This window comes from Corynebacterium silvaticum (assembly GCF_004382825.2).
In the GTDB taxonomy this organism is placed as follows: domain Bacteria; phylum Actinomycetota; class Actinomycetes; order Mycobacteriales; family Mycobacteriaceae; genus Corynebacterium; species Corynebacterium silvaticum.
Window position 1 is genome coordinate 56,172 of record NZ_SDQO02000001.1, and the last position, 115,343, is coordinate 171,514.

Genomic DNA, 115,343 nt, shown 5'->3' on the forward strand with positions numbered 1-115,343 from the left:
CCAGCGGCGAAGCACCGGTGACGGTGAGCCTGGACGAGAGGAGCGCACGATGACCACGACGCAAATTCGGCGCAAGCGGGTTACCGCGATACCTGCCACGAAAACACCCGGACACAATGCCACGGCGCAGGGTGTTCAGCGTCGGCGTAGAGTGGCGGCCTACGCGCGGGTCTCCACCGAAGCTGAGGAACAAGCCTCCTCCTATGAGGCGCAAATCGACTACTACACCCGCCACATTCAATCGCGCAGCGAGTGGGAATTCGCAGGCATGTATGCCGACGAAGGCATCACCGGCACCACCACCAGACACCGCGAGGGCTTCAAAAGCATGATCGCTGACGCCCTTGCCGGAAAAATCGATTTGATCCTCACCAAGAGCGTGTCCCGGTTCGCCCGCAACACCGTCGATACCCTCACCCACGTCCGCCAGCTCAAAGACGCAGGCGTGGAGGTCTACTTCGAAAAAGAAAACATCTGGACCCTGGACTCTAAAGGCGAACTACTCATCACCATCATGAGTTCACTTGCCCAAGAAGAATCCCGCTCCATTTCTGAGAACGTCACTTGGGGACACCGGAAACGCTTCGCCGACGGGAAAATCATGGTGCCCTACTCATCCCTGCTCGGATACAAGAAAGGTGAGGACGGAAACCTCGCCATCGACGAAACTGAGGCCCCGATCGTGCGGCACATCTACGCCCGCTTCCTTCAAGGCGCAACCCCGCAAACTATCGCCAAAGAACTCACAGCTGATCAGATCCGCACCCCGCGTGGCAAACAGATTTGGTCGCCCTCTACTGTTCGTTCGATCTTGGCCAACGAGAAATACAAAGGCGATGCGCTGCTGCAAAAGAGTTTCACCACCGACTTTTTGACCAAAACCATGAAAGTCAACGAAGGTGAAGTACCGCAGTACTACGTCACCGGAAACCACGAACCCATCATCAACCCTGCCACGTGGGACGCCGTCCAAGCAGAACTCGCCCGCCGGGCAGGCAAAGGCACCTCCAACACGCACCCCTTCGCCAACATGATCACCTGCTCTGACTGCGGCGGCAGTTTTGGGCGGAAAGTCTGGCACTCCACCAGCAAATACCGCCGCTACATCTGGCGCTGCAACAACAAATACAAAAAGACCCATCGCTGCGCCACGCCCCACATCACCGACGAACAAATCAAAGACGCCTTCGTCGCAGCCCTGACCGAGCGGGTCACCAGCAACGACTCGCTCGATGACACCATGCGCCTTCTCGATGACACCATCTACAACACCCGCGAGCTCGAAACCCAGCAGAACAGGCTAGGGGAGTGGCTCGAAGAAACCATCACGCTGATGAACCAACTCATCACCACCGCAGCATCCAGCGCCCACGACCCAGACGACTACGACCGCCGCTACCGCGAGCTAGAGGACCGGCATCATCAACTCGAGACCGAGCACCAGCACATCAGCGAGCAGATCGATGATCTGCGACACCGCCGAGCCCAAGCCATCAAAGTCCGCGACTACCTCGCCACCCAGCCACCACTCGCATACAGCGATCAAGCCTGGAACACCCTCGTCGACCACGCCACCGTCACCGCTGACGGAGTCATCACCATTCTCTTGAAAGATGAGATCAGTACTAGCAAGGACTGAGCCGGATGCACCGAGAATTCTGTCGGTGCTTGACCTTAAAATTGGTGCATGGATGTTGCATCATGGATTTCCGCTGGCGCTGCAGTCGTTTCAATCCTTGGCGGCGCATTTGCTTACTATCAGGCGAATCTGTCGAAGAAGGCGAAAACCGAAGCGGTAGAAGAACGAGAGCGGGCACAACGTGCCGAACAGCGAGCAATCGAAGCAGCTGCAACTGCAGAAAACCAACTGAAAGCGGCGCAGCAACAAGTTCATGTTCTCGAACAGCACCTGCCCGCAATCGCGACGGCAGTCGAGAAATCTGGAACTGACCTTCAGAACTCACTAACTACTGGAGCGACTTATCAGCCTCGAATCGAATGGATCACCGGTAGCCAGTACGCCATCGTCAACCCCACAGCTACTACGCTGCGAATCGAAAACATCCTCAACAAGGACGAATTCGTCAGATTAGACTTGCAGGTCCCTTTTGAAGTACCGCCATCTTCTCAGGCGACATTCCTTGCTCTTGGAGCATGGCAACAACCGCTACCTGACAATCTCATTCTTGATGAAGTTGGATGTGACGAACCGCTTTATCTAGCGATTCCTCTAAAACGCTGAAACCAGAAGCACCGAGGATGTGCCAAATGCACCCACACTCTTGACTTTTGCACTCACCTAGCCGCTCCATGCACCCACCTAGAGCCTTGTATCAAAATGAACGTTTAAAAGTACCCCAGGGGGAAGTGTTGAACTCTCGTGAGAGGGTCAGCACTTCCTCCACTGTTTTGCCCCGATGCAGTACTCCAGCAGCAAGCCTCGGACCTCTGGCTCGTCCATTCGCGGCTTCGCGAAGCGCTGGTAGAATGGCCCGATCGAGGTCTCGTCCTCGTGCAGAAGTGCCGCGTCCTACCAATGCACTCAGCTGAATACTGAGAGCCTGTGTCGCCGTGGCGGATCAATCCTTGCTTGATACGACGAGTACCCACACTCAGCAGCGGGTGCCGAACGCGATCAGCGGCAGCCTGTCGCCCGGTGCGAAGAACCTAACTCCTAATCTGTACGCTAGCTGGCGGGCTCAAATCCGTTGGTAGTCCACGATATGGCTGCTGAATAGCCGGGACTCGTGAGCACGAGTCCCCACATCATTAATCACCACGTTGCGAGCAACGTGGTGATTAATGTCGATGAGTTTATGATAAGCGCGCGGGCTGATGGCTCGCATATTGTGATCGATTCTCTTGGCAGCGCTGTAGTTTTGTGTATGAATACGGTTCAGGACGAATGCTTCTCGCGGTATAGGCGCGACGCATCTATTACCCGTCTAATGATCGCGTTTAATTGCTTGAGGTCTGTCTCTTCGAGTTTGCCTCCGACTGCATTTGCCCACCGATGCTGCTCGGCCTCGATCGCACTCACCGTGTCGCGCCCGCGGGTGGTTGGCTCGAGCAGCTTTGCGCGCCTGTGGTTGGGATTTGGGCGCCACGTCGCCCACCCGGCTGCCACGAGATCATCGGCAACGCGTTGCACGCTTTGCCGAGCGAGGCCGCGACCTACCCGGCGCGCAATCTCAGCAACTGGTAAGGGCTCGGTAAGCGTTGTACCGAGCACCTGCCAACGCGCGGGTGTTAAATTGTGAGGTCGAGTGATGAGTGCGGCTGCTTCGAGAAACTCTCCACTCAACTCGAATGCCGGTAGTACGAGAGCTGTGAGTGCGTCTCCCTCGGTAGTACGCGCTAGCGGCGCTGCGTGTGCGCGGTCGAATGTTCTGGAGTCAAGCATGCATAACTTTCTCTGTGGCGGCCGTGAAGTTTTCATATTCTGCGAGTCCGCCTCCGAGGTATAGCTCGCGCCAAGCGTCAGCGAGTTCGTCTCCGAACAGACCTGAGATGCGAAAAACCTCGGCCGCGAACGCCACCGAGTGCACTCCCGACCCAGTCGTCACGCCACGGTCGGTCACTACCGGAGCATCGACATAGTGCTCGCCACCGGCGTAACCGCTGTGCTGCAAGAACAAGGCGGCATTGCTCGTGTGCCGGCGATCATCAAGCACGCCGTGCTGAGCAAGCGCGAACGTCGCTCCGCAAATCGCGGCTACAGGAGTGCATGAGGCGATTAGCCGATCCACTGTCGCGAGAAGTCGGTCGTGCCCATCAAAATAGGTGTCGGCACCCGGAATCACTAGACATGCGATCTTTTCGGGATCGAGGTCGTCCAGATCAGCATCGGGCTTTACATGCATGCCTCCCAACGACTTCACCTCAGCCGTGCCATCACCGACAAACAGTATGCGAAACATCCCGGGGCGCATGGTATTAGCCCGCGTGACCTCTGCAGTGATGTGTGCGTACTCCCAGTCTGCCATGGTGTCAGTTGTGTAGATTGCGATGGTCTGCATCAGATTCCTCTCTTTGCTATTGACAGCGTGCTGTCAGTATACCATGTCTCATAAAATCAGGTTGAGATTCAAGGCAAAGAGTTCGTTGTTATCCTGCGAGGGCTCGAGAAGCTGTGGTTGTTCACGAATGAAATGCGTGTGTCGTACTTCTCCGTGCGAAGAACCACGTCTGATTCAGGCGCTATGGAAGATCCGAAGGGGTGTGAGTTCTGGGGCTGAATACGCTTGTTAAAATGGTATCGAAAACCTACCACGAAGATGACTAGAGGCACCTCTGAAACGGGATACCAACCAGGCAATACGCAACACGGTCTCCTGACTGCGATGTTCGGCCTTGAACTAGTCTTGAGTCGCCGATTGACAGCAAGTGGGTGCTCAATGTTTGGGTTGTGCGCCCACTTGACTGTTGTGCGCACCCACACTCTTGACTTTTGCACCCACCTAGCCGCTCCATGCACCCACCTAGAGCCTTGTATCAAAATGAACGTTTAAGTAACCATCTCACCCGCTTACCGCTCAGGTAAGCGGGTTTTTGCTTATCTGCCTGCAGAATATAGGACCCAGCAAGACTGCGATATGGAATAGGTAGACGCATATCTTCACTGGTATGCCCGTCGTGCAGTATTTCTGCTACGTAGCACCCAGTGGAAGTGATTTCAGTACGTGTGTAGCGGATTTATCAGCGGGTCTTTCCTGTCGTGGATCTCCGCGGGTAGCAGTACTGGTTGGATGGGTGTAAAAATTTTACATGTCTTATCCCAATGCGTACGGTCTGGGGCGTGGCGGAGGTTTTAGGCTTATTTTTTCTTTCCTAACAGCTGAGAACGTGATCTTTTCTTTCCTATCGAAAGAAAACGTAGTTTTTTCTTCCAGCTACCGTCAAAGAAAAAGACTAGAGCACCTTAAATTCCTGGATGAAGCTCTAGAAAGAGAGTGGGAAAAAGACGATGAGGAAAGCATCAAGAAACAGATAAAGGAGATAGAAGGAAAATTCTCCGGCAAACACTGGGTACGGCAGCCCTCCTGGATGGAAGTCGCGATTGCAGGGGCGATGATAACATCGCTGACGTTAATCGTATCGGGGGCTATTTTCTTTGTCTCTCACATACTCTCTGAACACATATTGCGTGAGAATGGTTAGGAACAAGGCGGGGTTCTCGCCTTAGAGCTAAGGATTTTGATAATCGGGATTCTCCTGTTCCTTATTATTGTTTTGAGCGCGCCTATCCTGCTGGATTGGCCTGGTAGTAAAGCCCCGGATACGCGCAAGAAGAAGAAAAATGGGGAAAGCGTTAATGAGGACATAGAAACCGCCTCCGAGATGATTCCTCTAGCCTTGCCTGTGCGGTGAGGATAGAGACCTTATTTTTTGGTTGTTGCCTGCCTCATAGAATGGTCACTTCTTTGTGTGCCCGCACTATTGCGCCGAGATGTCGGCCGTGCACCCGCTCCGCAGCCCAAAGATCCACCCTGGCGAATCACTAGCGCCCGACTCTTTGATCTTCACCTCAAAGATTGTCGCAAGACGCTCTAGCCTCAATTCCGAACCGGCATCTTGGGTAGTCTGAGGCATGGGGGGGGTAGCCGTTGGAGTACCAATGGTGCTCCATGCATCCAGCCTGATGGGACTGAGAACATCGGGGCGTGATTCGGCCAGGTGCCGGACTCGGGCGATTTTGGGGTAAGCGGGGGTAAGGACAAAGTGATATGCCCTATCTGGGCAAAAGCAGCTGAATCAATTCGTGACGATGCGTAGCGTTATGGGAAGAAACGAATGGTAAGCGCTAATCAGACAGTCTGATTGAAAAGGGAAACCACTAATGGAAAAGAACATCATCCAGCAGTTCGCAGCAGGGGAAGCGACGATGGACGACGTGAAACGAGCACTCGACAACGAACCGAAGGGTCCGGAAATCGACCGCAGAAAGATTCCGGTGCGCGACGACCTGCCGTTCATGGACAACCTACTAACCGAGATTCGGGTGGCAAAATTCCGCGGGAAGATCACGACGGAACAAGCAAACGAAATGTACGAACACGCAATCAAGAGAAACAAGTAACCTCACACGCTATGCTGCGTGGAAGCGAGGCTTTCTTTCGCTAACCGAAAATAGCCGCGCATGTTGCACGGTTTGTCACTTCACCGTCATCCAACCACAGTCGCCTGGCCTGCAGCTCCCTAGCGCCGCCGCGGGATGAGCCGAGCTGAGTTGAGGATAAAAGCGGTTTCTCGACATGGATGAACGCTGCAAACACGGGGGAGAGCAGTCCATACGAGGCAAGGACCATGCCAAGGATGTCGATGGCAACGGTGCCGATGAAGTTGAACATGATGATTTTTCGGGCACGTTTGGCCACGTGGACAGTGTGCGCAAGGTCGTTGAGATCAGAGCTGATAAGGACTACGTCTGAGCTTTCTTGAGCGATATCGGTGCCTGATCCCATGGCGATCCCCACGGTGGCATGCGCTAGAGCGGGGGCGTCGTTGACTCCGTCGCCGATCATTGCAATCGTGCGTCCGGCGGTGCGTTGTGCGTCGATAATGGCGAGTTTGTCGTCGGGAAGCAACCCTGCGTGGACTTCGTCGATACCTAGCTCGGTTGCGACGTCCCGTGCTGTGGTCTCCTGGTCGCCGGTGAGCATCATGGTTCGCAGCCCGAGTTTCTTCAGGCCCGTAATGGCAGATTTCGCGGAATCACGGATGGCATCAGCCAAGAGAATCGTGCCTGCATAATGTCCGTCGATGCTGATGTGGACGGCAGTAGCGGTACCGTGGGCATCAACCGTATCCGGCGCACCTGATACCAGGGAACGGTTCCCTGCGCGCACCGTTTTACCTGCGATTATGACCGTCACGCCTTGCCCTGGTTGATAAACAAAATCTTCAGCCTGGCCGATAGGAAGCCCCTGCGCGCGAACATATGCGACGACAGCTTGCCCTAACGGATGCTCGGAATAAGATTCAGCGGTTCCTGCCAGCGTAAGCAGATCTTCGCGGTCAATGCTTGTCGACGGCACGACCTCCACGACCGTAGGGACGCCGGTAGTAAGGGTTCCTGTTTTATCGAAAACAATCGTATCGACGCTAGAAAGTGCTTCAAGGTGGGCGCCGTCCTTGATAAACGCTCCATTTCTGGCGATTCGGGCGATGGCCGCTAAAACTGCGAGCGGTGTGCCAGCCGCGATTCCGCAAGCGCCAGCGACAACAACCACGGCAATCGTGGCCTTGAGATCGTGGGTAATGAGGTAGGTGATCACGGCGCTGGACAAGGCGAGATACACCAGCCATGCTGCGAGTTTATCGGCGAGGCGCTGTGCTGGTGGTTCTGTGGATTGTGCCTGTTCCACTGCCGCGATGATTCGTCCGTAGGAGGACTCAGTGCCGACTCGTTGTGCACGAACTTCGACCACACCGATCTGGTTGATTGATCCGGCAAACACCTCATCGCCGACCGTAATATACACAGGCAGGGGTTCTCCGGTGATACGTGATTGGTCAGCGCTTGATTGACCGGAAATAACGGTCCCATCAACAGGTATGCGCCCACCCGGGGACACGATGACGGTGTCTCCTGCGACAACCTCATGCAAGGGCACCAGGATGGTCTCATGGTCGCGTCGGACCTGCACTGTCTCGGGGAGGAACGTCATCAGGTCAGTCAAGGCCCCGCGACCGCGATCCAGCGAAAGATCTTCTAAGATCTCTGCGGCCAGGGCGAAAGCGGTGATCACCAAAGACGTTATCCACTCACCGATGGCTGCCGAAGCGACAATTGCGATGAACATGGACAGCTCCATGCTCATCTTCCTATGACGCAAGTCCTCAAAGGCTTCGAGCGCGATTGGCCAGCAGCCCACCACCAGGCCAAGAACCGCGATGACCGGCATCGTCGGCTACGGCCACGTGAATCCTAGGGCGAGCGCTACTGCGCAGAGTGCTACGAATAAGGTGCGCGCGAGGTCTTCGCGGTCGATGCGTCGCCATAAGCTACGCATATCTGTTGATGAGGTACTCATTGTGCAGCGCCAGGAGTCTCGATATCGGCAGTAATAGAACCGTCAGGATTGCGATGGTGCGTCGGCGCAGAGCGCACCACATGTTGCTGAGCGTGGAACACGGCGTGCGTGACGAGCTCGCGGGCGTGATCGTCGATAAGCCGATAAAAGACTCGATTGCCATCTTGGCGAGCCTCGACGATCTTTCCCCAGCGCAGTTTTGCTAGATGCTGCGAGGTGGTCGTGGGGGCTTTGCTAATTTCTTCTGCTAGCTCATTGACGGATTTTTCCGTGTCGCGCAAAGTCAGGATGATATGATGCGCACTCGTGTGGCATCCGAAAGCAGGGCGAACACCTCGGCGGCGAAGTTGGCGTATTGGCTCTCCGGGTTGAATGTGCATTTCTTAGTATCTTCACGCATGCTTAGATATTAAGGTTTGAGGGGGAAAGTGGCAACCCTGTTGTGTCTGTTTATGGGCTGGGTGCAAAAAGAAGTCGCTCTCCCCGGGATTACCTGGGTAGAGCGACTATATGGGCTAACAGCGATTAGCGGAATAGCTGAGGGAGTCGATCTTTGAAGAAGAACCAGATAGCTCCAGCAGCTGCGCTGATGATGGCAAGCGCGCCGGCGACCCAGGGGGCGTAGGTGCGGAAGGGGGAGTTAAGGCTTTGCGTGTGCTCGACGTGAACGTGGCAGGCTGGCTCGCTGCTGTCTTTCTCGGTAATAGGGAAAGTGAGTCGTTTTGTCACTTCTTGTTTTTGGATGTCATCTTCCGTCACCGTGTAGGTGTAATCAATTGCAGCAAAGTCATTTCGACTCAGGTATGTCTGATCACCGTCGTTGGTTATTGGCTTTATGACGATTTTCCTCATGGTGTCAGGTGTGCCGTCAATTTCGGGAGGGCTGCTGATGGCGACATCGATTTTGGTCATAGAAGTGTTGGTAATCGAGATTTTGTAGTTGATTGTGTCTCCTGCCGCTGCGTGCCGGGCGAATCCCCAAGATGTTTCCACGGGGAGCAATACAGCGGGTGCGCTTTTGCATTCGTCTTCGATTTTGTTTGTCGCGCCCGCTGTCGGGGCAGCAACCAAAGCGGACGCTGCGGTGGCGACTGCTCAGGTCAGTGCGATTGCTGTTCGTTTTACACGATTTTGGGAGGGGGCGGCGGGCTTCATGAGGGCCTTTCGGGAGAGAGGGATTGTTAGATTTGCCTGTTAAAGATATGTATGGTGCATGCAATAGATCTTGTGCACCTGGAGGTAAGCACAGAAGGTGCCCTAACCAGAGATTCTTGATTAGGGCATGGGGTGTGACTGCGCTATCGGAATAATTGAGGCAGTTGATCTTTGAAGAAGAACCAGATAGCTCCAGCAGCTGCGCTGATGATGGTAAGTGCACCAGCCACCCAGGGGGCGTAGGTGAGGAAAGGAGATTTAAGGTTTTGTGTGTGCTCGGTTATTGCGTTGCAGAGGGGGTTTTGTGCATATTCTTCTGTGAGTGGAATATTAATTTTTATCAACGCTTGATTTTTCGATATCGGCAGCAGTAAGTGCATGGGTGTGCGAGGCTGTGACACTTTCGCCTTGGTTAAAGAGCTCAGGATTTTTTCCGAGTGAGTGGACGAATTTTACTTGTCCATTTTCGGCGTATACGCCGTCGACGTCGGGGGGTACTGTAGCTGCGACTCCCAGTATGGCAGCTCCTTTTTGGAAAGAAACATTTGAGATCTTCATCTGGTAGGTGATCGTATCGCCCACCTTTGCCTGTTGAAAGCTAGACCAGGAAGGCGTCACGGAAGTTAAAGAGTAGTCAATGCCAGCACATTGCCCTTCGAGCCGCGTTGCCGCACTTGCCGCAGGTGCCGCGACGAGGGTGGAAGCCGCAGTGGCAAATGCGCACGTTAACGCAATTGCTGTTCGTTTGGCACTGGTTTTAGACGGAGTGGTGAGCTTCATTGCTTCCTTTCGCGGAGTTCTGGCTGGCGCAGCGGTTAGGGTCCAAATCTCTTACAAAGAATTACCTTTGATTTTGTTGACGCGTCTTTAATCTTAGTTAAGCTTAGTCGTGTGGCAGTATTTGTCCATATCGGGAAAAATTTATCCCATTATTGCTGGTAAATGCACATTTTGCGGGGGATTGTGTGGGGTAGTGTTAAATTGGGTCCGCTTATCTCTCGCTTTTTATTTAAAGGTATCGCATATCGCATCAAGGCTTGAGTAAGTGAAACTTCTTATAGTAGAAAAGCTGCCGAGCCTTCGGTCTTAGAAATGTTTCACGTGAAAACTTAAATAAAAAGCGTGAAATCATCACCCCTCAGAAGCCTGTTCTTTTCTGGCCGGTATGTGACAATAGGTTGCATGCAAGGTGAGAAAGTTATGTCGCGTGAGGGCGTCGAAAAGCTAACAAAACTGCTTGTCTCCGGCGAGGCTTTGCGCTGGATTCGCGAGTTTGAGGCTTATCGCTCGGGGTTGGCAAACGTGGAGGAGTGTGATCGGCCGGATAAGCGGACAACCGTTTTTGTGGACGCTGCGGACCTGGTGTGGGCATGGATTTCAGAGCCGGGGGATAATGGCTTTCGACGTTATGCTGAAGAACTGATTTCTCGCGAGAAAGCCGAGACCACTCCTGAAAGTGTGGATTTTCCCGAATTGACTGCCCTCTGGCCAGATTCGGAGATGACTGTCTTGTCTCAGGTGGTGGAGCAGTGGGAGTTTAGCCACCCGCCATTTGTGGGGATGGTCGATGCCGATGGCGGAATTATTCGTTAGCCTGAGGCCACCCCTAGATGTGACGAATATAATTCCAGTTAGGTAAAGATCGCGCTTTTTTGGTGCGCCGCTGGGATTATGGGTGGCATGGATAACAATTCTGAGGCGATAAGGGTATTAGGGCAGGACGAAATTATAGAAAGGCTCCGCGGCGAGCCCGTTGGTCGGATCGTTGTTCGACGTAAAGACGATATGGACGTCTTTCCGGTGAACTACGTCGTTGACACCTCGCAGGGGGAGCCACGTATTTATTTACGCACGGTGGAGGGGACAAAGCTGTTTACAGTGAATCTGAACCCCAGGTGCTCTTTGAGGTTGACCAGTTTAATGAAGAAGCTGGTTGATCGGTGGTTGTCCGCGGCACTGCGCATGTGGTGAAAGATAGTGCCGAAATTCAGCGTGCAGAGACTCTTGACCTGCGCCCATGGCTGCCGACATTAAAGTACAACTTTGTATGCATTCCCTGCCGGGAGTTGTCGGGGCGCGCGTTCGTTTTTGGTGAAGAGCCGGGACGTTACTAGCAGCAGGCTTATCGACGCCACCACGTGTCGCCTGGTTCTACTGGTAGATGGCGCTTATGCTCGCTGACATTCCATAAGTGCTCGATGCGGGCGCTAGCTTCCTCGGAAACTTCGTCGGTGCCTTCGATGTAGGCATCAATATCGGAATAAGTGACGCCGAGGGCGGCCTCGTCGGGAAGCGCTGGGCGCTCTTCCTCCAAGTCTGCGGTGGGGACTTTAAGCCACGTGGAATCTGGGGCGTCAAGGGCTTGTAAAAGCTGTGCCCCTTGGCGCTTGGATAGTCCCGCGAGGGGGAGGATGTCGGCTGCGCCGTCGCCAAACTTGGTAAAAAAGCCAGTGACGTTTTCGGCGGCATGATCGGTGCCGATAACCAGAAGTCCCTTTTCGCCGGCCAAAGCGTACTGTGTGATCATCCGTTGGCGCGCTTTGACGTTTCCCTTATTAAAGTCGCCGAGTTCTTCTATGCCCAGGGCTTGGGCAACGTCTGCTGCACAGGCATCCGTGGCGGGCTTGATATTAATGGTGACGCTATGGTCTGGCTGAATAAAAGCAAGGGCGGTTTGGGCGTCGGCCTCATCTGATTGAACACCATAAGGCAACCTGATTGCCCAAAATTCTGCGAAGCGCCCTTCCTTGCGTAATTTTTCTACCGCCAGCTGGGCTAAACGCCCGGCCAATGTTGAGTCCTGTCCGCCGGAAATGCCAAGGGCAAAGCCTTGTGCGCCGGACGAGGCGAGGTAGTGGGCAAGGAAGTCGACGCGTGCTGTAATTTCTTCAGCAGGATTGATGGCTGGCTGGGTGTGGAGTCGGCGTTTAATCGTGTTACGTAGTGTGTCCATGATGCCATCTTAGTTTTTCTCCCGTCGGGTGCCGTTGGGCGTAGAAAAATGAGGCGAGATCAGCGGGTCGGGGACGTTGGGCACCAGGGTTTGGTATTTGCGTGCTTGGTAAGATAACATCATCCCTCGTGTAATGGCAGGTTTTCTACCTATGCGAAAGCATGTGAGTGGAAACGTGCCCAAATAACCGTGAAGCCTCTCTATGGCTTTTCTTGGAGAAGAAAGGAGCGCCCGATGAAGGTCCGCAAGTCCCTTCGGTCGCTGAAGAACAAGCCGGGCGCTCAGGTTGTCCGTCGCCGCGGCAAGGTTTACGTGATCAACAAGAAGGATCCTCGTTTCAAGGCTCGCCAGGGCTAGGATATTTTTTTGCAAACGACCACCTCTCGGGGTGGTCGTTTTTGTTATGTACAGGGAGAAAAGGGGGATTGTTGGGGAGAGGAGTACTTTCCACGCTCTATAACTTTTCTATAACGAAAAAAATTTTAGCGAGGGAGTGAGCTGGTCTTATGCAGGGCGGGGAAAACTTTGTTGTGACTTTCGGCCGGGTGAACATGAGTGTCACCCGCTAGATGTAGTGGCGGGGGCAAATGCCGTACTGGGAATTCCTTTGATGTAACTACTATATATTGTGCCTGTTGCGTATTTTGACCACTAACTATAGTGTCTTCTTGTGTCGCCGGAACGGCTCGGAGAACAGCGGAAATGAAGAATTTCCGCCCGTATCCCCTCTGCTGTGGTGTTGTTTGTATAGAGCACCGCATGTTCTCCGGGGAACAACATACGTTGTTAACTATGTCGTTTCGGTCCTAGGGACCGTTTGCTCAAGAGTTAGGAATTGTGCGCCATGTCGATCACCGTCTACACCAAGCCAGCTTGTGTTCAATGCAATGCCACCAAAAAAGCCCTCGATCGTGCAGGACTTGATTACACGCTCGTAGATATCAGCCTCGACGATGAAGCCCGCGATTACGTGATGGCTCTTGGTTACCTCCAGGCTCCGGTCGTTGAGGTAAACGGTGAGCACTGGTCAGGCTTCCGCCCCGAGCGCATCAGCTCGCTGGTGGCACAGGTTGCCTAATGACCTTGTCTTCTGAGCGCCGTGACGGGGCCAGGGACTTCTAGGAAAGCCCGAGTGAGACAATAGGTCTTGCTTGGGCTTTTATACATAAGAGCCAGGACGCAATGTTTAGGAAGGTAGCCGGAGATGCTCGTCGTCTATTTTTCTTCTGCAACGGAGAACACGAAGAGATTCGTGCACAAACTAGGTTTTCCTGCCAAGCGAATCCCATTGCATAAGTCTTCCCCTGAACTGGTTGTGGACGAACCCTATGTACTGGTGTGTCCCACGTATGGCGGGGGAGCGTCGATAAGCGGTGGCAATACTAGGCCAGTTCCGGCGCAGGTGATCCGCTTCCTTAACAATGAGCACAATAGAGGGCTGCTGCGCGCGGTTATCGCAGGAGGCAACTCTAACTTTGGCCTTGACTTTGGCAAAGCCGGAGACATGATCGCAGCCAAATGCAAGGTGCCCTACGTGTATCGGTTTGAGCTTTTGGGTACGGATGAAGACGTTCGGCTGGTCCGCGATGGCTTGCTTGGCAACGCGGCTGCGCTGGGCCTGCTTCCTGAGCCTGTGGCGTAAAACAAGGGGCTCGCTCGTTTCCGTAGAACCGTGGGGTCCCATTATTTAATACTCGCCTTCTCCGTGAGCGTTGACTCCGAGAAGAGTCTAATTTCATAACATTTTCTATATCCGCACATCACCATTATTTGAAAAGGTAAAGGTTTCTTCGTGTCGCAATCTTTGGGAAAACACGTTGCTGAGCCGGTGTCTCGCATCGAACAACTCGACTACCACGCGCTTAACGCGCTACTCAATCTTTATAACGCGGATGGAAAGATCCAGTTTGATAAGGATCGTGAAGCTGCAAATCAGTTCTTTTTGCAGCACGTTAACCAAAACACTGTCTTTTTCCACGATCTTGAGGAAAAGATTGAGTACTTGGTTGAGAACAACTACTACGAGCCCGAAATTATCCAGAAGTATGAGTTCGCGTTTATTAAGGACCTCTTCAAGCAGGCGTATGCCCACAAGTTCCGTTTCAAGTCATTCCTTGGGGCGTATAAGTACTACACCTCCTACACGCTAAAAACTTTCGACGGACGCCGCTATCTTGAGCGCTTCGAGGATCGCGTGTGCATGGTCGCGCTAACGCTTGCCGACGGCGACCAGAACCTCGCCCGCAACCTCGTTGATGAGATCATGACTGGTCGATTCCAGCCAGCTACCCCTACCTTCCTCAACTCCGGTAAGGCACAGCGCGGCGAGCCCGTGTCCTGCTTCCTCTTGCGTATTGAGGACAACATGGAGTCCATCGGGCGTTCCATCAACTCCGCGCTGCAGCTGTCCAAGCGCGGCGGCGGCGTTGCCTTGCTCCTGAGCAACCTGCGTGAGGCTGGCGCACCCATTAAGAAGATTGAGAACCAGTCTTCCGGTGTGATCCCAGTGATGAAGCTGCTTGAGGATTCTTTCTCCTACGCAAACCAGCTTGGTGCACGCCAGGGCGCAGGTGCCGTGTACCTCAACGCACACCACCCAGACATCCTGAGCTTCCTGGATACCAAGCGCGAAAACGCAGATGAAAAAATCCGCATCAAGACGCTTTCATTGGGTGTTGTGATCCCGGACATCACCTTCGAGCTGGCTAAGCGTAACGACGACATGTACCTGTTTAGCCCCTACGACGTTGAGCGCGTCTACGGTAAAGCCTTTGCCGACATCTCTGTGAGCGAGCACTACGCCGAGATGGTGGAGGACCCACGGATCCGTAAGAGCAAGATCAACGCGCGCGAGTTCTTCCAGACCATCGCGGAGATTCAGTTTGAATCTGGTTACCCGTACATCATGTTCGAGGACACTGTGAACAAGGCAAACCCCATCGAGGGTCGCGTGAACATGTCCAATCTCTGTTCCGAGATCCTTCAGGTGAACACCCCGTCCCTATTCAACGACGATCTTACGTACGAGGAAGTTGGCGAAGACATTTCTTGTAACCTGGGCTCGCTGAACATCGCGATGACGATGGACTCACCAGACTTTGCCAAGACCATCGAGACAGCGATCCGCGGACTTACCGCAGTATCAGAGCAGACTGCTATCAACTCGGTTCCGTCGATTCGCAAAGGCAACGACGCAGCGCACGCTATCGGTCTTGGTCAGATGAACCTTCACGGCTACCTTGGCCGCGAGCACATCTACTATGGCTCTGAAGAAGGCCTCGACTTTACCAACGCCTACTTTGCCGCTGTTCTCTACCAGTGCTTGGTGGCCTCCAATAAGCTGGCTCGCGAACGCGGACGTACTTTCGCCGGCTTTGAGACCTCCAAGTATGCGACTGGCGAATACTTTGATGACTTTGATCCCGCAGATTTTGCGCCTAAGACCGAAAAGGTAGCAAAGATTTTTGCGGACTCCTCGATCTATACGCCAACGGCCGCTGATTGGGCAGACCTTAAGGACGCCGTGGCCGCTCATGGTCTCTATAACCGTTACCTTCAGGCCGTGCCACCAACGGGATCGATTTCCTATATCAACCACTCAACCTCTTCTATTCACCCAATCGCATCCAAGATTGAGATTAGGAAAGAGGGCAAGATCGGTCGCGTTTATTATCCAGCGCCCCACATGGATAACGAGAACCTCGACTATTTTGCGGATGCCTATGAGATCGGCTTTGAAAAGGTTATTGACACGTACGCCGTAGCGACGAAGTACGTGGATCAGGGGTTGTCGTTGACATTGTTCTTCAAGGACAGTGCGACTACCCGTGATATTAACCGTGCACAGATTTATGCCTGGAGAAAGGGCATTAAGACCTTGTACTACATCCGTCTGCGTCAGGTAGCCCTGATGGGAACTGAAGTAGAGGGCTGCGTTAGCTGCATGCTCTAACCTCAAAAAGGGGATGGCCCACCGCGAAAGCGGTGGGCCATCCCCCTTTTTTCTCAGCGTGCGCTGGGCAGTTTAGCGCTCGGCGAGCTCGGCGTCGATACGCAAGATTCCGGAACCAGTATCTGCGATGCGCAGGCGATCCAGGATCTCCTTGACGGTTGCTTCCTCTTCAATCTGCTCTTCTAGGAAGCGATCGATGAGCGGGCGTGAATCGTAATCCTTGACGGAATCGGCGATCTCTGCGAGCTCGCGGATCATGGCCGTGACTTTCTGCTCGTGTGCGAGGGAAGCCTCGAATGCTTCGATTGCAGAATTCGCATCGAGCTTCGGCGGTGCAATATCGCCGATCTGCGGGCGGTAGTCGCGATCAAGAAGGTGCTTAGAGAACTGAGCCGCGTGATCGAGCTCTTCCTTATGCTGAGCCTGCATCCAGTTGCGCATTCCGGTGAGAGAAAGATCGTCCAGGATGTAGGAAAGCTGAAGATAAACCATGGAAGCTTCAAGTTCGGCGGTGATCTGGTTGTTAAGGGCTGCTGCTAGATTTTCATTGATACTCATGGAAGTGATACTAAGTAGCAATAACGGATGTGTCACCTTAAGTTAGCCCAGCATAACAGGGATTTTTGTTGTTGGGTTGCCTAACTTAATGGCGGGGATTGTGGCGGTAAGTAAAGTGCTACTGAAAGTGAAATGAAAAGCTAGAAGGTGGTAAAGGCCACACTTTTGGGGCAGGTGGCTTGGATGTGCGCTCAGGTTTAACTTAGGGTATGGCACCCTATGGGGTCGCGGAATTGTGTGACTAAGATTACATTTTGGTTGTTGTTGGGTAGTTGCTGCCGGTCGAAGAAGTGGGGAGCCTTATAGTTCCTTCCGGGGCGTTGTGGGGTAGAATCGACGAGTAATAAGCTGCCCCGGGTCTGTGCGTAAGGCTGGCCGTTGTGCGTCGAAAAGCGGCATGCTTTTGACTGCTGGGTAAGGCAGGGAAAATTCCGAAGTAGGAAAGGTGAAACGGTGGAGTCTTACGATTCTTATCTCGAATCACATAAAAAGCCGGTCTCTGCAATTAACTGGAATAGCATTCCTGATGAAAAAGATCTTGAGGTGTGGGATCGCCTAACCGGTAACTTCTGGCTCCCTGAAAAAGTCCCAGTCTCTAATGACTTGAAGAGCTGGGGAACTCTCAATGATCTGGAAAAGACCACCACCATGCGGGTCTTTACTGGTCTGACCATGCTGGACACGATCCAGGGTACGGTTGGCGCCGTGTCGATGATTCCAGACGCGATCACCCCGCACGAAGAGGCTGTATATACCAACATTGCCTTCATGGAAAGCGTGCACGCCAAGTCTTATTCCAACATCTTTATGACGCTTGCCTCCACCGGGGAGATTAACGAGGCGTTCCGGTGGTCGGAAGAGAATGAGAACCTTCAGAAAAAGGCCAAAATCGTTCTTTCCTACTATGAGGGCGATGACCCGCTGAAGCGGAAAGTTGCCTCGACACTTCTGGAGTCATTCCTTTTCTACTCCGGCTTCTATCTGCCCATGTACTGGTCGAGCCATGCCAAGCTGACCAACACGGCAGACATTATCCGACTGATTATTCGTGACGAGGCCGTGCACGGTTATTACATCGGATACAAGTATCAGCAGGCCGTACGACAGCAAACGCCAGAGCGTCAGGAAGAATTGAAGGAATATACATTTGACCTTCTTTATGACCTCTATGATAACGAGATTCAGTACACGGAAGATCTCTATGATGATCTGGGGTGGACTGAAGATGTAAAGCGCTTCCTGCGTTATAACGCCAACAAGGCGCTCAATAACTTGGGATATGAGGGATTGTTCCCGGCTGACGAGTGCAAGGTTTCGCCGGCAATCCTCTCTGCGTTGTCACCTAACGCCGATGAGAACCATGATTTCTTCTCTGGCTCTGGTTCCTCCTATGTGATCGGTAAAGCCGAAAACACCACCGATGATGACTGGGACTTCTAGTAGGGAGTGCTAGAAAAACAGCGAATAACCGCCGTGCAAAAATTCTTCTTGAATTCCTCTTGTGCAGCGGTTTTGTCTATTTTTGAGCAAGGGGAATTGGGTGTATGGGGGCCTTGGGCGGAACCTGCTTTGAAATGGAAAATGTGATCTGACACCCCATTCATCCTTTGGATTGATAACCGCTGGGGGTGGGGTAGGGGCGCTTTGTGGGGGTGGCGTATAAAAACGCACCCTTTTTACTATGTGGTGCGTATCACTGGAACTATCTGGAAAATGCTGTACTTTTAGCGGAATTGGTTGCCCGGTTATGTAAAACCCCAGATAGACATTTCGTTTTGCAGGTCATCGCGCATAAACTTAGCTGAATTCCAGCCGGCTGTGGCTGGCTTACGTACTTACGCTGCCATAAGATGGGGCAGTGTAAATTTAGTCGTCTTCGTCACTTGGGGCGAGGCGGCTCACAAGTCAGGAGGATCGTATGACCGCTGTGGCGCTGAGACTCGAGAATTACTCCGAGCCAACAAGGCCCGCGCCGACCGGCGGTGCCCGTAAGGGCACCCTGGCCTGGAAAATGCTAACCACCACCGATCACAAGCAACTGGGCATCATGTACATCATCATGTCCTTTGTGTTCTTCTTCCTCGGTGGACTTATGGCACTGCTTATCCGCGCGGAGCTTTTCTCTCCAGGGCTGCAGTACCTCTCAAACGAACAGTTCAACCAGCTCTTCACGATGCACGGCACCGTGATGCTGCTTTTGTTTGGTACTCCCATCGTGTGGGGCTTTGCTAACTACATCCTGCCTTTGCAGATTGGTGCCCCGGACGTTGCATTCCCTCGTCTGAATGCTTTTGGTTTCTGGGTCACCATGATTGGTGCCGTTGCCATGCTTTCCGGCTTCCTCACCCCTGGTGGTGCTGCGGACTTCGGCTGGACAATGTACCTCCCGCTGGCAGACTCCATTCACTCCCCGGGAATTGGCTCGGACATGTGGATTGTTGGCGTTGGTGCAACTGGCGTGGGCACGATTTCCTCCGCTATCAACATGATCACCACGATCCTGTGTATGCGTGCTCCGGGTATGACCATGTTCCGCATGCCAATTTTCTGCTGGAACATTTTCGTGGCATCCGTCCTGGTTCTCATGATCTTCCCGCTCTTGACTGCTGCCGCCCTAGGTGTGCTGTACGACCGTAAGCTTGGCGGACACCTTTTCGATCCGGGCAACGGCGGCGCCATCATGTGGCAGCACCTGTTCTGGTTCTTCGGACACCCCGAGGTATACGTCCTCGCGCTTCCGTTCTTCGGAATCGTCTCCGAGATCATCCCGGTCTTCGCACGTAAGCCAATGTTCGGTTACATCGGCCTGGTCTTTGCAACGCTGTCGATCGGATCGCTGTCTATGGCCGTGTGGGCACACCACATGTTTGTTACCGGCGCAATCCTGCTCCCGTTCTTCTCCTTCATGACCTTCTTGATCTCGGTTCCTACCGGCGTGAAGTTCTTCAACTGGCTTGGAACGATGTGGAAGGGACATGTCTCCTGGGAGACTCCGATGACATGGACCATGGGCTTCCTGGTGACCTTCCTCTTTGGTGGTTTGACCGGCATCATGCTGGCCTCGCCTCCGCTAGACTTCCACATCTCTGATACCTACTTTGTAGTTGCTCACTTCCACTACACCTTGTTCGGTACCGTGGTGTTTGCTTCCTTCGCTGGTGTGTACTTCTGGTTCCCCAAGATGACCGGACGCATGCTCGACGAGCGTCTGGGCAAGATCCACTTCTGGATCACCTTCGTGGGCTTCCATGGAACCTTCCTGGTCCAGCACTGGTTGGGTAATGAGGGCATGCCGCGTCGTTATGCTGACTACCTTGATTCGGATGGCTTTACCACTCTGAACCAGATCTCTACGATCTTCTCGTTCCTCCTCGGAATGTCTGTGCTGCCATTCATCTGGAACGTCATCAAGTCGTGGCGCTACGGCGAGGTTGTTACCGTCGACGACCCATGGGGTTATGGAAACTCCTTGGAGTGGGCTACCTCTTGCCCGCCACCACGACACAACTTCACTTCGCTGCCACGTATTCGTTCCGAGCGTCCTGCGTTCGAGCTCCACTATCCGCACATGGTTGAGCGGATGCGTCGTGAAGCGCACGTGGGACACCACGCGGAGCCGGTTACCAAGAAGACTAGCTAACGTGCAGTAGCGACTGATTACTCTCTGACTTAAGTCGAGGCCTCGACTTTTTGTTGCGCTGCTGTTTTTTGGGTTGGAGAAAGGGGAAGGGGGCTTCTGTCAGCTAGATAATGTGCTCATAAATAGAGGGAAAGACGAGGACAGTCCAAAGTTTGGCAGTCTAGGAGGATTTGCAATGCACCTTTGGAGGTGCTGCTGACTTATCTCCAGGTAATGCTTGATTGCTTCCTCGGATTGGCCGTTGTTGGATAGCTTGTTAGTGGAAGATTGGGCCTCTTTGAGCTGCTTATTCCAGGCGGCTACCTCTGCCTGGAGGTTCTGGCATGCGGGCAGTACTGGCTTATCTGTTGCATGAGCCAGCGTGCTTGTGGCGCCGAGCGCGAAAGATAGCGCAACGGTGGTGGTTATGAGGACACGGGTAACAGTGGTCTGAAGATGCATATAACCCTAACTTCTTTAACGTTAATCAATTGTTAAGTTAATTTATATGTGGGGTTGTTGTTTATCAAGTGTTTTTGTGGTTCAAAATTTATGTGCGCTGCGTGATTATCGTTATGTGAAGATGGAGGGGGTAGCTGTTTTGTGCTTGGAAAGGGCTATCACTATATCTGCAATCGTATTTAGAGCTATTTCTTGCATAAAACTTAAGCGGTGCGCGTCCGTGTATAGCTGATTTGGCAGTATTAAAGTATGAAATCAGCTACTAGAGATACGATCATCAATGCTCTAGGGGCGTCTCGGATGGGCTGTATCTTTCCGATACGCAAAACAATAAAAAGCAAGCGCTTGAGCTTTATAGATGGAGCGTCGAGCTAGCGGCATCAATCCAAGAAACATTAGGTATTACAGAGGTGATTCTACGTAACGCCATGGATGGCCAATTGCAAAGTGGAATCGTAACGAGACCGGAAATGATAGTTGGCTCCTTGAGGATCCTGCTTCTCCACTACGAGGCCTTACTCAAGGAAAACGCCGAGAAGCAGTAAAGCGAGCAGAGAACTCTACAAAGAATCGTTCCACGACTCATCCTCGTTGTGGAAAGCCAATTACGCATGATGATGTTTTGGCGAACACCATGTTTGGAATGTGGAAGGACATTCTTCCAAATCATGCTCCCAATGCTCGTCCGGAGAATACAAAAACAAAAACCGTATTCGAATGTGGGAAGAAGCACTAAAACAAGCCTTTCCACATGTATCAGATCCTGATGGGAAAGAGACTTACTGGCGGGTAGCGCATCTCCATTTACTCAGAAATCGAGTGTCGCACAATGGACAGCTTGCTCAACGTTGATGCCCCTGATGTCATCGGCGATGCATTTTCTCTTGTAAGAAGCATAAATCCAGTTCTAGAGCAGTGGCTTACTGGAACGAGCACTGTGAAGAAAATTTATTCCACGCGCCCCTGATAGAAAAAGAAAAAGCCTACAGGCGCAATTTGTCCTGTAGACTTTTTCAACTCATAGCGAGGGACCTCGTCCTCACTTTCTCTGAGATCGAGCATACTCGCAGAAGATTTTATTGCAAGTTGCCAAAAAATAGCCCCTAGAAAAATCACAGTAACGGCCTACCCATCTCACTTTGCCGGAGCGATCTCCGCATACGCGGAGAAAAGCAGGCACGTGTCCATTCCAAACGCGTGGCTCAGGAACTACCTCCGCATACGCGGAGAAAAGACTAACTTACCTGCATGTTTACTCACCAAAGAAGTCAAAACAGCCCAAACTGCGTCTGGAATAAGCACATTAACTCCATGTAATCGGTGCGAAAACTAGCCTCCGTTATTAGACCATGACAAAAGTGGGAAAGACCATTGCACACCCCCGCAGGATCCACGAGAAGGCCTAGAACCACAAGACCGAAGGAAGGTACTTTGCCCCATAGGATGGAGAACAAGCGCGTGCTCGTTGATGCGGCGTCCGTCATTCCTAAATAGGGGAATACTGGGAGGGATCGAGAGGCTTCGTGCAACAATAGATCGGTGATTGAACTGGACCAGCCTCAAGTAACTGTTAGCCTTCGCCCAGAGTTGACTCCGGCTGTTATTACTATTTCAGGCCAGGATCGGCAGGGAGTGTCGGCAGCAGCTTTCCGTGTTTTGGCTGCTAACGGCGTGCAGATTCTTGATGTTGAGCAGTCGCAGTTTCGGGGGTTTCTCGGTCTGGCAGTGTTCGCGGGCGTAGAGGCCGCGGGCGTGGAGACTCTGGAGGTAGGTCTTAAGGAGACTCTGAAGACGTATGGGCAGAGCGTCAAGATTGAGCTGCAAGAAGTCGCTCAGTCTTCACGTCCGCGTTCTACGCATGAGGTGGTTATTCTTGGGGACCCGGTGGAAGCTCATGATTTGTCGCGTATAGCGCAGACTCTGGCAAATTTTGATGCGAATATCGATACGATCCGTGGCATTTCTGATTATCCGGTTACTGGCCTTGAGCTGAAGATTACTGTCGCTAATCATGAACCAGGTGCGGCTATGCCTTTGCGAAAAGCCCTGGCCGAGCTCACTACAGAGCTAGGTGTGGACACATTGCGATTGAGCGTGCAGGGCTTTTGCGACGCTCTAAGCGTCTCATTTGTTTCGATTGCGATTCCACGCTCATCACCGGTGAGGTTATTGAGATGCTTGCAGCGCACGCCGGTCGGGAAAAAGAGGTCGCAGAAGTCACAGAACGCGCGATGCGGGGCGAACTGGATTTTGAAGAGTCGCTGCGGGAACGCGTCAAGGCTTTGGCGGGTCTCGACGCTAGCGTCATCGGTGAGGTCGCTGATTCCATCGAATTGACGCCGGGGGCAAGAACAACCATTCGGACGTTGAAGCGGTTGGGCTACAAGACTGCTGTGGTGTCAGGTGGTTTTATCCAGGTTCTTGAGGGCCTTGCAGAAGACCTTGGGCTGGATTATGTCCGCGCCAACACACTGGAGATCGTGGACGGGAAGCTTACTGGCCGGGTGATTGGGAAGGTCGTCGATAGGGCAGCTAAGGCGGAATTCTTGGAAGAGTTTGCCCGCGAATCGGGCATAGAAATGCATCAGACTGTCGCAGTGGGCGATGGCGCGAATGACATCGACATGATCTCTGCCGCTGGTTTGGGCATTGCTTTTAACGCTAAGCCGGCATTGCGTGAGATCGCCGATACCTCTGTGAACTCCCCATTTTTGGATGAGGTCGTTCACATGCTCGGTATTACACGGGCCGATATTGATGCTGCAGATGACTCGGATGGAAAGATTCGTAGAGTCCCGCTGCCGCAGCAGAAAAACTAGTATTACGAGCGGTATTCGTCGGCGAGCAGGGAATAGACCATGGAGTCATCAGTCATCGTGGAGGCCTTGGCAAAGGAACCCGGCTTTCTCTGCAACACGCTGGCTGGCCTTGTTGTGGGGGTCTGTGCGTAGTTCAATGCGGCGGACGCCGAGTGAGAATGCATAGTCTACGGCGAGCAGTAATGCTGAGGTCATGAGGCCTTTTCCTCGTGACCATGGGTCAGTCATGTAGCCCACATCCATGGCATTGTGCTCTCCAACAAGTGGCCGTAACTCAATTTGTCCGCAGAAGCGGTCGCTTGTACGGGTCGTAATCACCCACCGCAGGTTGTCGTGTTCAGTCGTGATGAATTCTTTTGCGTTAGCAAGGGCGTAACCTGCGGGAACCGTCGTGTATTTCTGAGTCAACGGGTCAACGCAGGTGGCGGTGAGGTCGTGGGCGTCGGAAAGCAACAAAGGTCGTAGCCTTATCGATTCGTTGCTCAGGGCGGGAACGTGAGCCATGACAAGCCTTCCTAGTTCAATTACCTCGCGACGAGTCGGGCGAGAGCGGCCGCGCACTACCTGCGGATCGTTGGTACGCCAGAAAGCCGGCAGCGATTTAATAAAGAACGCCCCGTAGCGCTTGGTCACGATCCTACGGTCAAGGATAGCCACGACACCGCGGTCCGTCACTGACCTGAGCAATCGGCCTGCGCCTTGAGCAATGAGCAGCGCCGCATGGGTCGCCGCGACCTCCATGAAACCATTTCTGCCTTCTGCGTCGGCTGCGTCTTTACGCGCTTGTAGCAGTGGATCGTCCGGGCGTGGGAAGGGGATTCTGTCGATGATGACCAACGAACACGCCTTACCTGGGACATCCACGCCCTGCCAAAGACTGAGCGTGCCAAAAAGACAGGTGTTTTCTTGCTTAGAAAACTTTTCGACGAGCGCGCCGGTGGTGTCGTCCCCCTGGCAGAGGACGTCGAAAGGCAGGCGGGTGCGCATGGCTTCTGTGGCTTGTTGCGCGGCGCGGCGCGACGAGAATAACCCGAGGGTACGGCCGCCGGCAGCCATGATGAGGTCATATATTTCGTCGAGGACTTCGGGGCTTAAGCCATCGCGCCCAGGGTCGGGGAGTGCGTTGGGGGTGTAGAGAATTCCAGACTTGGCTGGGTCGAAGGGGGTTCCTGCGTCAAGGCTGTCCCACGACCCCTTGGGCAGGCCCCAACTGGCGGCCATCGCGTTGAAATTGCCGCCGATATTGAGCGTGGCAGAGGCTAGCACCACTGTGTTTTCGCTAAAAAGACGGGTGTGGAGCAGCCCCGCGATGGACAAGGGGGCGACTTTGATCATGACGCCGCGGCGGTCGTCGTGAAGCACCCACACAACGTCTTCTTGGCTGGCGGCGTCCTCCTCTTCAAAGACAGAAAGGATGCGGACAACAGAATTGTGCTGGTCACCCAAATGATTTGAGAGAGACATCCGCTCGGCGTGCCGTTCTGGATCGTTTGCTGCTTCACCTTCTGGTACCCGGGATGCGTGTTCACGGAGAGACCAGATGGCATCGCGGAGAGCGATTGTTTGCTGTTTGAGGGACTCAGGAAGGGACGTGAGCCTGCCAGGCTCCACGGCGAGCATCGCGTCTTCCCATTCTTTGGAGATGTCGATGAGCTTTTGGTCTTTGTCTCCCGCACCTAGTTTCCCCGCTCGACGCGAAGACATAGTCAGCGCGGTAACACCGATTTCATTGGTGGCTACGGCTGTGATTCTGCCGTCGAGTTCATGGGCCTCGTCGACGATGACCACCTCATGCTCGGGCAACACGTTGACGTCGGATAATGCGTCGATGGCTAAGAGCGCATGGTTGGTGACGATCACGTCTACATCATGGGCTTTTTTGCGAGCTATCTCTGCAAAACAGTCTTCCCCATGCGGGCAGCGGTTGGCCCCGATGCATTCCTGCGCGCTGACGCTGACCTGCCGCCATGCCAGGTCAGGAACACCGGGGTCAAGGCTATCGCGATCGCCGACTTCGGTCTCGTTGGCCCATTCATAAATCCGTGCCACGTGTTTGCCTAGCCAGGAGAGATCTTCCTCGTCGATCAGAGCGTCTTCTGGTTCTTCGGCCGCAGCGATCTTGTTCATGCAGACGTAATTTGCGCGGCCTTTCATGATGGCAAAGGTGGGTCGTCTGCTCATGTGCGGTTCGAGGGCGTCGGCAAGCTTGGGAAGATCGCGTTCCACGAGCTGCCTTTGCAGAGCGATCGTGGCGGTAGAAACGATGATCGTGGAGTCCGTAGCTTGAGCGTGACGCAGCGCCGGCACTAGGTAAGCCAAAGACTTACCAGTGCCTGTTCCTGCTTGAACCGCAAGATGACGTTCTGATTCGAGTGCTTTGGTCACCGCGTTGGCCATGGATACTTGGCCGTTACGACGGCTGCCGCCGAGGGCAGCTACCGCCGCATTCAGTAATTCATCGGTGGACAAAGCAAGGGGCGAATCTGACATAGGACACAGTGTAGAGGCTGCATCCAACGTTGATTCCCACGGCCCCTAGACCTGCAAAAAGGCTACTTAAAAACCAATGAATCGAGTAGAAAGAACAGGCTCGTCCTTGCTTAGTGCCAGCCCTTCCCACGGTAGTGTTATGAGCTGTTCTGCCAGATAAGCACGGGATTCTTCGAGTGTGGGCAGATTATCCACAACTATTCCGTTACGCATCAAAGGAATGGTGAGCTCATAAGAATTAAGCTGTCCGATCTGAGGGGTCTCGTGTTCATAAGGGAACACGATTTCCTCGACTGCCGTTCCAGTGGCGCGGTGGGTACGGACCGCTCGTTTAGTTCCTCCCACCATGGCTTTTCCTCGGGAGCGCTTGGCCACTGGGTGCCCATCGACTTCTACAAGCTTGTAGACCATTCCAGCGGTAGGTGCCCCCGAACCCGTGACCACAGATGTTCCCACACCGAAGGCATCAACTGGGTTGCCGCGCAGGCCTGCAATAGCGTATTCGTCCAGGTCAGAGCTCACCACGATGCCGGTATTATGCGCACCTAGGGAATCAAGTTCTTGACGCACCTTGCGCGTCATCACACCGAGATCACCAGAATCGATGCGGACAGCACCTAGTTGTGGTCCCGCTACTTCGATGGCAGTTTTAACGCCTTTGGCGATGTCATAGGTATCCACCAAGAGGGTGGTTCCTACCCCGAGGACGTTGATCTGGGATTGAAAAGCTGCCGACTCGTTGGGGGTACCATCATCGTTGACGTGCAGTAATGTCCACGCGTGTGCTGCGGTGCCGGATCCCGGAATCCCATAACGGTAGACCGCCTCAAGATTGGAGGTGCCTACAAAGCCTGCGAGGTACGCGGCGCGTGCGGCTGTGACAGCTGCGTACTCATGGGTGCGGCGGGAACCCATTTCAAAAATAGGACGACCATCGGCTGCCGTGACCATGCGGGCTGCCGCTGAAGCCACCGCCGAATCTGCATTCATGATGGAAAGAATGAGTGTCTCAAGGATTACGCACTCAGCGAATGTGCCACGAATGGTGAGGATGGGGGAATTAGGGAAGTAGAGCTCACCTTCCCGGTAGCCATCGATTTGTCCTTTGAATTCGTATGAACGCAAAAAATCGATGGTGGTAGCGTCCAAGAATGTCAGACTGGCGAGTTGTTCCTCGGTGAAACGGTAATGCTTAATAGCTTCGAGCACTCGGGCCGTTCCTGCGACAACACCATAGCGGCGTTCATTGGGGAGCCGCCTGGAGAAAACCTCGAATGTACAGCTGCGGGATGCGGTGCCGTCGGCAAGCGCTGATTGCAGCATTGTTAACTCGTACATATCGGTGAGCAATGCCGTCGATTCGAATTCAGTCACGCACACAAGTTTAGCCTTGAAAACGATGAGAGCTGAAGCACAAGTCATAAAACGCTTTTGCACATACTTGTGGTGCCGCTCACCACGGACCTCTTTTTGCTCCAGTCTTATAGGACTCTGATAAGGAAAGCCCCATGCGGAACAACGAAGGAATTGGGCTAGGCTGTGTTGTATGCAAGTCAACCAAGAAGATGTGACTCATCCCCTTAACGAGCTACCTTCTGTCGTTTTAGCACCCACTATGGACGTTGTGGTGTCTTCTCCGATGGCTACCCCCGAGCTTGAAGAGGATCTATCAGTGGACGTGGCCTCCAGCGAAAACCTGCCCTGGATGTGCATCGTGTGGGATGACCCGGTCAATCTCATGAGCTACGTAACGTATGTATTCCAAACGATTCTCGGATATAGCAAGCGCCGCGCTATCGAGTTGATGATGCAGGTTCACACAGAAGGCAAAGCCGTGGTTTCCTCCGGGGAGCGCGACAAAGTTGAAGGCGATGTGAAAAAACTCCACACCGCTGGTTTGTGGGCCACGATGCAACAGGGCGGCTAGCCCCTGGGGTCTGCGCCCATGCTCCCCACGTGCGTCCCGTAGCGCTTATACGCGAAAAGCTGAGTGCTCCTTTGATCGAAAGGCATAATCACTATGCAGCCATGGAAGAAAAAGAAAGGCCTCATGCGCGGGGTCCACTTTGTGTGTGCGTTTGAACCAATGGAACGAGAGGTGCTTGGCAACCTTGCGTCCACCGTGAGCGAGGCGCTCATTCATCGTGCACAATCCGCCCCTAAAGACGAGCTGGCAGAACTCACCGGTATGCCTAGCGGACATAAAGAAGCTCCCACCGATCCCGCTCTGGCCCGGCTACTTCCGGATTTTGAAAAGGAAGGCGACGAGGAATTCGAGGGGGATAATTCTTTGCTGCGCTGCCTGCACGAGACGGACATTACGCGTGCGAAGATCGAGCACTTGCAGGTGCTCGGGCAGGCTCTTGGTCCCGACGGCGGTGTCCATGTGGATATCACGGAGCCGGAGGCTCATGCCTGGATTGCGGCACTTAACGATATCCGCCTGTATGTGGCATCTGGGGAAGTCTTTGGAGCAGAAGCCGAAGAAGACCGAGACAGTTTGGTCGAATGGTTGGCATATAACCAAGAGTCGCTACTGACGGCGATGATGGGGTAGCCAAGGCGACTGGCCTAGGAAATGGGGACACCCGATTACTGGCAGCAGGCTGGGCGTTTTCCCAGCGTTTTACTAGCCGTAGGGGATGGAGCTGCGAGATTTCTTTACTAGGCTGTGCTTCATTATGACGAACCGATTTAACCCCTACGCTCAATCAGACAGGAATACCTACGGCGGTGTATCAACTAGCGGTGGGTACCTTCTTCATGAGTATGGCGCGCAGTATCTTCCAACGCCGGATTATTCTGCGGATAGGGCGACACAGCGAGGCGTGAACACTAGTTCGTGGCGATCCATGGGGCGCAAACGTTTAGTTGACGCTACCGTACTGGCCTTGGGCTATGTGGTTATCATCTGGGCATTTCATATTGTGAACAACGTATTTTTTGGTGGCACCCTCGCTCAAGGACTTGGCGTGCACCCCCTGGATGGCGCCTCAATCTGGCACATCTTTACGTCACCGCTCGTGCACGGAAACTATATGCACATCTCAGCGAATACTCTCCCCGGGTTAGTCTTCGTGTTCCTCATCGGTCTATCTGGTCGTCGGGCATTCTGGGAAGTCACAATGATCGCTGCGGTTGTCGGCGGCATGGGCACCTGGATCTTCGGCGGGATCGGCACCACCCACATCGGCGCCTCTGGCCTAATTTACGGCTGGCTTGCGTACCTGGTGGTTCGGGGAATCTTTAACAAGAGCTTCTCCCAAGTACTGCTCGGCATGGTTTTAGCCTTTACGTACGGTGGTTTGATTTGGGGCGTTTTGCCAGGCGACGTCGGAGTCTCATGGCAAGCACACCTATTCGGAGCTATTGGTGGAATCATCGCAGGAGCGACCATCACTTCCGACGACCTAACAGCGTTGAAAGCGCGCCGGGAACAGTGGGCTCTTGAGCGCACTTAAAGCCGCTAGCCCGCAAAACGGTTGGTTGCGGTGCTTGTTATACAGTTCCCGCTGACCGGATTAGCATGGACTACGTGATACAAGACCAAATGTCGGATTCCTTAGAAGCAGAAGTGCCGGGCGTGGAGCCATCGATTGTGTACAAGGGCACGATTGATGCATCCTCGCCGATCGGCATTTTTGATTCCGGCGTGGGCGGATTGACGGTGGCCCGGGCAATTATGGAGCAGCTTCCCCAAGAGTCAGTGATATACATCGGGGATACTGCTCACAGCCCGTATGGGCCAAAACCGATCGCTCAAGTCCGGGAGCTTTCCATGCGGATCGGCGATGAGCTGGTGGCTCGCGGGTGCAAGATGATTGTGATCGCTTGTAATACGGCAACGTCAGCCGCGTTACGCGATCTGCGTGAGCGATATAGCATCCCTGTGGTCGGGGTGATTCTTCCCGCTGTACGACGTGCTGTTGCCACCACCCGCAATGGCAAAATTGGTGTGTTGGGTACCCAAGGAACAATTGCCTCGGGAGCATACCAAGAGCTATTTGCCGCTAGTCCAGGCGTGGACGTCTACGCGCAAGCTTGCCCGAGCTTTGTGAGTTTTGTGGAACGCGGCATTACATCGGGCCGACAAATCTTGGGGGTAGCCCAAGGCTATACGGAGGGGCTGCAAACCGCGGGGGTAGACACTCTGGTTCTTGGGTGTACTCATTACCCATTGCTGACAGGAGTGATTCAGCTCGCCGTGGGGGATAACGTCACCCTCATTTCTTCCTCGGAAGAATGCGTAAAAGACGTGCTCAAGACACTGAGCCGCAACGATATGCTTGCCGACGCCACCACAGATAAGCAACCTACTCGCTCTTTCGAGTCCACAGGAGACCCTGCCTTATTTGAGCAGCTCGCTATGCGTTTTCTTGGTCCACATGTGACGCACGTCGAAAAGCTATGGGAGGTGTAAAGTTCATCCACTTAGTGGATACGGCCCCTTTTTCGCTCGCTCTTGGCACGTAATCGTGGCACAGTAAAAAATATGAAGCTGACCATCCTCGGAAGTTCCGGAAGCCTGGGCGCCCCCGACAACGCTGCCTCCGGGTACCTCATTCAGGTGGATAACGCCCCCGGTATCCTCATGGACATGGGGCCAGGTGTCCTAGCGCAGCTCGAACGAGTCCAGAATCCCTCCGATGCGCATGTCGTTTTTTCGCACCTGCATGCTGACCATTGCGTCGATTTTCCTTCCCTCTTGGTGTGGCGTCGCTACCACCCGACGGCGGCAGCGAAGGGGCGTAATCTGTGCTTTGGCCCCTCAGATACCCCCATCCGAATGGGGCGTCTGAGCTCGGATTCTGTGGATAACATCGACGATATGTCGGACACCTTTGCGTTTACACCGTGGGAAAATGCACAGGAAGAGCTGGTCGGCCCTGTGTCTATCACGCCCTATTCGGTTGTGCACCCGATTGAAACATTTGCCCTGCGCGTGGAACATAAACGCTCGGGCAAAGTTGTTGCGTATTCCGGCGATAGTTCCTATACAGAGAACTTGATCGACTGCGCGCGGAACGCCGATGTATTTCTCTGTGAGGCTACGTGGGGAGAGACTAGCGAGGGCAAAGCCCCCAACATGCATATGAGTGGAGCGGAGGCCGGTCGCATCGCGCGCCTTGCCGGGGCAAAGCGGCTCGTGCTCGTACATATACCGCCATGGGGGAACGCCGAAGCAACCCTTGAAAAGGCACGATCTGAGTACGACGGCCCCATCGATATCTCCTACCAAGGCATGGAAATCAACATCTAGTCTCTTGGTCGGAGAGTAGCTGCAGTAGTGTGGTGGCATGACTAATTCGAACTTTAAGCGCGCCGATGGCCGCGCAGTTGACCAAATGCGTACCGTGAAAATCACCCGTGGTTTTACCACTAACCCTGCGGGAAGCGTCTTGGTCGAGTTCGGTAACACCCGAGTTATGTGCACCGCTTCCGCAGAAATTGGGGTACCGCGCTTTAAACGAGATTCCGGCGAAGGCTGGCTCACCGCCGAGTACGCCATGCTCCCGGCGGCAACGTTGGATCGTAACCCGCGCGAGTCGATGCGCGGAAAGGTGAAAGGACGCACCCACGAGATCTCTCGTCTGATCGGGCGTTCACTGCGCGCCGCTGTGGATCTCTCCGAGCTGGGGGAGAACACCATCAACATCGACTGCGATGTTCTGCAAGCTGATGGTGGGACTCGCACCGCATCGATCACGGGTGCGTATGTGGCGCTTGCCGACGCCATCACTCATCTGCAAAAGCAAGGCGTCGTTCCAGGCAACCCGCTGAAGGATCCCGTGGCTGCTGTCTCTGTTGGTGTTATCGACGGAACCGTGTGCCTTGACCTGCCCTATGAAGAGGACTCCCGTGCCGACGTAGACATGAACATGATCATGCAAAGCGGCCGTTTTGTGGAGATCCAAGGAACCGGCGAGCACAATACCTTTGACCGTGATGAACTCGCACGCATTCTCGACTTCGCCGAGAAAGGCTGCGCGGAGCTGGTAGAGGCGCAAAAAGCAGTCTTGGGGATTGCATGAGAATCCTCGTCGCATCTAATAACGCCAAAAAGCTCAAAGAATTAGAAGTCATTCTGGAAGCAGCTGGTATCTCGGGCGCGGAGATCGTTCCGCTCAACGCTGTGGAACCCTACGCAGAGCCTAAAGAAGACGGCCGGCATTTTGCCGACAATGCCTTGATCAAGGCACGCGCTGGGGCGAAGCACACCGGCCTTATCACCATCGCGGATGATTCCGGTCTGGCGGTGGAAGAGCTCAACGGGATGCCCGGTGTCCTTTCTGCCAGGTGGTCGGGCGGGCACAGTGACGACGCAGCCAACAACAACCTTCTCCTGAATCAGATGGGAGATGTACCGGAGGGGCGTCGACAAGCAGCATTCGTGTCCGTATGTGCTTTGGTGACCCCCGACGGGGAAGAACACGTTGTTGAGGGGCGCTGGGAAGGGCGGCTGCTGACCGCACCCCAGGGCGACAACGGCTTTGGCTACGACCCGCTGTTTGTACCGGCGGAAGAAGACGCCGCAGGCACACGCCGCAGCTCGGCTGAGCTCTCGGCGGAGGAAAAGAATGCACTTTCTCACCGCGGAAAGGCGCTCACCCAGTTGGTTCCTGTGATCGCGCGGATCATCCAGGACGCGTAGAAAACACCAAAGCTCGGCACTAGGTTTGTACGTCTAGTGCCGAGCTTTATGCGTGGGCGTTTAGCGCTGCTTAGGACTCGTTGAGCTGGAAAGTCTTCTCAACATCTTTGCGGCGCCATGCCTCGACAAAGAAGGAAAGGAAAGGCACCACGCCGCCGAGGGCCGTGATCAGCCACTTGGCCGGCTCCCAACGCGCCTTGGTTCCCAAGTTCAAGGAAGCCACCAGATACACAATGTAGAGCAAACCGTGAACCTGGGCGATGTACTTGCCCCACTCAGGGATTTCCATTCCCAGTCCGTACTGACAAATCATCCGCACGACGAGGACGAGCAGCATAACGCCGGTTGCCCACGCAGAAATAGAGAAATAACGAAGGGCCTGGCGCACACGACGCTTACGCTCCGGGTGAATCGGGGTAGAGGTAGTCGTAGTCATACTGCTTTACAATCTCCTAGTTTTGATACTCGGTTAACAAGCCTACAGACAAACATCCATGGCAGCGATCAGAGCATTAACGACGACGTTTTTGCTGGTTAAGCTGGTTGAACTCTTCTACGCTCAAGGTCTTGCGCTGGGGCAGGAACGACTCATCGATCTCAGTGGAACTCTTTTCCTCCTGGGGCACTGCAGTAAAAGGAAGCTTTTCTTGTGCGTGCTCTTCGGCTTCTGTTGCGTTGCCATACAGCTCGGCATCGCTGGCATAGCGCTGATTCTCATACTCCATGAGCTTGCGATACGCATAGATGAAGAATCCACCGAAAAATGGCCACTGCAACGCATAGCCCAAATTCTGGAATGAGCCACTTCCAGACCTGAAGCGCGTCCACTGCCACCAAGCGAGCGAGAGAGTTGCTGCGACAACAACCACGAGAAAAACAATGTGCCATAACCGGACTCGGAAACGCCGTGGCTCAGTGGCCGTGGGCAGATCTGGGGACGTCTGGTCGGAGTTATTCACAGTGTCTTAGGATACCCGCTAACGTGGGAAAACCAACTTCTTCTTAAGCACAAGAACCTGGCGTTTTTCAAAATCACCCAATGACCCGTATAATCATCACACGTTGCGCAGTGAACCTGCGCTAAGCGCCCGTGGCGGAATTGGCAGACGCGCTGGATTTAGGTTCCAGTGTCTTAGGACGTGAGAGTTCAAGTCTCTCCGGGCGCACAGTATGAAAAGACCGTCTAACTGGGTTAGGCGGTCTTTTTCTTTTACCTTGCGTAGCTTTCCGCATCCCTTTTTGCTACTTGGCCCTAACTCACATCCGAAAACATTGTTCATCGCGGTATTGATGTGAGCAGTATGGCTGCAAGCGCTCTGGAAAGCCGATCACATCGTGGTTAGGTAATCACGATAGAGCAGCATTATGGATCCCCCTCCAATAGCAGAAGTCCTGCCTGGTTTCTCCGGATAAAGAAGACCAAACAGGACTAGTGCTGTAGCACGTTAATTCTGAAGAACAGTTTGAGGTGCGTCGTGGGTGTTTTCAACCGTCACACTAGGTTCACGATTATCTGAGCGCTTGGGCGCGAAACTCCACCATGTCACCATGCGCCAGAGGCACTCTAAGGGGCCTTGCCCAAGGGTACGATCCCACACCCAGCTCAGCACCATCTGGAAGACAAGCATCCCTGCGGTAAAGAGGAATGCGATGTCCCGAGCTTTTGGAGAATCGGGCAGACTAATCACTGCGCTAGCGGCCAGCATGATGAGCGTCGCACCGATGTAGTTGGTGAGTGCGAGGCGTCCCATAGGCGCAAAAGCTGTTTGTAGGAACGATCGAGCTGGCGTGTGCATCAGAAGAATTGCCAGGCAGATCCATATGGCAGCGATAGCGAGTCCTGCGATCGCTGACTCAGTGCTAAAGCCCGCGTTGCTTTTGTTCTGCCACTGCATCCAACCCGCAACAAGAGCGAAGGGGGTGAAAATGATCAGCGCATATGCCGGGATTCGGTGGTTCTGGGCTAGTACCGCAGGAACACCAAATTGTGCGAGGCCGCTACCCAGGAGGAACAAGCCAGGAATGAGAAGTGGCCCGCCGAGAGGGGCTGCAAGAACAGTTGCTATGACACCGAATGCTAAAACCCAGGCTCGGGGCATATACGTGGAGGGGAGAAGAATGAACAGGGCGGCTGCGGCATAGAATAGGAGTGCTTCGCCGGGGTGAACAAGTTGATGGAGTCCACCCAAGGCGGCGATGAAGAGGAAGCGGCGCAACAACGGGATGCGCCCGTAGTTCTTGGACCACATCAAGCCGAATCCGATGCCGAAGAGCAAAGAAAAGATCGGAAAGAAGCGTTGTTGCACTAGTAGCTGCATAATGTTGTAGGAGAAGCTTCGAGACGCAGCAGCTTCCCATACAGTGCCAATGTTGGCGAAGGCAATTCCACACAATGCTATTCCTCGAACAACGTCGAGCCATTCAATACGATTTTTCACGCGTTCTATCTTTGCCAATAGATCGTGCGTTGTAATCGGCCTAGGAGATGAAAATCCCTGAGCGCAGGTCGGCCGAAAGTATTACGTAGACATTTCCCCGGAACGCCACAACGCTGCGGCAATCTCCACTCTGTTTCGCACGAGTAGACGGTCTTGAATTCGTGCGACGTGGGTTTTTACCGTGGAAAGCGAGATGAAGAGGTCCGTGGCGATTTCTTGATTTGTGCGTCCATGCGCAATGAGCCGTGCGACTTCAAGCTCTCGACTGGTCAGTGGGAGTTCGGAGGAAGCGTCGTTAAGCTTGGATCGGCGTGCAAGTAAGAGCGACAGCACTTCTGGGGAAATGAGGACATCGCCGCGATGCGCAGAACGAACAGCCTCTACAAGTAGTTCCGGCCCAGAGTCTTTGAGCAGATACCCGCGTGCACCATATTTCAAGGCGGTGTCCACGTAGGTGTCATCGTTAAACGTGGTGACCATCATCGTAGATACGTGAGACGCGATCTGCTTGGCGACGTCTAAGCCGTTCATCCTCGGCATACGGATATCCAACAAGGCGACATCCGGGCGCAGTCTGGTGATAGCGTCAAGCGCCTCCGCGCCGTCAGAGGCTTCGTAGAGAATCTCCATGTCGGGCTGCGACCCGAGAATCATATGAAAACCGGTGCGCACCATGGCTTGATCGTCGGCAAGCACGATACGAATCATGGGATTACTGCCTCTACTTTCCAACCAGTTCCATGCGGGCATGCATGAAAAGTTCCTCCGAGCGTACGTATGCGTTTTCCTAGGCTATACAGTCCGCTGCCGGAGCCACTGTCTAAGCCGGGGGCGGGGATGCCACCTGAATCTTCAACGACTACTTTTAGCCCTTGCGGAATGTCTTCCAACATTACCGATACCGCTGCGCCATGGGCGTGTCTGAGCACGTTGGTGAGTGATTCGGACACCACGCGTTCTGCAGTAATGAGTGCTTTGGTGATCGCCTGGGTTTGGGCGGTGAACGTAGTCTCCCCGGAGAAGTCGTCGACTAGGCGCTCGATGTCTGCGATTGTGGCGCTTACTGGTGCAGTGCGTGCTTGGGATACGGTGTCTCGGATCGCCTCCAGAGCGCGCTTTCCAGAAGACTCGATCTGTTCCAGGAGTTGGCGCGAAGCAGAATCGGCCTGTGCTCGTCCCGCCTGTGCCAGGACGACGATACCCGCGATTTCGTGAGCCACAACGTCATGGAGATCATCCGCAATATCGCTTTTTACTTGTGCTCGGATTGCGCCTTCATGCTCTTTCAAACGTGCACGTTCCGAGTGGATGATGGTGCCAATGGCAAAACTCACTATGGTTGCGATGACAACAAGCAGCCACACGATAATCATGGATACATCGGAGAACACTAGCCGAAGCGGAATGAGCATCGCAGCGATTGCAGTGATGATGGACATCCAGCGGGGAGAAGCCGGCGAGGTGTTGGCAGCCAAGACGCCTGCCAATATGACTAATGACCAGTTGGCCGCGATCGTCCAGTAGCTTCCCAACGCATAACCGACGGCGACTGCAAGGAGGTTTCCCCACAAGGCCAAGTGCCAGCGGTGGTCCTTGATGCCAAGGGTCGTGCACAACCCGGCGGCTAACGCGGGGAGTGCGAGCATAGGTCTTTCTGTCATCGCGACTTCGATGATCAGCGCCAAAGCTAGAGGGAACAGCAGCAACGCAAGTTGAAACCCCATGAGATGACGTCGGAGGAAATTCACGTGATCGATGATAACCGCATCTGTGTACTAGGCGGGGAGAAGTGTGGGCCAGCTCCAAGCACACAAGGCTTTTCTCTAGAAAAAGTTCTTAGTGTATAAGTGCAGATCAGAGATGGTGTTATGGGATTTTAACGGTCAATGTTGAATGCGCTCGTACACTAAAAGGAAAGAACGTACGGAAGCGGTGCGAGGCTCGGTGAGTGGTTCACGATGTGCGTGTGACGCTTAGCGGGTAGGAACGGCAACATTGATAAAAGAAGCTCTCGCACGTGCTTGGCATGGACTAGTAAAGGTGGTTCTCTGTGAGTATTTCGCGGAATTTTGATGAGTACCTGGCGGATCGCGGTTTGGTGCAACTGGCAGAAGTAATTCCAGAGAATGAGTGTCAGGAATTTTGCCCGGCGGATTCTTGGTATGAGGGGCAGCGGGAAGAGCAGCAGTTGGAAGAACAGGGGGCGGCGCAAAACGCCGACAATGACACGTCCGGAGAAAATTTTCCTGGCCAAAGTGTCGGTGGGGAGTTGGCTCAAGCGCAAAAGCTGGTTGAGGATCTTTTGCTCAGCTAGATAGCTGTTTTTGTGGTGGGAAACATGTGTCTAACATCGAGTCGTTTATGTGTTGTAAAGCACTTTTGTGGTGTGAAAAGACACAAAAGGTGACAGTTTCCTCATATTTTGTGGCATATTAGTCAGGCAAAAGTTTTTACGACAATAGTGTCTCTAAAGTCTCTACTTTTTGACCCTATCGGACGCCATTGTCAGTGAACCCGTGAGCGCAGAGCGCCAGTCCAAGACAACAGGAGAGTTACTCAGGTGACTGAACACAGCATCTTTAAAGGGCAGCAGTCCGGATCTTCGCGTCTCGTTGAACGCTTTGATTCCGAGCCTTTTGCGCTCGTATTTGCCGGGCAGGGGTTTGATTGGTTAAAGACCCTCCGCGTATCAGTAGCCCAGGGTGCAGGGAAAACCTTGGAGCCAATCGTTGCAGAGGCAGCGCAACGTCTGATTCCTATTTCAGATGTACTGGCGGTTGCTAGGCCATTTGGTTTTAAGCCATTGGAGTGGGCCAATCAAGAGGACAATGCAAGCGTGGATGCATCCCAAGCCGCTATCAGCGTGCCTGGTATTCTCACGTCCCAACTAGCCACGCTGGACCTGCTGGAAAGCCAAGGCCTGGATGTGGATAAAGCCGCTGCGGTTATTGGTCATTCGCAGGGTGTTTTGGGTGTTCATAGCGTGCGAGACCTTACTCGTGCCGCAGAGATTCTTGCCATTGCAGAAATCATCGGTGCGGTCATCGGGCATCACGCTCGTGTCACAGGACTGGTGGCACGCGGTGGTACCGCTCCCATGGTCTCGATTGACGGCATTACTTGTGAACAATTGGAGTCCGCTATCTCTGCTGCATGCGGCGGCATTGATAAGGACATTCGCCCTGTAGTTGGGCTTAAGAACTCGCGTACTAATTTTGTACTCGTTGGGCGTCCTAAAGACAACGAGGCAGTGCTGAATATTCTGCGCTCGCAGGCAGCAGCTGATGCGCGTGCAGTAGAGGCCAAGAAGCGTGGCGGTTCTGCTTTCGCCCCGAAGATGACCTCGTTGAACGTTCAGGTGGCTTTCCATCACCCAGCTATGCTTCCTGCCGTTGAACGCGTGGTTGAGCTTGCGGAACGCGCTGGTTTGGATGGAGACCTTGCGCGGAACATCGCCATGGACGTCATGGTCACTCCGGTCGATTGGGGTTCTGATGTACAGACCGCGCTTGACCAGGGCGCACGATGGTTCCTTGACGTGGGACCACACGGAGGCGTGGTATCCCTGACCGAGCAAGCACTTCTGGGGCGTGGCGCAATGTCCTTCGCCGTGTGCGGCACAGAAGGCCAAGCACAGCTTTTCGACGCTGGCCGCGCGCCCATCCTCCCGCAGCCTTTTGCGGCTTTCTCGCCGACGCTGATAAAAACTCCTCATGGCGTGCGCGTAAAGACTAAGTTTACTGAGCTCACCGGGCGTAGCCCCATGCTCCTTGCCGGGATGACCCCGACCACCGTTGACCCGGAGATCGTCGCGGCGGCAGCGAATGCAGGCCACTGGGCAGAGCTAGCAGGTGGCGGCCAGGTCACCCCTGAGATCCTAGAAAGCAACATAGCCAAGCTCACCGGCTTGCTGCAACCAGGCGTGAACGCACAGTTCAACTCCATGTTCCTGGATCCTTATCTGTGGAAGATGCAGATCGGTGGCAAGCGGCTGGTGCCTAAGGCGCGGGAAAATGGTGCGCCTATTGACGGCATCGTGATCACGGCGGGTATCCCAGAGCATGAAGAGGCCGTGGCTCTCGTGCACGAGCTGCGTTCTGGCGGATTCCCGTGGGTTGCTTTTAAGCCCGGCGCGGTAAAGCACATCATGAAGATTTTGGCTATTGCCAAAGACGTTCCAGAAACCCCCATCATTATGCAGATTGAGGGTGGCAAGGCTGGCGGGCACCACTCATGGGAGGACTTGGATGAGCTGCTCATCAGTACGTATGCCAAGATCCGTGAGCATGACAACGTGGTGGTGTGCGTCGGCGGTGGCATAGGCACCCCGGAGCGCGCTGCAGACTATCTGACCGGTTCGTGGGCTCGTCATTATGGCTTCCCCGATATGCCTGTCGACGGCATTCTCGTGGGCACGGCTGCCATGGCGACCAAGGAAGCGAAGACTTCTGAGGCCGTAAAGCAGCTGCTGGTTGAGACGCAGGGCACTCAGGAATGGGTCGCAGCTGGTAGCGCAAACCAGGGCATGGCTTCTGGCCTATCGCAGCTGGGCGCGGATATTCATGAGATTGATAATTCCTTTGCCAAGGCTGGCCGTCTTTTGGATTCGGTGGCTGGAGACGCAGAGGCTGTGGCAGCTCATCGCGAAGAGATCATCGCGGCGATTGCTAAGACGGCCAAACCATACTTTGGCGATGTTGAAGACATGACGTACCAGCAGTGGCTTGAGCGCTATCTTGAGCTGTCTGGTCCTGTGGACGGACAGTGGATTGATTCGAGCTGGTACCGCAGGTTCGTGGAGATGCTGCACCGCGCCGAGGCGCGTCTGGTGGCACAGGACCATGGTTCTTTCCCATCGGTTGTCTCTGTGGAAGAGACGGAATCGCCACAGGTGGGCGTCGATACGCTCTGTGCGCATTACCCGGCTGCTGAGACCCTCGTGCACCCGGCGGATGCGGCGTGGTTCCTAGAAGCGCTGGCAACCCCGGGCAAGCCTGCTAACTTTGTGCCGGTCATTGATAAAGATGTGCGCCGTCGCTGGCGTTCGGACTCATTGTGGCAGGCCCATGATGAGCGCTACAGGGCGGATCAGGTCGCTATTATCCCTGGTACGGCTGCGGTTTCGGGTATCACGGTGGCTAATGAGCCAGTCGCTGAGCTGCTTGGTCGTTTTAACGCTGCTACCGTTGATCGCTTGGACGCCGCAGAAGCGGAAGAGGCTCAGGCCAGCGTGGTCGAGCGCGTGCTGAATGCCTCTGGTACTTCATGGGCGGGTCGCCAGGTCGATTCTCTTACCGCCCGACTGGGGACTGCCTCGGAATGGGATGTTGAGGCGAACGTTGCGATGCACGCACCGAGCGGGGCGCGACTTGTGGAACTTGATGCTGAGCACGCCGAGCTTCAGGTGCCGTTGCTGGGGTCTACTGCTCCTGGAGTGGCGGCCAGCATTGCTATCCGTCTCACCATGCCCGAGGACGCGCCAGCCGGTTGTGTACCGCTGGTTACCAGGGAAGACGCAGAAACCGCGATGGAGGGGCTGACCCAGATAGCTGCCGGTGGTGTATTGGGTTCCATGGACGATGACGGCGTGACTGCTGTCTGGCAGAGCGCCCTGAGCCGCGAGGATGCAGCTACCTATGAGACCGTGACTGCCGGCTATCTTCCTGCTTCTGTCGAGTCAGCAGGTATTGCCCCTGACATCCTGGTGGGCAAAGCATGGCCAGCTATCTTCACCGCAGTGCGCAATGCCGTAATCCCGGACTCTGACGGCGCGAAGGTCGTCGAGGGAATGCTCTCCTTGGTGCACCTTGAGCACCATGTCACTATGGTCGACCAGGACTTGTTCTCTCATTGCGTTACCGCCGAGGATTCCTCACCTGTATCCATTGAGGTGAGCGCCCGGGCGGAGGAAATCGTAGACACCACCATTGGACGCATCGTGATCGTCCGCGCGGAATTGCGTGTCGACGGCACCCTGCTGGCACGCCTCAGCGAGCGCATGGCTATCCGCGGTCGCCGCGGGAATGCCGTAGTCCGGACGAACACCTCTGCTCTTCCCAGTGTCATTGACGCACCCCGGTCCTTCCGCGCGTTTGCAGCCGTCACGGCTCCGCAATCCATGCATCCTTTTGCCGTAGCGACGGGCGACCGAAACCCCATTCACGTGTCCGAGACCGCCGCAAAGCTGGCAGGCCTGGGAGAAGGCGTGATTGTTCATGGCATGTGGACATCTGCAATGGCCGAGCTTATTGCCGCTGGTGGCTACTCCGATGAATCTGTATCCACCCGACCGAATAAGGTCATGGAATATACCGCGACGATGCTCGCGCCGGTGTTGCCGGGCCAAGAAGTAGAGTTCCTGGTTGAGCGCTCGGGCATTGATTCGCGCGAGGGGCGCGGTGAAGTTCGTGAGATCACCGCAACCGTTCAAGGCTCTATAGTCCTTACCGCGACCGCGGTCATGGCTGCACCGACAACATTCTATGCATTCCCAGGTCAGGGCATTCAGTCGCAGGGCATGGGTATGGAATCTCGTGTGCGTTCTGCAGCTGCTCGTGACGTGTGGGCGCGTGCGGATCACCACACCCGCTCTGCACTAGGATTCTCTGTTTTGGACATCGTTCAAAACAACCCAACCGAGGTTCGCGTTGCTGGCGAGACATTCTCGCACCCCAAGGGCGTTCTTTTCCTCACCCAGTTCACACAGGTGGCTATGGCAACCCTCGGTGTTGCTCAGATAGCTGAGATGAAGGAAGCTGGGGCTCTCGACGAGAAGGCGTGGTTTGCTGGCCACTCTGTGGGCGAATACAACGCGCTATCTGCCTATGCAGGCGTTCTGTCCCTTGAGAGCGTAGTAGAGATCGTCTACCAGCGTGGACTTACCATGCATAGGCTGGTGGAGCGGGATCAGGATGGAAACTCCAACTATGGTCTTGCCGCTTTGCGTCCACACAAGATGGGACTCACCGAATCTCAGGTCTTTGATTATGTCGCTGGCATATCCCAAGAATCTGGCGAGTTCCTTGAAATCGTCAACTACAACCTTGCCGGAATGCAGTACGCAGTGGCAGGAACAAGCAAGGGACTCAAAGCCCTAAGCGCTGATGTGGAACACCGCGCGCCGGGCAAGCGGGCCTTCATCATGATTCCTGGTGTCGACGTGCCCTTCCACTCCTCGCATCTCCTTGATGGTGTGGATGCCTTCCGCGAGCACCTGGATTCATTGATTCCAGCGGACGTAGATCTGTCTATGCTGGTCGATCGTTATGTTCCCAACCTCGTAGCACGCCCATTCGAGCTCACCACGGACTTTGTCTCCGCCATACTTGAGGTGGCACCGGCTGAGATTCTTAAAGACGTTCTTGAGCGCTTTGATGAGTTGTCACAAGCACCGGTCACGCTTGCTCGCACCTTGCTGGTGGAGCTGCTGGCATGGCAGTTTGCGTCGCCAGTGCGCTGGATTGAGACGCAAGATCTGATCCTGCGCCCTGTCTCTGAGGGCGGCCTCGGCGTGGAGCGTTTTGTCGAGGTAGGCGTGGGCTCGGCACCGACTATCGCGAACATGATGGGACAGACTCTCCGGCTTCCGCAGTACGACGGCGCCGAGGTGGAAGTACTCAACATTGAGCGCGACCGCTCGATAGTCTTTGCCACCGATGAGTTGACACGTACTGTGGCTGCACAGGCTACCGACGCAGAAGCAGAGTCTGCTGAGGTCGCACAGGATGTTGCAACGGTTCAGGTTGCCGCAGCCGTGGCACCCACTGAGGTCCCGGCGGCCGCTAGTGGCGCTCGCCCAGACGACATTGCCTTTACTCCGGCTGACGCAACGATGATGCTGATCGCGTTGTGGACTAAGGTTCGCCCGGAACAGATGGGCGATGCGGACTCGATCGAATCCCTGGTTGAGGGCGTATCTTCTCGTCGTAACCAGCTGCTGCTAGACCTGGGCGTGGAATTTGGCCTTGGCGCAATTGACGGTGCCGCAGATGCGGAACTGGTGGAGCTCAAGAAGACGGTCTCGCGGATGGCTAAGGGCTACAGCGCCTTTGGGCCAGTGCTTTCCGACGCCGCCAATGATGCCCTTCGCCGAATCACAGGACCTACCGGCAAACGCCCCAACTATATTTCCGAACGCGTAGCGTCCACGTGGCAGCTTGGCGCTGGCTGGGCCGATCACGTTACGGCAGCTGTGGTCATTGGTGCTCGTGAGGGCTCATCCCTGCGAGGGGGAGACCTCGCAACCTTGACGCCTGCGGCACCCTCTAACGCAGCTGAGCTAGATCAGCTTATCGACGCTGCTGTGCAAGAAGTCGCTGCTCGTCAGGGTGTGGCAGTCGCACTTCCGGGTGGCGCATCAGCCGGCGGCGGAGTCGTCGACTCGGCAGCATTGGGCGAATTCGCGGAACAAGTGACAGGCAAAGAAGGCGTTCTTGCAGCGACGGCTCGCACGATTTTGTCCTCGCTGGGCTTGCATGACACCGCAGAAACTCAGTCCCTAGAAGACTCCGATGCAGATGCGGCGCTGTATGAACTCGTGTCTCAGGAGCTAGGCGCTGATTGGCCTCGACAGGTCGCCCCGAGTTTTGACGCCAACCAGGCAGTTCTTCTCGACGACCGCTGGGCTTCGGCGCGTGAGGATCTTTCCCGCGCAGCACTGGGAGAGGGGTCAGTGGATTCCCTCGACCTCACTGGCGCAGGTGAGATCGTTGCGCAGCAAGCTGAATTCTTTGGATTCGAAGAACTCGCTGCACAAGCGCGCTCACAGGAAGCACTCGCGTTTGCTGACGACGTCGCCGTGGTCACCGGTGCCTCACCAAACTCCATTGCAGCTGCGGTAACCGCCGAACTGCTCTCCGGCGGGGCAACCGTGGTCGTCACGACCTCCTCTTTGAACCATTCCCGCCTGCAGTTCTATAAGAATCTGTACCGGGAAAGTGCCCGTGGCGGTGCCGCGTTGTGGATTGTTCCTGCGAACCTCTCCTCCTTCGTGGATATCGACGGCATCATCAAGTGGGTTGGCGAGGAACAAACCGCGACGGTCAATGCCCAAAAGCAAGTGATCAAGCCAGCACTTGTTCCTACGCTCTTGTTCCCCTTCGCAGCACCGCGCGTCCAAGGTTCCTTGTCCGACGCTGGCCCGCAGGCAGAGATGCAGATGCGCCTCTTGCTGTGGTCCGTCGAACGCCTCATCGCAGGGCTATCGGAGTTGGGTACTAACACCCATGTGGGCGAACGACTACATGTTGTCCTCCCAGGTTCTCCCAACCGTGGTCGTTTTGGCGGCGATGGTGCGTATGGCGAATCTAAGGCGGCCCTCGACGCGCTTGTCACACGCTGGAATGTAGAAAAGTCGTGGAAGCCACATACCTCGCTCGTCCATGTTCTCATCGGATGGGTACGCGGAACCGGACTCATGGGTGGAAATGACCCACTCGTCGAGACCGTCGAAGCAGCCGGCGTTACCACCTACTCCACGCAGGAGATCGCCGAGATTCTGATCGGCCAGGTCAGCGCAGAGGTACGTCGTCAAGCTGCAGAAGCTCCGATAACCGTTGATTACACCGGTGGCCTAGCAGAGTGCGATCTCAACTTGGCTGAACTCGCAAGCAGCATCCATTCTCAGGTCTCGGAAGAAACAGATGCACCTGAAGAGAGCGCTCCGACTCTTAAGGCATTGCCTACTCCTGCTTCTACCGCTCAAGAAACCCGTCCAGATTTCCGTGGGCAGGTTCACCAGAATCTGGATGACATGGTGGTTATCGTGGGCGCTGGAGAACTTGGGCCATACGGCTCTGCTCGCACCCGCTTTGAGGCCGAGCTCACCGGCGACCTCGGTGCTGCAGGCGTTCTGGAACTGGCATGGACGATGGGGCTGGTTCACTGGGATGAAGACCCCAAGCCGGGCTGGTATGACGCTGACGATGAGCCTGTGGACGAGGCGGACATCTACGACCGCTTCCATGATGAGGTTCTGGCTCGCGTTGGCGTGCGTCGCTACCATGACGACTTCCACATGGTGGACAACTTTGCTCCAGAGCTCACCACGGTCTACTTGGATCAAGACCTCAGCTTTAGCGTGAACGACAAAGAAACTGCTCGTACCTTTGTTGATTCAGAGCCAGAACTCACCTCAGCGGTGCTGAACAAGGAGACCGGCGAGTGGATAGTCACGCGGAAAGCCGGGTCGGCTGTGCGCGTTCCGCGCAGGATGGCTATGAGCCGATTTGTCGGTGGTCAAATCCCAGAAGGCTTTGACCCCAGCGTCTACGGTATCCCCGCTGACATGGTGGATAACCTAGATCGCACCGCACTGTGGAACCTGGTGTGCACCGTCGATGCCTTCCTGTCCTCGGGATTCAGCCCCGCGGAACTGCTGCGGGAGCTTCACCCCGCACGGGTCTCCTCCACACAGGGAACTGGCCTAGGCGGAATGCAGTCCATGCGTGCGCTGTACATCGATGGTTTGCTGTCAGAGCCTCGCCAAAACGACATTCTGCAAGAGGCACTTCCCAACGTTATGGCTGCTCATGTCATGCAGTCTTATGTGGGTGGATATGGCCAGATGATTCATCCGGTAGCTGCATGCGCAACTGCTGCTGTTTCCGTGGAAGAAGCCGTAGACAAGATCAAGTTGGGCAAGTCTGACTTTGTGGTCGCCGGTGGCTTCGATGACCTATCCATCGAGGGAATCACCGGATTCGGTGATATGGCAGCTACCGCTGACTCTCAAGAAATGACGGCCAAAGGCATAGAAGATCGTTATTTCTCTCGCGCCAACGATCGCCGCCGTGGCGGATTCGTTGAATCTGCTGGTGGCGGAACCGTACTTCTGGCACGAGGCAGCCTGGCCGCTGAACTCGGACTCCCCGTACTCGGCGTGGTTGGATTCGCAGAATCCTTCGCAGACGGAGCGCACTTGTCTATCCCAGCCCCAGGCTTGGGCGCTCTTGGTGCTGCGCGTGGCGGAAAAGACTCTCGCCTTCTCGCGGATCTGAAACACCTGGGAGTCTCCGCGGATGACGTCCGGGTTGTGTCTAAGCACGACACCTCCACGAACGCGAATGATCCCAATGAGTCCGACCTCCACGAGCGTATTGCGCACGCGATTGGTCGAACAGAGGGCAATCCGCTGTACGTGATCTCGCAAAAGAGCCTCACCGGCCACGCAAAGGGCGGCGCTGCTGCATTCCAGCTGATCGGCCTTACTCAGGTTCTGCGCACCGGTGTCGTACCAGCTAATTACAGCTTGGACTGCGTCGATCCTGTACTTGCAAAGCACTCGCACCTGGTGTGGCTGCGTCAGCCGCTCAACATTGGGCAGCTGGCTCCTAAAGCCGGAATCGTGACCTCCCTCGGATTCGGTCACGTGTCTGCACTCGTAGCCATCGTGCACCCAGAAGCCTTCGCAGAAGCTGTTCGCAGTGAATGCGGCGAGGAAGCCCTTGCGACATGGCGTAAGGCTGCCGCAGACCGTGAACTCGCCGGTAGCCGTCGTTTACTCCGCGGCATGATGGGACGGGCCGCGCTGTACGAGCGTCCGGTGGAGCGAAACCTGGGCAGCAGTGGCGACGCTGGCAAGGAACGCGAGGCAGCAGTCCTCTTGAGCGATTCCGCACGACTCATCGACGGCATCCTCGTTCCTACCCCGAATAAGTAGTCTCCCCTGATCAAGGGCCTGCCCCACACCGACATCAACGTGTGGGGCAGGCCCTTGTTCGTGCGCACTACGCATATCGCGTAGATCTCCCACGCGATAAACTTCAAGCGTTCCCGAGAAAAGGAAGATGACCCATGTTTATTGGGACGGACCTCGTTCACATCCCTAGCTTTGCAGAGCAGCTACGCACGCCAGGTTCTTCTTTTGCAAACAACGTCTTCAGCGCGCTTGAGCTACGAGTGGCCGCAACAAAGCCGGATAGAGATACGCACCTTGCCGGTCGATGGGCCGCCAAAGAGGCCTTTATCAAGGCATGGAGCCAAACGATGTACGGCAGCGCACCCGTGATAAGCGCGGAGAACGTCGAGTGGCGAGACATCGAAATAGTTCCGGACGCCTGGGGGAGAGTAGTGGTGAATCTCCGTGGGGAAATCCAAAGACTCGCGCAGATAGACCAGGCGCAGGTGAGCATCAGTCACGATCATGACTATGCCATCGCGCAGTGCCTTATCCCAGGGGCTGCAGGATAAGAAGCTAGCCGGTGGCTACAGCAAAGAGATAGGCCACCAGCATCCTCTTAATTTCCGTAACTCGCGCGTGGAACATCTCATCTGTGGAAGCACGGTCATAGACCGCGTAGTTCAGCAGCGAGGAGACCGTGTGCACCAGCATGCGAGAGATTTCCGCCCGGCCTTCTTCTGACGTTTGCGGGGCGAGCGGGCGCAGCGCTTCTCCCACGATTTCTAGCATGGGCTTTTCTGTGGCCGCTGCTGTCGCTCGCGTCGCGGGAGTGGACTGAATGGCATGCCAGACGCTCCTGCGGGAGGGGTCTGCACGCCACATATCCGCCAGGTGATCAATGAACTCGTCGAGGAAGTCCGGCCACTGAAGCGCCGGGACCTGCTCAGAGAACTTTTGTATTTCTGCCAGGGAAGCCGCGGTGTCTTGGCGATCGAGCTCGCAGATCATCACGTATTTATTGGCAAAGAATTGGTAGATGGTTCCGATGGGCACCTCGGCGCGACGGGCGACTTCATCGAAGGTAAAGGACTCAAAGCCTACGTCGACAAGCACAGAGCGAGCAGCAGCGAGGATTCTGTTGAACCTCTCGCGGCTGCGTTGCTGCGCGGGCCTGCGGCGAGGGAGGAGAATTTCCCCGCTGGTCCTGATTACTTCGGGTTTGCCCATGGTTTACATCGATTGATTCTTTACTAGAGAAGACTGATAGTTATTCGCTGGCGAGCAGATCGCGGAGCACGCGTGCAACATGGCCTGTAGCACGGACGTTGTATAAGGCTAAGCCAAGCGTTCCGTCTGGTTCTACAAGAAACGTTGAGCGGATAACGCCTTGGACCACTTTGCCGTAGTTCTTTTTCTCTCCAAATGCGCCGTAGGCCTTCATGACGTCCTTAGATGCGTCGGAAAGCAACGGGAAATTAAGCTCATGGTCGTTGCGGAAGTCACTGAGCTTTTCCACCTTATCGGGGGAGATGCCGACAACGTTGATACCTAGATTGTCGAGCTGAGCAAGGTTATCCCGGAAGTCACACGCCTCCTTTGTACATCCAGGGGTATTAGCGCGGGGATAAAAATAGACCAGCACCCGAGAGCCACGGAAATCCTTAAGTGCCGTTGTGCCGCCCTTGTCATTGGGAAGATCAAAGTCGGGGGCCATATCGCCGATGGAAAGTCGCACTTGTTCAGTCATGGTCTAAAGGATACCGGCTACGCACACACAACGGGTTTCGGGCTAAGATGTAAGGAGGAAATAGCGAAGAACTCAGAGGAGAGTATCCGTGGCACGCGATATTAATGACATTCAGCGCGACATTGAGCGCACCCGTCGTCAGCTCGCAAGCACCCTCGACGAGATTGTGGATCGTTCTAAGCCACAGAACTTTGTCGACGATGCCAAGAAGCAAGCAACCACCAAGCTACAAGACCCCCAAATCCAGAAGATTCTCGCGGGCATCGGAGTAGCTGTGGCCGGCCTAGTGGTCCTGGGCATCGCACGCGGACGCAAGAAGAACAAGGAACTCAAAGAAATCCAGCGTCTTCTCGCACAGCGCTAAAGCTTTTCGACGCCACCCCCTAGTAGCCCACAAGCCATATCCTCACGCTAACTGCCGTGCGGATATGGCTTTTTGCTTCTGCACGTCGTGGCACATACGACTAGCATCGGTGCCTATGAGCATCATTAAAATCAATGCATTGTCCGTGCCCGAAGGCCGCGGGGAAGAACTAGAGAAGCGATTTGCGGCACGCAAACACGCTGTGGATTCCACGCCGGGCTTTGAAGGCTTCCAACTCCTACGCCCCACTGCTGGTGAGGACCGTTATTTTGTGGTGACCAAGTGGGCTGATGAAGAATCTTATGCGCAGTGGCGCGATGGGGAAGCCCAGAGCCTGCATGGCCATGGCCGGGGCGAGAACCACGAGAACGCATCCAATTCCCACACTGGTGGTAAAACGCCCGTGGCACAGAAATCTGAGCTTTTGGAGTTTGACGTGGTGCTGGACTCTACGAAGTAGAGAGGCCAACTAGCGGAGGACACACCCGTGGTCTTTGAGACGGCGCAACATTGCGCGGGTGTTGTCCTCATTAACTGCGGCGCACAGGTGCGAGAGCACTGTCACATGGAAGCCTTCTTGTAGGCCGTCGAGCGCCGTAGCCTGAACGCAGTAATCCGTAGCGATCCCCGCGATATCAATCTCGCGTACCCCACGAGCTTGTAACCATGCGCCTAAGAGTTGACCATCTGCCGTGCAGCCCTCGAACCCTGAGTAGGCGGCGCTGTAGTGCCCTTTATAAAACACCTCGTCGAAGTGCATGGTGAAGAGCAATGGGTGAAAATCTGCGCCTTCTGTGTTGGCCACGCAATGGATGGGCCAGGTGTCGATGAAATCTGGGGTTTCAGAAAAATGATCGCCCGGATCGATATGCCAGTCTTTGGTGGCCGCAATATAGTCATATTTTTTCCCGTGCAGTGTTACGTATTCTGCAATGGATTGTGCTTGGATTGCACCTTTGACCGTTTCTAGTGCCCCGCCCGGACAAAAGTCATTTTGGACGTCAACAATGATGAGGGCTCGCATATTTTCCTTCCGAGAAAGCGGCTCGCATATTTTTTTCCTTCCGAGAAAGCACAGAGAAGGTATAGAATCCATATGAGGATACATCTCGGCTGGATGAACGCTGCATTGGGGTGTCAATAGGGGTAATTATTAGGGATAATGCTTTGCAACGCCACTCAGTATCCACAAACGCCAGATCCCCCGGCTAACCGAAAAATAGCAATCGTCTAGCGGGGGACCAGGTATGCGGTGTGGAAATCCTCTAGAACTCCACGATCATCTTGCCAGTGTTGCCACCTTGGAAAAGCTCCAAGAACGCGGAGGGGAGAGCCTCAACACCGTGGCGAGTAGTGACATCAAACTGTATTTGCCCAGTGACCACAAGCGGGGCTACGACCTGTTGAAACTCCTCAATCACATTCCATGTACTTGGGAACAACAAAGCCGCGCAGGGTAAGGCACTTACCGATGATTAAGCGCATATTGCGTGGCCCAAAGGTTTCTCCTTCGGAATTGTATTGGGAGATCGCCCCACATAGCGCTGCCCGGCCAAAGACATTGAGGTGGTCGATTGCGGCTTCAAGATGGTCGCCGCCGACATTATCAAATAGACATCAATGCCATTGGGTGCTGCTTGAGCGAGTGCTGCGGAAACATCACCGTCGCGATAGTTGAAGGCGGCGTCGAAACCTAGCTCTTTCAAGCGCTCAACCTTGGCGTCTGTGCCCGCAGAACCAACGACAAAACTAGCTCCGAGGTGTCGCGCGATCTGACCCGCAGCTGAGCCGACGGCACCGGCTGCCCCGGAGATAAAGACGGCGTCGCCCTCCTTCATCTCCGCGACTTTTTTCAACCCGATGTAAGCGGTCAAACCAGTCAGCCCTAGTATGCCTAGGTAAGCGTGAGCTGGGACAATGTTTGTATCTACCACCAAAGCTTCAGCCTCATCGACGATGGTCATCGTTTGCCACCCCTGGAAGTGACGCACGCTCGCGCCGACCTGAATCTTCTCGGACTTTGATTCCACGACGACGCCGACGGCACCACCAGACAGCGGTTGATCAATCTGGAATGGCGGGACGTACGATTCCGTATCGTCCATGCGGCCGCGCATATATTATGGGTCGACCGTCGCTACCTCATTGCGGACCAACACTTGGCCGGCCTGCAGTTCGGGGAGCTCGACGACCTCCTTGCGGAAATTCTCCAGCGTGGGCATTCCTTGTGGGCGAGACGCGAGAACCCATTGGGTAGTTGTGGTCATACGAAGATGCTCCTTTTCCCTTGATTGTTGTGTGTGAACTTGTGGTCCACGAATGCTTTTAACAATCCCTCAGAACCCCACGGAGATGAAAAATATTCCAAATTACGTATGTCTTGTGAGGTTTGAAGTTCGGGGAGATCAAAAGGAATAATGAGGTGCATAAACGAAAAATCTCCCTCCGCCTACATAAAGCAGGTGGAGGGAGATTATAAGAAGTGCGCCATCAGGGACTTGAACCCCGAACCCACTGATTAAGAGTCAGTTGCTCTGCCAATTGAGCTAATGGCGCATTGTTGTCCTTTGCGCCGTGCGGCGCGCTGTGCAACGAGAAGAAATATAACCCTATTTGATGGTTGTTGTAAAATCGCCTGGTCAGGACGTGTTTCTGGGTGGGTGTTTTATGGCTGCTTTGCGGGATGTGTATAAAGGGCTTTGGGGTGGGCGTCGGCACGCTAAAAAGAGGGGCGGGGAGCGTAACGACGGGTGCTCGGCAAACGATGAAGGGGAGGAAAAGCACTGGTGGTTTGGGTTAGATAACAATGTGGCAAACATGGGTTGCTGCGAGCCGGTATCAGTGGGAAAAGACGTTACGATGTGGGTTCGTTGTCGTCGTGACGAGGTGCCGCGAGGAAAATGCGGCATCGATCGTGGTTGTAGGAGAAGAAGGAAAATAGTGGCCAAAAGGGTATCCAAGCGATCGTATATAGGGGTAGCGGCGACGCTGTTGGGTTTCTCGTTGTTGATGGCTGGATGCACGATAGCTAATGGGGGCGGGGATGAATCGGGGCACAGCGAGCAGTCCTCGCAGCAGGTGGAGAAGAAGCTTGCTCCCGTCGCTAGCGTGAATAATGGCGAAACCGGGGTGGATCCCTCCGCGTTTGTCACGGTCAAATCCTTGGGCGAGGGCCTGAAGAACGTGACCATGACTAATGAGAACGGCAAAGAGGTTCAGGGCGAAATCTCCGCGGATGGACGTTCGTGGTCTACCACTGAGGTCTTGGGTTTTAACCGTTCGTACACCATTGTGGCGAAAGACAAGAACGGGGAATCTTCCACGACGGGGTTCCAAACAGTAACCCCGGCGGCGCAGGCATTTGGTTCTTTAGCTCCCCTGAACGGGGCGGTCGTGGGAGTCGCCCAGGTCATCGCGATGCGTTTTGATGCAATCGTGAATGATCGCAAAGCTGTGGAGGACGCAATCAAGGTGACCACCGAGCCTGCGGTCGAGGGCGCATTTTTCTGGATTAGCCCCTATGAGGTGCGGTGGCGGCCGGAGAACTTCTGGGCACCGGGAACCAAGGTCACCGTGGACGCCAAACTTTACGGCAAGAACTTAGGCAAAGGCGTTTACGGAGATAACGACAATTCTGCGACTTTTACCATCGGCGACCGGGTCGAGGCAGTAGCTGATGACGCAACAAAGACCATGACCATCTATCACAATGGCGCGCCTGTCCGGTCGATGCCGATCTCCATGGGCGCGAATAAGTGGCCGACCCCTAATGGGGTTTACACCATTGGGGATAAGAATCCTTCCCTGGTAATGGACTCGGAATCCTATGGGCTCTCCCATAAAGAGGGCGGTTACCGTGTTGATGTGAAATTTGCCACGCAGATGTCCTATTCCGGCATCTACGTGCATGCGGCGCCATGGTCTGTCTATGCACAGGGCAATTCCAATACGTCTCATGGTTGCATCAACGTGAGCACGGAGAACGCGCAATGGTTCCAGAACTTTGTTAAGCGAGGGGACATCGTCACCGTGCGGAACACGGTTGGCGGTTACATCAGCGGCTATGACGGCCTGGGGGACTGGAATATCGACTGGCAAACCTGGAAAGCCGGAAACTCGAATATCTAATATTTCCTCATGCTTTCAAGGCCTCGTAGCTCTATGAGTTACGAGGCCTTTTGCTCACCGTGCTAATCGACGCCACCCAGTGGCGCTCGACATACTCCCATATCTATGCCTTCGTGGTCGGTGATGTAGTCCTTGAGCGTCTGAATCGGGGCTTCCCCTTTGATCTTGGACACCAACTCGGAGAGGAGATCATTATGCGGAGGCTCAAGGCCCTTTCTGAGCGCCTCGAACCATTCGACGGTTTCCTTGGGTGCCATGTTGCCGGCGATGGATGAGAGGTAGGTAAAACCGGTGGTGGATACGCGGGAATTGATGTTGACCTCACCACCGGCATAGTAGCGAGTTTTAAAGGGGGTGAGCTCTTGAACGACCTCGTCAATCTTGAGTGTGCCGCCTGGATCTTTGATGCCGATGACGTGCGCGAGCATGCATAGCTGCGCCAGGGTGGAAGCGCTCGCGTCGAAACCAGTGCGTTCTGGGTGGTTGTAGATGATTGTGGGCTTACGGGCGGCGTCGATAACAGCTACCGCGTAACGACGCGCCTGCTCCTGCGTAGGGCGCACATAGGGCGGGAACCCCAATAAGATGCCATCAATCCGGCTTAACGACGCCACGTAGCGTCCTAGCTCCACAGCGTGGCGCTGTCGGATAGCGGCAACACCCACAAGTATCTCAATTCCAGGCGCCCAGGGATGCTGATTCACGGCGTCATACAGAGCATGTTTTTCAGAGGCGTCCATGCTGTGCTGCTCGCCGGTGGAACCACCGAAGAGGATTGATGTGATGCCTTGGCTGATAAGCCAGTCTGCGTGGGCCAGGGTGGACTCGATGTTGAGGGATTCATCGTGGTGGAAGGCCGTGGGCACGGCAACATGGATCCGAGCGTTAAGCATGCAGTGATTGTATCGGATGACAAAAACTCCCTGACTAAAAATAGTCAGGGAGTTCATTGGGGTGGCTGACGGGGCTCGAACCCGCGACACCCAGGATCACAACCTGGTGCTCTACCAGCTGAACTACAGCCACCATTGCCGCTTCAAAGCAGCGAGGACAATATTAACTCACAAATCTATTATTGCAAAAACTGCTGGTAGGACTGGGTTGCTTGGGCAGAAGCCTCAATGCATTCTGCGTTGGTGAGATCCTTTTTAAAGAGTACTTGGCGGTAGTACTCAAGTTCGCGAATGGACTCGACGATATCCGCTAGCGCGCGGTGTGCCATGCCCTTTTGCGGTTGGTTGAAGTACACGCGCGGGGCCCAGCGCCTGGCAAGCTCTTTGATGGAGGAAACATCGACCATGCGATAGTGCAGAGCCTCGTCGAGCCTAGGCATATAAGCATTGATGAAGCTGCGGTCGGTGGCAATGGAATTGCCCGCCAAAGGGGCCGGATGCTGTGGGTCGCAGTGCTTGGCAATCAGCTCAAGGACAGCGTCTTCGGCTTCCTTGATGGACACCGTAGAGGATCGAATCTCCTGTGTCAGGCCAGAATTTTCGTGCATCGTGGTGACGTAGTCATCCATTTTCGCGAGTTCTGCTTCCGTGGCATGCACAACAAGGTCTACTCCCTCGCCAAGAATATTCAGATCTGCATCAGTGATAAGTGCGGCGACTTCGACGATCACGTGACGACGAGTATCGAGACCTGTCATCTCAAGGTCTATCCAAACGAGGCGATCATTTTTAGCGGGGGTATCAGACATGTTTTCCAAGGTACCCGTATCTTGCGCCATTGTGGCAGCAAGGAGGTGTTTCTAACCACGAATTGACGCAAGATCGGGTGAAGATGCGTTGGGGTTTATGATCCTAGCTTTTTATAGAACCAGCCCATCAGTGGTGAAAGCACCGCAGTGGGGGCAATTGCGGAAATTGCATTCATTGTTTTTGATAAAGGCCCAGGAACCACTCGACGGGAGTTCGCGGCGAGCGCTGCGAGAGTTTCTTTCGAGCAGGACTCGTAGGTGGTCCAGAGGAAATCAGGCACAACCTTATCCACGATGGACTTTTCGGCGTCGTCGACGACCGCATCACGTACGGGCCCTGGCGCCAGCAGAGTACAAGCCACGCCGGTGCCACGAAGCTCGTAGTGGAGAGCCTCGGTAAAAGCGTTTACTCCTGCTTTAGTGAACACATAAGTGGCATTGTTGGGGATGGGGACATTTCCGGCGGCGGAACCAACGTTGCAGATGGCGCCCGTGCCGCGCTCAATCATGCCGGGAAGCACCGCGTGAGTGAGTTCAAAGACTGCCCGGGCGTTGAGCTCGAATTGTGTGTCTTCATAAGACCAGTCTTGGTCGATGAAAGGGCCAAAGCTTGCGATTCCGGCGGAATTGATGATGATGTTGACTTCCACGTCTTGAAGTTCGTTGATGAGCGTTGCGCGCTCCTCGGGGTTAGCAAGGTCGCAGGCCATAACGTCGACTTTGACGCTGTGGTTTTGTTCCAGCTCTTCCGCTAGCTGCTCAAGAACGTCACGGCGCCGGGCTACCAGAATGAGATTGTGGCCCATGCAGGCAAGATCCTTGGCGATCGCACGTCCGATTCCTTGGCTTGCGCCAGTAACTACAGCTCGTGCATGAATAGATGGTGAAGGTAATGCCACGGTAGTTCTCCTGAACATTGGTTGGAAAGCGCACAGAGTTCTCACCCATACTACGTGCGTCCGCGGCAGTACCGTAGTTATAGCTGGCTTTAGCCCGTGGACGTCGCATAGCTTGTTGCGCAGATTAACGCCCACGTGAGCTCGGCCTGGCGTTAGTTGATCTCGACTACCGTCCTGCCGTGACGTTGGTTATTCATCAGCTCCTTGCCGGCATCGATGACGTCGTCTAGGCCGATAGTGGTTGTTATAGCGTCCAGAGCCTCTGTATCTAGAGCCTGTGATAGTAGCTCCCAAGCTTTTTCGCGGTGTTCTAGAGGTGCGTCAACGGAATTGATGCCAACGAGCGATACGCCACGAAGGATAAAGGGAAGAACCGTGCCTGGTAAGTCTGCACCTTGTGCCAAGCCGCACGCTGTAACCACTCCGCCCCATGTGGTTTGAGCGCAAGCGTTGACAAGGGTGTGGGATCCCACGCAGTCGACAACACCTGCATATATGGCGCGCTGTAGCGGTTTGCCCTTTTCGCTCAGTTCTTTTCGCTCCACGATGGAGCTGGCCCCAAGACCTAGAAGATAATCTGAGTGCTCCTCTACTCGGCCGGTCGCTGCGACAACGTTATAGCCAAGCTTGTGCAGTAAAAGAATGGCGATTGACCCCACGCCACCGGTAGCGCCTGTGACAAGGACGGGGTCATGATCGGGCAGAACCCCGTGTTGTATAAGCGCGTTCACGGAGAGCGCTGCTGTGTATCCTGCTGTGCCGATAGCCGCGGCTTGCTTCATAGAAAAAGTAGAGGGGAGGGGCACTGTAGACGAGGCGTGAATACGCTGGCGCTCGGTGTATCCGCCATGGCGGAATTCCCCGATTCCCGCGCCATTGGCAATCACTTTATCGCCGGGTTGGAACCGATCGGATTCTGATTCCAACACCTCGCCAACAGCATCGATACCGGGAACTAGGGGGAAGGTGCGGGCCACGCCACGATCCCCGCGCAGTGCCATGCCGTCTTTGAAGTTGAGGGAGGAATAGGCAACTTTAATGAGCAGATCGCCATCGGCTATATGTTCCTCGATGGATGGAAGGATGCGGGTGGTTATCTCCCCGGTCTCGGAAGACTGAACCACAACAGAACGCGATTGAGTAGTCATGTTTTCCAACCTAGCCCTCTTTGCTGAGTCGGGTGGCTGATAGTGCGAATGTGCACAGGCAAATCTGGATCAGGTGATTGAGTATTTCTGGGCACTCTCTTTTATCTCTATGAACTCGGTCTCACTCGGATAGGGGAGCTTTGCATAGGGGGGAGCTGAGAATTAAATGAAGCTTGCCGAGCAATGGTGGGTTTTACCCCATGATTTTTGTGGAAGAATTTTTGCCGGAAAAAGTTTCGGATCGATTTTCTTTCATCTCGTTATAATTCCATGCGTGAAAACTTATTCCCCAAGAACTGTATTCTCACGCAGGGGTGGCGTATCAGTGGTATGCGCTGCCATAACATTCGCATCTCTCGTTGCTGTCGCTGCTCCTGCTTTGTCCGTTGAAGAACCCAATGATTCCCTCGCTGTTGTGCAGCGCCAAAGCGTTGCTCCGACTGGTGAGGCGCCTGCTGCTCGATTCACTGTCACGTTCAACCAAATGACGACGCTGGATCAGGCTAAAAGGATGAACGTTCTCGATAACATTGTTGAAGAATTTTCATCTGATGCGTCTTTCGTCCGCCAGATGTTCGACGGCTCATACGTTGTTGAGCTAAATCCACCTGTGCCTGCAGAGAGAATCCCTTCCCTCCGAGGCACCCTCGAGTCCAAAGCTGAAATTGCGTATGCGGATATTGACCGCGTCCAATATTCCCCACTTCTCTTGCCGCACCTAACGACGAACACTACAAGTATCAATGGCACCTCTTTGACCAGTTCGGTGCGAACGTCGATAAGGCGTGGGCATCGGGTGCAGACGGTGCTGAGACCGTTATCGCCGTGGTGGATTCAGGCATCACTAGCCACGCCGATCTTAACGACAAGATCTTGCCCGGCTACGACATGATCTCTGATCCTCGGATCTCTCGGGATCGCGACGGTCGCGACAATGACCCAACTGATATGGGCGACTGGACCTATGATGGCACCTGTGGTCGCGACTCCCGGGCCGCAAACTCCTCCTGGCACGGAACCCACGTGGCAGGTATCGCGGCGGCGATCACCGACAACCATGAGGGCGTAGCCGGCGTTGCTCCTGACGAAAGATCCTTCCTGTCCGTGCTCTGGGGCGATGCGGCGGTTACACCTCCGATATTGCAGACGCGATCGTGTGGGCCGCGGGCGAGGACGTTCCCGGCACTCCTCACAACGACAACCCCGCCGACGTGATCAACCTGTCACTTGGCGGAAAATCTCGTCAGTGCATGCCGATCTACCAAAATGCCATAGATCGCGCATTGTCCCGTGGCGCAACAATAGCTGTGGCTGCTGGCAACGAGGATCTGCCAACCGATAACGCCCAACCTGCATCGTGCGACGGCGTGATTACTGTGGGTGCTACTGGTCCAGAAGGGCACCGAGCTGCCTACTCTAACTACGGACGCCACGTAGACCTTGGTGCACCTGGTGGCAATATGAGGCCTGTCTTTGGCAACCCTACCCCGGCCGCCGGCATCCTTTCCACCGTTAACCGTGGTCTGCGTACCCCTGAGGCCAGTGGCTATTCCTACATGGAAGGCACCTCTATGGCCACCCCTGTGGTTTCCGGTGTCATCGCTTTGATGAAGGCTGCGGATCCTACGATTAGTTCAGACGAGATTGAGCGCATCCTCCGCGACACGGCACGTCGCTATACGACGGAACCAGGTCCAGGACAAGGAAAAAGACTGCGCACGGGATGGGGGCAGGGGTTGTCGACGCCCACGCTGCGGTGTGTTCTGCACTAGCCTGTAGCGGCCGTAGCTGTGACGACGCCCGTCCTGCGCCTAAGCCGGTTGCTGTTCCTACGCCGATCGTGGAAACCGTTCCTGCGCCGGCTCCTTCCGGCCCCGAATTGGTTGACCTGGACCCTAGCGACTCCCTCGCTCCAGAGCTCGACCTTCCTATTGTTGACGCAGAACCAGCACCTGTGGCTGAGGCTCCCGTAGAGCCCCGTCCTATTGTGTGGAAACCGGTTTCTGAGGAAAGGGAACGCCCTGGTCGGGACCACAGAAAAGAGCCCGCAAAGCAGCAATGCAGCCGCTTTGAACGACTTCTTACATGGAAGAAGTGCTCTTAAATCCTTTGTAGACGCATGATAAAAGGCGCGCCCCGCTTGTCGTAGTGGGGCGCGCCTTTTATCATCTTGCTTGCTCTCAACCTAGCGTTGGTTTCCGTTATAAACGAAAGAGTCTCAGTAGGAGGCTGAAGAACTGGGACAACGTGCGTAAGAAACCTTGCCACAGCGAACGGAAGGTCCCTGGTGCGCTGGACTGATCTATCACGAGGTTGGGGCCCATGGTTTGGGTGTTGCTATGGTAGCCATCGACCGTAATTCCTATTGTACGTGGTTCTGGGGACCTGGCGTCGACGGTGTATGTGTATTCGACGGAGACTTTTTGACCTAGTAGAAGATTTGTGAGGTCTTTATCTTTAAAACTGATGCCCTTGGCTTGTTCCTGTATTTCCCAACCCTTCTCGATGAGTTTTGTAGGGGACTGCTGGTCGATTGTGTAGGTGACGGACTCCTTGTTTAGGTGCCCTACCGCGGGGACTAATTCTGTGAAGTCGCTAAAGCCTCGGGCATTTCCATCTTTTGATTCGATGGTGACCTTCACTGTTACGGTGTCTCCGTGGGAAGCATGGGCCGTTTTGGGATCAGATGGGGTCCGTGCGGCTCCGTTGGGGTCTTTTACCGTGATCTGGCGTGTTAACGGCACGGTTCCCGTAGTGGAGCCATCTATCGCATCAATTGTTGCCGTTACTGCATTGCTTGAAGCCTCTTGGGCGATAGCGCTAGGTGCTGCGGATAAAAGGGGAGTTATAGCTGTAAAAGCAACGATAGCTGCCAAAGATTTGGTAATTCCGGTTCTGGACTTCTGCATAGGGCCTTCCCACTTATTTCTACAAAAAGCTTATAAAATAAGCCTTTTTAGCTTAAATTTGGATTAAAATTTACTATGTTGGGGAGCTTAGGGCAAAGTGGGGTCGTGTGTGTTGGGGAATTGTCGTTTTTGAGAACGCTAGCGAGGGTGTGCTTTGTAAAACGCCAGGTGGGGATTTCTAGCGTTCTCAAAAACGACAATTTTTTGGGAGGCGGGGTGACGTAGCCTGCATTTCCATAGACAAAAGGGGGCTTTGCGGCATGATACGAGGACTTTGTCTATGGAAATGCAGGCCCGGGGAAGAGAAGGTGGGGTCTAGCTCATGGGAGAACATAAATCCCATGACATTCCCACGACAAAAGCACCTCAAAAAGCCCCAAAACAGCAAAAATAAAATCCTCTCCTACCCATAAAAGTACAGGTAGAGGAGGATTCCAAAAGCGCCCCCGGCAGGATTCGAACCCGCGACCAATCGGGTAGAAGCCGACTGCTCTAATCCACTGAGCTACGGAGGCATTGATGGAAATAATACTACGGTGTGTGTTTTCCTCATAGTCGAGGAGGGGGAGGCAAAAGAAAGGCCGAGAACTATGTCTCGACCTTGTCTTTTAGTAGACGCTAACAGCAGCGGGAGCCCGGATTGGAATCTTGGTCAGCCCAACGCTGGCGCCAATATTCACGTTCGCTGGGAATCGATTCGTGGGGATGGTGGGCGCGTCGGTGGGCTACAAATTTTTCGTAGTCTTTTTCTCCGAGTACTTCACCCCAGTAACGTAGCGGGGCGGTTGCCCATCGCAGCGTTGTTGAAAGAGTCTCCATTGTTCCTCGCTAGTGAATGCTAGTGGTGGCTATGGGCATGTGCTTTAGGCGGATCGTATTCGTTCCACGCATCTACCAGGACTTTTTCTACGTCAGATGTGCCAAGTGACGTTGGTGCGAAGAAATTAGACTGGTGGAAGGGCTCTTCAGAAGTGTGTACTTCCTCGCCACGCTTGAGCTGACCCAATGCACGAATACAGACTACAGCAGCTGCAATAAGAACGATGATCACAAGTACTGCGAACAGCACGGACAGGAAGCCCTGGACTGCAGTGTTCCTGACAACGGCCTCCATGGCCTCTACCGACTTTGCAGTGCCAAAGGAAGTCTTTCCTTCTGCGAGTGCATTCTTGTAGCGGGTGTGCTGAGCCCAGTATCCGATGGCCGGATTATCAGAGAAGATCTTCTGATAAGAAGCTGTCATGGTGACTGCAACATCCCAGAGCAGTGGTAGACCTGGGATCCAGACCCACTTGAGAAGGCCCTTCTTAACGGTGACCACGACAACGAGCGAGAGCGCGACAGCTGCAAGAAGCTGGTTTGCGATACCAAAGAGTGGGAAGAGAACGTTGATGCCACCTAGCGGGTCTGTAACTCCCATGAGGAGGATGGAACCCCAGAGAGCACACACAATGACTGTGGAGAGCCAGTGGCCTACGGTCCAGTTAGGATCGGCGAATTTCTTCAGACCAGGGATGTTGGCCAGCGTGTCTGTCATCATAAAGCGAGCCACGCGGGTACCAGCGTCGACAGTGGTGAGGATGAAGAGAGCCTCGAACATGATGGCAAAGTGGTACCAGAAGGACTGCATACTAGCATTGCCGGTGATATCCGTGAGAATCTGCGACATACCGAAAGCCAAGGTTGGTGCGCCACCGGTACGTGAAATGATGGTGTTTTCGCCCACTGCGTCGGCAGCCTGTGTAAGCGCATCGGCGGTGATGCCGGCGCCTGGAAGACCGAGACCGTTGACAAATGCTGCTGCCTGGGCGGGGTCGAGCCCGGTAAGGGTAGCGGGGGAGTTCATCACAAAGTAAAGGTGGCGGTCGATGACCACAGCGGTGATGAGGGCCATGATGGCAACGAAGGATTCCATGAGCATGGAGCCGTAGCCGATCATGCGCATCTGGGATTCCTTCTCAATCAATTTCGGCGTTGTTCCCGCAGAAATGAGCGAGTGGAAGCCGGATAGGGCGCCACAGGCGATGGTGATGAAGAGGAATGGGAAGAGGTTACCTGCAAAGACCGGGCCGTTGCCGTCGCGAGCGAAGTCGGTGATTGCGGGCATGTGGACCTCGGGTCGATTGACCACGATGGCGATTGCTAGGAGGGCGATCACGCCGACCTTCATAAAGGTGGACAAGTAGTCGCGTGGGGCAAGTAGCAACCACACAGGCAGGATGGCTGCCACGATGCCGTAGCCAATGAGGACCCAGGCCAGAGTGACCTTAGACCAGGTGAACCAGTCCGTGCCCCACTCAGTGGAGGCTACCCATCCGCCGGAGATGATGGCCAGGAGGAGTAGAACCACGCCAATAACCGAAACCTCGGTGACTCGTCCTGGGCGGATATAGCGCATGTAGATGCCCATGAAGATTGCGATCGGAACGGTCATGGAAATGGAGAACACACCCCATGGGGAGTCGGCAAGCGCGTTAACAACAACAAGGGCAAGAACCGCGATGATGATGACCATGATGGTAATAACGGCCAAGATACCGGCGGCGCCGCCTACGTTCCCCATCTCATCGCGGATCATCTGGCCGAGTGAACGGCCGCGGCGACGCGTGGAAATCCACAGGACGAGGTAGTCCTGCACGGCACCGGCGAAGATCACACCGAGAACGATCCAGAGAGTACCTGGCAGATAACCCATCTGAGCGGCCATAACGGGGCCAACCAGCGGGCCGGCGCCGGCAATAGCGGCAAAGTGGTGGCCAAAGAGCACGCGACGGTCTGTAGGAACAAAGTCCTTTCCGTCGTTGATGTATTCGGCTGGGGTAGCGCGATCATCGCGTGGCCGGACTACCTTGTATTCAATAAGTCGTGCCCAGAATGCGTAGGCAATGAAGTACGAGCCGACTGCGGCGAAGACGAGCCACACAGCGTTGATTGTTTCGCCTCGGGCGAAAGCGATAACGCCCCAGCCGGCAGCGGCGATAAGCGCGATAATGATAAGTATGACGCGCGATTTGAGGGACATCGGGCGTGAGTCTTTAACACCCACGGGCAGCGGTGCTGTGTCGCCGTGGATGTATTCCACGCCCTTCGGGGGCGCTTCGATTGTGGGAACTGGATTGCTCATGTGCAATGACCTTCCACTCTGGGGCGGTGTCGATGGGCAAGCGATAAAAGTGAGGGCGCTTGCCCATCAAGAAACCGAGTTTTATTGCCTAGATGCGATTCGTTCTCGGGTAGATGCTGCGTTGAGAATCGAGGGGCACATCGTGTGGCCGTGCATTACAAAAATGTTCAATTATGGGTGCCTGTGCGCGTTCGATGCTGGGAGCAACGTGCAGCACACCGTCGAACTGCTATGCGCTGAGAAATCTGCCCATACAACTATGGATAAGGATTCCGAAGCATGTGTGCTCCAAAGGAACGCGAAGAATATAACCGCAATGATCTCCTTTTCCGGCTCATAAGGGATAAGCGGGGACGCATGTAGAATATCCTTCCGTATGACAATTCAGCCTATGGCACTAAGGAGTAGGGTAGCTTAACAAAGGCTCACTGCTATAATTTGTTTCATTTATTTGGCTTAATGTGGCGAAGGTTAAACTTTTGTTTGGTTAAGCGTGCTGTTGGAATTCTCTTCCATTTAGCTTGGTTTTTCCTTCTTGGCCTAGGGAAACACGTCGAAAGCGCGCAGCTTAAGTAGAAACGGTTAGGCTAGAAAACTATGTCGAATGCTTCTTCCCCCGTGGTTCGAGTCACATGGCCGTTATATCTTGTTTTTTTGGTAGTTGCGGGCCTTGTGGGGGCGCTAATCTCGTGGGCTTTTCTGAGTGAATCCCTAGCCGCATTGGGAATCCCGGACCCCGGCCCGGTGACCACCGCAGGCCTGCCGTTCTTCCGTGCGGCGGGTTGGATGCTCGCGGCCCTTGGCGTGGGGTCATTTATGTTTTCGGCCTTTTTTGTTTCTCCCCGTGCAGGTGTTTCGTTGGACCGCGCGGAACTGAGCGTCGACGGGCATATTGCGGCGCGGACTGGATCGATTGCAGTGCTGTGCTTCGGCGCTATCGCGATCCTCATGATTCCGCTTGTGCTTTCCGACGTCTCCGGCCAGCCGTTTTCCCAAACCGTACAGTTACATAACTGGCCGGTTGCTATTGCGAAGGTCCCGGCGGCGCTGGCTTGGTTGTGGACAGCGATTATCTCTGGCGTCGTCGGCGGGCTGTCGTTATTGAGTAAGCGCTGGAAGTCTCAACCCGTGTGGTTTGTCGGGGCAATCGCCACGATCATCCCATTGGGGTTGGAAGGGCACTCGGCGGCTGGTGGCGATCACGACTATGGAACGAACTCTCTTTTATGGCATTTGCTTTTCATGCTCTTGTGGGTCGGTGGCCTTATGGCTTTGATCGCGCATGGTAGGCGCTTGGGTCCGGATCTGGGGCTTGCGGTGTCGCGCTATTCGCAGGTTGCTTTATGGTTGCTTGTTGCCATGTCGATCTCGGGTGTGATTAATGTAGCCATCCGAGTGCGCGTGGGGGACTTGCTTACTAGTGGATATGGCAGGTTGATCGTCGCTAAGGCTGCGATCACGATTGTCGCGGCGGTGCTTGGTTTCGTGCATCGCACAATTACTATCCCGCAGTTGCAAAAAAGTGAGAATACCCGGGGGCTTTTTGCTCGAGTCGCGATAGTCGAGGTGCTGGTCATGGCTGCGATCATCGGCGTTGCGATCTCTCTGGGAAGGACTCCGCCGCCTCCGCCTCGGGTGACTGATCTTTCCCAAATGTCGATCATTATGGGTTATGACCTCACCAAGGCACCTACATTCTGGAATGTATGGACGGTCTGGCGCTTTGACATCATGTTTACCACCGTGGGAATCGTGCTCACCGTGGCGTATATTGTGGGCCTTCTGCGGCTTCGTGCACAGGGAAAACAATGGAAATGGCAACGCACGGCGTGGTTCCTGTTGGGGAGCGTAAGCCTTAGCCTCTGCATGAGTTCGGGAGTGGGGCTCTACATGCCGGCGATGTTCTCCATGCACATGGTGACGCACATGGTTCTATCGATGGTCATCCCGGTCTTTTTGGTACTAGGAAATCCGCTGCAGCTTGCTCTTGCAACGCTGCGCCCGGGAACGCCCACTCAGCCTGGACCAAGGGAATGGCTGGAACAATGTATTGAGTCCAAGACGCTGCGCGTGCTTATGCATCCGGCATTTAACACGATTCAGTTTGTCACCATTTTCTACCTCTTGTACGTCACGCCTTGGTATGAGGTGATGGTGTCCGAGCATGCGGGTCACCTCTCTATGAACTGGGTATTCCTGCTATCGGGAACGCTTTATTATTGGGAAATGATCGGCGGAGACCCTAAGCCGGTAAATAATTCGGTGCTGTCTCGTCTCGGGTGGCTGGTGTTCTCGATGCCTTTCCACTTGTACTTCGGCGTGTACCTCATGCAGCTTTCTAAAATCTTGGCAGAAGGCTTTTACTCTCAACTCGGTTTGCCGTGGGCAGTTGATCTGATGCATGACCAAAATGTTGGCGGCGGCATCGCGTGGGCCTCTGGCGCCTTCCCACTGGTCATCGTTTTCGGCGCTTTGTTTATGGAATGGCTGAAGGAAGATCGTCGAACGGAGCGTGAGATCGAGAAGCGAATTGAATCGGATGACGATGAAGATTTTGCTGCCTACAATCAGATGTTGGCGAGGATGAACGCAGGCGAACAGAGGGCGGCGGCTGATTACCATAGCCGAGAGTTTGATAAGTAGCTTTAAAAAAGATAAGTGGCCCGAGAAGTTGTGTAAGGGTTAAAGATAGCGCCTTTGGCGTGGTCTTTTGCCTGTGTCTAGTGGGTGGCTGCTTGACATAGGGGCTTCTAAACTCTTGATGGTTACTCATTATTTTAAGTGATATATACCCTTTTTATTGGCTAACTAATCGGCTAACATAAGTTTATGAGTACGCCAGTCATTCAAGTCTCCGAACTTACCAAGTCGTTCCACTGGCACGGCCAACGTAGGCTTGTTGCCGTCGATCACGTATCGTTTAGCGTTCCACAGGGCCAGATTGTTGCCTTTTTAGGTCCCAATGGTGCTGGGAAATCGACAACGATCGACATGATTCTGGGACTCAGTTCGCCGGACTCCGGTCAGGTGGAGGTCCTGGGTCAGTCCCTGCATAAAGCCACGTGCTCTGGCAAGTGCCAGGCAGTGCTTCAATCCGGTGGGTTGCTACCTGACTTCACAGTGCGTGAAACCGTTCAAGCACTTGCTGCCGCGCATGGGGCGCGGGGTCGGGTGAAAGACGTGATGAAGCGCTGGGACCTGTCCAGTTTTGCTCGCAGAAAAGTGGGTAAGTGCTCTGGCGGACAGCAACAGCGATTACGCTTTGCTTTGGCCATGCTCTCAGATCCACAGGTACTTATCTTGGATGAGCCCACTGCCGGATTGGACGTTGAGGCACGTCGGAAGTTTTGGCGCATCATGCGCGAAGAAGCTGATGCTGGCCGCACAATTATCTTTGCTACTCATTACATCGAAGAGGCGGATGATTTCGCGGAGCGCGTCATCTTTATCAGCGAGGGAAAAATCGTGGCTGATGGCCCCATCGAAAAAATTAGGGCGTCAGTTCGAGGCGCAACCGTTAGCGCTGTTATTCCGAGTGCTTCCACGAAAGAGCTCGCTGGATTGCCTGGGGTTAAGAGCGTAAGTATTAACGGCGATCGAATCACGCTAGACACTACTCAGCCAGACGACGTTGCGCGATACCTCCTTAATCGCACATCTGCTTATGACTTGTTGGTTTCAACGACATCGCTTGAAGACGCATTTATTGAGCTGACTCATTCACGCGATGCTAAGGCAAAGGACGCAGCATGAATATTCGGTTTGGTCTCATAGACGTCAAGCGCATCGTGCGTAATCCGGCGAACCTGGTATTCGCAATCTTGTTGCCAGCGGGAATGTACATCCTTTTTGGCGCTATCCAAAGTTATGCGGAGATCAAACTGGGGCACGGCAATGTAAGTGCGACAGTGATGGCATCGATGGCTGCTTATGGTTCTGTCACCGTGGCGACGAGTCTTGCTGCTACTTCGGCGCTGGAGCAGGAAAAAGGCTGGGGTCGCCAGCTGGCGATGACCCCTCTCGTTGGTGGGAAATACATTGCTACCAAGGTGTTTGCGGTATTGGTGGTTTCCCTTGCCCCCGTTATCGTGGTGTATACCATCGGTGCTTTGACGACGGCCCAGATCGAAGGCGATCTTCGGTGGGCTTTGGCGTTCTTAGCGTCATGGCTTACGGCGGTACCTTTTGCGCTCTTTGGGCTGGGAATCGCACTGCTTATTCGAGGTGAGGCGGCCTTGTCCATTGCCTCTTTTGGTGTACTGATCTGCGCATTTTTGTCCAACATGTTCATTCCGCTCAGCGGGTTTTTGCTCTCCATGTCACGTTTCATGCCGCTCTACGGGGTAAATAAACTAGCGCGTTTCCCTATATCTGGCGCAGAAGAAGCCGCTGCGAATGGGACGTTAGCCTCTGTTCCCTTGTGGTGGGCCGTAGCTAATATCGCCGCGTGGGCTGTTGTGTTTGCGCTACTAGCCTTCGCGGCGTCGAAACGCCAGCAAAAACGATAAGAGCAGTGCCTCGGAGCGGTTATGCAAAGGGGTGGCACGTCGTTTCTACTGGGTTTATGACGCCACCGGTTGCTTGGCTGCAAAGCTGGGCGGGTCGCTCCATAAATTGTGCTCGTTGGCGGTCCCAACCAAAGTCGATAGGGACGAGGCCTGGGACGACTACGGTCACGGCTGTGAGGTCATATTCCTGGACCTCGGCCAGCGTGGTGTTTATGCGGATGGGGTCAAAGCCGGCGTCGATAAGCGCTGCAAGGGCAGACGGGGTAACTGGGTCCTCAGCCCTGCTGCACCGACGCGGTGGTTGATCTGTGCCGAGTAGCCTGTCGATGCGGGTTGTCCACTCTGGAAGCGACACCTGATTAGCGTGGTCAAGGACAGAACGAATACGTTCCGGCACAGCTGACCCGGCACTGCGAACGCGCTGCCGCTCGGGGTAAAAAGCCCAGGCTTCGTTGAGTGCTGCGATGGCTGCGGCACGGAGCGAATCGCGGCAGGCCGATCCTAAAGACACTGCCGCGCCGTCGTCGACGCAGGCGATAACCACGGGGAATCCGAGATCGGTATAGGCGCGGGCGAGCCGGATCCGAAGCCCCAGTATCCGCGCGCGGCAGAGTAGCGGACCGAGTTCTGCAATAGAGCTGGGGAGGATGGGCTGGGTAGGAATTGATCGCGCCCATGTGGACATGATGGCATCGCGTTCGATGAGCTCAAGGCATGCCGCATGGGTGGCATCGGCCAGTGAAACTCCAATGGCTGAGCCAGAGGAATTGCCCACGGCCCAACGACACGCTGGAACATCTCCGTAATAAACGCATTCAACGGGCAGAAACGCAGAATCGTGCGTGCGAAGATTGCGGCCTTCCACCCACATGTGTGGCTCATCAGGCGACCATGGAACCAGACTGCTATTGAGGGCGAGCATGTCCGCTCCGAATCCTAGCTGCGTAGGAGACACCGCTTTTCCTGAAAAGCTGGTCGCTGGTCCCACGGTCACTCTCCCCCTGGAATGAGCACAGCACAATCTCTCCAGGCCTTCCAGGGCTGCGATATTTCGGCTGTGATGCAGCGATTCTTTCTGTCCCGACCAGGTGAGGTCGAGATGGCAGAGAGGAGTTCTTATGCGGGTTGCGCCAGAAAATGGGACGGACGTAGTCCAACCTTGATCCGAGTGACCAGGGCCAAGAATCCCCACGAAGGGGGCGAGCGCAGAATGGACTATCCCATCGAGGGCTTCCAGCGGGAGCCTATGAGACCCTGCCCCCGCAACAGGCGTGGGGCGAGGAGCCTTAATGATCTGGCCGGTAAGCACATGAATCGCCCAGATGGAGTCATCTGATAGCTCGGCAGCCGCATCGCGGAGGACTTTTATGGCGCGCTGAGTAGACAATCCGGCCGGGCGGCGGAAGTCGGCTTTGTGCGGTGTATCTGCAGGAGCAGTAAACGCGAGTAAAGAAGCACTAGTCATGTCGCATGCAGAACCGGAGCACAACGGGGAAGTCGCTGTGCTCCGGCAGCTTCCCTAGGGAGGGAAGCTTGGAGCTAGGAGGAAGAAGTGGAAATGCAGGAAGAGGAAGACGTGGTGGACGAACACATGCTGAAGAACGCGGTGTCATCAGCATCGACGTAGTCGTTTACCTCGAGGCCCTCGACCTCCATTGCGAGCAAGTCCAGATTGAGGCCGGACATGGTGTCCCTGTGCATGTTTGTCATGATGGTGTGCTCCTTTCATGGGACGTTGTGCGGTTGGACTACTGATATGGGCTTCCAGGGAAAACTATAAAGAATAGCACTATGATTGCCCATAACATTATGGTACCCAGATAAAGTGAAATGTAAATAACAATTATGGTAACGATTTGCTGTTGAAATATCTCCGAACGTAGTTGTTTTCTGCGTGCAAAATTCCATGCAAACTTTGGTAAATTATTGGTTCTGGATATCGCCTCCAAAATCTTTGTTCCATCTGAATTAGGTACGGGAATAAGCGAACCGATAAACGTTATAAATAAGATTCTGGGGAGCCATGCGGCGCCGTCGGGAAGCACCCCCTCGTGGTAGAGAACCACAGTAAGGCCCGTAAAGATCAGCGTGGTCGCAGGCCCGACCGCAAGCACTGCGACTCTCCCGGCGCGGGAGGACACCGCCAATATTCCAGGTAGCTGCAGGCTGAGGAACCGGCGGGGAAAAGAAGCAGTGGAAAAAGCTGTCGGTTTGATTCCGGTCAGCAGGAAAAATGCGATGCCGTGAGCGCATTCGTGGGCGATGATAGTGATGATGACGCCGGCGAGAATCGTGAAAAAACCGGTGAGGTCAGGCGCGCTATGCGCTTGGGTAAAAGCGTAGCCCGCATACACGATGATGGCCGTTGATGCTGCCGTAAGTGCCATGATCAGGGTGACAAAAGAAACGAACCACCCTCCATGGGGTCGCCCCAATATACCTATGGGATGCGAAGACGCGCTGGTATCCGAGGTCGTAGTGAGCAATCCTCGTTGCTCCATGGCACGTATGGCCTTAGCCACGTGCGGGATGGCGAACATCCTCATGTCTACGCTATCCCCGTTGTCTCGTTGCCGGAAGAGGTCCAGCAGTATCCAGGCCTGAGGCCCTAGCTCGCTGAGCTCACCCTGCGGATTACGCGCTACGGCGAAACTTCGATCAGGACTGTGGATGATCGGGCCCAACGCCGCGCCGGGAGCAAACCGAAGGTCGTGAATGCTGGTCATAGTGCCTCCCGATATAACGTGTGCAGTAAATAAGCTAGATAGGCCTCATCTGAGATATTGACGGACATCCTGTTGTTGGTCATGTGGACATAAGAGCGCAGAAGAAAAATGGAATTCTCTTTCCACGTGTGGCCGGCCTCTGCGGCAGAATCACCAAAGTCGAGTTCTCGGGAGTCATATGCATCGTGGAGTTTGTCCATGACAGAGGTCATGCGTTGAGTGAAAGTGGCATAGGGTTCGGGGAGGCCTGAGCCGTCTGGGGCGTGGCGCAACGCATCCCGAAACGGCGTGACTGCGCGTGAGAGGGCATGGGCCTCGGCGGAGATTTTGTGTTGTGCCGTGGGCGAGGTGTAGCTGGTGGGCATGGAAAAAGACGAGGTCCAGCCTGCGTGATAGCTTTCCCAAAAACGTCCTATGGATGCGTCGGAAGCCAAAACTGTGTGCGCGGTGCAGACCATTCCTAGCGCAGCTGCGGCTAAGCGTGACGTGCGCGCTTCTAAAACTCCAGCGCACAGAAGCTTTTCGACGAACAATGTCGAGGCTTGGAAACCGTCCTGACTAAGCGACATCCCTATCCGACCACCGTAGCGGTCATATTCACGCTCGTAGTAGCGTTCTCGGATGCAGTTATCTGGCTGTAGACGGGGCAGGCCATCCTGGTCGATATAGTCAGAGAACCTGGACATGGGGTACTCGTGTTCAAAGAGACGTCGATAACCTTCGGGATTGCGCAGGGACAGCTGGGGCGCGCTGGAAGGATGGGAGTCAATCCACGGTTGGATAGCCTGATGCGCTGCGCATACGACGCGCTCGCGATCTGCCGGATTGTAAAGCTCTAGCCTTAAGCGGACGTGTGCGCCTTCCAGCCAGTAATTCATATGGAAAAATCGTTTTACCAGGCCTTCTGCAACGCATGTATGAGCAAAAGGCAGCAAGCAGTCGCGGAGCAAGAGAGAAGGGTCTTCTCCATAAAAAATATGAAAAGCAAGCCAGGGGTCGGTTGTACGCATTAGATACCCTCCTTCAAAGAGCGTGTTCCTGTGACTATGTATTCCTGCGCTACGCCGGACTCGCCGACGTGGGGAAAGAATTCCTCAATCACAAACCCGTAGTGAGCGTTGCGCAATGCGCGTATGAGGTTGGTGATCGTTCCCATGATCTGGGAGTTATAAAACTGGCCTTTACCCACAACGCCGTGGGCATCGAATGTTCGCAGAACTCCGCACTCGGGTAGGGCGTGATGTCGGGCAATGCTGCGCCACCACACCAGTGCCTCTTCTAGGAGACACGGAATATCCATAGATGTGCTTGAGGTGGGAAAAGTCCAGCTTTCTCGCGCAAGAACAGCATCTCCTAGGAGCAGACGAGCCTGATGCACTATCTCTGAACTCGTGCGCGGGAAAAAGTCCAAGGAACAATGCATGGGTGGCGCTAGGAGCATGAGGGCTTGCGTAGATAGCGGCAGCCCCCGGTCAGTGATGTACCCCATGTATGCGGGGAGGAGTTCGGTGCCGTGGGCGTCGAAAAGCTGCAAGCGTCCGCTAGATGCGCAGTAGGCCAACTGCGTGTCTGCTAGTCGAATATCAGACGCCCGTGTGGTTTTTCGAGGGTGCCCCGGGATGAGGAGAGTGGTTGGGTAGGTGGCCGGATGCGCGTTGAGGTTGGAGACCACTTTTCCGGCTGTCAGCTCGACAAGCGTCACCCCAGCGTCAGACGCATAATCCGATAATTCGGACCATGCGCGTGCTGCGGAATCCGGCATCGCATGCGCGAACCGAGACCACGGGAAACCTGGGCCGCCGAGCGTCCGGTTAATTACGACTTTGGACTCGTCGCCTTGCTGAACGTATGCGTTTAAAGATCGAAGCGGATACCTACGAGACTGCACAAGGGGGCGATAGTCGGTGAGGAGGTTCCGTATATCCACGGGACCAGCGTCGTTGTTTCTTAACTCGGCCACGTGTGCCAGGAAGCGGCGGCGTGCTCGAATCCATTCCCATGCCTTACCCAGTGGCAAAGATGCAGTGGACTTCAGGTCATTTTCATCAACTGCCTCAATATCAACCTGTCGCAGTGGCGTGAGGACCTCGGCGACAAAACTATTGACCACCGCCGGAACATCGTGGCAGATTTCCCCACGGGGGAATTTTGCGGATACAAACTCCTCAAACAACGCGCGTTCTGCCTGCCGCACATCAAGCAGATCGACCAGGTCTGCCAGAGCATCCCAGTCAAGGGATGTGCACGAGTCCACGGCGGGGGAGGGAATCGTCGATTCTTTCCCGACCCCATCCTCATACACATGGGTATGGAACATCGGCATGCTGGGATCGACGAGTCGCCTGAGGCTATCCATGTGGTGCGCGAGCTCCAGGGTCTGAGTATGCCTGCGGTCAAAGTCGCTTATCGACGCCACCGCGTTGCACCCCTCCGCGATGCGGGCAATGAGACGCGCAGCAGATGCGGCCTTTTCTGACCCACGTGCCAGGTGCATAACTATCGGCTGCTCAGATACCGCTGTGGACGGGGATAAGTCGAGAGCGGGAACAACTAAGGCTGAGATTCGGATGGCATCGAGAACAATGCACCTTGTTTGGGCCTTGCTTAAACCCGTGTGTGCCGAGAGCTCTGTGGCCAGTTGCTCACACGTGTAGTCGTGGTTCTGTGCAGCACCTGCGGCTAAGGCCATGACCTTTCCAAATAATCCATGGGAATCGACCACTCGGCGTTCCTCCCGATAAACGGCGAGGTCCCGATCGCCGACGTGCCCTAGATATTCGACGGAACATCGCGGCAGCGCGCAGTGACCATTTTCTGATAGCGCGTCAGGATTAACCAGAACCGGAAGCGTGGCAATAAACTCAAAGTCCTTCTTCATGGCCGAGAAAATCTGAGCCATGGCGTAGACGTTCCAACGCGCAATAGTGTGCACAGATGCCGGGACATGAGGCTCATCCGGGTGCCGGCTGGCGTGGGACAACTGAGACGGCGCGATTGTGCACAGGGCGGAAAACGGTACCGTCCGGGTGGCGCTGCGGATCACATAGCCCAGCGCTGTGCGGTGTGCACGAGCTAGCTGCTTGGCAGACATCGCACGATCTGCACCCAGGCTCCGGATGGCTTTTGCAGCGGGGACCGACGTGACCAATACTGCCGAATCAACTCGCTGGTCTCTGGCGATCTTCCCGATGCAGTCGCGCTCTTTTTTCTTGGAACGCATAAGTACGTCGTGCAGTTGCGCTGATGACAGTACTTTTTCGGAGGCAGTGATCGCCGTATCCGCAGCAGTCGCTACGCCGGCAGGCAACAGCAAACCAGCGGATGTAGCTTTAGCCAGCAGGGCGCGGACCTTGCGCACGTCATGGTGATGCGCGGCTCGCTTGAGATCGAGTAGCGTACGCCGCAACACTGTGTTTGCACACCCCGCAATGTCCTGGTGGGCCGCAGAACCAAGAGTATCAAGGGCCGCGTCTACGCGGAGCCGCTGGTCCAGATCGGCAGTAAGTAGTGCGTCGGTGGGGGCGTCGCAAAGCTGCCGTAACGCCTCATACGGCACACTGCAGCTGCGAACCAGGGATTCGTTAAGAAGCTTCCAAGGAGTGGTTGTCATAGTAACGAGTTCCTCCACCGTGCATGAGGTCGATCCACACCCACAAGGATGTTGAGGGCCGGGATGAGATTATCCGCTAAACCGAGGTAATCGCGCTGGTACTGAGCATCAAAGCCCAACACTGCGCCCACAGAGATCCGTTCTTGTGCCGCAACCTCATAGGCCGCGTGACAGTAGGCCCCGACCTCAGCGCAGGCCCACCGATAACCAGAGGCACCGTAGTCAGTGGTTACCCGCCGCAGATCTGCGCACAGCACCAACACGGCTGAGCTGCGCAGAGGGTCGTAGTTTTTCAGGAGATAGGTGTTGTGCAAGAACTCGGGAAGTTGAGGGCACGGGCGTGCGGGAGCTGCCGCAGGATATGCCTCGACATCAGCTATAAGCGAATGCGTTAAGCCCGTAACGTTGACGCACAACGCAGCTGCCTGGATATCCGAGAAATAATCGGTTTCAGGCGGGGTTCCCAGGAGCGCAGTGGCCGTGGCGCGCCCACGTTGCACCATGCGAGTAAGCACGTCTACGTCGATTGCAGCTCCGGAATAACGCCCAAAAGAGCTGGAGCCTCGCTTGGTTGCTACTGGTGGCGGTGCGGCGATTCTTTCTGTAGAAAAAGGTGCACGCATACTCTGTGTTTCTCGGAGTCGCTGCTTTTGTAAAGCCGCAGTGGTGGGAAAACGCACGGGCACCGTTCCCGAGTGCGCGAGACGAACAGCGGTCTGGGGAACAGCTGTCTGAGCAGCAGCGCCTGAACGGGAGCTGCTAGGCAGAGTGAGCGTGCAATATATGGCCTCGTCGAGGGGATCGTTACCGAGGAATTCGGAGAGAGCGAGCTCATCGGGGGACCAGTCGATAGCCACCGGCCCCACAGTTGCATCCAGCTGGGAGACCAATGCCGCGACAATGATCCCCACATCCACGGAGGTTGCTTGATACGCAAAGTCACCGTACTTAAACGCTGAACGCCAAAACTCCACGGTAACCAGCAGGGTCTCACCGGCGACACAGGAGTGTTCGCCTCGTGGGGAATCAGCCCTCAGCTGTTGCCATTGGCAGGTTATGGGGTTGAGTAAGTACAGGCCAGCGGGCAGGTGGCTATCTCCGGAGCTGTATCTGTAGAGATTAATTGGGTAGAGACCTCCACCTGAGGCCGTATTCCGAGACCACTGGAAAGATGCGACCTCAGCTCGGGTCCGCGTAGGCGAGTTGCAGTCGACTTCTGCACGCAGATGAGTTCTGAGCAGGGAACCCTCCAGCGCCCGCGCAATAGCAATGTCCATGGGGGACATGGCGTGTGCACGAAGCTGGAAACGAGGTGCACCCGGAACAATTTTTGCGGGATAGGGTTGGTGGTTCCAAAAAGGTCCTTGAGCAGGGGAGACCATGCCATGTTCTTTGCGTTCCAGAATGAGCTGCGTGTATTCGGCTGCAGCGTTATCCGTTGTGGCCCAGAAGTCTGCAGTACGACGATCCATAGGACTCACGACCTTTCATTGAAGCATGAGGAACATTAAGGAAGCGGATGCGGAACAAGGTTGAGGCGGGGAGGCATACTGGGAGGGGCTAGGCCCAAAGCGCGAAAACATGTCATCTGTTGTTTCAACCGAGGCATATGTAATGCCCGAGTCAGCTGCCCGATATATTCCAGTGGCAAGAGACCGGGGACAATAATCTTGACCGCGGAGAGTCCCACCATTCGGTGATAGTCCTGGGTGAAGTCGACAACATAGCCATAAAATCCATGCGTTTTGAGGCATGTGACTAGCTCGGAGAGCGACAGCCGTGGGCAGCCCGGGATGTCGGAGACACGGAGTAGCTCTTTTCGGGGCAGAAGTAGGAAAGCGGCGGCGTCGATAAGCTCGCGGGTGGCAACGCTTAAACGATGAGTCGCCCCCGAACCGTCCGCACGCACTGCGGCGGCGTCCGACAACCGCGCGGTAGCAAGCAAGCGCGACTGTGGATAATCCGCCATGACCTCCCGCAACGCCTTGCGTACTGCGACATGAGGATCGGGCGCAGCGGCTGCCCCAACACACAAGAAAGTGCGCTGCACATCCGTGCACACCGCAATAACGCTGGGAACCCCTGCGCTCAACGGGCAATAAAACGCGCGGATAACAAGCCCCTGCCTGCGAAGATGCCGCAGCATTGCCAGGTAGGCGCGATCATTGATCGAGTCAACGTCAATCTCTGGGACGGACATGGAACCATGCCATAAGGACAGGACAGCGTCGCGTTCAATGACTTCCACTAGCCCGGACATCACCGCATCCTCCCATGTGCGCCCCACCGCGGCACCGCTGGAAGAATCAAAACAAAAACGAGCTTGTGCATCAGACCAGAAAAACACCATATCCGTGGGCACTACCCATGCGGTTTCATCTCCCAAGCGAGTAGCGCGTGTCCAATCGCGGCAGTCTTCATAAGAACGGTTCCACCGTGCGTCTTCCACCCCAAAGTCAGCGGCAGGGACGCGCGGAACATGCGTATCGACGCTTCCCGTTCCCCCATTCCCACACGCGGACGCGCGCTCGACGGCTTCACAAAGAGCCAGCTTTCGGCTCTCAGCAATAGTCGGCGCCTGACCGCTCCAATGGAACGCAGGACGAGAACCCACAGCAGGCACTGTTCCACGGGAAACCATCATTCCGGGACGACGAATCTCCGTGATCGGCCCCGCCCCACACGGCGCCAACACAGGCCCCGTGAGATCGGAAACCTCTGCGCTAGCAGCATAATCATGGTGTGCATTGCAGTGCGGGCTTGGCGGAATAAACACCGTAGAACTGGAGAGACACTGCGCATCAGTAGCCGCCAGTCTCCAGCCTCCTCGGGGGCGCTCGACGTACTGCACACGCTCAGACAGCCAGCGTCTGATAAAACCGGGTACGTTAACAGCGTCAACCCAGTCCGCAGCCTCTTCCGTACGATCCACCCATGCTTCTAGACAGACTCTGCACACTTCGGAAGGGATTGCTATCCACTGCTCGTGACGCGGGGGCAGGGCGTGCGCTGGGAAACTGCGCGCCGGGCAGTGCAGGTACGCGACGCGCGTAGTCATGAGACAAGAGGCCGATGAACGGCCGGGTCGATGGCGGGCAGGGCAGCATGTATCCACGTGCGTGGGCGCAACGCTACGGCAGTGAGCCCGGCGGCAGAGAGACGAGGATCTGTTAAATGCTCAGTCACTGGCTCCGCGGTAAGGCAGAGCACACCGGATTCTCTTAAGGCTAACGACGGAAGCGCATGTGACCAGCTGTCGTGCGGCGGACAGTGCTTGTCTGCATGCAGTTGTGCAAGCGCGAGGTGTCCGTAGGCGGCGGATACCGCGGCTTGTTCCGCCGACTCTCCCGCCGCCACGACGCTAAGAATCGGATTGTCACATTGAACAACGACTACCGAATGGTCCCACAGAGGCGTGAGCTCTAAGAACGTAGACGTGGCTGCGCCATAGAGTTCCTGTGCATCTCGCACACAGGATGCGGCCTCAGCGCCTGCATGAAATGGAACAACCGCCGAGGTGCCCTGCGCTGCAGAGCGAAAAGTCCAATAAGCGGCTGCGCGTGGGAGAGCGCGTTCCGTGGCTTCTTCCGAGGAACTTCCTACAGCAGCTGGTGTGGGAAGCCCGGTTGGCTGCATCAAAGCGCTGCCCGGCATAGCCTGTGCTAGCTGTTGGGAGAGAAGGACGCGGGTAGCGGCTTCCTCAACTGCTCGTTCACGTGCAGCCTCCAGAGTGTCTGGCGCCCAACCGGTAACAATCCAACGACGTTGATCGGGACCGGTCACGGATACTTGAGATAGTCGCAAGGGCATCTGGGTTATATCGTCGTCAAGGAAGCGCGGTGTGAAACCTAGAAGCGGATCAACCAGGGGAAATAGGGGAGAATCGCCATTATCGCGCTGCTGGTGCTGCTGGCCTAGTTGGTGTTGGGTCACCTCACCGGTGGAAAGGTCGATGCGAACTAGCGCTTGTGTGAGCGTTGCCGGCATGACGCCAGAGACAATTTTGAAAGCCTCAAAGGACGCGACGATTCCAGCCATCCGGATAAGAGCTTCTGGAACCTCGGCGGTTTCTTCCTCAACGGATAAAGACTCCAACACGCGCGTCGCAGCCACTGCCTCGGCCGCGACATCTGATGCGATGACTAAGCCGTTGCCAATTCTGCGGACAGTGATGGTGGGGGTGGCGTTGTCCAGCTCGCGCCAACTTAGAGAGAGCACAGGTTGGAAGCGCGACGTATCCGGAGAAAGCGCTGCACAACGCACTGCGGCGCAGCCGTTTTCTTCCAAACTGGCTTTGATCAGACGGGCGCTTTCCGCGTGGTCGCAGCGGATAGCAAAAGGCGTGTGGTAAATCCGTTCCAAAACGGCGATGGGCGTGGGCGTGTAGTTTGCGAGGAGCCTTAATATCCCGTCCCAAGGGCCACCCCACTGGCATGCGGCAACAGAAGGGTTTTCCGGGGTCAGCCGTGTGAGCATCCCATGCTGGTGTAACTCGGATTCGAATAGCTCGATGGTCTGGGTACCAGCGGCACCCAGATGCTGAAGTGCATCGGAGAAGAGTACGTCGCCTTCAAAGATGGGGGCCGCGGCACGGAAAGCTTTGTATGCGCCTGGGCCGTCGATAGAAAACCGACGGAAGTCATCGTGAAACTCCACGCCCGTGGGTGTTTCGGAGAACATCACATTACTGTGCAGGAACGGTCGCCATCCTTTAGCCGCTGTGGAATTCTCAGTCTCTGGCAAGCCGGTGGGACGTGGGGAATTCTGTACGATACGGGTCATACGATCACCATTCCTTTAGGGGAGCAATCTCACACAAACCCTCAATTCAGCGCCGGATTCCTAGAGCACAGGGCGCTTTTCGTCGGGAACGAGCGTGCCGACGAGCGGGGTGATGGCCCGGGGGGGGGGTAATCCGAAGAAGAATCAAAAATTCATTGACAAAAGCTTACCGCAAAATGTGTCTTAGGTTCGGAAAAGTTATTAAACAGATAGATATTTATCAGAAACTGCTGATGGCGAGCGTGTCTTTGAAATGAGCCGTCGTGGGTGGTTCATTCCGCAGCATAAAAGGCTCACAACATCAAGAGCCGCGTCCTATTCGGAGATTTTCTGTGGATAGTTTGTGCCTGGAAGCGGAGTTGTCCACAGAAAAACAATCTGCCAGGGAACGGGGATACTCGCGTGCAGGGAAAGTGCGCAAGATGTAGAAGGCAGGACGGTCGGCGTTAACCCTTGCGTTGCGGCGTAAAGCTCTGCACAATGACGCAGACCTGCGTGGTTATCAGCGCATACCAATGAACTCAAGGAATGGAATCACATCATGCATATTCAAAGCACCATCGTAGGAAACCTCACCAACGAGCCAACATTCGTGCAATTCACTAGTGGCGGAGTCTGCAAGTTTCGTATCGCTGCGAGACGCAGAATGTGCAAGAATACTGCGAACAACGAAGCTCCCGGGGGAGAGACTCAGTGGATTGATACGGACCAAAACTACATTGACGTGGAATGCTGGGGTCAGCTAGGTGTGAACGCCCGGATGTCATTGGAACGCGGGCGTCCCGTGATCTGTTCTGGCTATTTGGTCACTCAAGAATGGACTGATGCCGCAACGGGAAAGCCGGCATCAAAGATAGTTCTCAAAGCTAACTACGTGGGGTTTGAGCTGAGCCGTTACGTTGTGTCTTCACGTAAATCGACTGTGGAGGACATTCACCATGTTCCTGGACTACCAGCTCCGGACAATACGGATAACCAACCCTTTATTCCGGACCGGGACTATTCAAGAACCAATGCTTTTTTGAGTGAAGGAGATGATGGTGCCGCGAGCATTTCCGATGAGCTAGTAGGAGCAGCGGCAACAGGGTCCCACAATCCGCCCTTTTAAAAAACTTGCCGAATAACAGAGGCGGCGGGTTCACGCAGTGAGGAAATAAAACCTCTTTTAGGTTAGGAGAGCACAGCGCGGGGCGAATTTATAGGAAGAGTGATGTACCCTTTGACGTGACTGAAACCTATTTCAACATTTAAAGGGGAATATCACTGTGGGCGAATTCATCTACACGATGAAAAACGTGCGCAAGGCTATCGGTGACAAGCTCATTTTGGACAATGTCACCATGGCCTTTTACCCAGGCGCCAAGATCGGCGTTGTGGGCCCGAACGGCGCTGGTAAGTCTTCGATCCTCAAGATCATGGCTGGACTTGACCAGCCGTCCAACGGCGAAGCATTCCTTGACCCCGGCGCTACCGTGGGCATTCTTCTTCAGGAACCACCACTGAACGAGGAGAAGACCGTTCGTGGAAACGTTGAGGAAGGCCTCGGCGAGATTTTTGAGAAGAAGCAGCGCTTCGAGCAGATCGCCGAGGAAATGGCGACCAATTACACCGATGAGCTGATGGATGAGATGGGCAAGCTCCAGGAAGAACTGGATGCCGCCGACGCCTGGGAGATCGACTCTAAGATCGACCAAGCGCTTGAGGCACTGCGCTGCCCGCCGTCCGACGACCCGGTTACGCATCTCTCGGGAGGCGAGCGTCGTCGAGTAGCACTGGCTAAGCTGCTGCTTTCTGAGCCCGACCTTTTGCTTCTCGACGAGCCCACCAACCACCTAGACGCAGAATCCGTGCTGTGGCTGGAAAAGCACCTTGCAGACTACAAGGGCGCTGTCTTGGCGGTCACTCACGATCGTTATTTCCTGGACCATGTTGCAGGCTGGATTTGCGAGGTTGACCGCGGAAAGCTTTACCCTTATGAGGGCAACTACTCTACCTACCTGGAGACCAAGGCTCAGCGACTAGAGGTCGCGGGCAAGAAGGACCAGAAGCTGCAGAAGCGGTTGAAGGAAGAGCTCGCATGGGTGCGCTCGGGAGCTAAGGCTCGTCAGGCTAAGAACAAGGCACGTCTGCAGCGTTACGAGGAAATGGCTGCAGAGGCTGAGCAGTACAAGAAGCTCGATTTTGAAGAAATCCAGATTCCTACTCCGCCGCGTCTGGGCAACCAGGTTGTGGAAGTAGATCACCTGGATAAAGGTTTTGACGGTCGCGTCCTGATTAAAGACCTCTCTTTCACCCTGCCGCGCAACGGCATTGTGGGCGTGATTGGTCCTAACGGTGTGGGTAAGTCGACGCTGTTCAAGACCATCGTGGGCCTAGAGAATCCGGATTCCGGTGACGTCAAGGTCGGTCAAACCGTCAAGCTCAGCTATGTCGACCAGAACCGTGAGAACATCGACCCAGAAAAGACCGTGTGGGAAGTTGTCTCCGACGGACTCGATTACATCCACGTTGGCCAAAACGAGATGCCTTCGCGCGCGTATCTGTCTGCCTTCGGCTTTAAAGGCCCTGACCAGCAGAAGCCATCCAAGGTCTTGTCTGGCGGTGAGCGCAACCGACTGAACCTCGCGTTGACGTTGAAGCAGGGCGGCAACCTGATTCTTCTCGACGAGCCAACCAACGACCTCGACGTGGAGACATTGGGTTCCCTGGAGAATGCTCTTCAGAAGTTCCCGGGCTGTGCCGTGGTGATTTCTCACGACCGTTGGTTCCTGGACCGTACGTGTACGCACATCCTTGCATGGGAAGGCAACGTGGAAGAGGGCCAGTGGTTCTGGTTCGAGGGCAACTTTGAGGATTATGAAAAGAACAAAGTTGAGCGCCTCGGCGCTGACGCAGCGCGTCCTTCCCGCGTCACACACCGTAAGTTGACTCGCTAGTCATAGTGATCATGGCCGGTAGCGCACTGCGCTAGTTGATGCCCCTCGGTACCTGATGAGTGATTGGACAATCGTTCACTAGGGCTGAGGGGCATCGCTGCGCATAATATGTGCGACGAGGCTAACATTGTGGAATATCACACACCGATGCACGGTAGTGTGTGCTTTAACCTGATAGAAAACTTTGAGAAAGTAGAGCATGTCGGCAGAATCCACCCATCAAGTCCACACAACTACAGTTCCCGTTCGGTGGACCGACTTTGATCGTTTTGGTCATGTCACAAACTCAGCGTATGTTGACCTAGCTCAAGAGGCTCGCACCAAGTGGGCAAACGATGAATTTATGGCGCAGGGGCATGACAATCCTGCGGTATTTGTTCGCCGAATTGAGGTGGACTACTTGCGGCCCATCATGCCCAGTACCACTGAGGTTGAGGTTGAAACATCCATCGTCCAGATCGGAACCACGTCGTTTACCACTCGCCAAAGCTTGAAAGACTGCGAGGGACACGTATGCGCAGTGGTGCTCGCCGTACAGGTGGCAGTAGACCTTAAGACTGCGCGCCCTCGCGAGATCGAGGCCCATGAGCTGCAGGTTCTCACCAAGATTGCAGAATCGGCGCGTTAATCAAGATGAACGAGAGTCTAATTATTCCCGAAGGCCCAGCAGCGGGGATAACGAGCCTGTTGCAGCGCGCTGTTGGCTTAGACCGACACGCTTATGCGCGGTTGCAGCAGGTAGGAGACTACGTGAACGTGTATGTGACTACTCCTTTTGGTGTTGTCGCATCGCGGAGAGTCAGGGGAGAAGCGTCGAGAGACGGCGCGGTTTTGCTGGCTACTGACTTGCTGGCGCGGGGGGAAGGGAAGCCACACGATGCCTCCTGGGCAGGCGCGCTTCCCCCAGTGACGGGCTTTAAGCTTATCGACGAAATCCCCGTCGGCGTTGCCAGCGACCTTGCAGAAAAAGGTCGCTCTTTGGCTCGACAATTTTCCGGCCCGATGGGGCCTCCCGCAAGCTTGTTGGATCAAAAGGTTATGGCGGTATCGAGCGCGGATAGTTCCGTAGATATTTCGATGCGGATGATTTTTGCCTGCACTTCCCTGGGATTTATTCCTCCGGCTACTGCACCAGCGCATATACCGAGGCATCTCCGGGTATCCAGCACCGGACGGTGGGCACGCATTGATGCCCCCTACGGAACGGTCTATGAGTCCAAGGGGCTTTCTTTGCTGCTGTAGGCTACAGCAGCCGGATCATTATGATCCCCGTAAGCATGGCACTAACTCCGAGAATCTGCCGGACTCCTGTGCGCCCACCGCGGATGCGCTCAACGGCAATACTTGAGATCATCATCCCGAGTAATGCTGCAATCACGGTAAGACTGGTTCCGATCTTTGGCACTAATGCCGCGTTAGTGAAAACAAACAATGCCCCAAGGCTTCCTCCAAACCACATCCACCATGGGTGAGAAGACCCGAGACGCTGTATCCGTGGGCGCCAGCGTAAAACGATGTTGAGCACGATGAGAACCGCCGCTCCGACGGCGAACGACACGAGCGCCGCCGTTGCCGCTGAGTGAAGCACAGAACCAAGCCTGCAGTTGATAGCCGATTGCATGGCGGTAAGCATGCCAAATGAGATTCCGGCGAGCCGCCAGAGCCAGTGAATAAGGCTCACCGATTGGGTCTCGGAACTTTTCGGTTTCCCCACGGTGGCGATCACACCGACAAACACCAGAAACGCGCCGAGTACTCGGAGCAGAGTCATCGAGTTCTGCGGAGCATCGAATAAGCCCCAGTGGTCGATGGCTAGTCCCATGAAGATTTGCCCTGAGATCGGCAAGACAACAATCTGCACTGCGCCGAGCCGGGGGAACATGAAAATATTCGCGGTAAGGGCGATGACCCCCAAAAGTCCGCCAAGCCAAATCTATGCGGGGGCGTCGTAAGCAGCTGAGACGTTGGGCAGCTGTCCGGTGACAGCTATAAGCGCTACCGCGAGGGTCAGCGTCTCCACGCAAAAGGAGATCATCGAGGAAGAAAACGGCGTTCCGGTGGATGCACTGAGTCGGGTGTTAACAACCGTTTGGATGGGGATAACCGCACCGGCGGCGACACCAAGGAGAATCCACAGCATGGGAATTAAGAAGTGCGGTTGATGAGCATATCGGCTACGCGCTGCATATGGTCCCACAGCGCGGCGCGATAGGCGTCGGGCAACGTCTCTGCATCGAGGCTATCCAGCGCGGATTCCATGAGCAGCAGCCAACGGTCTGCGGCGGCTTGGTCGATGGGGAAGTGCGCATGCCGCATACGAAGGCGGGGATGTCCGCGATTCTCTGAGAACGTTTGTGGTCCTCCCCAGTATTGGACGAGGAACCAGCGGAGGCGGTCTTCTGCGCCTTCCCAATCGTCGTGTGGATACATGGGCCCCAGGATGTCGTCGGTGCGAACGAGCTCGTAGAAGCGGTGGACGAATGCGCGGAATGTGGACTCGCCGCCCACAGCGTCATAAAAGGATTGGGGAGTAGACATGGGACTTTCGTTTTCTGAGAAGTGTTAGTCGGAGATGCGTCGCGAAGCCGCAATGCCTTCAGGATAAGGCGTATCAATGTTGTTGTGCTGGAGAGCAGTGAGTACGCGCGCTGTTAATTCTCGGGTGACATACCATTGCTGATCCGGGAGGGTTGTTACGCGGGCGCGGATCAACATGTGATCGAGCCCAATGGAATTAACGCCATCGACGGTAGGAGAGTCGAGGAGTACGTCGCTAATAGCCGGCTCTTGTGCCGCGGCATTTACTGCATCAGTCACAGCCTCGATGGCGGCGCTAGCGTTTTCATCCAATGCAATAGGAATATTGATGAGGGCGACAGCATATTCTTGACTGAAAATTACCGATCCTAAGAATCTCACCGTTGCGGACAAACCACTGGGTGCCGTGAATATCGCGCAAGGTTGTGAGCCGGAGACTGACGTCCTCAACGGTTCCCACGATGTCTCCCACATCGATGGTGTTGCCGACACCGTATTGGTCTTCAATGAGCATAAAGACACCAGATAAAAAGTTTTTGACCAGAGACTGGGCGCCAAAACCAAGAGCCACGCCGACGACGCCTGCCGACGCCACGATCGGGGTGACATTGATCCCCAAGTACGTAAGAACCGCCAGGCCTACCCACACCCAAATCACAACTGAGACAGCAGATAGACAGACCTACCGCCGCGAGTGTGAGCATGCGGGATTGCCTGCGCTGTTCCTGCGTTGCGCTGAGCGCCTCGGACGTTTTGTTATTGGCCTTTCCGCGCAGTGGCAGCACGGAAGAAATTTTCGAGGGCTTTTTATTGATATTGATTTGAGCTGCTTTGGTAATGGATTTCCGTAGAAGCCAGTTTGCCACCAGCCCGATAAGGATAGTGATTCCGATTTTGATAGGCCTGTCTACCAGCCATTCTTGGGTGTTTACGGATCCTAACCAGGATGAGACTGCCTCGGTCTGTTCTGTAGCACTAAAGATTGTCATCGCTGCCCACCGTAGCAGCGCGCTGTGTAGTAGGGCTGTGAAAGGGGGCGGTTTTTGTATGGCATTCAAGAAAGACGCGAACGCTGCCGCAGGACACATCGGTTCCTGCGGCAGCGTTGACATAAAAACTAGCGTGCGTCTATCTCGCGTAGGCGCAAGGCACGCTCCTGCTCAGACATTCCTTCAGACACCACCCGGCGAACACCAGCCGGCAAGGAATCCTTGTTAAGGAACTCGTGGGCGTTTTCTACCCCTTGTGCGGAAATATCCCAATGAGGATAGATTCCGGAAAGCGTCACCAGCGCGACCTCAGAAGACATCTCAGCCCAGATCTTTTCCGCCAACGCAAAAATCGCGGAGCTATAGCGGGTGAGATAAGGGGCGGAGCCTGTGAACGTAAGGCCTTCGAGCTTATGTCGCAAGAAAAGATTAGACAGGGTGTTGTGTGTGTCGGTGACTTCAGCAAAAATCTCTGCCTTAACCTCAGCATCCGGTTGCGCGGCATATGCGCGCAACGCCGCCAGTTCACCGGCAGAAGAATGATCCATACCGCGCAACTTCTCCACGTTCTCGCGGACCGCTATTCCAGTGATCTCACCGTGGGCGATAAGCGCTGTGAGCGCCCACCAGCGCAGATCAGAATCTACGGTAAGGCCTGGAAGTGACGTAGAACCTTGCACAATCGCAGCAAACTCGGTGGCTGCCTCTTTGGTAATGCGTATCTTTGCCAGAGCTTGGACAAACGCCAGCTGTGCATCAGAACCAGGCTGTGCGTTGCGAGCACCCACCAAGAGAGCGTCGGCAAGCATGTCGCGTCCGGTGCTATCTGCCCATGCAGGGGCCACGTAGGACCGTACGGCCTTTGCCGCCTGGCTCAGAATTCGTTCAAGCACCGCAATTTCAGTCTCAAACTGGGCGCCACGTGCAACGAGCGTGACAAAGTCACGAGCGCGCATACTCCCGTCCCTTGTCATTTCCCATGCGGCAGACCAACACAGCGTACGCGCCATGGGATCAGAGATTTTGTCGATGTTGTTCACGATGAAATCCAATGAAGCTGGGTCCAGCTGCATCAGGCAGTACGTGAGGTCGTCATCGTTGACCAGAATCAGGTCGGCTTGCGCCCGACCGAGTATTTCCGGAACCGGCGTGGATGCGCCCTCAACGTCAATCTCGCATCGGTGAGTTCTCTTCACCTGACCGTCGATAAGCGAATAAAGCCCCACGGCGATCCTGTGCGTCCGAAGCTCGCCCGCGCCGGGTGCTGCTCCACTTTGTTGGATGGCGAACTCGGAATAAACGCCATCCTTAACGGTAAAGGTGGGGGAAAGCTTGTTAATTCCAGTGGTCTTGAGCCATTGGTCGGCCCACTGGGAGAGATCGCGGCCGGAGGCCTCTTCAAAGGCTCCAAGCAGATCATCAAAGGTTGCGTTAGCAAATGCGTGATTGGTAAAGTGCTTACGGACACCCGCCAGGAAGGCCTCCCGTCCCACAAAAGCCTGCAACTGTTTGAGCACCGAAGAACCCTTGGCATATGTAATGCCGTCGAAGTTTTGTTCAACGGTCTCAATATCGGAGGCGTCGGCTGTGATCGGATGCGTGGAGGGGAGTTGGTCTTGGTGATAGGCCCATGACTTTTCCACATTGGCAAAGGTGACCCATGCCGTGGAGTATTCCGTTGCCTCGGCTTGAGAGATCGCCGCGGCCCAGGTAGCAAAGGACTCGTTGAGCCAGAGGTCGCCCCACCACTTCATGGTGACAAGGTCGCCAAACCACATGTGGGCCATCTCGTGCAGGATTGTGTCGCAGCGACGCTCGTAGCGGTACTTGGTGACTTTAGAGGAAAAGACGTATTCATCGCGGAAGGTCACCGCACCAGCGTTTTCCATGGCGCCCATGTTGAACTCCGGAACAAAGATCTGGTCATACTTGTAAAACGGGTACGCCATGCCAAAGTTCTCGTGATAAAACGTGAACCCTTGTCTGGTCTCCCTCATCAAGGTGTCCGCGTCTAAATATCGTGCCAATGATTTCCGACAGTAGATGGACATCGGAATCTCTAGCGCTGTGGGCTGGTCTTCGGGAGTCTCCGGATGGTGCGTCAGCGCGCCAGACCAGGTGTCTGAGACCTCGTGATAATCGCCGGCGCACAACGCGACGAGATACGTGGAAAGCTTGTAATCCACGTGCGAGGTATGGATAGCCTTATCCTCAGTGGTCGTGACCTGGGAATAAGCATTGGTGATTACTTTCCAGGCTTTGGGAGCCGTGATGGTAAAACTATAGGTCGCTTTGAGATCTGGCTGGTCAAAGCACGCAAACATGCGTTTGGCATCAGCTGTTTCAAACTGCGTGTACAAGTAGACGCGCTGATCTTCCGGATCGATAAAGCGGTGAAGCCCCTGGCCTGTATGTGAATAGACGCATGAGGCGGTCACGGAAAGGGAATGCAGTCCCGGGGTCAGCCCTCGTAAAGAGAGTCCCTGGGTCTCATCGTAGCCGTCGGAGGTCAGCGAGACCGCTGCTGCGGTGATGTCTGTGCCGTCGAGAAGCACTTCCGCTACGGACGCTGCTCGAAGATCAATAAAGGTATCTCCGGCTTCCTTTACGGTGAAAGACACCGTGGTGGTGGAAGGGAATTCTTTGTCCCCTTCGGTTAAATCAAGAGAGATACCATAATGATGTACGTCAAGAAGGCGGAAACGCTGCTCGGCTTCTGTTTGCGTGAGATTAATGGAAGACATGTGGTGAAGGATCTCCTTTAGCTTGGGGAGCGAGGCTAGCTAGAGGCTAGGCACGAAAAGCTACGTGGGGGTACTGCATGTGATCTGTGGATTTACTTTACAACTGCCTGCCCCAGCGCAACTGGCTATTGGGAAAGTCTTTTTGGCATAGGACGGACGCAGGGCGGACATCGATTGGACTCAGGCCAGGTGTGGCGCGGAATGATTGCGTGGAGGAATGCGTTGAAAAAGGCAACGGCGGAAGCACGTTGGGTAAGCAACGAGCACGATGAAGTGAAGGAGAATCCTATGACCGAACACGTGACATTCTGGTTCGACGTGAGCTGCCCTTTTTGCTGGGTAACCTCTCGATGGATCAAAGAGGTAGAGCAGGTGCGCGGCGTCCAGGTCTCATGGGTGCCGATGAGCCTTTCTGTTCTCAACGAAGGTCGGGACGAGCTGCCAGAAGACTACAAAGAGAAGATGAAGGCGAACTGGGGACCAGCGCGAGTGTTCGCGGCAGTCGCTTCGCAGCACCCCGATAAGCTCGATGAACTCTACACAGTCATGGGAACCGAGATCCATAACAACGGACACGGTGGCAAGAAGGGTTTTGGCGCCTATGACGAGATCATCAAGACTGCGGTGTCCGCGGTCGGCTTAGATCCCGAATTGGCTGAGGTTGCGAACACCGAGGCCTGGGATAAAGAACTGCGTGAATACCACCACAGCGCTATGGACTTAGTGGGTAACGACGTGGGAACACCAGTGATCAAACTGGGAGACTCCGCGTTCTTTGGCCCAGTTATCACCAGGATCCCGCGTGGGGAAGAAGCCGGGAAGCTTTTCGACGCCTCCATCGCACTAGGTTACTACCCCTATTTCTTTGAACTAAAGCGGTCGAGGACTGAGAATCCTCGCTTTGACCAGACCAATAAAAGGTGCAGTGCGCCACAGGGTTTCCTGATGCCACACTCGTGTGCCGCCTTGCATAACAAGATATTTCCTTGTTAAGGCCTTAGGAGAAGTAGCGCGGATGAGGTGGGAAGCCCTGAGGTGATTTGTCCCCTTCTTGATGGGGTGCGGTGATGCGATACACTTTGGAACTATGCGCGTTTACCTCGGAGCGGACCATGCAGGGTTCGACATGAAGAATATCATCGCGGAACACCTCAAGATCAAGGGACATGAGGTTATCGACTGCGGTGCACACACCTATGACGCCCAGGATGACTACCCGGCGTATTGCATTGAGGCTGCTAGCCGCGTGGTCAATGACCCCGGTTCACTCGGCATCGTTTTGGGTGGTTCGGGCAACGGCGAGCAAATCGCCGCGAACAAAGTGAAAGGTGCTCGCTGTGCGTTGGCATGGTCGGTAGAAACCGCTCGCTTGGCTCGTGAGCACAACAACGCTCAGCTGATCGGTTTGGGCGGTCGTATGCATTCTGAAGAAGAAGCACTGCAGATCGTCGATGCCTTTATCGAGCAGGAGTGGAGCAAAGAGGAGCGCCACCAGCGGCGTATCGACATCCTCTCCGAATACGAGCGCACAGGAATTGCCCCGGCACTTCCAGAAGCCTAATACTTAACAAGCGTTACGGCTCCTACTAAAACTAACGATCCCTGATATCCGAGGCCTCTCTGAGGACGTGATATCGGGGATTTCTTACTACGCGCAATCGATGAGGAGGAAAACGATGAAGGATATGCATAGCAACCAGGCCATGCGAGCCCCAGTGGAAATCATCACTGCGCGGGAGGTTCCACTCGGAGGACTGCGCGCGATGAGCGTGCGTCGGACGCTACCTCAGAAGAAACGGACAATGATCGGGGCATGGTGCTTTGTGGATCATTATGGTCCCGATGATGTTTCTCAGACCGGCGGCATGGACGTGGCGCCGCACCCGCATAGCGGTTTGCAGACCGTCAGTTGGTTGTTCCGTGGGGAAATAGAGCACCTTGACTCAGGCGGAAACGTCGGCACGGTGCGCCCTGGAGAGGTTAATTTAATGACCTCCGGGGCCGGAATCTGCCATTCGGAGGTGTCTACGGCAACCACGGAGACTCTCCACGGCGTTCAGCTCTGGGTTGCGTTGCCGGATTCGGCCCGGAACACAGCGCCGCGCTCTTTTGAGCATTACTCTCCTGAACCCATAGATTTAGGGGAGGGGCAGGCAATTGTTTTCCTTGGCGAGCTCTGCGGCGTGAAAAGCCCGGTACAAACTTTTACCCCGCTGGTAGGAGCGGAAATACGCATCGAAAAGAAATCATCCCTCACCGTATCCCTCGATCCGGCTTTTGAGCATGGGATGCTTATCGACGCCGGCACCATCGCAGTAGAAGACGTTTCCATTCCTCACGCGGCGCTTGCTTACGTGGGAGTGGGCACAGATCGCATTGAGATCACCAACCATGGTGACAGCGAAGGCAGGGTACTGCTCATCGGTGGGCAGCCGTTTGAGGAAGACATCGTTATGTGGTGGAACTTTGTCGGGCGATCGACTGAGGATATTCGCCACAGTAGGCAAGAGTGGGAAGCCCGTACAGATCGTTTTGGCAAGGTCGCTGGCTATCGAGGTCATGGCGGGGTGAATGACGCGGGTGAGGGAATCAACGCGCAGGGTTTGGCCCGGATTGAGGCCCCCGCGTTGCCCAATGTGACGCTGCGTCCGCGTCGTAATCCGGCGCCGTATGCACGACCGTAGGAAGCCAAAGGACACCTAGCAAACAATAAAGTGCCCGTGCATGGAAGCACGGGCACTTGTGTCACAGACTTTGGTGATTTTTAGCGCTTAGAAATCAAAGTCGAATCCGCCGCCATCGCCACTGTCGCCGCCGAAGAAGCCGTCAAAGAATCCGCCGTCATCTCCTCCTCCTATGTCGCCGCCGGCATCGCCGCCGTTGGCTGCAAGGCCTTCTGCATAGCCCTTGTCAAAGCCGGACTCAAAGGCATTAGCGCTGTATCCGACGCCAGACATGCCGTTGAACAGCGAGCTAAAGAGAAACACGGATCCGGCAGTCCAGAGGCCACTGCGCAACGCACCAGCCCACCATGGCTCGGAATACCAGCCGGCAGGAACCGGACGGCCAGCGACCATTCCGCCGGGGTAGTAGTTCGGGGTCTCGGGTGTCGCGTTAGGCGAAGCCGTAATCTGTTGTCCCTCGAACTCGATGGTTCGGTTCTCGGTGACTTTACCTGCTTGACGTTGGCCTTCTAGCGGTGGCAGTTCAGGTCCAGCGGGCAGTCCCATGATCTCACGAGCGGCATTCACATAGTGTAGGCCCTCCAACGCGGACTCGCGCGCTAGCTCGGCTTGGCGCACCGTTGCAGCCGTGCTGATCTGGGATGATGCTGCGTTGTAGCGCTCGGAAGCGTCGGCAATGGCTTGCGTGGACGCCGCATCGGTGCCTGAGATGGTGAGCACCTGCGACCCCAACCTTTCGATCCAACGGCGGGCTTCTGCGATTGAGTCTTGGAGATTGTCTGACTCAATTTGCTGGTTACTTTTATTGCCTCGGCTAAGGAAGAAGATGGCACCGCCGACGACGAGGACGACAAGTAATAACGCAATCATTGTGAATGCCTCCGTGGGAAATTGGGTACGTTAGTTACAGTGAACAACGTTCCAAGGAAACAAAAAGTTCCTCAGCCTAACCTTTTGGGGTGGTCTGCTGAGGAATGAGTTGGGACAAGATTACGTGAGGTGAATTTACTTGTCCGCGACGGGGTCTTCAGGCTCTGGGTCTTTTACCGCATTACGGGCATTAACCCATTCTTTGACTGCTTCAGAATCCCACAGAGTTAGGCCATGGTGTTTAGCTACGGGAGAAGGGGCACGTCCTCGACCTGCATAACTCGTAAATGTGCCTCGAGCTGTGCCCGAGAACTCTGCGCAGTCATTTGCGGTCCACAATTCGCGGCCGGTATCTGCGTCGATGATCTTCGGTTGCATGAAAACATAATAACTCACTAATCAATAATGTGTCTTTTTGTGCAGGTTATCGGGGCTTGGCCCTGGGCGAATGGGGGTTATGAAGCTTCTTTGGCGGTGAAAAACTTTAGAGAAATTATGTAGAAAAACTTGGTTCTGTCAGAGGTGTGGTGGGGTAGGGGACTGTTAGGTGCTGGGGTATAAGGATGTGCGGACATACTGGGGTTTTGTCCTTATCGTGAAAGTCCGCTACTGTTATGCGCACAGCGTTCGACGCACTCAAACGCTAGTGGGAATGTCGTATAGTGGCTAATACCTCAGCCTTCCAAGCTGAAGACGCGGGTTCGATTCCCGTCATTCCCTCCACTTTCTTAAAGCCGGTGGCCTTGATTCAAGGTCACCGGCTTTTTGCGATCTTGTTGGTTTGGAGGAATGTCGTTTTTGAGAACGCTGAAAAATTCGACCGGCGGTTTTGTGAGTTGCATGGCCGCTAGCGTTCTCAAAAACGACAATTTTCGGCTTTGACGGGATGGGGATCGGCGGAAGGATGGCGGAAGGATAATGCGCGAAAAAATTGCCCTAACGTGTGGTGATAATTTCCTCTTTTTGTGGCTTTGAACTGGCGTTTTGGGAATAGTCGATTCTATGGCGTAACTTTTTAGGAGCAGCTTGTACACTGCAAGTACGAACTTGGTGCGAGAAACTCTTGTTCTATGTTTGTATTGTGTGCGCGTTTGTTTGAAAGTTCGACAACGGGACGTGGCGCAGTTTGGTAGCGCACCTGCTTTGGGAGCAGGGGGTCGCAGGTTCAAATCCTGTCGTCCCGACGTAGATCCCTCCACTTGGTAAGGGTGGAGGGATTTTTTAAATTTATTGAGTACCCAACGATCAGGAGAATGGCTCGTGAAGAGTTCCGTCGAAAAGCTGAGCGACACCCGCGTCAAGCTCAACGTTGAGGTTCCTTTCGAGGAGCTGAAGTCTGAGATCGATCAGGCCTACAAGGCGTTGGCTCAGCAGATCAACATTCCAGGCTTCCGTCGTGGCAAAGCGCCGCGCCAGCTTATCGACGCCCGCATTGGCCGCGGACCGGTTTTGGAGCAGGTTGTCAACGACATGCTTCCTACCCGTTACCAGCAGGCCTGCGAGGAGAACGAGCTCGTGGTCTTGGGTCAGCCCACCATTGACATCACCAAGGTTGAAGACGGCGACGTCGTTGAGTTCACCGCCGAGGTTGACGTCCGTCCGGAGATTACCGTCCCAGATTTCGCTAGCTTCAACGTAGAGGTTCCAGCAGTCAAGGCCGATGAAGAAGCAATCGATGCTGAGATCGATCGTCTGCGCGAGCGTTTCGGTGAACTGAAAGACACCAAGCGCAAGCTGAAGACCAACGACTTTGCCACCATCGATCTTGCCGCTTCCGTTGACGGCAAGGCAATCGAAGAGGCCACCACTGAGGGTATGTCTTACCAGGTTGGCGCTGGCGATCTTATTGATGGCCTGGACACCGCTCTCCGCGGTCTGAAGACCGGTGAGTCTGCAGAGTTCACCACCACCCTTCAGGCTGGCGAGTACGCAGGTAAGGAAGCAACCGTTACCGTGACTGTTCAGCAGACCAAGGAGCGCAAGCTTCCTGAGGTCGATGAAGAGTTCGTGCAGATGGCTTCCGAGTTTGACACCGTCGAGGAGCTGCGCGAGTCCGTCACCGCTCAGGTTGAGGAAAAGGCAAAGGCTGCACAGGCAACCGCCATCCGTGATGAGGTTTTGAAGGTGGCACTCGCAGAGTCCACATTCGAGCTTCCAGAAGGCGTTGTTAACGAGCAGGTTGAGGCTCAGTTGCACCAGCTGCTTGGCCAGCTCGCTCACGATGAAGCCGCTTTGAACACTGCTCTTGAGGCTCAGGGAACCACCCGCGAAGACTTTGACGCAGAGAACCGCAAGAACTCTGAAGAAGCAGTCCGCACCCAGCTGTTCCTCGATGCTCTTGCCGAGCAAGAGGCACCTGAGGTCTCTCAGCAGGAGCTGACCGATCATATCCTCTTCACTGCACAGAGCTATGGCATGGAGCCAAACCAGTTTGTGATGCAGCTGCAGCAGTCCGGTCAGATTGCTAACCTGTTCTCCGATGTTCGCCGTGGCAAGGCTTTGGCAGCAGCTATCTGCCGTGTCTCCGTTAAGGACGAGAAAGGCAACGTAGTTGACCCGACTCAGTACTTCGGTGAGGAAGAAGCAGAGGCTTCCGAGGACGAGGCTAAGTAATAAGCTAAAAACAAAAAAGACCTCAATGAGTATGCAACGCTCATTGAGGTCTTTTTGCTATGCCGAGGTAGAAGCGAGATAGAAGATTATGTCGTTTTTGAGAACGCTAGAAAAATCGACGTGGGGTTTTGGGGAGCGCGAGTGCGCTAGCGTTCTCAAAAACGACAACTGGGCAATAAAACCGTGCAACATGCTGTGCCGCTGCGGGGTAGCCGTGAAATAGTGTGGCCCTGCTTGTTAGTTTGTCCTACGCTGTGAGCGAACAGGTGCCATAGGGGGACTAATAGGCAGGTAACGTGGGTTGCATTCGATAGCCACGTGGCTGGCTAAAAATAAAAATCTGTAAGGAGTACTGGAATGAGTGACCAGATCCGCATGGCTCAGGGCAGCGCTGGCCTGAACCTGAGTGATTCCGTGTATGAGCGCCTTTTGCGCGAGCGGATTATCTTCCTTGGAACACAGGTAGATGATGAGATCGCAAATAAGCTCTGTGCGCAGATCTTGCTGCTGTCGGCTGAGGATCCACACCGCGATATTTCCCTGTACATTAACTCGCCGGGTGGTTCTGTCACAGCAGGTATGGCCATTTATGACACGATGAAGTACTCACCCTGCGATATCGCTACGTACGGCATGGGTCTTGCTGCTTCCATGGGGCAGTTCTTGCTCTCCGGTGGCACGAAGGGGAAGCGTTATGCGCTTCCGCATGCACGGATTATGATGCACCAGCCTTCTGCCGGCGTCGGCGGAACCGCCGCTGATATTGCTATTCAGGCTGAGCAGTTCGCGCAGACCAAGCGTGAGATGGCCGAGCTCATCGCAGAGCACACCGGTCAGACGTTTGAGCAGATTACCAAGGACTCTGATCGTGACCGTTGGTTTACAGCTGCGCAGGCTAAAGAATATGGCATCGTCGACCACGTGATTGCGTCCGCACAAGGTCCGCTTTCTAACTAAGGCAGGAGAATATAAATGACTACTTCCGGAATGCAGATGCCCTCTGCTCGTTACGTGCTGCCTTCGTTTATCGAGCACTCTACTTATGGCACCAAGGAGACGAACCCTTACGCCAAGCTCTTTGAAGAGCGCATTATCTTCTTGGGCACACAGGTGGATGATACCTCTGCCAATGACATCATGGCGCAGCTATTGGTGTTGGAGGGGCTTGATCCCGATCGTGACATAACGATGTACATCAACTCCCCAGGCGGGTCTTTTACCTCCTTGATGGCGATCTACGACACCATGCAGTATGTGCGCCCTGACGTGCGCACCGTCTGCTTGGGCCAAGCGGCGTCTGCAGCGGCGGTGCTGCTCGCTGCGGGTGCACCTGGTAAGCGTGCCTGCTTGCCTAACTCTCGTGTGCTGATTCACCAGCCTGCTACGCAGGGGACGCAGGGGCAGGTCTCGGACCTGGAGATCCAGGCGAAAGAGATCGAGCGTATGCGCGCGCTGATGGAGCAGACCCTTTCGCGCCATACTGGTCGTACTCCTGAGCAGGTTCGCATTGATACTGACCGCGATAAGATTCTCACCGCGCAAGAAGCTGTGGAATACGGCATCATTGACCAGGTTTTTGATTATCGCAAGCTCAACGGCTAGCCCGTTTTGGTCTTAAGGAAGTCCCCGCCGCACCCTAAATTATTGGTGCTGCGGGGACTTTGCCATAATCGGGAGCGTGATTACACCTGCTTGCGATGCGAGGGGACGTCGAGAAGCTAGCGGCGAGCCCGAGAAGACTGCTCTCCGCGTTTTAGTCATCGATAATTACGATTCCTTTACGTATAACATCGTGGACTATCTTGCGCGTTGCGGGGCTGCGGTCACAGTGATGCGTAACGACGCCCCCCTCGATACCAATCGCATCTGTAAGCAGGGCGGCGCGTCCCCTGATGCCTTTGACGCGGTCGTGATTTCTCCAGGTCCTGGCACCCCTGCTATTCCCTCAGACCTGGGAATCTCTGCTGCGGCGTTGGAGCATGCGGAGGTGCCGGTACTTGGCGTATGCCTGGGCATGCAAGCGATGGCTTATGTTGAGGGCGGAAGGGTAGAAAAGGCGCCCGAGCCGGTCCACGGCAGGGAAGACACAATCTGGGTGACTTCAACCGGCCCATTGTGGGATGACATCGCGGATTCTTTTACTGTGGTGCGCTACCACTCGCTCGTGGTCACCGACGTCCCCGATTGCATGCGAGTGACCGCTACGAATGCTGAGGGGCTTGTTATGGCCCTAGAACACAAGGCAAAACCGTGGTGGGGGGTGCAATTTCACCCGGAGTCTATCGGCAGCGAATACGGTGAGCAGCTCATTGCTAACTTTGTGGGGATCGCGGAGCAGCATGCACACCGAGGCCCGGGAGAAAACTCGGATGTACAGCAGCGCGAGGTTGTCCGTGCCTCCCGTAGCCGATCTGTTGTGGTGCGTGAGTCGGCTGTCCCAGAGGGAGTAGAACCCGTCGATATTTTTGTGGCCCTCGGAGGACAGGGCGCGCTGGTGGAGTTCGAGGGTAAGAGCATCATTGCGCCCTACGACGGCGGAGAAATAATTGATTCCCTCGATGATTTGTCTCTGAGCGTGGACTCATACCCGCAGGTGCATGTCGAGAGCAACGATGGCGCAACTGCTGCGGCGCTACCCGGGTGGTTTGGCTATGTGGGTTATGAGGCGCACCATTCTGACTTAGGCCCGCAGGCACAGGCGCAAGCTCCCGCGGCCGGTGAAGCACTAAAAATGTTTTTTGCCGAGCGGATTGCGGTCATCGAGCGAGGCCGCCTGCAGCTGGTAGCGCTTGCCCCACACAACGCGCCCGAGGCACAGGAAGCCATAGAGTGGTGGTGTGACGCTGCGATGACGCAGATACATGCTGCCACTCCCGTGGGGACTTTCGACCCGTCTGTGGTGGGACGACTGCGACTGCGGGAATCGCGACGGAAGTATCTGCGCAGTATCGCTGAGATTCAAGAGCTCATTAGCCAAGGTGCAACGTATGAGGTGTGCCTGACCACCCAGCTAGAAGCACCAATCGATGGCGACTTTGATGCACCTGCGGCGTATCGACGCCTCACCGAGATTGCTCCGGCCCCTATGCGATCGCTGGTTGTTCTAGGCGATACCCATGTGGTGAGCTCGTCGCCGGAGAGGTTTTTAAAGGTTAACCAGGGTGTCGTGTCCTCGGAACCGATCAAAGGCACTCGCGCGCGGTGCCAGGACGAGGAAAAAGACGCAGACATGCGGCACGACTTGGCCACGAATCAGAAAGACCGCGCGGAAAATCTCATGATCGTGGATCTGGTGCGCAATGATCTGGCGCACGTCTGTGAATACGGCAGCGTGCGGGTGGACGAGCTGTGCCATGTAAAAACTTTTGCCAGGGCGCACCAGTTGGTCTCCACGATCAGCGGGAAGGCGAGGGAGTCTGCGACCCCCGTGGACGTGATTCGCGCGGCTTTCCCCGGAGGGTCGATGACGGGCGCCCCTAAGTATCGGACGATGGAGATCATCGCCACGCTGGAGGGGCATCCGCGTGGGGTCTACTCCGGTGCGGTCGGCTTTATCTCCGTGGACGGAAGCATGGATCTGGCAATGACGATACGCACCGCGGTCGTGCAGGGGCAGCGCTTGAGCTATGGGGTAGGGGGCGCCATCATCGCGCTATCTTCCGCCGATGCAGAATGGGAGGAGATAGTCACAAAGTCTGCGCCGTTGCTGAGCCTGGTTGCGCAGGGCTTTCCCAATGAAGAGCTTCTGGAATGTGATGGCGTCAGGCTACAACCGGCACTCCACACGCAACCCCCGACGGTGATTGATTCCTTTTTGCTTGTCGACGGCCACGTCCGAGGCTTTGACTCCCATTGCCAGCGCTTCCGCTCCAGTTGTGTGGCCCTACAGACAGCGAGGGTGGAAGAGGTCGATAGGTTCTTAGCCGCCGTCAAGCGAGAGCTTCCTCTGCATGGGGAGTGGTTTCCGCGCCTGGAAAGCCTCCCCGGCGGCACGCTGCGCGTGCGGTTTAGGCCTGCGCCGAAGCGTCGAGAAGCTACGACGCTGACCACTGTGATGGTGCAGCCTGGGCAGCTCCAGCATCCGACGATAAAAGGGCCCGACCTGGCTGAACTGTTAAGAATTAACAATGCAGTACCTACCGACGACGCTCTGCTTATTTCCCCACGGGGAGTGCACGAGACGACCACGGCGGCCCTCTTGGCCTGGAAAGATAATGAACTCGTGTCCATGGGGTCAGAACGCCTGGACTCAGTGACTGAGTGCATGGTCAGGGAGATCGCTCGGGAATTGGGGTACCGAGTGGCCCAGAAAACGTATGACCGCTCGGCGCTGCACGGCGTTGAGCTGTGGGTTGTCAACGCGTTGCACGGAATTTCTCGCGTGAGTGAGCTCGATGGTGAGCCAGTTCCATGCGGCACCCAACGACTAGCGCGATTCCGCCATATGTTGGCCGACAAACAACAGCCATTAATCAAAGAAAACTAAGGGATAATTCTGCTACGGTGGATTGTCTTGTGCCTTGGGGTAAAAAGGCGCTGGGCGCGTACGAGCCCGTTAGTTTGACGCACCCGCTAAAGTGAAGGACAGTCGATTACTAATCCGTTTGGCCGCTGACGGCTGGGAAGAATTGAGAGCTTCAACCTCACCATGACACGTATGCAAGAAAGCGCTGACCTGCTCAAATGCTCCTTCTGCGGAAAGAGTCAGAAGCAGGTAAAGAAGCTGATCGCGGGTGGCGGAGTTTATATCTGCGACGAATGTATCGAACTATGCAATGAGATCATCGAGGAAGAGCTCAGCACCGCTGCTGAGGAGAAGAAGGACGAGGGCACTAAACTGCCGCGCCCCTCGGAGATTTCCGCGTTCCTTGACAAATATGTCATTGGGCAAGACGACGCTAAGCGAATCCTGTCTGTGGCAGTGTATAACCACTACAAACGAGTGCGCGCTGAAGAGTCTCGTGTTCTGAGCACACGTAAGAATAAAGACGATGAGACAGAGTTGCAAAAGTCCAACATTTTGATGCTTGGGCCAACCGGCTCCGGAAAGACGTATCTTGCCCAGACCCTGGCTAGGCTTCTCGACGTCCCCTTCGCCATCGCAGACGCCACGTCGTTGACCGAAGCCGGCTATGTGGGCGAAGACGTAGAGAATATTCTTTTGAAGCTGCTGCAGGCGGCGGAATTTGATGTTCAGCGTGCACAGCGGGGGATTATCTATGTCGATGAGGTAGATAAGATTTCTCGGAAGTCGGATAACCCGTCCATTACGCGAGATGTGTCCGGCGAAGGCGTGCAACAGGCATTGCTCAAGATCCTTGAAGGGACTGTGGCGTCCATTCCTCCACAGGGAGGGCGCAAGCACCCCAATCAGGACTTTATCCAGCTGGATACCTCAAACATTTTGTTTATCGTCGCAGGCGCATTTGCGGGGTTGGAAAAGGTTATCGAGGAGCGTCGTGGCAAAAAAGGCATTGGTTTTGGTGCCGAGCTGACCACCAAAGAAGACATCGATGAGATCGATGTATTCAAAGAGGTACTGCCAGAGGACTTGGTCAAGTTCGGGCTTATCCCGGAGTTCATTGGCCGGTTGCCGATTGTTGCCACCGTGGGGAATTTGGATCAACGATCCCTGGTTAAGGTGCTTACCGAGCCTAAAAACTCTCTGGTAAAGCAGTATCAGCGTCTTTTTGAGATGGATGGGGTGGCTCTGGAGTTTGATGATGACGCCCTTGAGATCATTGCTGATCTAGCGATAGAGCGTGGGACCGGTGCACGAGGGCTGCGTGCCATCATGGAAGAGCTCCTAGTCCCCGTCATGTATGACATCCCGGATAGGGAAGACGTGGGAGTAGTCACGGTGACTGCAGCATCGGTGCGAGGCGACGAATCTCCGCAGATGTCTGAACACACTGGAGAAGAAAAGACTGCATAACAGATGAAGAAAAGCGGTTCCACTGGGATAGTGGAACCGCTTTTTAGATACTGATCAATTTAAGAAAACGGATCTGCGTCGACTTGGTAGGAGGCTTCCTCCATGTTGCGTGTGATCGAATCGCTGGGGGCTGTCGACGTGAGGTAGCTGACGTCATCAGAACCTTTGAGATTGGATGTGAGGAAAGCCAAGACGGCGTCGACCGCCAGGCGAGCCATTCCTTGAGTATTGTCCTCATCCATCATGTCTACGCTGTAGAGGTTGAGCGTGGTGGAACGAGAATTGACTCGGAAGACGGCTAGCGAGGCGATGAGGGTAAACACGTCCTGTGCGGAGATCCCAGGACGGAATGCGCCGGCATCTTGCCCTAGCATGAGCAGCTTGTCTAGCTGCAGCATGATAGAAGACTGATCGGAGAGTGGGCTAGCCTCCGCGATTTTGCCAAAGTGGTGCAGGTTTTCCATCTGCAAAATACGAATAGATTCTGGGTGCATTACGTATGTTCGGAAGACAGCTTCGACGACCTTGCGAACTCCATCGACGGGGACAGGTGTTTCTAGTTGCATGTCCTCTGCTGGTGGTCTGAGCCTGCGTACTGCCTCTTCCAAACATCTGCGATAAAGACCCTTTTTATCACCAAAGTGATAATGGATCATTCGTTTAGACATCCCGGATTGCCTTGCGATTGCCTCAAGCTTGGCATCGGAAAAGCCTAGTTCGGAGAACATCTCTAGTGCGATTGCGAGAACCGCCTGCGGGGAGACCTCTGGCGTGTTATCTACGGAAGTATTCTCGTTGTGATCCACAGTGCCATTCACGATGTACTCCTATCTCGAACAATGACGTCGAGGACTGCTGCGTGGGCCGATTAATCCTCGCGAAATATATAGATAAATTAGTGATATTTTTAACTGTTTCCTCCATGGTGGTGCTCCGCCCTATGCCAGCGTGAACGCAGAACACAGGTTAACTTAGCGGTGGAAACGAAAACTTTTAGAGGGAGCAAGAGAAAAACACTACCCTCGTGGCTAAAGATAGTCGAAAAGTGCTGGGTTTCACTGTTAAAGACTATTCGGGGTTAACGTCTCTATCTTTTTGGGGGTGTTTGGGACGTTTTACTGGCTTCCTTCTCGCTGACGTTCCAGCGCGGTTGTCGGCTAAAAGTGGCTAAAAATGCACTTTCGGGGGTAAAATAAGCCGTTTTGAAATAGTGTTTAAACTCACATGTGATCATTGTCTTCTAGGGATGACCTGTGGAAACGATAAACCGACAGGCAAAAAAGTGGCGTTCCTATTACGCTTGAGGGTGGTATTTGACGTAGTTCACAGCCGTGCAGAGTAATTGCTTGGTACCACCATGGGTGGGCGTCGTGCGGTGTGAGCGTCGAATAAAGCTAGGTTCTTTATTTGTAAGGAGTACAACTCACGATGAATCACTCTGTGAAGAAGATTGCTGTCACTGGTGCGGCTGGGCAGATTGCCTATTCTTTGCTGTGGCGCATTGCCAATGGCGATGTATATGGCAAGGACACCCCAATTGAGCTTCAGCTCCTTGAGATCCCTCAAGCAATCGGTGGAGCTGAGGGCGTAGCAATGGAATTGCTCGACTCGGCCTTCCCACTTCTGAAGAACATCACCGTGACTGATTCCGCCGATGTTGCTTTTGATGGTACGAATGCGGCATTCCTTGTGGGTGCAAAGCCACGAGGAAAAGGCGAGGAGCGGGCTGCGCTGCTGACCGGCAACGGTAAAATTTTTGGTCCACAAGGCGATGCACTGAACCGCAATGCGGCAGATGATATCCGCGTCTTGGTCGTAGGAAATCCTGCCAACACCAATGCCCTGATTGCGCAGTTTGCTGCTAAAGACATTCCCGCTGACCGCTTCAATGCAATGATGCGTTTGGATCATAACCGCGGTATTTCCCAGCTTGCGGACAAGATCGACCGCGATAAGAACGGGATTGAGAAGTTTGTTGTGTGGGGTAACCACTCCGCAGGGCAGTTCCCGGACATTGCTTATGCAACCGTGGATGGAGAAAAGCTGTCCGACTTGGTTGATGACGCATGGTACCGGGATGAGTTCATTCCTCGGGTGGCTAAGCGCGGCGCTGAGATTATTGAAGTCCGTGGAAAGTCTTCGGCTGCTTCGGCCGCGTCCTCGGCAATCGATCATATGCATGACTGGATCAATGGAACGGAAGGGCAATGGCGTACGGCTGCTATTCCTTCGGATGGTTCCTATGGCGTCCCAGAGGGTCTCATCTTCGGCTTCCCGACCATCGCGGAAGGCGGCGAATGGAAGATCGTCGATGGCCTTGAGCTCTCAGACTTCCATAAGGAAAGCATCGCCCGTAACGTGAAAGAGCTTGAAGAGGAGCGCGCGGCTGTCGCCGACCTCCTGACGTAGTTCTCCCACAAAGTCTTTCACAAGATTGCTCCCGACAGGGCCTCATGAGGCTCTTGAATCGGGAGCATTTTTGCTTTTATATATTCGGTGAATAAGGAAAGCCGGGAAGGCTCGAGAGCTACCTAAAAACCCCAGCGTGAAGTGTGCTTGGTGCTAACGCTAAGATGGTCGACGTGACTGCGAATAATGAGAATGCAAACCGCGCTGACCGCCTCCCCGCGAGCTGGGATCCCCAAGCTCATGAGCAGGAGCTTTATCAAAGCTGGGTGGATGCTGGCTACTTCACTGCTAACACCTCTAGCTCCAAGCCGCCGTTCTCTATTGTGCTTCCCCCGCCAAACGTAACTGGCCAGCTCCATATGGGCCATGCCCTGGACCATACGCTGATGGACTCCATCGCTCGACGCAAGAGAATGCAAGGCTTTGAAGTCTTGTGGCTGCCGGGTATGGATCACGCTGGAATCGCGACTCAGACCAAAGTCGAGGCCATGCTCAAAGAAAAAGAGGGCAAGAGCCGGTGGGACTATGACCGCGAAGAATTCATCGGCCATGTCTGGAACTGGAAAAACGAGTACGGCGGAACTATCGGTAAGCAGATGCGAGCTATCGGCGATTCCGTCGATTGGTCCCGCGAGCGCTTTACCCTTGATGAGGGCCTCTCACGCGCAGTCCAAACTATTTTCAAGCAGATGTATGACCGCGGGATGATTTATCAGGCTAACCGCCTGGTCAACTGGTCGCCGGTGCTGGAGACTGCCGTTTCCGATATTGAGGTCGTGTACAAGGATGTTGAAGGCGAGCTCGTCTCCATCCGGTATGGCTCTCTGGACGATTCCGAGCCGCACGTCATCGTGGCCACCACACGCGTGGAAACCATGCTGGGCGACGTCGCAGTGGCTGTGCACCCAGAGGATGAGCGCTACAAGGACCTGGTAGGCACCTCGTTGCCGCACCCGTTTATTGCAGATCGGCAGATGACCATAGTCGCTGATGACTATGTTGACCCAGAGTTTGGTACCGGCGCAGTCAAGATCACTCCGGCGCATGATCCGAACGATTACGCGCTTGGTTTGCGCCACAACCTTGAGATGCCAACCATCATGGACTCGACCGGCCATATCACGGGCACGGGAACGCAGTTTGACGGAATGGATCGTGCAGAAGCGCGCGTCAAGATCCGCGAGGCACTTGCGGAGCAAGGCCGTATTGTCAAAGAGATTCGTCCGTATGTGCACTCGGTGGGACATTCGGAGCGTTCGGGCGAGGCCATCGAGCCGCGTTTGTCCCTGCAGTGGTTTGTCAGCGTGGAGGAGCTTGCCGCTATGGCTGGCGACGCCGTGCGCCAGGGCGATACCGTCATTCATCCCAAGCCCGCAGAGCCGCGTTACTTTGAGTGGGTTGATGACATGCACGATTGGTGCATCTCGCGTCAATTGTGGTGGGGTCACCGCATTCCGATTTGGTACGGTCCAGAGGACGCCGAGGGGCGTCGTGACATCGTGTGCGTCGGCCCCGATGAGCAGGCGCCCGAGGGCTACACGCAGGACCCCGACGTCTTGGACACCTGGTTTAGCTCGGCGCTGTGGCCTTTCTCCACGATGGGATGGCCAGAAAAGACACCTGAGCTGGAAAAATTCTATCCAACCTCGGTTCTGGTCACCGCCTATGACATCTTGTTCTTTTGGGTTGCCCGCATGATGATGTTTGGCACTCTTACTGCTGAGACCACCCCGGAGCTCCTTGGGGAAGGCCGCGATGGTCGTCCGCAGGTACCGTTTACGGACCTCTTCCTGCATGGTCTTGTTCGCGACGAACACGGGCGCAAGATGAGTAAATCCCTGGGTAACGGCATCGACCCCATGGACTGGGTGGAACGTTTTGGTGCTGACGCACTGCGCTTTACCCTTGCCCGTGGCGCCAACCCCGGCGTCGATCTGCCCGTTGGTGAAGACTCCGCGCAGAGCTCTCGCAACTTTGCTACCAAGCTCTACAACGCCACCAAGTTTGCGCTCATGAATGGCGCACGTGTGGGTGAACTTCCCACCCGCGAGGAGCTAAGCGACGCCGACCGGTGGATCCTTGACCGCCTGGAACAGGTACGCACACAGGTGGATTCCTATTTTGATGCGTATCAGTTTGCTAAGGGCAATGAGGCTCTCTATCAGTTCGCGTGGGGAGAGTTCTGCGACTGGTACCTGGAATTTGCCAAGGTGCAGATTCCGCGTGATCTCGACTCCGCTACCCCGGAGGAGCGTCGCCGCGGAGAAAACACCCAGATCGTGCTGGGACAAGTGCTAGACGCTGTACTGCGTATGCTGCATCCCACCATGCCGTTTGTCACGGAGGTCCTGTGGAAAGCACTGACCGATGGCGAGTCTCTCAACGTAGCGGCATGGCCCACTGAGGCGGAAACAAACGGCGGCGCGCTTATCGACGCAACCGCTGCTCGTCGTATAGCTGATGTGGAGAAGCTTGTTACTGAGGTGCGCCGCTTCCGCTCAGATCAGGGAGTCAAGCCTTCTCAGAAGGTGTCCGCACGTGTGGACTTTAGCGCCTGTGACCTGGAAGAGCAGGAGAGCATCGTGCGCTCCTTGGTTCGCCTTGAGACTCCTGCGGAGGACTTCGCGGCGTCGGCAAGCATTGAAGTGCGTTTGTCGCAGGTCACCGTCGTGGTGTCGCTGGATACCTCCGGAACTGTGGATAAGGTTGCTGAGCGTAAGCGCCTGGAGAAGGATTTGGCAGCGGCAACCAAGGAATTGGAGACCACCGCTAAGAAACTCGGCAACGAGGCATTTTTGTCCAAGGCCCCCGAGGCAGTGGTGGAGAAAATTCGCAACCGCCAGAAGATCGCAGAAGAAGAGGTGGCGCGCATCAATGCCCGCCTTGAGGAGCTGAACTAAGTGGTTGACCAGCAGCATTCACATGATGACGGTGAGCTTGAGCGCACCATTGACGAGACTCTGCACGAGGAGCTTACCACCCTTGGCATGGGGGAAGTGAAACTCAGCGAGGATGGGCTATCCCTCCCAATCTCCATGCACGCTGAAGCCAATGCGCCGGAATCTCGCGAGATCACCCCGGAAGATCTCGCATCGCTGGCGTTGGTAGAGGCCGAGCTGGATCAACGGTGGTCGGAGGTCAAGATTGACCCGACGCTTGACCGAGTAGAGCTCCTCATGGATCTGCTGGGAAACCCCGAACGTGCATTCAACACGATTCACGTTGCGGGAACTAACGGAAAAACGTCGACAGTGCGCATGATTGAGGCGCTCATGCGCGCTTTCCATCGTCGTACTGGGCGCACCACTAGCCCGCATTTGCAGCTGGTCACTGAGCGCATCGCCATCGACGGTGCGCCGATCCACCCGCGGGAATACGTGCGGATATGGGAAGAAATCAAACCGTACGTGGAGATGGTAGACGCTAAGTCAGAGGAATCCGGCGGGCCTAAAATGAGCAAGTTTGAAGTGCTCACCGCCATGGCTTACGCGGCTTTTGCCGATGCACCAGTAGACGTTGCTGTGGTTGAAGTCGGAATGGGCGGACGATGGGACGCCACGAACGTGATTAACGCCGATGTCGCTGTGGTCATGCCAGTAGGCCTCGACCACACAGACTTCCTGGGTGAGAGCATCGAGGAGATCGCAGCGGAAAAAGCGGGGATTATTAAATCCCGATGGGACATTGATGACCTGCTCACGCCGCCGGACAACGTGGCGATTGTGGCGGAACAAGATCCCAAAGCCATGAACGTAATCCTGGAACAAGCAGTGTCGGTGGATGCCTCCGTTGCTCGCTCAGGAGCTGAGTTTGGCGTGATTGAGTCCACCATCGCCGTGGGCGGGCAGCAACTAAGTATCCGCGGACTCGGCGGCGACTACACCGATATTTTCCTGCCACTATCCGGGGAACACCAAGCCCGCAACGCAGCCTGCGCTTTGGCCGCAGTGGAAGCGTTTTTTGGTGCAGGAGCAGGCCGGCAACTAGACCAAGATACAGTGCGCGAAGGTTTTGCCTCAGTGCAGTCGCCTGGACGTCTGGAAAGAGTGCGTACTGCGCCGACAGTCTTCATTGACGCTGCCCACAATCCACACGGTGCCGCGGCACTTGGGGTGGCATTGGACAGGGATTTCGATTTCTCACGACTCATCGGAGTCGTGGCCGTGCTCAGCGATAAAGATTATCGCGGCGTACTGCGGTCGCTTGAACCCTACCTTTCGGAAATCGTGGTGACCACGAACTCCTCGCCACGCGCACTCGACGCCGAAGAGCTTGCCGACGAAGCCCGAAACATCTTCGGCGAAGAACGCGTCCAGGTGGCCTACAACCTGCCTGGTGCGGTCGAACTCGCCGTCGAATTGGCTGAGGATACCGATATCCAATCAGGTGCGGGCGTTATCATCACAGGTTCCGTTGTCACCGCGGGAGAGGCCCGAACCCTTTTTGGAAAGGAACCCGCATGACCCGCTCTTCCGATGACTCGATTGAATACGGGCCACTAGGCCCTGGACACGAACCCGCCAAAGACCCGATGAAGGGGCTACGCGGTGTCATGGCCGGGACCATGATGATGCAAGCCATTTCCTTCTACCTTGTACTTACCGTTATTTTGCGTGTTGATAACGGCATCCACTGGACCACCTTTAACTGGGGCTATGTCACTGCCGTGTCCACAGCGATGCTCATCTTGTCTTTCCTGCAAAAGAAACGCTGGGCGCTGAAAGTAAATATCGGTATTCAGGTGTTCGCGCTCGCAGGATTTGTTGTGCATATTTCCATGGGCATTATGGCCGTCGTTTATATTGCCGTGTGGTGGTACCTGCTGTACCTCCGCAAGAATCTCATTGAGAGAATGAAGCGCGGGTTGCTCACCACCCAGCATCTTTAACCTCGTGGGGAAACCAAGCAGGTTTCTACCGCGGGGTTTTCTCCATCATTCCGATGGCGACCGCAAGGTCTTGCCAGCTCATCCCAGTGCCTTTGAAAATGCGTGGGTGGTGTGAACCCGGATGAGCTGCGCCAGATACCAGACTGCGGAGGTCAACCAGGCGCTCTGTGCTGAGGTGGCCTTCCTCAATAGCCATGATGACGTCGCCGGCCTCGCGCAGTGCAGTAGCAACATCTTCTACTACGACGAAAGCCTCCCGGAATAGAGCTCCGGGAAGTTCGCGGGCGTCTGCTTCGTGCGAGCCCATGGATACGATAATGGCATGGCTCGGCACATCAGAGGTCTCAAAGAGTGGCGTGCGCGCAGAGGTCGCACACACGATGATGTCCGCTGATCGAACATCCACCGCATCGCCAGCACGGGCAGGAATGCCCTGCTTTTGCAGTTTCCCCACGGAGGAAGCAACCGAGGCAGGGGTGCGGCCGATGATCGCTACGTCGGAAAGAGTGCATAGTGCGGCAAATGCTTCCACGTGCCCTAGGCCTTGAGGGCCGGTGCCAAAGACCACGAGACGCCGAGGGCTGAGGGATTCTTGATCGGTCAGTAATAGCTCGGCGGCTAGGGCGGACACCGCTGGTGTGCGCAGGGTGGTGAGGGCTTGGCCGTCGATAAGGGCGCAGATCTGCAGGGTCTCTGGTTCCATCAGCACGTAGGTCGCGTGAATGCGGGGGAGACCGCGTTGTGCATTGCCGGGAGCAAGTGAGGCGATCTTAGTACCAGCCCAGCCGTCGATCACCGAGGGCATGACAAGGAGTTGACCGGCTGGTGCAGGAAGGACAAGGCGGGCTGGGTCGTTGGCAGGATCGAAAGAAGTGCTGAGGGCACGTTTAAGTAAGCGGCGGGCTTTCTCCGGGGAGACAAGACGTTCAACGTCTGTGGCCGTAAAGACACGGGGCTGGCTGGGGGAGTTCACCATGGTTTCTCCTTATAACGATGGGCCCATCGGTGGGAGATCTTTTTCTTAGAGCGCCAAAACTACTTGGAAGTGCCAGGAATTGGCTAGAGTGTGTTCCATGACTGAACGTACCCTGATTCTGATCAAGCCGGACGGCGTCGAGCGCGGTCTGGTCGGAGAAATCATCGCCCGTATTGAGCGCAAAGGCCTCAAACTCAGCGCATTGGATCTGCGCGTTGCAGACACCGAAACAGCCGAGAAGCATTACGCAGAGCATGCAGATAAGCCATTCTTTGGCGAGCTCGTTGAGTTCATCACCTCCGCTCCTCTGGTCGCTGGAGTCGTTGAGGGGCCGCGTGCCATCGAGGCGTGGCGTCAGCTCGCAGGCGGCACTGATCCTGTGTCCAAGGCTACGCCCGGCACCATCCGTGGGGATTTTGCCCTTGAGATGTCAGCCAATGTTGTCCACGGCTCTGATTCCCCTGAATCTGCCGAGCGCGAGATCGGTATTTGGTTCCCGAACCTCTAAAGCGCTTGGGAGCTCCTAAAGGCTTCTGAAAAACAAGGAAACCGGCACATCGTGCCGGTTTTACGCATTTTTGGTGCGGTCGTGGTGGGCGAGAATGTCGTTTTTGAGAACACAAGACAAAGTGCTCGGGGAATGTCCTGGGGTTTTGTAGGGTCAGCCTGGCTAGCGTTCTCAAAAACGACAATGAAGGCGAGAATGAGCTAGGTGGCGGTGGACGTGTGATCGCGTGATGCCAGTGCGCAGCCGACGCGGGTGAGTTCTACGTACCAATCCTTTGGGTTTGTGGGGGATAACGCAGTAAAAGCGGTGATGATGCGGGGCGTCGATGAGAGTGCGCACTGCGAGAGTGAGATCTTCCATAGGGATACCCGAGGCCTTGGCTAAGCTGCCGAGCTGCGCCCGCGAGCCATCTGCGGCCCCGGCGGCGGCGAGAAGTTTCACGATCTGCACTTCCATGTGCCCGAGCGGGAGAAGACTTGCAAGGGTTGCGGGGTCGACATCCTTGCCGTGCTGCGCAATGAGAGCTTTGTCTTTAGACAAAGTATCCGTGTGACTTAAGAAGAGGAATGGCGCGAGTGCTGTGCATAGGACAAACGTGATAGCGGGGTGAAGGTCTCGCAAGAGAGGAGAACCCCATATAGGAAGAACAATGAGGATCCCGAGCGTTCCGCCGCGTAACGCTCGGTTAACGGCACTATCACTGACGTTGTCGATACGAATCCCGTGAAGTGCATAGCGTGGGTGCCTCAGGGCTTTGAATAGCAAGCAGCGCCAGAAGAACTATGACTCCCACAGCCGAGAGCCATCGGCCGTAGATACACAGGGTTGCTATCGCACCGATACTGAGCGAACCCACCAGATAGTGCCACCGGGGTGTGGCAGAAAGCGAAGTAGAACAGGGCATATAGTCACGTCCTACGCGGAGAATAGGGGCCCTGCGGAAAATGCAGTCATTCTAATAGTATAGAGCCACTGCGTATGCGGGAACGGTGGATAGCATATGTGCTATGTGGGGATTGGGTCGTTTGGGGGACTGCCTCACCCATGTTTGGCTGATGGTGTGCCAGAATGAACAGCGTGGGTGTAATCGTTCGCTTCACCCGCGGTCGTGAGAGATGAATCGTGGGATGTCCGCGTATAACAAGGCCGTGGTGTGTGAAACGCTGAGCGAGCCCCATAGAAGAACGAAGCTTATAACTAAAAAATCGAGTCCCTGCATGTCTGTGCGGCGGCGACAGCCTGTGTGTTTGGCGGATAACGCTGGCAGGGCTGTCAGCGCCCGGATTGTGGCAGTGCGATGTCGAAGAGACATTTGAGGAGAAGATCCGTGGCTGAAGGAACCACAAAAAAGGCGCCTGCGCGCCGAGCAACACGAAAGACCGCTGAGAAGCCTGCGGCACCGGAGGTTACGGCGGTACCTATTGATCATGATGCGATCGGTGAGCGGATTAGGGTACATGCGCTCGCTAAATTAGTGTCGGTGAGTTCGCGCGAGCTCATCGCTACGCTTGCCACGCTAGGGCTGACCAAGGTCGCGCAGTCGACGCTGACTCGCGAAGAAGCCTTCAAGCTTCTCGACGCCCACCACATTGACACCTACTCGGCTGAAGAAAAGCTGCGTCATCGGGTGGAGAAGAACGTGGAAAATGAGATTCATCAGATCGAGGAAAAGGTCGAGCGCGAGCTTAACCCCGACGCTGAGGTCGCCAAGCTGGATGATCCGGAAGAATCCGAGAAACTGCGCCGGCGAATAGAAAAGAACGTGGAAAATGAGATTCATCAGATCGAGGAAAAGGTCGAGCGCGAGCTGCAAGACCGAGAGTCTGCGCAAGCAGAGGCTACCTCGGAGGCTCCAGCAGATATAGCAGTAGAAGATCTGGTTGTGGTGGTTACCGAGGACGAGGTAGCGGAGCTTCTTGCGGATATTGAGCCAGAGATTACGCCTGCTCCCGCGTTGGGGCAGGCTGCCCCTGCTTTCCCCACGCCGCTGTTCATCGCGCCTACTCCTGCAGAAGAGCTGGAAAACCACACGGATGAGACCATAGAAGACGATGAGGAATCTGCACAGTCTCGCCGTCGCCGCCGCGGTCGCCGGGGTACTGGGAGGGGAAAGAAGACTGAGATCGAGGGCGTTTCCGCAGCCGAGGACTGTGAAGAATCGCTGGACGGCGAGGATACAGACGTTGAAGAGTCTGAGGAGCTTATCACCGAACCGGTAGCGATCAAGGGGTCTACCCGCCTTGAGGCGCAGCGTCGCCGCCGCGCGGAGATGCGAGAGGAATCGCGCAATAAGCGCCACATCGTTTCTGAGGCGGAGTTCTTGGCGCGCCGGGAATCTGTAAAACGCACCATGATTGTGCGTGAGCGTGAGCGTAGCGACCACCCAGGAGCTGTGACCCAGGTGGGGGTTTTGGAAGACGATCTGCTCGTTGAGCACTTTGTTACCAGCGATACGCAGTCGTCAATGATTGGCAACATATATTTGGGACGCGTCCAAAATGTGCTGCCGAGCATGGAAGCCGCGTTTATCGATATCGGAAAAGGCCGCAATGGCGTTCTCTACGCGGGCGAGGTGGATTGGCGTGCTGCCGGCTTGGGCGGTCGGGGGCGTCGCATTGAGCAGGCCCTAAAATCTGGCGATCAGGTGCTTGTACAGGTGTCCAAGGATCCTGCAGGGCACAAGGGTGCGCGACTGACCACCCAAATTTCCTTCGCGGGGCGCTATTTGGTGTACGTGCCTAACGGGCGTAGCGCGGGTATTTCTCGCAAGCTTCCTGCCACAGAGCGCAAGCGGTTGAAGAACATCCTCAAAGAGGTGGTTCCTAAAGACGGCGGAGCTATCATCCGCACTGCTGCGGAGAACGTTTCTGCGGAGGCTATTGCTGCGGATGTGAACCGACTGCACAAGCTGTGGAACCAGATTCAGGAGCTCACGGAGAAAGAGAAGAACTCCAAGGGCGCTAAGCCAGTCACCATGTATGAAGAGCCCAACATGTTGGTGAAGGTAGTGCGCGATCTTTTCAACGAGGACTTCTCGGAGCTGATTGTCGACGGCGACCGCGCATGGAATACCGTTCACGCTTATATTCAGTCGGTGGCCCCTGAGTTGAGTGATCGCCTGATCAAGTTTGACCGTGCGGCGCACGATGGACGCGATGCGTTTGAAGCACACCGCGTAGACGAACAGCTGCATAAGGCGCTATCGCGGAAGGTATGGCTTCCTTCTGGCGGAACCTTGGTGATCGATCGCACGGAAGCGATGACTGTCATCGATGTGAACACCGGAAAATTCACCGGTGCTGGCGGGAACCTCGAAGAAACCGTAACTCGTAATAATCTTGAGGCTGCGGAGGAAATCGTCAGGCAGATGCGGTTGCGCGATCTTGGCGGCATGATCGTCGTGGACTTCATCGACATGGTGCTTTCAGAAAATCAGGATCTGGTGCTGCGCCGACTCACCGAGGCGCTGGGGCGTGACCGGACGCGTCACCAAATTTCTGAGGTGACGTCGTTAGGCCTTGTACAAATGACTCGCAAGCGTCTTGGCACGGGCTTGCTGGAGACTTTTGCCACGGAGTGTGAGCATTGCGAGGGCCGTGGCGTTATCATCCACGATGACCCGGTGGAGCAAGGCGTTTCGGATGCTGCCATTGAGAAATCCTCACGTGTGCGTTCCGGAAGGAATAATGCGGCTCGTGACCATGGGGTTGCTCACCAAGATCCGGCACAGCATCCTGCAGCCGTAGCGATGCACCACCACGAGGAGAACACTTCTGACGCTGATAACCGCACCAGTATCGATGACCTTGCAGCTGCTGTTGTGATTGATGACGCAGAGCTGGAGAAGGTCGTAGAGGCCGTGTCGGGTGGCGCCGAGGAAGCTGCGCCGGCGGAGTCCGCCAAAGAGAAGAAGGGACGCAGGCGGCGCCGTGGCTTGCGTAACGCCAAGCGCAAGGACAAGGGTGCAACAGACGATGTTATGGGCATTGTCGACGCAGCTTTGGACAGGGCTTTTGAGGAAGACCCGGACGAGCCCTCGGGTGCTGATCATCTGCCGCTGGCGGACAACAAGCTCAGCCGCAGCACCACCGCTGTTACGTACGAGGAAGCGCTGGCAGCGTTTGAAGCTTCGCCACGGAGAAAGCGCGCGGTGCGCGGAAACTCCACATCGGATCATGCGCCGAAGCCAGAGGACTTTAAGCGTATCGACGCCACCGTGGACGCCGACGTAGAAGCGCATGCGGATGAAGACTCTGAGGAAACCCCTTCGGATAGCCGCCGTCGCTCACGTCGCGTTGCTAGGAAGCGTAACGACGCTCGGAAGGTTGTGGAAACTGAAACTGCAGAGCAACCAGACGTTGTGGATGACGCTGACTCGACGGACGACACCGTGAAGGCAGATTCCCCACGGGGGAGGCGTGGGCGCCGACGTGCCGTGCGCAAGAAGCTCCAGGAAGCAAGCCTCGACCACTCGGCTAGCAGTGCTGCGGTAGAAGAGTCACCTGCGAGCGCCCGGCGGCGTCGGCGCGCAGTGCGTAAATCCGTGGGGAAATCCCCGGTGAAAGCACCACGCAAGTCTGTGATCGGTGAGGAATCTTCCGGCGTATATGTGAAAGGTGAGACGGGACTAGACACGGGTGACGCATCATCTGCGGGTCGGGGACGTCGACGCGTGACGCGTCGGGTGACCACGGCGGCAAAGAGAAACTAACGTATTTGTTTTTTCCGAGCTGTTAAGGGTAGTCTTTGACAGTCGCTGTTTTAAAGCGATCTACTATGCGCATGTCCTGCATCGAGAGGCTGATATATCACCTCAATCAATGCGGGGCGAGGTATTACGCGTGAGTGGATGCTTTAGAACAGAAATGTAATCACGTAAGTCCAATTCAGATGCTTCATTATGATGCGTCTGAGCCGAGTATCAGATAAGGGGTAGCCCTCGTATGTACGCGATCGTCAAGACCGGCGGCAAGCAGTACAAGGTTGCCGAAGGTGACTTCGTCAAGGTCGAGAAGATCGAGGGTGAGCCGGGTTCGTCCGTGGCTCTCACCCCCGTCCTGCTCGTCGATGGCGCTAATGTGACCACAAAGGCAGCTGACCTCGCTAAGGTGAGCGTCAATGCTGAGATCGTCGAGCACACCAAAGGCCCGAAGATCAAGATCCTGAAGTACAAGAACAAGACCGGCTACAAGAAACGCCAGGGTCACCGTCAGAAGCTGACCGTGGTCAAGGTCACCGGTATTAAGTAAGCCTCGCGGCTCGCATTTTCCTAAAGGAGGGAAAACCACATGGCACACAAGAAGGGCGCGTCTAGCTCCAGCAACGGTCGTGACTCTGAGGCAAAGCGCCTTGGCGTTAAGCGATTTGGTGGCCAGCAGGTCAACGCCGGCGAGATCCTCGTTCGCCAGCGTGGCACCAAGTTCCACCCAGGTGAGAACGTCGGTCGCGGTGGCGACGACACTCTGTTCTCACTGAAGGCTGGCGCTGTGGAGTTCATTACCAAGCGTAACCGTCGTATGGTCAACATCGTTGAAAACGAGACCGTTGACGCTTAAGTCTTAATATTTCTGGCGGCGTTCAGATCCTTTCTAGATACCGCTAGGAAACGGATAAAGCGTACAGCTTTATCTTTGCCCGACTGCACCTGCTCCATGCACTGCGGTCGGGCGTTTTTCTTTTCCACCCCTGCGATGTCCTAAGCACTTGCTAGGATCGGTCTGCATAGGGTCGCTGCTAGCGGCGATGCGTGCAGCGAGCTGGGGGCGTCGAAAAGCTCACAGCATTGTGGCTTAGCGGCGCGCATACACTTTGGACCTAATTTAGGAAGGTATCCACTCATGGCACGATTCGTGGACCGAGTTGTTCTGCACCTTGAAGCCGGCGATGGCGGTAACGGATGTGCCTCAGTGCACCGCGAAAAGTTTAAGCCGCTCGGGGGCCCAGACGGCGGTAACGGCGGGCACGGCGGCGACATCGTGCTCGAAGTGTCCAACCAAGTGCACACCCTCCTTGATCTCCATTACCGTCCCACCCTTAAGGCGAAGCGCGGTGCCAACGGCGCTGGCGATCACCGAAACGGTGCGCGTGGCGATGACCTCGTGCTTGAGGTACCCGCAGGAACTGTGGTTCTTGCTCAGAATGGTGAGACTCTCGCGGATCTCACGTCTCCCGGTATGAAGTTCGTGGCGGCCAAGGGCGGCTTTGGCGGGCTCGGTAACGCAGCTTTGGCCTCGGCGGCTCGCAAGGCACCGGGCTTTGCGCTGAAGGGGGAGCCAGGCGAGGTCCACGATGTGATCCTAGAACTTAAATCCATGGCAGACGTGGGCCTAGTGGGATTCCCCAGCGCGGGTAAGTCTTCATTGATTTCTGTGCTTTCTGCCGCAAAGCCGAAGATCGGTGACTACCCCTTTACCACCTTGCAACCCAACCTTGGCGTGGTGGAGGTAGGCCACGATACCTTTACCATCGCTGATGTCCCCGGGCTGATCCCCGGCGCCTCAGAGGGCAAAGGCCTAGGTTTGGACTTCCTGCGCCATATTGAGCGCACTGCGGTTCTAGCTCACGTGGTGGATGCAGCGACCATGGAACCAGGGCGCGACCCGCTTTCGGACATTGAAGCGCTGGAAGCTGAGCTTGCCGCATATCAGTCTGCGTTGGATGATGACACCGGATTGGGCGATCTGCGCGACCGCCCGCGTATCGTGATCCTGAACAAAGTGGACATACCGGATGCGTTAGAGCTGGCAGAATTCCTCAAAGAGGATATTGAAGAGAAATTCGGCTGGCCGGTGTTCATCATTTCCGCTGTGGCGCGCAAGGGGCTGGATCCACTGCGCTATAAGCTGCTGGAGA

At 55.2% G+C, this 115,343-nt stretch carries 94 protein-coding genes, 6 tRNA genes and 10 pseudogenes (2 of these 110 cut by a window edge); 57 read left to right on the forward strand and 53 right to left on the reverse strand.

Going from position 1 to position 115,343, the window contains the following annotated elements; genetic code table 11:
- The 3 genes in view from ET810_RS00325 to ET810_RS00335 are tightly spaced (at most 48 nt apart) and all read left to right on the forward strand, a layout consistent with a single transcriptional unit that may run on beyond the window.
- Positions 1-53 carry the final stretch of a recombinase family protein gene (locus ET810_RS00325; protein WP_134316363.1) on the forward strand. Its footprint begins 1,186 nt before the window's first position, so only the last 53 of its 1,239 coding nucleotides appear in the window; its start codon lies beyond the left edge, outside the window; the stop codon is at positions 51-53.
- Positions 50-1,639, forward strand: a complete 1,590-nt coding sequence (locus ET810_RS12150; RefSeq protein WP_134316354.1) for a recombinase family protein — start codon at positions 50-52, stop codon at positions 1,637-1,639. Before ET810_RS00325 ends, ET810_RS12150 begins: the two co-directional genes overlap by 4 nt.
- Positions 1,640-1,687: 48 nt before the next feature.
- Positions 1,688-2,242, forward strand: coding sequence for a hypothetical protein (locus ET810_RS00335; protein WP_134316355.1), 555 nt, complete (start codon positions 1,688-1,690; stop codon positions 2,240-2,242).
- Between the two features lie 457 nt (positions 2,243-2,699).
- Here ET810_RS00335 and ET810_RS11910 read toward each other — a convergent pair whose 3' ends face one another.
- Genes ET810_RS11910 through ET810_RS00345 form a run of 3 tightly spaced genes read right to left on the reverse strand, consistent with a single transcriptional unit; the run spans position 2,700 to position 4,019 of the window.
- Positions 2,700-2,846, reverse strand: a complete 147-nt coding sequence (locus ET810_RS11910) for a hypothetical protein (protein WP_166741058.1) — start codon at positions 2,844-2,846, stop codon at positions 2,700-2,702.
- A 50-nt stretch (positions 2,847-2,896) separates the two neighbouring features.
- Positions 2,897-3,403 carry a MarR family winged helix-turn-helix transcriptional regulator gene (locus ET810_RS00340; protein WP_134316356.1) on the reverse strand — a complete coding sequence of 169 codons (507 nt, stop codon included), beginning with the start codon at positions 3,401-3,403 and terminating at the stop codon, positions 2,897-2,899.
- A complete protein-coding gene (locus tag ET810_RS00345; protein ID WP_134316357.1) occupies positions 3,396-4,019 on the reverse strand; it encodes a DJ-1/PfpI family protein in 624 nt (207 codons plus the stop codon). Before ET810_RS00345 ends, ET810_RS00340 begins: the two co-directional genes overlap by 8 nt.
- Before the next feature lie 748 nt (positions 4,020-4,767).
- Here ET810_RS00345 and ET810_RS00350 point away from each other — a divergent pair.
- The gene (locus ET810_RS00350) at positions 4,768-5,160 is read left to right on the forward strand and encodes a hypothetical protein (RefSeq protein WP_225870277.1); all 393 of its coding nucleotides are present in this window, start codon (positions 4,768-4,770) and stop codon (positions 5,158-5,160) included.
- Between the two features lie 72 nt (positions 5,161-5,232).
- On the forward strand, positions 5,233-5,370 hold the full coding sequence (locus ET810_RS12190) for a hypothetical protein (protein ID WP_225870278.1): 138 nt from the start codon (positions 5,233-5,235) through the stop codon (positions 5,368-5,370).
- A gap of 66 nt (positions 5,371-5,436) precedes the next feature.
- Here ET810_RS12190 and ET810_RS11915 read toward each other — a convergent pair whose 3' ends face one another.
- A complete protein-coding gene (locus tag ET810_RS11915) occupies positions 5,437-5,592 on the reverse strand; it encodes a hypothetical protein (RefSeq protein WP_166741057.1) in 156 nt (51 codons plus the stop codon).
- Positions 5,593-5,839: 247 nt separating this feature from the next.
- On the opposite strand from ET810_RS11915, the gene ET810_RS00355 reads away from it, so the two are divergent.
- The gene (locus ET810_RS00355; protein ID WP_166741056.1) at positions 5,840-6,079 is read left to right on the forward strand and encodes a hypothetical protein; all 240 of its coding nucleotides are present in this window, start codon (positions 5,840-5,842) and stop codon (positions 6,077-6,079) included.
- A gap of 40 nt (positions 6,080-6,119) precedes the next feature.
- Here ET810_RS00355 and ET810_RS00360 read toward each other — a convergent pair whose 3' ends face one another.
- The 5 genes and pseudogenes from ET810_RS00360 to ET810_RS00375 all read right to left on the reverse strand — a co-directional run bounded on the left by ET810_RS00360 (position 6,120) and on the right by ET810_RS00375 (position 9,971).
- Positions 6,120-7,907 (reverse strand): heavy metal translocating P-type ATPase, encoded by a 1,788-nt coding sequence (locus tag ET810_RS00360; RefSeq protein ID WP_225870279.1) that lies wholly within the window; start codon positions 7,905-7,907, stop codon positions 6,120-6,122.
- 6 nt (positions 7,908-7,913) lie between these two features.
- Entirely contained in the window at positions 7,914-8,036 is a 123-nt protein-coding gene (locus ET810_RS12925) for a hypothetical protein (protein WP_259493866.1), read from the reverse strand.
- A pseudogene (locus ET810_RS00365) lies at positions 8,033-8,436 on the reverse strand (ArsR/SmtB family transcription factor). The gene ET810_RS12925 and the pseudogene ET810_RS00365 overlap by 4 nt, the downstream one beginning before the upstream one ends.
- A gap of 125 nt (positions 8,437-8,561) precedes the next feature.
- Positions 8,562-8,948, reverse strand: coding sequence for a hypothetical protein (locus tag ET810_RS12195; protein WP_225870281.1), 387 nt, complete (start codon positions 8,946-8,948; stop codon positions 8,562-8,564).
- A gap of 573 nt (positions 8,949-9,521) precedes the next feature.
- Positions 9,522-9,971, reverse strand: a complete 450-nt coding sequence (locus tag ET810_RS00375; RefSeq protein WP_134316358.1) for a hypothetical protein — start codon at positions 9,969-9,971, stop codon at positions 9,522-9,524.
- Between the two features lie 402 nt (positions 9,972-10,373).
- Here ET810_RS00375 and ET810_RS00380 point away from each other — a divergent pair, with 402 nt between their 5' ends.
- Complete coding sequence (locus ET810_RS00380) at positions 10,374-10,784, forward strand: hypothetical protein (protein WP_134316359.1); 411 nt, start codon at positions 10,374-10,376, stop codon at positions 10,782-10,784.
- Between the two features lie 87 nt (positions 10,785-10,871).
- Positions 10,872-11,305: pseudogene (locus ET810_RS00385) on the forward strand (pyridoxamine 5'-phosphate oxidase family protein).
- 8 nt (positions 11,306-11,313) lie between these two features.
- Here the strand turns inward: ET810_RS00385 and nadE are convergent.
- Positions 11,314-12,144 (reverse strand): ammonia-dependent NAD(+) synthetase, encoded by an 831-nt coding sequence (nadE, locus tag ET810_RS00390; protein ID WP_087454455.1) that lies wholly within the window; start codon positions 12,142-12,144, stop codon positions 11,314-11,316.
- 234 nt (positions 12,145-12,378) lie between these two features.
- Between nadE and ykgO the strand changes: the two genes are divergently transcribed.
- The 4 genes from ykgO (at position 12,379) to nrdE (ending at position 16,096) form a co-directional block, all read left to right on the forward strand.
- Positions 12,379-12,501 (forward strand): type B 50S ribosomal protein L36, encoded by a 123-nt coding sequence (ykgO, locus tag ET810_RS00395; protein ID WP_003852698.1) that lies wholly within the window; start codon positions 12,379-12,381, stop codon positions 12,499-12,501.
- A gap of 487 nt (positions 12,502-12,988) precedes the next feature.
- The gene (gene nrdH / locus ET810_RS00400) at positions 12,989-13,222 is read left to right on the forward strand and encodes a glutaredoxin-like protein NrdH (protein ID WP_087454454.1); all 234 of its coding nucleotides are present in this window, start codon (positions 12,989-12,991) and stop codon (positions 13,220-13,222) included.
- Positions 13,223-13,348: 126 nt separating this feature from the next.
- Positions 13,349-13,786 (forward strand): class Ib ribonucleoside-diphosphate reductase assembly flavoprotein NrdI, encoded by a 438-nt coding sequence (gene nrdI / locus ET810_RS00405; protein WP_087454453.1) that lies wholly within the window; start codon positions 13,349-13,351, stop codon positions 13,784-13,786.
- Between the two features lie 150 nt (positions 13,787-13,936).
- Positions 13,937-16,096 carry a class 1b ribonucleoside-diphosphate reductase subunit alpha gene (gene nrdE / locus ET810_RS00410; RefSeq protein ID WP_087454452.1) on the forward strand — a complete coding sequence of 720 codons (2,160 nt, stop codon included), beginning with the start codon at positions 13,937-13,939 and terminating at the stop codon, positions 16,094-16,096.
- Between the two features lie 72 nt (positions 16,097-16,168).
- Here the strand turns inward: nrdE and ET810_RS00415 are convergent, their stop codons facing one another.
- Positions 16,169-16,654, reverse strand: a complete 486-nt coding sequence (locus ET810_RS00415) for a ferritin (protein WP_087454451.1) — start codon at positions 16,652-16,654, stop codon at positions 16,169-16,171.
- Between the two features lie 453 nt (positions 16,655-17,107).
- On the opposite strand from ET810_RS00415, the gene nrdF reads away from it, so the two are divergent.
- A complete protein-coding gene (nrdF, locus tag ET810_RS00420; protein ID WP_087454450.1) occupies positions 17,108-18,094 on the forward strand; it encodes a class 1b ribonucleoside-diphosphate reductase subunit beta in 987 nt (328 codons plus the stop codon).
- A 478-nt stretch (positions 18,095-18,572) separates the two neighbouring features.
- Entirely contained in the window at positions 18,573-20,294 is a 1,722-nt protein-coding gene (gene ctaD, locus ET810_RS00425; RefSeq protein WP_087454449.1) for an aa3-type cytochrome oxidase subunit I, read from the forward strand.
- 99 nt (positions 20,295-20,393) lie between these two features.
- Here the strand turns inward: ctaD and ET810_RS00430 are convergent, their stop codons facing one another.
- Entirely contained in the window at positions 20,394-20,735 is a 342-nt protein-coding gene (locus ET810_RS00430; protein WP_087454448.1) for a hypothetical protein, read from the reverse strand.
- A 1,539-nt stretch (positions 20,736-22,274) separates the two neighbouring features.
- Here ET810_RS00430 and serB point away from each other — a divergent pair.
- A pseudogene (gene serB, locus ET810_RS00440) lies at positions 22,275-23,554 on the forward strand (phosphoserine phosphatase SerB).
- Between the two features lie 48 nt (positions 23,555-23,602).
- Here serB and ET810_RS12930 read toward each other — a convergent pair.
- The 3 genes and pseudogenes from ET810_RS12930 to ET810_RS00455 form a co-directional block, all read right to left on the reverse strand.
- The gene (locus tag ET810_RS12930; protein ID WP_087454446.1) at positions 23,603-24,058 is read right to left on the reverse strand and encodes a GNAT family N-acetyltransferase; all 456 of its coding nucleotides are present in this window, start codon (positions 24,056-24,058) and stop codon (positions 23,603-23,605) included.
- A gap of 20 nt (positions 24,059-24,078) precedes the next feature.
- Positions 24,079-26,044, reverse strand: a pseudogene (locus ET810_RS00450) (ATP-dependent DNA helicase).
- Positions 26,045-26,110: 66 nt separating this feature from the next.
- Positions 26,111-27,466, reverse strand: coding sequence for a nicotinate phosphoribosyltransferase (locus ET810_RS00455; protein ID WP_087454928.1), 1,356 nt, complete (start codon positions 27,464-27,466; stop codon positions 26,111-26,113).
- 124 nt (positions 27,467-27,590) lie between these two features.
- Between ET810_RS00455 and clpS the strand changes: the two genes are divergently transcribed.
- From clpS to rdgB, 7 genes are all read left to right on the forward strand, one after another.
- The gene (gene clpS, locus ET810_RS00460) at positions 27,591-27,971 is read left to right on the forward strand and encodes an ATP-dependent Clp protease adapter ClpS (RefSeq protein WP_087454445.1); all 381 of its coding nucleotides are present in this window, start codon (positions 27,591-27,593) and stop codon (positions 27,969-27,971) included.
- Positions 27,972-28,064: 93 nt separating this feature from the next.
- Positions 28,065-28,601 carry a DUF2017 domain-containing protein gene (locus tag ET810_RS00465; protein WP_087454444.1) on the forward strand — a complete coding sequence of 179 codons (537 nt, stop codon included), beginning with the start codon at positions 28,065-28,067 and terminating at the stop codon, positions 28,599-28,601.
- Positions 28,602-28,686: 85 nt separating this feature from the next.
- Positions 28,687-29,505, forward strand: a complete 819-nt coding sequence (locus tag ET810_RS00470; RefSeq protein WP_134316391.1) for a rhomboid family intramembrane serine protease — start codon at positions 28,687-28,689, stop codon at positions 29,503-29,505.
- 65 nt (positions 29,506-29,570) lie between these two features.
- A complete protein-coding gene (murI, locus tag ET810_RS00475) occupies positions 29,571-30,464 on the forward strand; it encodes a glutamate racemase (RefSeq protein ID WP_134316390.1) in 894 nt (297 codons plus the stop codon).
- 72 nt (positions 30,465-30,536) lie between these two features.
- Complete coding sequence (locus tag ET810_RS00480) at positions 30,537-31,304, forward strand: MBL fold metallo-hydrolase (RefSeq protein ID WP_087454441.1); 768 nt, start codon at positions 30,537-30,539, stop codon at positions 31,302-31,304.
- A gap of 37 nt (positions 31,305-31,341) precedes the next feature.
- Positions 31,342-32,076, forward strand: a complete 735-nt coding sequence (rph, locus tag ET810_RS00485; protein ID WP_087454440.1) for a ribonuclease PH — start codon at positions 31,342-31,344, stop codon at positions 32,074-32,076.
- Positions 32,073-32,696 carry an RdgB/HAM1 family non-canonical purine NTP pyrophosphatase gene (gene rdgB / locus ET810_RS00490; protein ID WP_087454439.1) on the forward strand — a complete coding sequence of 208 codons (624 nt, stop codon included), beginning with the start codon at positions 32,073-32,075 and terminating at the stop codon, positions 32,694-32,696. Before rph ends, rdgB begins: the two co-directional genes overlap by 4 nt.
- Before the next feature lie 70 nt (positions 32,697-32,766).
- On the opposite strand, the gene ET810_RS00495 is transcribed toward rdgB, so the two are convergent.
- Both ET810_RS00495 and ET810_RS00500 read right to left on the reverse strand, forming a co-directional pair.
- Positions 32,767-33,132, reverse strand: a complete 366-nt coding sequence (locus ET810_RS00495) for a DUF3817 domain-containing protein (protein WP_087454438.1) — start codon at positions 33,130-33,132, stop codon at positions 32,767-32,769.
- Positions 33,133-33,208: 76 nt separating this feature from the next.
- Positions 33,209-33,655 (reverse strand): hypothetical protein, encoded by a 447-nt coding sequence (locus ET810_RS00500; protein WP_087454437.1) that lies wholly within the window; start codon positions 33,653-33,655, stop codon positions 33,209-33,211.
- A gap of 125 nt (positions 33,656-33,780) precedes the next feature.
- On the opposite strand from ET810_RS00500, the gene ET810_RS00505 reads away from it, so the two are divergent.
- Positions 33,781-33,862 (forward strand) — tRNA-Leu (locus ET810_RS00505).
- Between the two features lie 279 nt (positions 33,863-34,141).
- On the opposite strand, the gene ET810_RS00510 is transcribed toward ET810_RS00505, so the two are convergent.
- The 3 genes from ET810_RS00510 to ET810_RS00520 are packed head-to-tail and all read right to left on the reverse strand — an operon-like array spanning position 34,142 to position 36,858.
- Positions 34,142-35,170: a DUF418 domain-containing protein gene (locus ET810_RS00510; RefSeq protein ID WP_087454436.1), complete on the reverse strand. Its 1,029-nt coding sequence runs from the start codon at positions 35,168-35,170 to the stop codon at positions 34,142-34,144.
- 45 nt (positions 35,171-35,215) lie between these two features.
- Positions 35,216-35,842, reverse strand: a complete 627-nt coding sequence (locus tag ET810_RS00515) for a response regulator (protein WP_087454435.1) — start codon at positions 35,840-35,842, stop codon at positions 35,216-35,218.
- Complete coding sequence (locus tag ET810_RS00520) at positions 35,839-36,858, reverse strand: sensor histidine kinase (protein WP_087454434.1); 1,020 nt, start codon at positions 36,856-36,858, stop codon at positions 35,839-35,841. Before ET810_RS00520 ends, ET810_RS00515 begins: the two co-directional genes overlap by 4 nt.
- A 326-nt stretch (positions 36,859-37,184) precedes the next feature.
- On the opposite strand from ET810_RS00520, the gene ET810_RS00525 reads away from it, so the two are divergent.
- The 3 genes from ET810_RS00525 (at position 37,185) to acpS (ending at position 47,323) form a co-directional block, all read left to right on the forward strand.
- Positions 37,185-37,448, forward strand: coding sequence for a hypothetical protein (locus tag ET810_RS00525; RefSeq protein WP_087454433.1), 264 nt, complete (start codon positions 37,185-37,187; stop codon positions 37,446-37,448).
- Positions 37,449-37,694: 246 nt separating this feature from the next.
- Complete coding sequence (locus ET810_RS00530) at positions 37,695-46,793, forward strand: type I polyketide synthase (protein ID WP_134316389.1); 9,099 nt, start codon at positions 37,695-37,697, stop codon at positions 46,791-46,793.
- 134 nt (positions 46,794-46,927) lie between these two features.
- Positions 46,928-47,323: a holo-ACP synthase AcpS gene (acpS, locus tag ET810_RS00535; protein WP_087454431.1), complete on the forward strand. Its 396-nt coding sequence runs from the start codon at positions 46,928-46,930 to the stop codon at positions 47,321-47,323.
- Positions 47,324-47,327: 4 nt separating this feature from the next.
- On the opposite strand, the gene ET810_RS00540 is transcribed toward acpS, so the two are convergent.
- Together ET810_RS00540 and bcp are read right to left on the reverse strand one after the other, a co-directional pair.
- Positions 47,328-47,981: a TetR/AcrR family transcriptional regulator gene (locus ET810_RS00540; RefSeq protein ID WP_087454430.1), complete on the reverse strand. Its 654-nt coding sequence runs from the start codon at positions 47,979-47,981 to the stop codon at positions 47,328-47,330.
- A gap of 40 nt (positions 47,982-48,021) precedes the next feature.
- Positions 48,022-48,501 (reverse strand): thioredoxin-dependent thiol peroxidase, encoded by a 480-nt coding sequence (bcp, locus tag ET810_RS00545; RefSeq protein WP_087454429.1) that lies wholly within the window; start codon positions 48,499-48,501, stop codon positions 48,022-48,024.
- 88 nt (positions 48,502-48,589) lie between these two features.
- Between bcp and ET810_RS00550 the strand changes: the two genes are divergently transcribed.
- A complete protein-coding gene (locus ET810_RS00550) occupies positions 48,590-48,865 on the forward strand; it encodes a DUF3618 domain-containing protein (RefSeq protein ID WP_013912165.1) in 276 nt (91 codons plus the stop codon).
- A gap of 115 nt (positions 48,866-48,980) precedes the next feature.
- Positions 48,981-49,325 carry an antibiotic biosynthesis monooxygenase family protein gene (locus ET810_RS00555; protein WP_087454428.1) on the forward strand — a complete coding sequence of 115 codons (345 nt, stop codon included), beginning with the start codon at positions 48,981-48,983 and terminating at the stop codon, positions 49,323-49,325.
- A 9-nt stretch (positions 49,326-49,334) separates the two neighbouring features.
- Here the strand turns inward: ET810_RS00555 and ET810_RS00560 are convergent, their stop codons facing one another.
- The 5 genes and pseudogenes from ET810_RS00560 to ET810_RS00570 form a co-directional block, all read right to left on the reverse strand.
- Positions 49,335-49,889 carry an isochorismatase family protein gene (locus ET810_RS00560; RefSeq protein ID WP_087454427.1) on the reverse strand — a complete coding sequence of 185 codons (555 nt, stop codon included), beginning with the start codon at positions 49,887-49,889 and terminating at the stop codon, positions 49,335-49,337.
- Positions 49,890-50,130: 241 nt separating this feature from the next.
- Positions 50,131-50,286 carry a hypothetical protein gene (locus ET810_RS12935; RefSeq protein ID WP_259484202.1) on the reverse strand — a complete coding sequence of 52 codons (156 nt, stop codon included), beginning with the start codon at positions 50,284-50,286 and terminating at the stop codon, positions 50,131-50,133.
- A gap of 54 nt (positions 50,287-50,340) precedes the next feature.
- Positions 50,341-50,829, reverse strand: coding sequence for a zinc-binding dehydrogenase (locus tag ET810_RS12940; RefSeq protein ID WP_318655673.1), 489 nt, complete (start codon positions 50,827-50,829; stop codon positions 50,341-50,343).
- Positions 50,815-51,132, reverse strand: a pseudogene (locus ET810_RS12945) (NADP-dependent oxidoreductase); the annotation flags it as partial. The gene ET810_RS12940 and the pseudogene ET810_RS12945, both read right to left, overlap by 15 nt.
- Positions 51,133-51,348: 216 nt before the next feature.
- Positions 51,349-51,421, reverse strand: a tRNA-Lys gene (locus ET810_RS00570).
- Between the two features lie 384 nt (positions 51,422-51,805).
- Between ET810_RS00570 and ET810_RS00575 the strand changes: the two genes are divergently transcribed.
- Positions 51,806-52,993, forward strand: a complete 1,188-nt coding sequence (locus tag ET810_RS00575; protein WP_087454426.1) for a L,D-transpeptidase — start codon at positions 51,806-51,808, stop codon at positions 52,991-52,993.
- Positions 52,994-53,055: 62 nt separating this feature from the next.
- Here the strand turns inward: ET810_RS00575 and ET810_RS00580 are convergent, their stop codons facing one another.
- From ET810_RS00580 to ET810_RS00600, 5 genes are all read right to left on the reverse strand, one after another.
- A complete protein-coding gene (locus ET810_RS00580; RefSeq protein ID WP_087454425.1) occupies positions 53,056-53,886 on the reverse strand; it encodes a dihydrodipicolinate synthase family protein in 831 nt (276 codons plus the stop codon).
- Positions 53,887-53,943: 57 nt separating this feature from the next.
- Positions 53,944-54,019: transfer RNA gene (locus ET810_RS00585), tRNA-His, on the reverse strand.
- Between the two features lie 46 nt (positions 54,020-54,065).
- A complete protein-coding gene (orn, locus tag ET810_RS00590) occupies positions 54,066-54,725 on the reverse strand; it encodes an oligoribonuclease (protein WP_087454424.1) in 660 nt (219 codons plus the stop codon).
- 65 nt (positions 54,726-54,790) lie between these two features.
- Positions 54,791-55,594 (reverse strand): mycolate reductase, encoded by an 804-nt coding sequence (cmrA, locus tag ET810_RS00595; RefSeq protein WP_087454423.1) that lies wholly within the window; start codon positions 55,592-55,594, stop codon positions 54,791-54,793.
- Positions 55,595-55,746: 152 nt separating this feature from the next.
- A complete protein-coding gene (locus tag ET810_RS00600) occupies positions 55,747-56,742 on the reverse strand; it encodes an MDR family oxidoreductase (RefSeq protein ID WP_134316310.1) in 996 nt (331 codons plus the stop codon).
- 274 nt (positions 56,743-57,016) lie between these two features.
- Between ET810_RS00600 and ET810_RS13065 the strand changes: the two are divergent.
- Positions 57,017-58,846, forward strand: a pseudogene (locus tag ET810_RS13065) (S8 family serine peptidase).
- Between the two features lie 97 nt (positions 58,847-58,943).
- Here the strand turns inward: ET810_RS13065 and ET810_RS00610 are convergent.
- From ET810_RS00610 to ET810_RS00625, 4 genes are all read right to left on the reverse strand, one after another.
- A complete protein-coding gene (locus tag ET810_RS00610) occupies positions 58,944-59,651 on the reverse strand; it encodes a hypothetical protein (protein ID WP_087454421.1) in 708 nt (235 codons plus the stop codon).
- 441 nt (positions 59,652-60,092) lie between these two features.
- Positions 60,093-60,166, reverse strand: a tRNA-Arg gene (locus tag ET810_RS00615).
- Positions 60,167-60,269: 103 nt separating this feature from the next.
- Positions 60,270-60,470 (reverse strand): YbdD/YjiX family protein, encoded by a 201-nt coding sequence (locus ET810_RS00620; protein WP_087454420.1) that lies wholly within the window; start codon positions 60,468-60,470, stop codon positions 60,270-60,272.
- Positions 60,471-60,489: 19 nt separating this feature from the next.
- Positions 60,490-62,775: a carbon starvation CstA family protein gene (locus ET810_RS00625; protein ID WP_134316309.1), complete on the reverse strand. Its 2,286-nt coding sequence runs from the start codon at positions 62,773-62,775 to the stop codon at positions 60,490-60,492.
- Between ET810_RS00625 and ET810_RS00630 the strand changes: the two genes are divergently transcribed.
- From ET810_RS00630 to ET810_RS00645, 4 genes are all read left to right on the forward strand, one after another.
- Positions 62,774-63,115, forward strand: coding sequence for a hypothetical protein (locus ET810_RS00630; protein WP_087454418.1), 342 nt, complete (start codon positions 62,774-62,776; stop codon positions 63,113-63,115). The two genes, ET810_RS00625 and ET810_RS00630, sit on opposite strands and share 2 nt — an antisense overlap.
- A gap of 257 nt (positions 63,116-63,372) precedes the next feature.
- Positions 63,373-65,418 (forward strand): bifunctional copper resistance protein CopD/cytochrome c oxidase assembly protein, encoded by a 2,046-nt coding sequence (locus tag ET810_RS00635; RefSeq protein ID WP_087454417.1) that lies wholly within the window; start codon positions 63,373-63,375, stop codon positions 65,416-65,418.
- Positions 65,419-65,604: 186 nt separating this feature from the next.
- Positions 65,605-66,528: an ABC transporter ATP-binding protein gene (locus ET810_RS00640; protein ID WP_087454416.1), complete on the forward strand. Its 924-nt coding sequence runs from the start codon at positions 65,605-65,607 to the stop codon at positions 66,526-66,528.
- On the forward strand, positions 66,525-67,283 hold the full coding sequence (locus tag ET810_RS00645; RefSeq protein ID WP_087454415.1) for an ABC transporter permease: 759 nt from the start codon (positions 66,525-66,527) through the stop codon (positions 67,281-67,283). Before ET810_RS00640 ends, ET810_RS00645 begins: the two co-directional genes overlap by 4 nt.
- Before the next feature lie 19 nt (positions 67,284-67,302).
- Here ET810_RS00645 and ET810_RS00650 read toward each other — a convergent pair whose 3' ends face one another.
- The 8 genes from ET810_RS00650 to ET810_RS00685 all read right to left on the reverse strand — a co-directional run bounded on the left by ET810_RS00650 (position 67,303) and on the right by ET810_RS00685 (position 78,401).
- Positions 67,303-68,748: a YcaO-like family protein gene (locus ET810_RS00650; protein WP_087454414.1), complete on the reverse strand. Its 1,446-nt coding sequence runs from the start codon at positions 68,746-68,748 to the stop codon at positions 67,303-67,305.
- A gap of 74 nt (positions 68,749-68,822) precedes the next feature.
- Positions 68,823-68,993, reverse strand: a complete 171-nt coding sequence (locus tag ET810_RS00655; RefSeq protein WP_134316308.1) for a thiazolylpeptide-type bacteriocin — start codon at positions 68,991-68,993, stop codon at positions 68,823-68,825.
- Between the two features lie 38 nt (positions 68,994-69,031).
- The gene (locus ET810_RS00660; RefSeq protein WP_134316307.1) at positions 69,032-70,009 is read right to left on the reverse strand and encodes a hypothetical protein; all 978 of its coding nucleotides are present in this window, start codon (positions 70,007-70,009) and stop codon (positions 69,032-69,034) included.
- On the reverse strand, positions 70,006-71,019 hold the full coding sequence (locus ET810_RS00665) for a lantibiotic dehydratase C-terminal domain-containing protein (RefSeq protein WP_087454412.1): 1,014 nt from the start codon (positions 71,017-71,019) through the stop codon (positions 70,006-70,008). The genes ET810_RS00660 and ET810_RS00665 overlap by 4 nt, the downstream gene beginning before the upstream one ends.
- Positions 71,019-73,619, reverse strand: a complete 2,601-nt coding sequence (locus ET810_RS00670) for a lantibiotic dehydratase (RefSeq protein ID WP_134316306.1) — start codon at positions 73,617-73,619, stop codon at positions 71,019-71,021. The genes ET810_RS00665 and ET810_RS00670 overlap by 1 nt, the downstream gene beginning before the upstream one ends.
- The gene (locus tag ET810_RS00675) at positions 73,616-75,091 is read right to left on the reverse strand and encodes a nitroreductase family protein (protein WP_087454410.1); all 1,476 of its coding nucleotides are present in this window, start codon (positions 75,089-75,091) and stop codon (positions 73,616-73,618) included. Before ET810_RS00675 ends, ET810_RS00670 begins: the two co-directional genes overlap by 4 nt.
- Positions 75,092-75,126: 35 nt before the next feature.
- Positions 75,127-76,677, reverse strand: a complete 1,551-nt coding sequence (locus tag ET810_RS00680) for a YcaO-like family protein (protein WP_087454409.1) — start codon at positions 76,675-76,677, stop codon at positions 75,127-75,129.
- Entirely contained in the window at positions 76,674-78,401 is a 1,728-nt protein-coding gene (locus ET810_RS00685; protein ID WP_134316305.1) for a hypothetical protein, read from the reverse strand. Before ET810_RS00685 ends, ET810_RS00680 begins: the two co-directional genes overlap by 4 nt.
- Positions 78,402-78,942: 541 nt before the next feature.
- On the opposite strand from ET810_RS00685, the gene ET810_RS00690 reads away from it, so the two are divergent.
- The 4 genes from ET810_RS00690 (at position 78,943) to ET810_RS00705 (ending at position 82,579) form a co-directional block, all read left to right on the forward strand.
- The gene (locus ET810_RS00690; protein ID WP_134316304.1) at positions 78,943-79,509 is read left to right on the forward strand and encodes a single-stranded DNA-binding protein; all 567 of its coding nucleotides are present in this window, start codon (positions 78,943-78,945) and stop codon (positions 79,507-79,509) included.
- A 157-nt stretch (positions 79,510-79,666) separates the two neighbouring features.
- Positions 79,667-81,337 (forward strand): energy-dependent translational throttle protein EttA, encoded by a 1,671-nt coding sequence (gene ettA / locus ET810_RS00695; RefSeq protein WP_014526132.1) that lies wholly within the window; start codon positions 79,667-79,669, stop codon positions 81,335-81,337.
- 199 nt (positions 81,338-81,536) lie between these two features.
- On the forward strand, positions 81,537-81,965 hold the full coding sequence (locus ET810_RS00700) for an acyl-CoA thioesterase (RefSeq protein ID WP_087454406.1): 429 nt from the start codon (positions 81,537-81,539) through the stop codon (positions 81,963-81,965).
- A 5-nt stretch (positions 81,966-81,970) separates the two neighbouring features.
- Positions 81,971-82,579 (forward strand): DUF8185 domain-containing protein, encoded by a 609-nt coding sequence (locus ET810_RS00705; protein WP_134316303.1) that lies wholly within the window; start codon positions 81,971-81,973, stop codon positions 82,577-82,579.
- A gap of 1 nt (position 82,580) precedes the next feature.
- On the opposite strand, the pseudogene ET810_RS13070 reads toward ET810_RS00705, so the two are convergent.
- From ET810_RS13070 to pepN, 4 genes and pseudogenes are all read right to left on the reverse strand, one after another.
- Positions 82,581-83,477, reverse strand: a pseudogene (locus ET810_RS13070) (DMT family transporter).
- Positions 83,478-83,482: 5 nt separating this feature from the next.
- On the reverse strand, positions 83,483-83,875 hold the full coding sequence (locus tag ET810_RS00715; protein WP_087454404.1) for a globin: 393 nt from the start codon (positions 83,873-83,875) through the stop codon (positions 83,483-83,485).
- Positions 83,876-83,899: 24 nt separating this feature from the next.
- Positions 83,900-84,864, reverse strand: a pseudogene (locus ET810_RS00720) (mechanosensitive ion channel family protein).
- Positions 84,865-84,992: 128 nt separating this feature from the next.
- The gene (gene pepN / locus ET810_RS00725) at positions 84,993-87,608 is read right to left on the reverse strand and encodes an aminopeptidase N (RefSeq protein ID WP_134316302.1); all 2,616 of its coding nucleotides are present in this window, start codon (positions 87,606-87,608) and stop codon (positions 84,993-84,995) included.
- Positions 87,609-87,896: 288 nt separating this feature from the next.
- On the opposite strand from pepN, the pseudogene ET810_RS00730 reads away from it, so the two are divergent.
- From ET810_RS00730 to ET810_RS00740, 3 genes and pseudogenes are all read left to right on the forward strand, one after another.
- A pseudogene (locus tag ET810_RS00730) lies at positions 87,897-88,514 on the forward strand (mycothiol-dependent nitroreductase Rv2466c family protein); the annotation flags it as partial.
- Positions 88,515-88,695: 181 nt separating this feature from the next.
- Entirely contained in the window at positions 88,696-89,169 is a 474-nt protein-coding gene (locus ET810_RS00735) for a ribose-5-phosphate isomerase (RefSeq protein ID WP_087454402.1), read from the forward strand.
- Between the two features lie 115 nt (positions 89,170-89,284).
- Complete coding sequence (locus tag ET810_RS00740) at positions 89,285-90,292, forward strand: pirin family protein (RefSeq protein ID WP_134316301.1); 1,008 nt, start codon at positions 89,285-89,287, stop codon at positions 90,290-90,292.
- Positions 90,293-90,379: 87 nt separating this feature from the next.
- Here the strand turns inward: ET810_RS00740 and ET810_RS00745 are convergent, their stop codons facing one another.
- Both ET810_RS00745 and ET810_RS00750 read right to left on the reverse strand, forming a co-directional pair.
- The gene (locus ET810_RS00745; protein WP_087454400.1) at positions 90,380-91,162 is read right to left on the reverse strand and encodes a hypothetical protein; all 783 of its coding nucleotides are present in this window, start codon (positions 91,160-91,162) and stop codon (positions 90,380-90,382) included.
- A 135-nt stretch (positions 91,163-91,297) separates the two neighbouring features.
- Positions 91,298-91,540, reverse strand: coding sequence for a helix-turn-helix transcriptional regulator (locus tag ET810_RS00750; RefSeq protein WP_087454399.1), 243 nt, complete (start codon positions 91,538-91,540; stop codon positions 91,298-91,300).
- A 270-nt stretch (positions 91,541-91,810) separates the two neighbouring features.
- Between ET810_RS00750 and ET810_RS00755 the strand changes: the two genes are divergently transcribed.
- From ET810_RS00755 to clpX, 7 genes are all read left to right on the forward strand, one after another.
- Positions 91,811-91,885 (forward strand) — tRNA-Gly (locus ET810_RS00755).
- A 387-nt stretch (positions 91,886-92,272) separates the two neighbouring features.
- Positions 92,273-92,346 (forward strand) — tRNA-Pro (locus ET810_RS00760).
- A 76-nt stretch (positions 92,347-92,422) separates the two neighbouring features.
- A complete protein-coding gene (gene tig, locus ET810_RS00765) occupies positions 92,423-93,775 on the forward strand; it encodes a trigger factor (RefSeq protein ID WP_134316300.1) in 1,353 nt (450 codons plus the stop codon).
- A gap of 357 nt (positions 93,776-94,132) precedes the next feature.
- Positions 94,133-94,732: an ATP-dependent Clp protease proteolytic subunit gene (locus tag ET810_RS00770; RefSeq protein WP_013912109.1), complete on the forward strand. Its 600-nt coding sequence runs from the start codon at positions 94,133-94,135 to the stop codon at positions 94,730-94,732.
- 15 nt (positions 94,733-94,747) lie between these two features.
- On the forward strand, positions 94,748-95,377 hold the full coding sequence (locus tag ET810_RS00775; RefSeq protein WP_013912108.1) for an ATP-dependent Clp protease proteolytic subunit: 630 nt from the start codon (positions 94,748-94,750) through the stop codon (positions 95,375-95,377).
- Positions 95,378-95,453: 76 nt separating this feature from the next.
- Entirely contained in the window at positions 95,454-98,261 is a 2,808-nt protein-coding gene (gene pabB, locus ET810_RS00780; RefSeq protein WP_134316299.1) for an aminodeoxychorismate synthase component I, read from the forward strand.
- 162 nt (positions 98,262-98,423) lie between these two features.
- A complete protein-coding gene (gene clpX / locus ET810_RS00785; RefSeq protein ID WP_087454396.1) occupies positions 98,424-99,710 on the forward strand; it encodes an ATP-dependent Clp protease ATP-binding subunit ClpX in 1,287 nt (428 codons plus the stop codon).
- A 59-nt stretch (positions 99,711-99,769) separates the two neighbouring features.
- Here clpX and ET810_RS00790 read toward each other — a convergent pair whose 3' ends face one another.
- Positions 99,770-100,528 (reverse strand): TetR/AcrR family transcriptional regulator, encoded by a 759-nt coding sequence (locus ET810_RS00790; protein ID WP_087454395.1) that lies wholly within the window; start codon positions 100,526-100,528, stop codon positions 99,770-99,772.
- A 610-nt stretch (positions 100,529-101,138) separates the two neighbouring features.
- On the opposite strand from ET810_RS00790, the gene ET810_RS00795 reads away from it, so the two are divergent.
- From ET810_RS00795 to ET810_RS00810, 4 genes are all read left to right on the forward strand, one after another.
- Entirely contained in the window at positions 101,139-102,119 is a 981-nt protein-coding gene (locus ET810_RS00795) for a malate dehydrogenase (protein ID WP_087454394.1), read from the forward strand.
- A 164-nt stretch (positions 102,120-102,283) separates the two neighbouring features.
- Positions 102,284-105,019 (forward strand): valine--tRNA ligase, encoded by a 2,736-nt coding sequence (locus ET810_RS00800; protein ID WP_134316298.1) that lies wholly within the window; start codon positions 102,284-102,286, stop codon positions 105,017-105,019.
- Positions 105,020-106,582 carry a bifunctional tetrahydrofolate synthase/dihydrofolate synthase gene (gene folC, locus ET810_RS00805; RefSeq protein ID WP_087454393.1) on the forward strand — a complete coding sequence of 521 codons (1,563 nt, stop codon included), beginning with the start codon at positions 105,020-105,022 and terminating at the stop codon, positions 106,580-106,582. It begins immediately after the preceding gene.
- Complete coding sequence (locus ET810_RS00810; RefSeq protein ID WP_134316297.1) at positions 106,579-107,007, forward strand: DUF4233 domain-containing protein; 429 nt, start codon at positions 106,579-106,581, stop codon at positions 107,005-107,007. Before folC ends, ET810_RS00810 begins: the two co-directional genes overlap by 4 nt.
- Positions 107,008-107,032: 25 nt before the next feature.
- Here the strand turns inward: ET810_RS00810 and ET810_RS00815 are convergent, their stop codons facing one another.
- A complete protein-coding gene (locus tag ET810_RS00815; protein WP_087454391.1) occupies positions 107,033-107,983 on the reverse strand; it encodes an ornithine cyclodeaminase family protein in 951 nt (316 codons plus the stop codon).
- Between the two features lie 97 nt (positions 107,984-108,080).
- Between ET810_RS00815 and ndk the strand changes: the two genes are divergently transcribed.
- The gene (gene ndk, locus ET810_RS00820) at positions 108,081-108,491 is read left to right on the forward strand and encodes a nucleoside-diphosphate kinase (protein WP_029974871.1); all 411 of its coding nucleotides are present in this window, start codon (positions 108,081-108,083) and stop codon (positions 108,489-108,491) included.
- 200 nt (positions 108,492-108,691) lie between these two features.
- On the opposite strand, the pseudogene ET810_RS00825 reads toward ndk, so the two are convergent.
- A pseudogene (locus ET810_RS00825) lies at positions 108,692-109,395 on the reverse strand (hypothetical protein).
- A 423-nt stretch (positions 109,396-109,818) separates the two neighbouring features.
- Here ET810_RS00825 and ET810_RS00830 point away from each other — a divergent pair.
- The 4 genes from ET810_RS00830 to obgE all read left to right on the forward strand — a co-directional run.
- Complete coding sequence (locus ET810_RS00830) at positions 109,819-113,202, forward strand: translation initiation factor IF-2 N-terminal domain-containing protein (RefSeq protein ID WP_087454390.1); 3,384 nt, start codon at positions 109,819-109,821, stop codon at positions 113,200-113,202.
- Positions 113,203-113,434: 232 nt separating this feature from the next.
- Complete coding sequence (gene rplU / locus ET810_RS00835) at positions 113,435-113,740, forward strand: 50S ribosomal protein L21 (RefSeq protein ID WP_013912095.1); 306 nt, start codon at positions 113,435-113,437, stop codon at positions 113,738-113,740.
- A 39-nt stretch (positions 113,741-113,779) separates the two neighbouring features.
- Positions 113,780-114,046, forward strand: coding sequence for a 50S ribosomal protein L27 (rpmA, locus tag ET810_RS00840; protein WP_087454389.1), 267 nt, complete (start codon positions 113,780-113,782; stop codon positions 114,044-114,046).
- Positions 114,047-114,328: 282 nt separating this feature from the next.
- Positions 114,329-115,343, forward strand: the 5' portion of a protein-coding gene (obgE, locus tag ET810_RS00845) for a GTPase ObgE (protein WP_087454388.1). It continues 512 nt past the right edge of the window; 1,015 of the gene's 1,527 nt are visible here — the first part of the coding sequence; its start codon is at positions 114,329-114,331; its stop codon lies off the right edge, out of view.

Excerpts from the sequence above, each read along its gene's own strand:
- ET810_RS12150 (WP_134316354.1), top strand. The coding sequence starts at position 50 with ATGACCACGACGCAAATTCGGCGCAAGCGGGTTACCGCGATACCTGCC.
- ET810_RS00335 (WP_134316355.1), top strand. The coding sequence starts at position 1,688 with ATGGATGTTGCATCATGGATTTCCGCTGGCGCTGCAGTCGTTTCAATC.
- ET810_RS11910 (WP_166741058.1), bottom strand. The coding sequence starts at position 2,846 with ATGCGAGCCATCAGCCCGCGCGCTTATCATAAACTCATCGACATTAAT.
- ET810_RS00340 (WP_134316356.1), bottom strand. The coding sequence starts at position 3,403 with ATGCTTGACTCCAGAACATTCGACCGCGCACACGCAGCGCCGCTAGCG.
- ET810_RS00345 (WP_134316357.1), bottom strand. The coding sequence starts at position 4,019 with ATGCAGACCATCGCAATCTACACAACTGACACCATGGCAGACTGGGAG.
- ET810_RS00350 (WP_225870277.1), top strand. The coding sequence starts at position 4,768 with ATGTCTTATCCCAATGCGTACGGTCTGGGGCGTGGCGGAGGTTTTAGG.
- ET810_RS11915 (WP_166741057.1), bottom strand. The coding sequence starts at position 5,592 with ATGCCTCAGACTACCCAAGATGCCGGTTCGGAATTGAGGCTAGAGCGT.
- ET810_RS00355 (WP_166741056.1), top strand. The coding sequence starts at position 5,840 with ATGGAAAAGAACATCATCCAGCAGTTCGCAGCAGGGGAAGCGACGATG.
- ET810_RS00360 (WP_225870279.1), bottom strand. The coding sequence starts at position 7,907 with ATGCCGGTCATCGCGGTTCTTGGCCTGGTGGTGGGCTGCTGGCCAATC.
- ET810_RS12925 (WP_259493866.1), bottom strand. The coding sequence starts at position 8,036 with ATGAGTACCTCATCAACAGATATGCGTAGCTTATGGCGACGCATCGAC.
- ET810_RS12195 (WP_225870281.1), bottom strand. The coding sequence starts at position 8,948 with ATGACCAAAATCGATGTCGCCATCAGCAGCCCTCCCGAAATTGACGGC.
- ET810_RS00375 (WP_134316358.1), bottom strand. The coding sequence starts at position 9,971 with ATGAAGCTCACCACTCCGTCTAAAACCAGTGCCAAACGAACAGCAATT.
- ET810_RS00380 (WP_134316359.1), top strand. The coding sequence starts at position 10,374 with ATGCAAGGTGAGAAAGTTATGTCGCGTGAGGGCGTCGAAAAGCTAACA.
- nadE (WP_087454455.1), bottom strand. The coding sequence starts at position 12,144 with ATGGACACACTACGTAACACGATTAAACGCCGACTCCACACCCAGCCA.
- ykgO (WP_003852698.1), top strand. The coding sequence starts at position 12,379 with ATGAAGGTCCGCAAGTCCCTTCGGTCGCTGAAGAACAAGCCGGGCGCT.
- nrdH (WP_087454454.1), top strand. The coding sequence starts at position 12,989 with ATGTCGATCACCGTCTACACCAAGCCAGCTTGTGTTCAATGCAATGCC.
- nrdI (WP_087454453.1), top strand. The coding sequence starts at position 13,349 with ATGCTCGTCGTCTATTTTTCTTCTGCAACGGAGAACACGAAGAGATTC.
- ET810_RS00415 (WP_087454451.1), bottom strand. The coding sequence starts at position 16,654 with ATGAGTATCAATGAAAATCTAGCAGCAGCCCTTAACAACCAGATCACC.
- ctaD (WP_087454449.1), top strand. The coding sequence starts at position 18,573 with ATGACCGCTGTGGCGCTGAGACTCGAGAATTACTCCGAGCCAACAAGG.
- ET810_RS00430 (WP_087454448.1), bottom strand. The coding sequence starts at position 20,735 with ATGCATCTTCAGACCACTGTTACCCGTGTCCTCATAACCACCACCGTT.
- ET810_RS12930 (WP_087454446.1), bottom strand. The coding sequence starts at position 24,058 with ATGGCTCACGTTCCCGCCCTGAGCAACGAATCGATAAGGCTACGACCT.
- ET810_RS00455 (WP_087454928.1), bottom strand. The coding sequence starts at position 27,466 with ATGACTTGTGCTTCAGCTCTCATCGTTTTCAAGGCTAAACTTGTGTGC.
- clpS (WP_087454445.1), top strand. The coding sequence starts at position 27,591 with ATGCAAGTCAACCAAGAAGATGTGACTCATCCCCTTAACGAGCTACCT.
- ET810_RS00465 (WP_087454444.1), top strand. The coding sequence starts at position 28,065 with ATGCAGCCATGGAAGAAAAAGAAAGGCCTCATGCGCGGGGTCCACTTT.
- ET810_RS00470 (WP_134316391.1), top strand. The coding sequence starts at position 28,687 with ATGGAGCTGCGAGATTTCTTTACTAGGCTGTGCTTCATTATGACGAAC.
- murI (WP_134316390.1), top strand. The coding sequence starts at position 29,571 with ATGGACTACGTGATACAAGACCAAATGTCGGATTCCTTAGAAGCAGAA.
- ET810_RS00480 (WP_087454441.1), top strand. The coding sequence starts at position 30,537 with ATGAAGCTGACCATCCTCGGAAGTTCCGGAAGCCTGGGCGCCCCCGAC.
- rph (WP_087454440.1), top strand. The coding sequence starts at position 31,342 with ATGACTAATTCGAACTTTAAGCGCGCCGATGGCCGCGCAGTTGACCAA.
- rdgB (WP_087454439.1), top strand. The coding sequence starts at position 32,073 with ATGAGAATCCTCGTCGCATCTAATAACGCCAAAAAGCTCAAAGAATTA.
- ET810_RS00495 (WP_087454438.1), bottom strand. The coding sequence starts at position 33,132 with ATGACTACGACTACCTCTACCCCGATTCACCCGGAGCGTAAGCGTCGT.
- ET810_RS00515 (WP_087454435.1), bottom strand. The coding sequence starts at position 35,842 with ATGATTCGTATCGTGCTTGCCGACGATCAAGCCATGGTGCGCACCGGT.
- ET810_RS00520 (WP_087454434.1), bottom strand. The coding sequence starts at position 36,858 with ATGGGGTTTCAACTTGCGTTGCTGCTGTTCCCTCTAGCTTTGGCGCTG.
- acpS (WP_087454431.1), top strand. The coding sequence starts at position 46,928 with ATGTTTATTGGGACGGACCTCGTTCACATCCCTAGCTTTGCAGAGCAG.
- ET810_RS00540 (WP_087454430.1), bottom strand. The coding sequence starts at position 47,981 with ATGGGCAAACCCGAAGTAATCAGGACCAGCGGGGAAATTCTCCTCCCT.
- bcp (WP_087454429.1), bottom strand. The coding sequence starts at position 48,501 with ATGACTGAACAAGTGCGACTTTCCATCGGCGATATGGCCCCCGACTTT.
- ET810_RS00555 (WP_087454428.1), top strand. The coding sequence starts at position 48,981 with ATGAGCATCATTAAAATCAATGCATTGTCCGTGCCCGAAGGCCGCGGG.
- ET810_RS00560 (WP_087454427.1), bottom strand. The coding sequence starts at position 49,889 with ATGCGAGCCCTCATCATTGTTGACGTCCAAAATGACTTTTGTCCGGGC.
- ET810_RS12940 (WP_318655673.1), bottom strand. The coding sequence starts at position 50,829 with ATGACCATCGTCGATGAGGCTGAAGCTTTGGTGGTAGATACAAACATT.
- ET810_RS00580 (WP_087454425.1), bottom strand. The coding sequence starts at position 53,886 with ATGCTTAACGCTCGGATCCATGTTGCCGTGCCCACGGCCTTCCACCAC.
- orn (WP_087454424.1), bottom strand. The coding sequence starts at position 54,725 with ATGGCGCAAGATACGGGTACCTTGGAAAACATGTCTGATACCCCCGCT.
- ET810_RS00600 (WP_134316310.1), bottom strand. The coding sequence starts at position 56,742 with ATGACTACTCAATCGCGTTCTGTTGTGGTTCAGTCTTCCGAGACCGGG.
- ET810_RS00610 (WP_087454421.1), bottom strand. The coding sequence starts at position 59,651 with ATGCAGAAGTCCAGAACCGGAATTACCAAATCTTTGGCAGCTATCGTT.
- ET810_RS00620 (WP_087454420.1), bottom strand. The coding sequence starts at position 60,470 with ATGGAGACTCTTTCAACAACGCTGCGATGGGCAACCGCCCCGCTACGT.
- ET810_RS00630 (WP_087454418.1), top strand. The coding sequence starts at position 62,774 with ATGTGCAATGACCTTCCACTCTGGGGCGGTGTCGATGGGCAAGCGATA.
- ET810_RS00625 (WP_134316309.1), bottom strand. The coding sequence starts at position 62,775 with ATGAGCAATCCAGTTCCCACAATCGAAGCGCCCCCGAAGGGCGTGGAA.
- ET810_RS00635 (WP_087454417.1), top strand. The coding sequence starts at position 63,373 with ATGTCGAATGCTTCTTCCCCCGTGGTTCGAGTCACATGGCCGTTATAT.
- ET810_RS00640 (WP_087454416.1), top strand. The coding sequence starts at position 65,605 with ATGAGTACGCCAGTCATTCAAGTCTCCGAACTTACCAAGTCGTTCCAC.
- ET810_RS00645 (WP_087454415.1), top strand. The coding sequence starts at position 66,525 with ATGAATATTCGGTTTGGTCTCATAGACGTCAAGCGCATCGTGCGTAAT.
- ET810_RS00650 (WP_087454414.1), bottom strand. The coding sequence starts at position 68,748 with ATGACTAGTGCTTCTTTACTCGCGTTTACTGCTCCTGCAGATACACCG.
- ET810_RS00655 (WP_134316308.1), bottom strand. The coding sequence starts at position 68,993 with ATGACAAACATGCACAGGGACACCATGTCCGGCCTCAATCTGGACTTG.
- ET810_RS00660 (WP_134316307.1), bottom strand. The coding sequence starts at position 70,009 with ATGACCAGCATTCACGACCTTCGGTTTGCTCCCGGCGCGGCGTTGGGC.
- ET810_RS00665 (WP_087454412.1), bottom strand. The coding sequence starts at position 71,019 with ATGCGTACAACCGACCCCTGGCTTGCTTTTCATATTTTTTATGGAGAA.
- ET810_RS00670 (WP_134316306.1), bottom strand. The coding sequence starts at position 73,619 with ATGACAACCACTCCTTGGAAGCTTCTTAACGAATCCCTGGTTCGCAGC.
- ET810_RS00675 (WP_087454410.1), bottom strand. The coding sequence starts at position 75,091 with ATGGATCGTCGTACTGCAGACTTCTGGGCCACAACGGATAACGCTGCA.
- ET810_RS00680 (WP_087454409.1), bottom strand. The coding sequence starts at position 76,677 with ATGACTACGCGCGTCGCGTACCTGCACTGCCCGGCGCGCAGTTTCCCA.
- ET810_RS00685 (WP_134316305.1), bottom strand. The coding sequence starts at position 78,401 with ATGACCCGTATCGTACAGAATTCCCCACGTCCCACCGGCTTGCCAGAG.
- ET810_RS00690 (WP_134316304.1), top strand. The coding sequence starts at position 78,943 with ATGCATATTCAAAGCACCATCGTAGGAAACCTCACCAACGAGCCAACA.
- ET810_RS00700 (WP_087454406.1), top strand. The coding sequence starts at position 81,537 with ATGTCGGCAGAATCCACCCATCAAGTCCACACAACTACAGTTCCCGTT.
- ET810_RS00705 (WP_134316303.1), top strand. The coding sequence starts at position 81,971 with ATGAACGAGAGTCTAATTATTCCCGAAGGCCCAGCAGCGGGGATAACG.
- ET810_RS00715 (WP_087454404.1), bottom strand. The coding sequence starts at position 83,875 with ATGTCTACTCCCCAATCCTTTTATGACGCTGTGGGCGGCGAGTCCACA.
- pepN (WP_134316302.1), bottom strand. The coding sequence starts at position 87,608 with ATGTCTTCCATTAATCTCACGCAAACAGAAGCCGAGCAGCGTTTCCGC.
- ET810_RS00735 (WP_087454402.1), top strand. The coding sequence starts at position 88,696 with ATGCGCGTTTACCTCGGAGCGGACCATGCAGGGTTCGACATGAAGAAT.
- ET810_RS00740 (WP_134316301.1), top strand. The coding sequence starts at position 89,285 with ATGAAGGATATGCATAGCAACCAGGCCATGCGAGCCCCAGTGGAAATC.
- ET810_RS00745 (WP_087454400.1), bottom strand. The coding sequence starts at position 91,162 with ATGATTGCGTTATTACTTGTCGTCCTCGTCGTCGGCGGTGCCATCTTC.
- ET810_RS00750 (WP_087454399.1), bottom strand. The coding sequence starts at position 91,540 with ATGCAACCGAAGATCATCGACGCAGATACCGGCCGCGAATTGTGGACC.
- ET810_RS00770 (WP_013912109.1), top strand. The coding sequence starts at position 94,133 with ATGAGTGACCAGATCCGCATGGCTCAGGGCAGCGCTGGCCTGAACCTG.
- ET810_RS00775 (WP_013912108.1), top strand. The coding sequence starts at position 94,748 with ATGACTACTTCCGGAATGCAGATGCCCTCTGCTCGTTACGTGCTGCCT.
- clpX (WP_087454396.1), top strand. The coding sequence starts at position 98,424 with ATGACACGTATGCAAGAAAGCGCTGACCTGCTCAAATGCTCCTTCTGC.
- ET810_RS00795 (WP_087454394.1), top strand. The coding sequence starts at position 101,139 with ATGAATCACTCTGTGAAGAAGATTGCTGTCACTGGTGCGGCTGGGCAG.
- ET810_RS00800 (WP_134316298.1), top strand. The coding sequence starts at position 102,284 with ATGGTCGACGTGACTGCGAATAATGAGAATGCAAACCGCGCTGACCGC.
- ET810_RS00810 (WP_134316297.1), top strand. The coding sequence starts at position 106,579 with ATGACCCGCTCTTCCGATGACTCGATTGAATACGGGCCACTAGGCCCT.
- ET810_RS00815 (WP_087454391.1), bottom strand. The coding sequence starts at position 107,983 with ATGGTGAACTCCCCCAGCCAGCCCCGTGTCTTTACGGCCACAGACGTT.
- ndk (WP_029974871.1), top strand. The coding sequence starts at position 108,081 with ATGACTGAACGTACCCTGATTCTGATCAAGCCGGACGGCGTCGAGCGC.
- rplU (WP_013912095.1), top strand. The coding sequence starts at position 113,435 with ATGTACGCGATCGTCAAGACCGGCGGCAAGCAGTACAAGGTTGCCGAA.
- rpmA (WP_087454389.1), top strand. The coding sequence starts at position 113,780 with ATGGCACACAAGAAGGGCGCGTCTAGCTCCAGCAACGGTCGTGACTCT.